This is a genomic window from Polaribacter reichenbachii (genome assembly GCF_001975665.1).
GTDB classification, from domain to species: Bacteria; Bacteroidota; Bacteroidia; order Flavobacteriales; family Flavobacteriaceae; genus Polaribacter; species Polaribacter reichenbachii.
On the sequence record NZ_CP019419.1, the window covers coordinates 1,845,044 to 1,960,386 of the forward strand.

At 29.7% G+C, this 115,343-nt stretch carries 98 protein-coding genes and 1 tRNA gene (2 of these 99 running past the window's edge); 54 read left to right on the forward strand and 45 right to left on the reverse strand.

All coding sequences use genetic code 11. From position 1 onward, the window contains the following. A protein-coding gene (locus BW723_RS07615) for a cystathionine gamma-synthase (RefSeq protein ID WP_068356584.1) crosses the window boundary here: on the forward strand, positions 1 to 806 show its 3' portion. The gene continues 343 nt to the left of window position 1, outside the view; only the last 806 of its 1,149 coding nucleotides appear in the window; its start codon lies beyond the left edge, outside the window; its stop codon occupies positions 804 to 806. A 22-nt stretch (positions 807 to 828) separates the two neighbouring features. Here BW723_RS07615 and BW723_RS18150 read toward each other — a convergent pair whose 3' ends face one another. From BW723_RS18150 to BW723_RS07630, 3 genes are read right to left on the reverse strand one after another with little or no spacing between them, the layout of a single operon-like run. Further along, a complete protein-coding gene (locus tag BW723_RS18150; protein WP_068356581.1) occupies positions 829 to 1,032 on the reverse strand; it encodes a PLDc N-terminal domain-containing protein in 204 nt (67 codons plus the stop codon). 6 nt (positions 1,033 to 1,038) lie between these two features. Next, positions 1,039 to 2,655, reverse strand: a complete 1,617-nt coding sequence (locus BW723_RS07625) for an Ig-like domain-containing protein (RefSeq protein WP_068356578.1) — start codon at positions 2,653 to 2,655, stop codon at positions 1,039 to 1,041. Positions 2,656 to 2,710: 55 nt separating this feature from the next. Beyond that, positions 2,711 to 3,397, reverse strand: a complete 687-nt coding sequence (locus BW723_RS07630; protein WP_068356575.1) for a ComF family protein — start codon at positions 3,395 to 3,397, stop codon at positions 2,711 to 2,713. A 142-nt stretch (positions 3,398 to 3,539) separates the two neighbouring features. Between BW723_RS07630 and BW723_RS07635 the strand changes: the two genes are divergently transcribed. Then, complete coding sequence (locus BW723_RS07635; protein WP_237150089.1) at positions 3,540 to 4,010, forward strand: class I SAM-dependent methyltransferase; 471 nt, start codon at positions 3,540 to 3,542, stop codon at positions 4,008 to 4,010. Positions 4,011 to 4,055: 45 nt separating this feature from the next. Beyond that, positions 4,056 to 5,603 carry a glycine--tRNA ligase gene (locus BW723_RS07640; RefSeq protein WP_068356573.1) on the forward strand — a complete coding sequence of 516 codons (1,548 nt, stop codon included), beginning with the start codon at positions 4,056 to 4,058 and terminating at the stop codon, positions 5,601 to 5,603. Positions 5,604 to 5,775: 172 nt separating this feature from the next. On the opposite strand, the gene BW723_RS07645 is transcribed toward BW723_RS07640, so the two are convergent. From BW723_RS07645 to BW723_RS07665, 5 genes are read right to left on the reverse strand one after another with little or no spacing between them, the layout of a single operon-like run. Then, positions 5,776 to 6,273, reverse strand: coding sequence for a DUF3575 domain-containing protein (locus BW723_RS07645; RefSeq protein WP_068356570.1), 498 nt, complete (start codon positions 6,271 to 6,273; stop codon positions 5,776 to 5,778). 59 nt (positions 6,274 to 6,332) lie between these two features. After that, entirely contained in the window at positions 6,333 to 6,869 is a 537-nt protein-coding gene (locus BW723_RS07650; protein WP_068356567.1) for a DUF3575 domain-containing protein, read from the reverse strand. 59 nt (positions 6,870 to 6,928) lie between these two features. After that, the gene (locus BW723_RS07655) at positions 6,929 to 10,306 is read right to left on the reverse strand and encodes a hypothetical protein (protein ID WP_068356565.1); all 3,378 of its coding nucleotides are present in this window, start codon (positions 10,304 to 10,306) and stop codon (positions 6,929 to 6,931) included. Positions 10,307 to 10,361: 55 nt separating this feature from the next. Then, complete coding sequence (locus BW723_RS07660; RefSeq protein WP_068356562.1) at positions 10,362 to 10,856, reverse strand: methylated-DNA--[protein]-cysteine S-methyltransferase; 495 nt, start codon at positions 10,854 to 10,856, stop codon at positions 10,362 to 10,364. Next, positions 10,856 to 11,620, reverse strand: a complete 765-nt coding sequence (locus BW723_RS07665; protein ID WP_068356559.1) for a TatD family hydrolase — start codon at positions 11,618 to 11,620, stop codon at positions 10,856 to 10,858. The genes BW723_RS07660 and BW723_RS07665 overlap by 1 nt, the downstream gene beginning before the upstream one ends. 100 nt (positions 11,621 to 11,720) lie before the next feature. Here BW723_RS07665 and BW723_RS07670 point away from each other — a divergent pair, with 100 nt between their 5' ends. Continuing rightward, the gene (locus tag BW723_RS07670) at positions 11,721 to 13,073 is read left to right on the forward strand and encodes a DEAD/DEAH box helicase (RefSeq protein ID WP_068356555.1); all 1,353 of its coding nucleotides are present in this window, start codon (positions 11,721 to 11,723) and stop codon (positions 13,071 to 13,073) included. Continuing rightward, positions 13,073 to 13,438: a Na(+)-translocating NADH-quinone reductase subunit F gene (locus BW723_RS07675; RefSeq protein ID WP_068356553.1), complete on the forward strand. Its 366-nt coding sequence runs from the start codon at positions 13,073 to 13,075 to the stop codon at positions 13,436 to 13,438. The genes BW723_RS07670 and BW723_RS07675 overlap by 1 nt, the downstream gene beginning before the upstream one ends. A gap of 8 nt (positions 13,439 to 13,446) precedes the next feature. On the opposite strand, the gene BW723_RS07680 is transcribed toward BW723_RS07675, so the two are convergent. Together BW723_RS07680 and BW723_RS07685 are read right to left on the reverse strand one after the other, a co-directional pair. Continuing rightward, a complete protein-coding gene (locus BW723_RS07680; RefSeq protein WP_068356550.1) occupies positions 13,447 to 14,043 on the reverse strand; it encodes a PepSY domain-containing protein in 597 nt (198 codons plus the stop codon). 171 nt (positions 14,044 to 14,214) lie between these two features. Then, a complete protein-coding gene (locus BW723_RS07685; protein WP_226789172.1) occupies positions 14,215 to 15,066 on the reverse strand; it encodes an OmpA/MotB family protein in 852 nt (283 codons plus the stop codon). Between the two features lie 114 nt (positions 15,067 to 15,180). Between BW723_RS07685 and BW723_RS07690 the strand changes: the two genes are divergently transcribed. The 3 genes from BW723_RS07690 to BW723_RS07700 all read left to right on the forward strand — a co-directional run bounded on the left by BW723_RS07690 (position 15,181) and on the right by BW723_RS07700 (position 18,042). Continuing rightward, positions 15,181 to 16,164 carry an FAD:protein FMN transferase gene (locus tag BW723_RS07690; RefSeq protein ID WP_068356544.1) on the forward strand — a complete coding sequence of 328 codons (984 nt, stop codon included), beginning with the start codon at positions 15,181 to 15,183 and terminating at the stop codon, positions 16,162 to 16,164. A 42-nt stretch (positions 16,165 to 16,206) separates the two neighbouring features. Continuing rightward, a complete protein-coding gene (locus tag BW723_RS07695) occupies positions 16,207 to 16,656 on the forward strand; it encodes a hypothetical protein (protein WP_068356541.1) in 450 nt (149 codons plus the stop codon). Positions 16,657 to 16,722: 66 nt separating this feature from the next. Further along, positions 16,723 to 18,042, forward strand: a complete 1,320-nt coding sequence (locus BW723_RS07700) for a hypothetical protein (protein WP_068356538.1) — start codon at positions 16,723 to 16,725, stop codon at positions 18,040 to 18,042. Between the two features lie 3 nt (positions 18,043 to 18,045). Here the strand turns inward: BW723_RS07700 and BW723_RS07705 are convergent, their stop codons facing one another. The 5 genes from BW723_RS07705 to gpmI form a co-directional block, all read right to left on the reverse strand. After that, on the reverse strand, positions 18,046 to 18,819 hold the full coding sequence (locus BW723_RS07705; RefSeq protein ID WP_083139543.1) for a methyltransferase domain-containing protein: 774 nt from the start codon (positions 18,817 to 18,819) through the stop codon (positions 18,046 to 18,048). Positions 18,820 to 18,833: 14 nt separating this feature from the next. Beyond that, positions 18,834 to 19,196 carry a GxxExxY protein gene (locus tag BW723_RS07710; RefSeq protein WP_068356535.1) on the reverse strand — a complete coding sequence of 121 codons (363 nt, stop codon included), beginning with the start codon at positions 19,194 to 19,196 and terminating at the stop codon, positions 18,834 to 18,836. Between the two features lie 67 nt (positions 19,197 to 19,263). Continuing rightward, a complete protein-coding gene (gene map / locus BW723_RS07715) occupies positions 19,264 to 20,067 on the reverse strand; it encodes a type I methionyl aminopeptidase (RefSeq protein ID WP_068356532.1) in 804 nt (267 codons plus the stop codon). A gap of 163 nt (positions 20,068 to 20,230) precedes the next feature. Then, a complete protein-coding gene (locus tag BW723_RS07720; protein WP_068356529.1) occupies positions 20,231 to 20,842 on the reverse strand; it encodes a thioredoxin family protein in 612 nt (203 codons plus the stop codon). Next, positions 20,842 to 22,359 (reverse strand): 2,3-bisphosphoglycerate-independent phosphoglycerate mutase, encoded by a 1,518-nt coding sequence (gpmI, locus tag BW723_RS07725; RefSeq protein WP_068356526.1) that lies wholly within the window; start codon positions 22,357 to 22,359, stop codon positions 20,842 to 20,844. Before gpmI ends, BW723_RS07720 begins: the two co-directional genes overlap by 1 nt. 264 nt (positions 22,360 to 22,623) lie before the next feature. Here gpmI and BW723_RS07730 point away from each other — a divergent pair, with 264 nt between their 5' ends. After that, the gene (locus BW723_RS07730) at positions 22,624 to 23,019 is read left to right on the forward strand and encodes an ankyrin repeat domain-containing protein (protein WP_068356524.1); all 396 of its coding nucleotides are present in this window, start codon (positions 22,624 to 22,626) and stop codon (positions 23,017 to 23,019) included. Positions 23,020 to 23,069: 50 nt separating this feature from the next. On the opposite strand, the gene BW723_RS07735 is transcribed toward BW723_RS07730, so the two are convergent. The 3 genes from BW723_RS07735 to BW723_RS07745 are packed head-to-tail and all read right to left on the reverse strand — an operon-like array spanning position 23,070 to position 25,562. After that, positions 23,070 to 23,336: a hypothetical protein gene (locus BW723_RS07735; RefSeq protein ID WP_068356521.1), complete on the reverse strand. Its 267-nt coding sequence runs from the start codon at positions 23,334 to 23,336 to the stop codon at positions 23,070 to 23,072. 52 nt (positions 23,337 to 23,388) lie between these two features. Further along, positions 23,389 to 24,471, reverse strand: a complete 1,083-nt coding sequence (locus BW723_RS07740) for a family 10 glycosylhydrolase (RefSeq protein ID WP_068356518.1) — start codon at positions 24,469 to 24,471, stop codon at positions 23,389 to 23,391. 5 nt (positions 24,472 to 24,476) lie between these two features. Beyond that, the gene (locus BW723_RS07745; RefSeq protein WP_068356516.1) at positions 24,477 to 25,562 is read right to left on the reverse strand and encodes a carbohydrate-binding family 9-like protein; all 1,086 of its coding nucleotides are present in this window, start codon (positions 25,560 to 25,562) and stop codon (positions 24,477 to 24,479) included. A 111-nt stretch (positions 25,563 to 25,673) separates the two neighbouring features. On the opposite strand from BW723_RS07745, the gene BW723_RS07750 reads away from it, so the two are divergent. Then, positions 25,674 to 27,419, forward strand: a complete 1,746-nt coding sequence (locus BW723_RS07750) for an aromatic amino acid hydroxylase (protein WP_068356513.1) — start codon at positions 25,674 to 25,676, stop codon at positions 27,417 to 27,419. 41 nt (positions 27,420 to 27,460) lie between these two features. After that, positions 27,461 to 27,736, forward strand: a complete 276-nt coding sequence (locus tag BW723_RS07755; protein ID WP_068356942.1) for a rhodanese-like domain-containing protein — start codon at positions 27,461 to 27,463, stop codon at positions 27,734 to 27,736. A 46-nt stretch (positions 27,737 to 27,782) separates the two neighbouring features. Here the strand turns inward: BW723_RS07755 and BW723_RS07760 are convergent, their stop codons facing one another. After that, positions 27,783 to 28,733 (reverse strand): GSCFA domain-containing protein, encoded by a 951-nt coding sequence (locus BW723_RS07760; protein WP_068356510.1) that lies wholly within the window; start codon positions 28,731 to 28,733, stop codon positions 27,783 to 27,785. A gap of 133 nt (positions 28,734 to 28,866) precedes the next feature. Next, positions 28,867 to 31,485 carry an alanine--tRNA ligase gene (alaS, locus tag BW723_RS07765; protein WP_068356507.1) on the reverse strand — a complete coding sequence of 873 codons (2,619 nt, stop codon included), beginning with the start codon at positions 31,483 to 31,485 and terminating at the stop codon, positions 28,867 to 28,869. 160 nt (positions 31,486 to 31,645) lie between these two features. Between alaS and BW723_RS07770 the strand changes: the two genes are divergently transcribed. From BW723_RS07770 to BW723_RS07795, 6 genes are all read left to right on the forward strand, one after another. Continuing rightward, complete coding sequence (locus tag BW723_RS07770; protein WP_068356504.1) at positions 31,646 to 32,608, forward strand: M23 family metallopeptidase; 963 nt, start codon at positions 31,646 to 31,648, stop codon at positions 32,606 to 32,608. 181 nt (positions 32,609 to 32,789) lie between these two features. Continuing rightward, entirely contained in the window at positions 32,790 to 33,119 is a 330-nt protein-coding gene (locus tag BW723_RS07775) for a MerR family transcriptional regulator (RefSeq protein ID WP_068356500.1), read from the forward strand. A 114-nt stretch (positions 33,120 to 33,233) separates the two neighbouring features. Further along, a complete protein-coding gene (locus tag BW723_RS07780; protein ID WP_068356497.1) occupies positions 33,234 to 33,830 on the forward strand; it encodes a LemA family protein in 597 nt (198 codons plus the stop codon). A 16-nt stretch (positions 33,831 to 33,846) separates the two neighbouring features. Next, positions 33,847 to 34,284: a TPM domain-containing protein gene (locus tag BW723_RS07785; protein WP_068356495.1), complete on the forward strand. Its 438-nt coding sequence runs from the start codon at positions 33,847 to 33,849 to the stop codon at positions 34,282 to 34,284. Continuing rightward, positions 34,284 to 35,135 carry a TPM domain-containing protein gene (locus BW723_RS07790; protein ID WP_068356493.1) on the forward strand — a complete coding sequence of 284 codons (852 nt, stop codon included), beginning with the start codon at positions 34,284 to 34,286 and terminating at the stop codon, positions 35,133 to 35,135. Before BW723_RS07785 ends, BW723_RS07790 begins: the two co-directional genes overlap by 1 nt. A gap of 50 nt (positions 35,136 to 35,185) precedes the next feature. After that, complete coding sequence (locus BW723_RS07795) at positions 35,186 to 36,028, forward strand: SdiA-regulated domain-containing protein (protein ID WP_068356490.1); 843 nt, start codon at positions 35,186 to 35,188, stop codon at positions 36,026 to 36,028. Here BW723_RS07795 and BW723_RS07800 read toward each other — a convergent pair. The 8 genes from BW723_RS07800 to msrB form a co-directional block, all read right to left on the reverse strand. Beyond that, positions 36,025 to 36,408 carry a DUF423 domain-containing protein gene (locus tag BW723_RS07800; protein WP_068356940.1) on the reverse strand — a complete coding sequence of 128 codons (384 nt, stop codon included), beginning with the start codon at positions 36,406 to 36,408 and terminating at the stop codon, positions 36,025 to 36,027. The two genes, BW723_RS07795 and BW723_RS07800, sit on opposite strands and share 4 nt — an antisense overlap. Positions 36,409 to 36,412: 4 nt before the next feature. Then, on the reverse strand, positions 36,413 to 40,111 hold the full coding sequence (locus tag BW723_RS07805; protein ID WP_068356487.1) for a metallophosphoesterase: 3,699 nt from the start codon (positions 40,109 to 40,111) through the stop codon (positions 36,413 to 36,415). 17 nt (positions 40,112 to 40,128) lie between these two features. After that, positions 40,129 to 40,722, reverse strand: coding sequence for a nucleotidyltransferase family protein (locus BW723_RS07810; RefSeq protein WP_068356484.1), 594 nt, complete (start codon positions 40,720 to 40,722; stop codon positions 40,129 to 40,131). Beyond that, on the reverse strand, positions 40,723 to 41,745 hold the full coding sequence (locus BW723_RS07815) for an XdhC family protein (protein ID WP_068356481.1): 1,023 nt from the start codon (positions 41,743 to 41,745) through the stop codon (positions 40,723 to 40,725). 52 nt (positions 41,746 to 41,797) lie between these two features. Next, positions 41,798 to 42,742 carry an aldo/keto reductase gene (locus BW723_RS07820; protein ID WP_068356478.1) on the reverse strand — a complete coding sequence of 315 codons (945 nt, stop codon included), beginning with the start codon at positions 42,740 to 42,742 and terminating at the stop codon, positions 41,798 to 41,800. Between the two features lie 118 nt (positions 42,743 to 42,860). Then, positions 42,861 to 44,417, reverse strand: a complete 1,557-nt coding sequence (locus BW723_RS07825; RefSeq protein WP_068356475.1) for a protein adenylyltransferase SelO — start codon at positions 44,415 to 44,417, stop codon at positions 42,861 to 42,863. Between the two features lie 19 nt (positions 44,418 to 44,436). Then, positions 44,437 to 44,985, reverse strand: coding sequence for a peptide-methionine (S)-S-oxide reductase MsrA (gene msrA / locus BW723_RS07830; protein ID WP_068356472.1), 549 nt, complete (start codon positions 44,983 to 44,985; stop codon positions 44,437 to 44,439). A gap of 1 nt (position 44,986) precedes the next feature. Further along, positions 44,987 to 45,433: a peptide-methionine (R)-S-oxide reductase MsrB gene (gene msrB, locus BW723_RS07835; RefSeq protein ID WP_068356470.1), complete on the reverse strand. Its 447-nt coding sequence runs from the start codon at positions 45,431 to 45,433 to the stop codon at positions 44,987 to 44,989. 116 nt (positions 45,434 to 45,549) lie between these two features. Here msrB and BW723_RS07840 point away from each other — a divergent pair, with 116 nt between their 5' ends. After that, on the forward strand, positions 45,550 to 46,761 hold the full coding sequence (locus tag BW723_RS07840) for a Pycsar system effector family protein (RefSeq protein ID WP_068356467.1): 1,212 nt from the start codon (positions 45,550 to 45,552) through the stop codon (positions 46,759 to 46,761). A gap of 10 nt (positions 46,762 to 46,771) precedes the next feature. Here the strand turns inward: BW723_RS07840 and BW723_RS07845 are convergent, their stop codons facing one another. From BW723_RS07845 to der, 6 genes are all read right to left on the reverse strand, one after another. Then, positions 46,772 to 49,078, reverse strand: a complete 2,307-nt coding sequence (locus tag BW723_RS07845; RefSeq protein WP_226789173.1) for a GAF domain-containing protein — start codon at positions 49,076 to 49,078, stop codon at positions 46,772 to 46,774. A 322-nt stretch (positions 49,079 to 49,400) separates the two neighbouring features. Next, entirely contained in the window at positions 49,401 to 50,585 is a 1,185-nt protein-coding gene (locus tag BW723_RS07850) for a glycoside hydrolase family 26 protein (RefSeq protein ID WP_068356445.1), read from the reverse strand. Between the two features lie 69 nt (positions 50,586 to 50,654). Further along, a complete protein-coding gene (locus tag BW723_RS07855; protein ID WP_068356442.1) occupies positions 50,655 to 52,268 on the reverse strand; it encodes a glycosyltransferase family 2 protein in 1,614 nt (537 codons plus the stop codon). Next, positions 52,268 to 53,776 (reverse strand): tetratricopeptide repeat protein, encoded by a 1,509-nt coding sequence (locus BW723_RS07860; protein ID WP_068356439.1) that lies wholly within the window; start codon positions 53,774 to 53,776, stop codon positions 52,268 to 52,270. The genes BW723_RS07855 and BW723_RS07860 overlap by 1 nt, the downstream gene beginning before the upstream one ends. 225 nt (positions 53,777 to 54,001) lie before the next feature. Further along, a complete protein-coding gene (locus BW723_RS07865) occupies positions 54,002 to 55,951 on the reverse strand; it encodes a leucine-rich repeat protein (protein ID WP_068356436.1) in 1,950 nt (649 codons plus the stop codon). Between the two features lie 90 nt (positions 55,952 to 56,041). Beyond that, on the reverse strand, positions 56,042 to 57,352 hold the full coding sequence (der, locus tag BW723_RS07870) for a ribosome biogenesis GTPase Der (protein WP_068356433.1): 1,311 nt from the start codon (positions 57,350 to 57,352) through the stop codon (positions 56,042 to 56,044). Between the two features lie 80 nt (positions 57,353 to 57,432). Between der and BW723_RS07875 the strand changes: the two genes are divergently transcribed. After that, on the forward strand, positions 57,433 to 57,957 hold the full coding sequence (locus tag BW723_RS07875; RefSeq protein WP_068356430.1) for a hypothetical protein: 525 nt from the start codon (positions 57,433 to 57,435) through the stop codon (positions 57,955 to 57,957). Here the strand turns inward: BW723_RS07875 and era are convergent. Next, on the reverse strand, positions 57,954 to 58,838 hold the full coding sequence (era, locus tag BW723_RS07880) for a GTPase Era (protein ID WP_068356428.1): 885 nt from the start codon (positions 58,836 to 58,838) through the stop codon (positions 57,954 to 57,956). The two genes, BW723_RS07875 and era, sit on opposite strands and share 4 nt — an antisense overlap. Before the next feature lie 111 nt (positions 58,839 to 58,949). Here era and BW723_RS07885 point away from each other — a divergent pair. From BW723_RS07885 to BW723_RS07950, 14 genes are all read left to right on the forward strand, one after another. Then, positions 58,950 to 59,022 (forward strand) — tRNA-Met (locus tag BW723_RS07885). Between the two features lie 493 nt (positions 59,023 to 59,515). Then, positions 59,516 to 62,326, forward strand: a complete 2,811-nt coding sequence (locus BW723_RS07890) for a helix-turn-helix and ligand-binding sensor domain-containing protein (RefSeq protein WP_068356421.1) — start codon at positions 59,516 to 59,518, stop codon at positions 62,324 to 62,326. Between the two features lie 219 nt (positions 62,327 to 62,545). Next, positions 62,546 to 65,548 carry a SusC/RagA family TonB-linked outer membrane protein gene (locus BW723_RS07895; protein WP_068356418.1) on the forward strand — a complete coding sequence of 1,001 codons (3,003 nt, stop codon included), beginning with the start codon at positions 62,546 to 62,548 and terminating at the stop codon, positions 65,546 to 65,548. Positions 65,549 to 65,558: 10 nt separating this feature from the next. Continuing rightward, positions 65,559 to 67,043: a RagB/SusD family nutrient uptake outer membrane protein gene (locus tag BW723_RS07900; RefSeq protein ID WP_068356417.1), complete on the forward strand. Its 1,485-nt coding sequence runs from the start codon at positions 65,559 to 65,561 to the stop codon at positions 67,041 to 67,043. Between the two features lie 12 nt (positions 67,044 to 67,055). Beyond that, on the forward strand, positions 67,056 to 69,104 hold the full coding sequence (locus tag BW723_RS07905; protein WP_076686351.1) for a PKD domain-containing protein: 2,049 nt from the start codon (positions 67,056 to 67,058) through the stop codon (positions 69,102 to 69,104). A 10-nt stretch (positions 69,105 to 69,114) separates the two neighbouring features. Next, positions 69,115 to 70,779 carry a glycoside hydrolase family 16 protein gene (locus BW723_RS07910; protein ID WP_068356411.1) on the forward strand — a complete coding sequence of 555 codons (1,665 nt, stop codon included), beginning with the start codon at positions 69,115 to 69,117 and terminating at the stop codon, positions 70,777 to 70,779. 99 nt (positions 70,780 to 70,878) lie between these two features. Further along, positions 70,879 to 72,159: a glycoside hydrolase family 2 TIM barrel-domain containing protein gene (locus BW723_RS07915; protein WP_083139536.1), complete on the forward strand. Its 1,281-nt coding sequence runs from the start codon at positions 70,879 to 70,881 to the stop codon at positions 72,157 to 72,159. Positions 72,160 to 72,216: 57 nt separating this feature from the next. Continuing rightward, positions 72,217 to 75,672: a hypothetical protein gene (locus BW723_RS07920; RefSeq protein WP_068356408.1), complete on the forward strand. Its 3,456-nt coding sequence runs from the start codon at positions 72,217 to 72,219 to the stop codon at positions 75,670 to 75,672. Between the two features lie 6 nt (positions 75,673 to 75,678). Further along, positions 75,679 to 76,959 carry a glycoside hydrolase family 17 protein gene (locus BW723_RS07925; protein ID WP_068356405.1) on the forward strand — a complete coding sequence of 427 codons (1,281 nt, stop codon included), beginning with the start codon at positions 75,679 to 75,681 and terminating at the stop codon, positions 76,957 to 76,959. A gap of 6 nt (positions 76,960 to 76,965) precedes the next feature. Further along, complete coding sequence (locus BW723_RS07930) at positions 76,966 to 78,462, forward strand: glycoside hydrolase family 30 protein (RefSeq protein ID WP_083139533.1); 1,497 nt, start codon at positions 76,966 to 76,968, stop codon at positions 78,460 to 78,462. A gap of 23 nt (positions 78,463 to 78,485) precedes the next feature. After that, entirely contained in the window at positions 78,486 to 79,916 is a 1,431-nt protein-coding gene (locus BW723_RS07935) for an MFS transporter (RefSeq protein WP_068356398.1), read from the forward strand. A 14-nt stretch (positions 79,917 to 79,930) separates the two neighbouring features. Next, a complete protein-coding gene (locus tag BW723_RS07940) occupies positions 79,931 to 80,839 on the forward strand; it encodes a glycoside hydrolase family 17 protein (protein WP_068356395.1) in 909 nt (302 codons plus the stop codon). A gap of 341 nt (positions 80,840 to 81,180) precedes the next feature. Beyond that, complete coding sequence (locus BW723_RS07945) at positions 81,181 to 83,079, forward strand: T9SS type A sorting domain-containing protein (RefSeq protein WP_068356392.1); 1,899 nt, start codon at positions 81,181 to 81,183, stop codon at positions 83,077 to 83,079. Between the two features lie 276 nt (positions 83,080 to 83,355). Beyond that, positions 83,356 to 84,339 carry a PorP/SprF family type IX secretion system membrane protein gene (locus tag BW723_RS07950; RefSeq protein ID WP_068356389.1) on the forward strand — a complete coding sequence of 328 codons (984 nt, stop codon included), beginning with the start codon at positions 83,356 to 83,358 and terminating at the stop codon, positions 84,337 to 84,339. Here the strand turns inward: BW723_RS07950 and murI are convergent. From murI to BW723_RS07990, 8 genes are all read right to left on the reverse strand, one after another. After that, positions 84,336 to 85,127: a glutamate racemase gene (gene murI, locus BW723_RS07955; RefSeq protein ID WP_068356380.1), complete on the reverse strand. Its 792-nt coding sequence runs from the start codon at positions 85,125 to 85,127 to the stop codon at positions 84,336 to 84,338. The two genes, BW723_RS07950 and murI, sit on opposite strands and share 4 nt — an antisense overlap. A gap of 68 nt (positions 85,128 to 85,195) precedes the next feature. Next, a complete protein-coding gene (locus tag BW723_RS07960) occupies positions 85,196 to 85,702 on the reverse strand; it encodes an OmpH/Skp family outer membrane protein (protein ID WP_068356375.1) in 507 nt (168 codons plus the stop codon). Between the two features lie 37 nt (positions 85,703 to 85,739). Beyond that, the gene (locus BW723_RS07965; RefSeq protein ID WP_068356372.1) at positions 85,740 to 86,552 is read right to left on the reverse strand and encodes an OmpH/Skp family outer membrane protein; all 813 of its coding nucleotides are present in this window, start codon (positions 86,550 to 86,552) and stop codon (positions 85,740 to 85,742) included. Positions 86,553 to 86,617: 65 nt separating this feature from the next. Next, complete coding sequence (gene bamA / locus BW723_RS07970) at positions 86,618 to 89,155, reverse strand: outer membrane protein assembly factor BamA (protein WP_068356370.1); 2,538 nt, start codon at positions 89,153 to 89,155, stop codon at positions 86,618 to 86,620. Continuing rightward, positions 89,124 to 89,867, reverse strand: a complete 744-nt coding sequence (locus BW723_RS07975) for an isoprenyl transferase (protein WP_068356368.1) — start codon at positions 89,865 to 89,867, stop codon at positions 89,124 to 89,126. Before BW723_RS07975 ends, bamA begins: the two co-directional genes overlap by 32 nt. A gap of 3 nt (positions 89,868 to 89,870) precedes the next feature. Further along, positions 89,871 to 90,548, reverse strand: coding sequence for a type IX secretion system protein PorG (gene porG, locus BW723_RS07980; protein WP_068356367.1), 678 nt, complete (start codon positions 90,546 to 90,548; stop codon positions 89,871 to 89,873). A 106-nt stretch (positions 90,549 to 90,654) separates the two neighbouring features. After that, complete coding sequence (locus tag BW723_RS07985; RefSeq protein ID WP_068356364.1) at positions 90,655 to 91,554, reverse strand: NAD kinase; 900 nt, start codon at positions 91,552 to 91,554, stop codon at positions 90,655 to 90,657. Between the two features lie 55 nt (positions 91,555 to 91,609). Beyond that, on the reverse strand, positions 91,610 to 92,269 hold the full coding sequence (locus BW723_RS07990) for a CBS domain-containing protein (protein ID WP_068356360.1): 660 nt from the start codon (positions 92,267 to 92,269) through the stop codon (positions 91,610 to 91,612). A gap of 60 nt (positions 92,270 to 92,329) precedes the next feature. On the opposite strand from BW723_RS07990, the gene BW723_RS07995 reads away from it, so the two are divergent. The 17 genes from BW723_RS07995 to BW723_RS08075 all read left to right on the forward strand — a co-directional run bounded on the left by BW723_RS07995 (position 92,330) and on the right by BW723_RS08075 (position 109,417). Next, entirely contained in the window at positions 92,330 to 93,043 is a 714-nt protein-coding gene (locus tag BW723_RS07995; protein WP_068356358.1) for a pyridoxine 5'-phosphate synthase, read from the forward strand. A gap of 53 nt (positions 93,044 to 93,096) precedes the next feature. Further along, complete coding sequence (locus BW723_RS08000; protein ID WP_068356355.1) at positions 93,097 to 93,846, forward strand: queuosine precursor transporter; 750 nt, start codon at positions 93,097 to 93,099, stop codon at positions 93,844 to 93,846. Positions 93,847 to 93,908: 62 nt separating this feature from the next. Further along, a complete protein-coding gene (locus tag BW723_RS08005; protein WP_068356352.1) occupies positions 93,909 to 94,619 on the forward strand; it encodes a DUF547 domain-containing protein in 711 nt (236 codons plus the stop codon). A 68-nt stretch (positions 94,620 to 94,687) separates the two neighbouring features. Further along, positions 94,688 to 95,023, forward strand: a complete 336-nt coding sequence (locus BW723_RS08010; RefSeq protein WP_068356349.1) for an arsenosugar biosynthesis-associated peroxidase-like protein — start codon at positions 94,688 to 94,690, stop codon at positions 95,021 to 95,023. A gap of 108 nt (positions 95,024 to 95,131) precedes the next feature. Further along, the gene (arsS, locus tag BW723_RS08015) at positions 95,132 to 96,184 is read left to right on the forward strand and encodes an arsenosugar biosynthesis radical SAM (seleno)protein ArsS (RefSeq protein WP_068356346.1); all 1,053 of its coding nucleotides are present in this window, start codon (positions 95,132 to 95,134) and stop codon (positions 96,182 to 96,184) included. Positions 96,185 to 96,296: 112 nt separating this feature from the next. Further along, on the forward strand, positions 96,297 to 96,977 hold the full coding sequence (locus tag BW723_RS08020) for a TIGR04282 family arsenosugar biosynthesis glycosyltransferase (protein WP_068356344.1): 681 nt from the start codon (positions 96,297 to 96,299) through the stop codon (positions 96,975 to 96,977). 67 nt (positions 96,978 to 97,044) lie between these two features. Next, on the forward strand, positions 97,045 to 100,239 hold the full coding sequence (locus tag BW723_RS08025; RefSeq protein ID WP_068356341.1) for a SusC/RagA family TonB-linked outer membrane protein: 3,195 nt from the start codon (positions 97,045 to 97,047) through the stop codon (positions 100,237 to 100,239). 38 nt (positions 100,240 to 100,277) lie between these two features. After that, on the forward strand, positions 100,278 to 101,717 hold the full coding sequence (locus tag BW723_RS08030; RefSeq protein ID WP_068356338.1) for a SusD/RagB family nutrient-binding outer membrane lipoprotein: 1,440 nt from the start codon (positions 100,278 to 100,280) through the stop codon (positions 101,715 to 101,717). Next, positions 101,710 to 103,050: a sodium:solute symporter family transporter gene (locus BW723_RS08035; protein WP_068356334.1), complete on the forward strand. Its 1,341-nt coding sequence runs from the start codon at positions 101,710 to 101,712 to the stop codon at positions 103,048 to 103,050. Before BW723_RS08030 ends, BW723_RS08035 begins: the two co-directional genes overlap by 8 nt. Beyond that, entirely contained in the window at positions 103,038 to 103,865 is an 828-nt protein-coding gene (locus BW723_RS08040; protein WP_068356332.1) for a metallophosphoesterase family protein, read from the forward strand. The genes BW723_RS08035 and BW723_RS08040 overlap by 13 nt, the downstream gene beginning before the upstream one ends. A 10-nt stretch (positions 103,866 to 103,875) precedes the next feature. Then, positions 103,876 to 104,364 carry a rhodanese-like domain-containing protein gene (locus BW723_RS08045; protein ID WP_068356461.1) on the forward strand — a complete coding sequence of 163 codons (489 nt, stop codon included), beginning with the start codon at positions 103,876 to 103,878 and terminating at the stop codon, positions 104,362 to 104,364. Then, positions 104,357 to 104,968 (forward strand): TIGR04282 family arsenosugar biosynthesis glycosyltransferase, encoded by a 612-nt coding sequence (locus BW723_RS08050; protein ID WP_068356330.1) that lies wholly within the window; start codon positions 104,357 to 104,359, stop codon positions 104,966 to 104,968. The genes BW723_RS08045 and BW723_RS08050 overlap by 8 nt, the downstream gene beginning before the upstream one ends. 6 nt (positions 104,969 to 104,974) lie before the next feature. After that, positions 104,975 to 105,676, forward strand: coding sequence for a T9SS type A sorting domain-containing protein (locus BW723_RS08055; RefSeq protein ID WP_068356329.1), 702 nt, complete (start codon positions 104,975 to 104,977; stop codon positions 105,674 to 105,676). An 89-nt stretch (positions 105,677 to 105,765) separates the two neighbouring features. After that, a complete protein-coding gene (locus BW723_RS08060; RefSeq protein WP_068356323.1) occupies positions 105,766 to 106,581 on the forward strand; it encodes a purine-nucleoside phosphorylase in 816 nt (271 codons plus the stop codon). Positions 106,582 to 106,704: 123 nt separating this feature from the next. After that, on the forward strand, positions 106,705 to 107,652 hold the full coding sequence (locus BW723_RS08065) for an oxidoreductase family protein (RefSeq protein WP_068356321.1): 948 nt from the start codon (positions 106,705 to 106,707) through the stop codon (positions 107,650 to 107,652). A gap of 1 nt (position 107,653) precedes the next feature. Continuing rightward, positions 107,654 to 108,472 carry a 3'(2'),5'-bisphosphate nucleotidase CysQ family protein gene (locus BW723_RS08070; RefSeq protein WP_068356458.1) on the forward strand — a complete coding sequence of 273 codons (819 nt, stop codon included), beginning with the start codon at positions 107,654 to 107,656 and terminating at the stop codon, positions 108,470 to 108,472. Positions 108,473 to 108,529: 57 nt separating this feature from the next. Next, positions 108,530 to 109,417: a sterol desaturase family protein gene (locus BW723_RS08075; protein ID WP_068356318.1), complete on the forward strand. Its 888-nt coding sequence runs from the start codon at positions 108,530 to 108,532 to the stop codon at positions 109,415 to 109,417. Between the two features lie 31 nt (positions 109,418 to 109,448). Here BW723_RS08075 and BW723_RS08080 read toward each other — a convergent pair whose 3' ends face one another. Then, positions 109,449 to 109,982 carry a DUF1599 domain-containing protein gene (locus BW723_RS08080; RefSeq protein ID WP_068356316.1) on the reverse strand — a complete coding sequence of 178 codons (534 nt, stop codon included), beginning with the start codon at positions 109,980 to 109,982 and terminating at the stop codon, positions 109,449 to 109,451. Between the two features lie 84 nt (positions 109,983 to 110,066). On the opposite strand from BW723_RS08080, the gene BW723_RS08085 reads away from it, so the two are divergent. The 3 genes from BW723_RS08085 to BW723_RS08095 are packed head-to-tail and all read left to right on the forward strand — an operon-like array spanning position 110,067 to position 112,012. Next, the gene (locus tag BW723_RS08085; protein WP_068356310.1) at positions 110,067 to 110,648 is read left to right on the forward strand and encodes an LOG family protein; all 582 of its coding nucleotides are present in this window, start codon (positions 110,067 to 110,069) and stop codon (positions 110,646 to 110,648) included. A gap of 1 nt (position 110,649) precedes the next feature. Further along, positions 110,650 to 111,471: a dihydropteroate synthase gene (folP, locus tag BW723_RS08090; RefSeq protein ID WP_068356302.1), complete on the forward strand. Its 822-nt coding sequence runs from the start codon at positions 110,650 to 110,652 to the stop codon at positions 111,469 to 111,471. A gap of 43 nt (positions 111,472 to 111,514) precedes the next feature. Beyond that, positions 111,515 to 112,012, forward strand: coding sequence for a hypothetical protein (locus BW723_RS08095; RefSeq protein ID WP_068356300.1), 498 nt, complete (start codon positions 111,515 to 111,517; stop codon positions 112,010 to 112,012). A 105-nt stretch (positions 112,013 to 112,117) separates the two neighbouring features. Here BW723_RS08095 and BW723_RS08100 read toward each other — a convergent pair whose 3' ends face one another. Then, complete coding sequence (locus BW723_RS08100; RefSeq protein WP_068356296.1) at positions 112,118 to 113,977, reverse strand: M61 family metallopeptidase; 1,860 nt, start codon at positions 113,975 to 113,977, stop codon at positions 112,118 to 112,120. 142 nt (positions 113,978 to 114,119) lie between these two features. Between BW723_RS08100 and BW723_RS08105 the strand changes: the two genes are divergently transcribed. Beyond that, positions 114,120 to 115,343: the 5' portion of a YgiQ family radical SAM protein gene (locus tag BW723_RS08105; RefSeq protein ID WP_068356293.1), read on the forward strand. Its footprint extends 741 nt past the window's final position; only the first 1,224 of its 1,965 coding nucleotides appear in the window; its start codon is at positions 114,120 to 114,122; the stop codon falls past the right edge of the window.

Genomic DNA, 115,343 nt, shown 5'->3' on the forward strand with positions numbered 1-115,343 from the left:
AGTTTTCTTTTGTAGATATGAATGCTGTTGAAAACGTAACGAATGCAATTACTCAAAAAACAAAATTAGTTTGGATAGAAACACCAACAAACCCGTTAATGAAAATTGCAGATATTGCAGCAATAACATCAGCAATAAAAGATATAAACTCAGCTATTTTAGTTGCTGTAGATAATACATTTGCAACACCATATTTACAACAACCATTAACTTTAGGCGCAGACATTGTAATGCATTCTGCTACAAAATATTTAGGAGGTCACTCAGATTTAGTTATGGGAGCTTTAATGGTTAAAGACGCAAAATTAGCAGAAGAAATCCATTTTATACAATTTGCAGCAGGAGCAATTGCTGGTCCTATGGATTCTTTTTTAGCTTTAAGAGGTGTAAAAACCTTGCATATTAGAATGCAAAGACATTGCGAAAATGGTAGAGCAGTAGCTGAATTTTTACATAATCATTTAAAAGTTGGTGAGGTTTATTATCCTGGTTTAGAAAATCATCCAAATTATGAAATTGCAAAAAAGCAAATGAAAGATTTTGGAGGTATGGTTTCTTTTAAATTGAAAGACGAAAGTAAAGCAGCTGCTTTTAAATTTTTAGAAAACACTAAAATATTTACTTTGGCAGAATCTTTAGGTGGAGTAGAAAGTTTAGTAAATCATCCAGTAACAATGTCTCACGCTTCAATCCCTGAAGAAGAAAGATTAAAAGTAGGTGTTACAGATGCTGTAATTCGTTTAAGTGTAGGTATTGAAGATATAGAAGATCTACTTGCAGATTTAGAACAAGCTTTAAACTTATAAAAACATAAAAAAAAGACCTAAATTAATATTTAGGTCTTTTTTTTATGTACTTTTTTTTCATCAAAAAATAGGTAGAAGCTCCGAAAACCGGAATAAAAAAAATGATAAAAAACCATACTTTTTTGTTTTTATCACTCGTAAATCTTGTTCTAGAAATATCTGATATAGCTTTAAACCATAATGTTAGGCTCAAAACTATAAGAGCAATAATTAAAGGTGTTTTCATTTATTTTTACTCAATTGTGAAATTTTCAACCAAGAAAAAATTGGCCCTTAAGTCTGCATTATTTATTTCAGGATGATATATGATTTCTTCTGCTAATCGTTTTCTAAGATAACTACCTGTATCCCATTTGTTGTTTTTGTTTTCATCAACAATAGCTCTAACCGTATATTTACCAGGTTCTAATAAATCGAAAACAACACTTGTAGAAGTACTTATAAGCTTGCGCTCAATTAAGTTTTCTTGTTTAGAACCAGAAAGAATTTCTATGATTAAGTTTTTGTTATTTACGTTATTTACATTTATTGTTATTCTACCATAATCTTCAATTTCTTTAGTAGAAAAGTTATAATTTAATGTGTCGTTTTTTATCCCAAAAACATCGTTAAAAGCATCTGGTAATGCTTTAAAATTGTATTTGTCTTCAGGTTTTTTATCAAAAAGAAAAGCAATTTTATTCTCTTTTTTAGAAGGTAGTGTTTTATAATTTACAGCAATTGTATCTTTATCAAAAAGGCTAATTTTGGCAGTATCTATTTTAACAATAGGATTGTTACTAGTTATAAAAAAGGTGTCTCTAAAATGTAGTGTATTTCTAACTGTGGTAGTTATTTCTAAAGAATCTAATTTTTTCTTTCTTAGCTTTACAGTTAAAGTATCTAAAAACTCATTATTAGAAATGGTAAAATTTAAAGAATCTACATCAATAGGAGTAAACCAATAATTTAGTGTGTCTTTATCAATTCTAAATTTAGAAACACTTTTAAAAGTATCTGGTACTTTAGAGAGTAAATTTACTTTCATATCTTTTGCATCACCCACAAAACCAAACTCAATTTTACCTTTGGTAACTTCTTTACCTCTTTTAAATTCGTAAGGTAAATCTTCTTGAAATAAAATAATAGGTTTAGTTATAATACTATCTTTTGGTAAATGAAGTGTATCTGCATAAAAACCAATTTTATCTGTAGCCGGATTAAAAATATAGTCGTTAATCTCTTCTTTTAAAGCAACCATTAAATATTTACCATCTCTTAAATTAGTGAATTTAAAATTAGTGGTATCTAAAGTGCTCGTAATGTAATTTGGTTTCTTTTTGTAAACAATAGAATCATTAAAAGCAGTGTCTATTTTATATAATAAAACATTTACACTTTTAGGTGTTTCTTTTAATTTTGAATCTTTAATAAAACCAGAAGTTGTTAAAGAATCTATATAACTACCAGTAGAAAAAACGTATTTAAAATTTTCTAAAGGGTTGGCTTCATTATTATCTTCTACTGCATTACCAAAATTAAAAATATAAGTAGTGTTTTGTTTTAATGTGTCTAAAATTTCGATCTTAATTTCTTTACTTGCAGAGCCTTGAGGAGAAATCAATGGCGGACTTTTCATTGGCGGAGAAACCACCAACTGATCGTTTAAATTCTTTAATTTTACATACTCATCAAACTTAATCGTAATTTCTTTTTTATCAAAATTAGTGCTTTCGTAAGGCGGATTTGCAGTTATAAACAAAGGAGCATCTTCATCTTTAGGACCACCTTCTGGTCTTCCAGTTCTAGCACAGCTTGTCGCAAAAATAAAAATTGATGTTAAAAAAAGGAATTTGTAAAAAGTCTTCACTCAAATAAATTTTACACAAATTAACGATTATTTTTTGAATATAAAATCATAAAAATTATTCTGTATATGCCATTGTTAAAATGCTTATTCTACAATTTTTTGATTTCTGAAATTCTTTAGCACAAGCTTTTAAGGTTGCACCTGTTGTAATTACATCATCTATTAATAAAATATGTTTGTTGTTGAATTTAGAAGGATTCTTTAAAGAAAACTTAGTGTCTAAATTTATAAAACGTTCAAAACGAGACTTAAAGGTTTGTGTTTTGGTAGATGAAATTCTGATCAATTCATTTTCTATTAACGGAACATTTAGATAAAAACTCAATCTTTCTCCGAATTTAGTTACTTGATTATAACCTCTTTCTCTTAATTTCTTCGGATGTAAAGGTACAGGTATTATACAATCTACATTTTTAAATTCATTATTCTCTTTCAGCATTTCGCCCAACCAATTGCCAAAGAAAACGCCAATTTCTTCATTGCCTTTGTATTTTAGATCATGTATTAAATTTAATGTACTGCCTTCTTTTCTATAATATAACAAAGCATAAGCCTTTTCAATAATAATAGAACCATAAAAAGCTTGTGTAATTTTATTGTTTTGATAGCTATTAAAATTTGTAAGAGATAAATCGTGTCTGCAAAGTGTGCACAATACATTTTCATTTTCTATCAGGTTTTCATCACAAACAACACATAATTTTGGATAAAAAATATAGAATAAGTCTTTTAAAAGTCTCATCTTTACAAAACAATTTTTAGAAATATACTTAATAAATTAGAGATATCAGTTGTCTACTAAAATAAAATTTTTTAAAGAAGCCTTAAGAAATATGCAAACTTTGGGCACAATTACACCAAGTTCTCGATTTTTATCTAGAAAAATGCTTAAAAAAATAGATTTTACAAATGCGAATGTAATTGTAGAATTAGGCTCAGGTAATGGAGCAATTACCAAATATATTTTAGAAAGATTATCGCCAAATGCAATTTTAATTTGTTTTGAAATTAATGATAATTTTTACGATCAGTTGTTAAAAATTAATCATCCGCAATTAATTGTATTAAAAGCATCCGCAGAAAAAATGATACAAGAGTTAAGAAAATTAAATCTTAACAAAGCAGATTATATAATTTCTAGTTTACCATTTACAATTATTCCTGATGCTGTTTCTAATGAAATTTTGGCTAAATCTTATAAGATTTTAGAAAAGAACGGAACTTTTATTCAGTATCAGTATAGTTTGTCTTATTTTAAAAAGTTAAAACAGGTGTTTAAAGAAGAAATTTTACTAGAATTTGAACCTTTAAATATTCCGCCAGCTTTTATTTATCACTGTAAAAAAGTCGATTGATTTTTTCTTGAAAAATTTCAGTAAACGTGTATCTTTGCGCTCATTATGGCAAAACAAGAAGATCAATTTAAAAAAGTTTTATCGCACGCAAAAGAGTATGGTTATGTATTTCAGTCTTCTGAAATTTATGATGGATTAAGTGCGGTTTACGATTATGCTCAAAATGGAGTTGAGTTAAAGAAAAATATTAGAGATTATTGGTGGAAAGCAATGGTGCAAATGCACGAAAATATTGTGGGTATTGATGCTGCAATTTTAATGCACCCAACTACATGGAAAGCTTCTGGTCACGTCGATGCTTTTAACGATCCGTTAATAGATAATAAAGATTCTAAAAAACGCTACAGAGCAGATGTTTTAGTAGAAGATTTTAGAGAAAAAATAAATCAGAAAATACAAAAAGACATAACCAAAGCAAAAAAACGTTTTGGAGATGATTTTAATGAAGATGAGTTTAGAGCTACGAATCAGAATGTAGTTCGTCGTCAAAAACAAATTGATGAAATTTCTGCAGAATTAACTCGGGTACAAGAAGAAAGCGATTTAGAAGGGTTTAGAAATTTAATTTTAGATTTAGGTATTGTTTGCCCTGTTTCTGGTTCTAAAAACTGGACAGAGGTAAAGCAATTTAACTTAATGTTTGGAACAAAAATTGGTGCTTCTGCAGAAAATTCTACGCAAGTTTATTTAAGACCAGAAACAGCACAAGGTATTTTTGTAAACTTTTTAAACGTTCAGAAAACTGGACGTATGAAAATTCCTTTTGGTATTGCACAAACAGGTAAAGCCTTTAGAAATGAGATTGTTGCAAGGCAGTTTATTTTTAGAATGCGTGAGTTTGAACAAATGGAAATGCAATTTTTTGTAAAACCAGGTACGCAAAAAGAATGGTACGAAAACTGGAAACAAACACGTTTAAAATGGCATTTAAGTTTAGGAATGGGCCAAGAAAATTATCGTTTTCATGACCACGATAAATTAGCACATTATGCAGATGCAGCAGCAGATATTGAGTTTAATTTCCCTTTCGGATTTAAAGAATTAGAAGGTATACACTCAAGAACTGACTTCGATTTAAAAGCACATGAAGAGTATTCTGGAAAGAAATTACAATATTTCGATCATACAGAAAACAAAAGTTATGTACCCTATGTTGTAGAAACTTCTATTGGTTTAGATAGAATGTTTTTAGCGGTTTTCTCTAACTCTTTACAAGAAGAAGCGTTAGAAAACGGAACAACAAGAACGGTTTTAAAATTACCAGCAGTTCTAGCGCCATTTAAAGCAGCAGTTTTACCATTGGTTAAAAAAGACGGTTTACCTGAAGTTGCTAAGCAAATTATGGAAGATTTAAAATGGGACTTTAATGTTTTTTATGATGAAAAAGATGCAGTTGGTAAACGTTATAGAAGACAAGATGCAGCAGGAACCCCTTTTTGTATTACTGTAGATCACGATTCTTTAGAAGACAATTCTGTTACCATAAGACATAGAGATACTATGGAGCAGAAAAGAGTTAAAATTTCGGATTTAAAAGAGATTATAAAAGCTGAGGTTGATGTAAAAACTTGGCTTAAAAAGATGGAAGCATAGCTTCTAAATTAAATATTTTTTAAAAAGAAATCCTCATCAATTTTTATTTTGATGAGGATTTTTATTTTTTTACTAACTACTAACTACTAACTACTAACTACTAACTACTAACTACTAACTACTAACTACTAACTACTAACTACTAACTACTAACTACTAACTGCTAACTGAATTAAAACCTCCAACCAATATTTAATCCAACTCTTGGCACAATTACAGGTGATTCAGATCCAAATAGATTACGCCCTAAACCTCCATATAAATCAACAACAAACCCTCCGTTTGAAATGTACTTTGTACCTACTGCAATACCTAAAGCGCCATCAGTATATTCAATATCATAAATATCAGAGTCTTTTATAGATTCTTTTTTACCTGAATTAATTCCGAAGAAACCTTCACCAAAAAAGTTCCAATTATAATCAGTTGTAAAGTAATGACGATAATAAGGAGTAATCATCATATTCTCATTATATCTAAAATCTACTTCTTGTTTTTCTAGATTAAATTGTACAGAAATACCAAAAGAAGATTCTTCATTGATATAGTTTTCATAAGAAAAATCTAAGTTTTTTATAATTAATGCATCAGCAATATCTAATTTAAACTCTCTTTGAGAAAAAGTGATTGTGCTTACGAAAAGGGTAAATATTAAAAGTGATTTTTTCATAACTTGTATTTAAGTTTTTAACGATTGAATTATTAAACTTATTTTATATAATTATTGTTTTAAAATCTATATCCTACAGAAATACCAACTCTACCAATAGCATCATCATAACTATTTTCTGATAAATTTCGACCAACTCCTAAAAATAATTCTGTAGTAAATCCTTTTTTAGAAACAAATTTACCACCAACAGAAATTCCTAAACCAAACCCTGTTTCGTTACCAGAATTGGGTTCATAACCATAATAATAATCGTAATAATAATATTCTTTAGCAGAATAGAGCATACCAAAGCCTTCTACAAAAAAGCCTCTAGCAAATTTACCCGAAAAATAACGTCTATAATAAGGTGTTAAAGCATATTTTAAATCAGTTTCATAGTCATCTGTACTTAAGGTTACAGCAACTCCGTAAGAAGATTCTTCATCAATCAAGCGTTCGTAAGAAACATCAATCCATTTTGCTGCTATTAATGTTAAAGCATTGATTTTAATTTCTGTTTTTTTGTCAATGTCTTGAGGGTATTTTTTTTCTTTTTCTTGAGCAATTGCAAATGTAGTTACACATACTAAAATAATAAATGTAATTTTTTTCATGGGTTGATTTTTTTATATTTTTTAAGTAAGCTAAAATATCAAAAAGCATACCATTATTATTAAAAAGTAGCTCTTAATTGTACACTACCAGTATGTATGGTTTTCGAGTTTTCGCTTTTTCTGCCTAAATAATTCAGATTAAGATTTAAAAAGGAATTTAATTTTCGGTTAAATAATAAGCTCCAAGTATAATTTTTACCAGCTTGCAAACCTTCTAACATTTGGTAGGCAACAGGTGTGTTTGCATCGCCTGTAAAATCATTTAAAAAGACATTTATATTTGCAGATATTTGATTCTTTTTTTTGCTGATGTAAAAATATTCTACACCAAATTTTTGTTGATGTAAAGTTTCGAAATCTTCTAATTTATTTTGCTTGTTTTTAAAGTGATAAAAAGCAGAAAAGCGATTGTTTTCATTGTATAGAAAGCTAATTTTTGGCTGAATTTCATTAGCATCAATTTCGTAGTTTCTGTTTGTAAAGTTTTCAGTTTCTAGAGTGTTTAATGATGTTTTTACCATTAAATCTATCAACCAAAAATCAGCAAATTTATGAGCATAATCTAATTGATGTAAGTTGATGTTATTTTCTTGATTACCAATAAAATATTGCTGCTTTAGTTTTGAGTTTCCGTAAGTGAAAGTTATACTGTGTTTTTGCAAATCTTTATTGTAAAACAAGCTATTTCTGATGTTTAAATTTAAGCCAATTAAAGAGTTTTCATTAAAATCAAATGGATTTAATTGAAATGAATTTGCAGTTCTTTCTTGTTCGTTTTCTACGGATAAATAACTCAGATTGTAAAAGTGAGAAATCAACTTTTTAATACCTGTTTTGGTTGCCCAATTTCTTGGGTTTAACGTAATAGATTGATTCCATTTTGCACGTTGAGTAGCAATAAAACTTAAATTTGGTTTTGGCAAACGCAAGTAATTTGCCTGATCTTGAAATTGTGCAATTTCGAACTCATTAAAATCTTTAATTCCGTCGTTGTTATAATCAATCCAAGTATAAAAACCCAAACCAGGTTCAGTTTGTACATAAATATAATCTTGCCTCGCAACATTACCTGAAGAAGTTTCGTAAACAGTACTTAAATTTATAAAATTTTGAAACAATTTTTGTGTAAAAACTACTCTTGAGTTTAGTGCTTTTTCATCGTCAGAAAAATTATTTTCTGTAATTCTATAATTGGCATAAACACTTAAATTGGTGTTTTTATTTTTGATAAGTTTACTATCAATATAAATTGTTTTTCGATTATTAATTTCTGTAAACTGATTCGATTTTATACTGTCGTTATTTCTATAATTATAACCAATTTTTGCAAATATTTTAGTGGTATCTCCAACACCAAAATAACCTTCATATTCTTTAAAACGATGACTAGTATTTATAAATTGATTGCTAGTTACGTCTTTTCTAGAATTGGTTTCAAAATTGATAAAAGTACCCAACCAAGATTTTTTAAGAGAATGTTCTGCTTTGGCTTGGGCTCTAAAAAAAGAATTATCTTCTAAATTAGATGTGTTTGATAAATAACTACCATCAACAAAAAAACTAGTTTTACTGGCTTTAATTTTCGACTTTAATTCGTGTTTAGTTCCTTTAAAGCCATTGTTATACGTCAAGTTGTTAAATTGATAAGTGAGGTAATCTTCTTTTTTGTTGGTTAAATTTAAAGCCGATTGAAAATAATTTTTAGTAGCATTATTGCTTAAAATGTTCCAGTCTCTGTTAAATTCTACAGGTTCATAACCTTGCTCAGAATAGAAGTTTTCTTGCGCATATTCGTGACTGATTTTACTCGTTAATTTCCAGCTTTTATCAATTAAAATTTGCTCCCAATTAATTTTTGCAGCAGCTGCAATATTTTGATTATCATCTATACTAGAAAACAAATTGGCATCTCTATTACTAATAGCAATTTCAGTCTCTAAAGCGGTTTTTTTAGTTGTATTTAAAGCAGATTTTACAATAAGTAATTGTGATTTTGTAGGGGCAACCAACTTTGTAATTGGGCTATAATCGCCTAAATTTGTACCAGCAAAACTAAAAATACTTCCTGTTGCTATAGTATCATCTAAAACATAATCGCCATTATTAGCACCAACATTTGTAAAAGTTACAGTGTATAATTCATCATTTTCGTTGGTAGAATATTCAAAATATTCTTGAGTGCCATTGGTTACTTTTTTGTAGAGAATTTTATTTTCATCAAACACATCTAAAAAAGCACTTTCAGAAAACATTACAGCTTCATTATTACCAGCATTGGCTAAAATTTCTTTTTGTTGGGTAGATAAACTCTGTTGTAAAGGTTGATTTTTTGCATCATTTTCTGAATAGAAATAACCAGCAATACTAAATTTTTCTCCTTCATATTCTGCTTTATCATAAGTAATAAAACGTGTGTAATTTCTTTCTGCATACTGAAAATCAATCCAAATACGCATATCATTTGTAATAGGATATGTAGTGTTAAACGTAATTTCGCCTAAATTATAATTGATGGTATAATCTTCATTTTCGCCTCTTTTAATTAAAGAACCATTTACGTAAACTTGTTCAGAACCTTCAATCATTAAAATTACAGATTCGTTATTTGCACCATAAATTTTATAAGGCCCTTGATTGCCTTCTACTCCTGTAAAATTAAAAGTATTGAATTTACCTCTTACAACTGCACCAGAAGCAGCTACTTTTAAATTCTCATTTACATTAGCTTCAACTTCTAAACCAGAAACTTGTTTTGCAAACGGAAAGAAGAAGGTTTCTGTATTTTTAAGTGATAAATCTCCAGCTCTAACTCGCCAATTATCAGTAAACATTTCTATAAAAATACGATCAAAATCGGTTAAGTTTTGCGAAACCCCATTGTTCTGAACAGGAATGTTGGTATCAAAAATATTAGCTCTTAAAGTGACGTCTTTAGATAGTTTTCCTGATATTTCTAAATCGAGAGCAGAATTTGTTACCGCATTTTGATTGTTACCAGAAGTTAAGCCTCTTGTAATAAATCCTCTGGTTTTTAAACCATCAAAAAGTTTAACATCAGATTTTTTTTTGTTGGTCGTTAAGCTATATAATTTACCTTGATTTGTGTTGTTTTGTAAGATGAGTTTTTCATCAAAAGGAGTATAAATTTTAGTCACAAAATCGGGTAACCTAAAATATTCAACGGTAATTTTTTTGAATTTTTTAGAGTCGATAATTAAGATTGCTTTGCTAAAATTGATGCTGTAATTAGAAGCTGAAATCAATTTTGTTTTGGCATCGAAAATTTTAAATTCCTGTGGATTTAAAGCAACAGAATCTAATTGAATGGTGTCTTTTTTTAGCTCAATAATTTTTTTTCTATAATCTGTAGATTTAGTTTGACTCTGAATGGCTAATCCAAAGAAAAGTAATACAATAAAGAATATTTTTTTAAACATAGAAACTATAAGAAGCTAACGTAAAAATATGTTTTTATGTTTTAAGAAAATAAAATTAAAAAAGAGATTGTTGTTTTACAGGATTTTCGTGAGCCAACAACCATTTTTTACGCCAAATTCCGTCTGCGTAACCAGTTAAAGAACCATCAGAACCAATTACTCTATGACAAGGAATTACTATCCAAAGTGGGTTTTTACCATTAGCAGTAGCAACAGCTCTTATGGCTTTTACATCGCCTAAAAATTTACTTTGTTGTAAATAGGTTCTTGTTTTTCCATAAGGAATATCTAATAAAGCTTTCCAAACTTTTTTCTGAAAAGGAGTTCCTTTAGGATTTACTGTTAAGTTAAAACTGGCTCTTTCTCCTTTAAAATATTCTTCTAGTTGTGTAACACAATCTTGCAAAACCTCAGGAATTTCTGTTTTTAAAAGCTCTACAGAAATAGAATTATCATCTAAAACTTTAATAGATTGAATTCCATTTTCATCACCAATAATTTCAGCAATACCAATAGGTGTTTTGTAGTATGTGGTTTGTTTTTCTTGCATTAAATTCCAAAAACGTCTTTAGAATTTTGAGTTGTAATTTCTGCAATTTCTTGGTAAGAAATTCCGTAAATATCTACCAATTTATCAACAACATTGGTTAGGTAAGCAGACTCATTTCTTTTTCCTCTAAATGGAGTAGGAGCCAAATAAGGTGCGTCTGTTTCTAAAACAATGTGTTTAATATCAATTTGGTTTAAAAACTTATCAATTTTACCATTTTTAAAAGTTGCAACACCACCAATTCCTAATTTCATATTGTAAGAAATGGCTTGTTGAGCTTGCTCTAATGTGCCAGTAAAACAATGAAAAATTCCTCTTAAATCATCACTTTTTTCTGATTCTAGCACTTCAAAAACTTCATCAAAAGCATTTCTACAATGTATATTTATAGGCATTTTCTTTTCTTTTGCCCACTGAATTTGCGTTCTAAAAGCCTCTTGTTGCTGTGTTAAAAAAGTTTTATCCCAATACAAATCCATACCAATTTCGCCAATGGCATAGAATTGTTTTTGATCGATCCATTTTTTTACGTGTGCTAATTCTTCTTTGTAGTTTTCTTTTACAGATGTTGGGTGCAAACCCATCATTAAAAAAACAGAATCCGGATTTTCTTTTTCTAAAGTTAGCATTTTGTCTGTATAATTAGAATCTATTGCAGGAATAAAAAAACGAGTAACACCAGCGTCTTTTGCACGTTGAATCATTGCTTTTCTGTCTTCGTTAAATTGCTCTGAATATAAATGGGTATGCGTATCTGTAATCATTATTTAGGTCGATTTTCATCAACAAAATTAAGAATATTCAAGCGTATAAAATCAAAAGATGTCATCTTTATAATCTGTATCTTTGCAGAAAATATACAAAATGACTTTCCAAGATTTAGACTTATCAAATCAGTTACAATATGCTATTGACGATTTGGGTTTTACAACCCCAACTCCAATTCAAGAGCAAGCATTTTCTGTAGTAAGATCTGGTAAAGATGTTGTAGGAATTGCGCAAACCGGTACAGGAAAAACCTTTGCGTATATGATGCCAATTTTACGCGATTTAAAATTTTCGAAACAACTGCACCCAAGAGTTTTGGTTTTAGTACCCACTCGTGAATTGGTTTTGCAGGTTGTAGATGAGATAGAAAAACTATCAAAATATATTAATACAAGGGTTTTAGGTGTTTATGGAGGTGCAAATATCAATACTCAAAAACAAGCCATTTTGCAAGGGCAAGATATTATTGTTGCAACACCTGGACGTTTATATGATTTAGGTTTAAGTAACGCTTTGAAACTAAAATCGATTCAGAAATTGGTTATAGACGAAGTTGATGTTATGTTAGATTTAGGTTTTCGTTTTCAGTTGATGAATATTTTTGACATTTTACCAGAAAGAAGACAAAACGTACTGTTTTCTGCAACAATGACTGAAGATGTTGATGCATTAATTTATGATTTTTTTAAAAATCCGCAGAAAATATCTATTGCAGTTAGTGGAACTCCATTAGATAATATAAAGCAGGTTTCTTATAATATTCCTAACTTTTTTACAAAAGTAAACCTGTTAAATCATCTTTTAAGTGATAAACAAACTTATCATAAAGTTTTAATTTTTGTTGGTTTTAAAAGAACTGCAGATTATTTATTTAAACATTTAGAAGAAGTTTTTGGTAGCGAAACCTGTGTAATACATTCTAATAAAACACAGAATTATAGAATACGTTCTATTCGTCAGTTTGATGAAGGTAACAACCGAATTTTAGTAGCTACAGATGTTATGGCTCGTGGTTTAGATTTTGATAATGTGAGTCACGTTATTAATTTTGATACGCCAGATTTCCCTGAAAACTATATGCATAGAATTGGTAGAACTGGTAGAGCAGAAAAAGCGGGTAAAACCATTCTACTATCCACAGAAAAAGAGCAAAAACCAAAAGAAGAAATAGAAACTTTAATGGATTATAAAATCCCTGTTTTAGAAATTCCAGAAGAAGTTGAAATCTCTAAGCTATTAACAGAAGATGAACGCCCAAGAGAAGATAGAGAACAATCTAAAAACAGAACAGGACAAGAATATGTGCCTGGGCCAGCTTTTCACGAAAAGAGCGAAAAGAACAGCAAAGTAAATTTAGGAGGTTCTTATAGAAGAGAAATTGCAAAGAAATATAAGAAGCCTAAAACAAGAGGTGATAAAAATTATAATAGACGAAATAAGAAGAAATAATGCAGATTTTAACAGCACAAGAATTGCATAATTTGGCGATGAATATTGTAGGTGAAAAGCTTACGAAAATGGGGTATGAGTTTCAAGCAATTAATAGTCAATTAAAAAGACATCCTCAGTTTGTGTTATTTAAAAAAGGTGAACCAACTATTTTTGTTTTAGTAAAAGCTACTGATAACTTACAGAACCCAAATGAATACGATACCTTTTGGATGGAAACTTTTATAAATCATGCAAAAAAACAAAATGCAAAAGTTTGGTTTGCAGGTGTAGGAATTGCAAATGCAGAAAGTGTTGAAAGTCCTGTTTTTAAAGACCAACCTTACTATGTTGCTTTTGAAGATTTTTTAAAGGTTTTGGAATAGATTATTATTCATTTGTAGTTACTCAATACTTTTAATGGTTGTTTTTTTCGCATTCGTTTAGGTCCATACCAAAGCCAAAAACCGGTAATCGTAAAACTTATTAGCGCAAAACCCATTATAGACGTATATATTAGTTTTATTTGTCCATCTGACGTTTCAAAGTACTTGTCAAGTATAGATCCATCGTGTATGTTTTCAATAAAATCAGATCTTCTTTGCCCAATATGTAATAATTTTCCTGTTGCACCATCAAGTTGAATACTCCAATAATGGTCTTCAAAAACGAATTTTACCATACCTTTATTTTTTCTGATATCTATTCGATCTATTTTTGATGAGAGTTTAGGAGATACTGAATCGTGTAAAATTTTACAAGCGTTTTTATGTAAACTATCTATTGGTAACCAGTTTTTAAGATTGGTTGATGTGCCTGTATAAGATTTAGATAAAATAAGTCCATTGCTGTGTTTTTTCCAACCTAATAAAAGTCCAGAAACTGATATGAAAAAGAAAAACAGGAATAGAAAAGCCCCTGTTTTTCTGTGAATTTTTCTAAATATTCGTAGTAATTTAGCTTGCTTTTGTCTTTTGTTTTTAATGCTCATAGTAATTATTACAGATATAAATCAGTAGTTGTTTAACAATAATATACTATACGTCTATTTTTTTATGCAAATTAAAAGTTAAAAGAATCTAAATATTTTAAGATTTAACTTTTACAAACAAAAAAACCAACTCTTTCAAGTTGGTTTTAAATATCATTTTAAAGAATAAAATTACTCTGCATCTTGCTCTAACAATTCAAAAAATTGATTTAATTTAGGCATAATAATAATTTTTGTTCTTCTGTTTTTTGCTTTGTTTTCTTTAGAGTCATTTTCTACTAAAGGAATGTACTGACTTCTACCAGCTGCAATTAACCTTTGTGGTTGTACTCCGTATTTATATTGTAAAATACGTGTAATAGAAGTTGCTCTTAAAGCAGATAAATCCCAGTTATCTTGAATAATGTTTCTCTTAATTGGTGTAGAATCTGTATGACCTTCAATCATTACTTCCATTTCTGGCTGTCCTTTAATAACTTTAGCAATTTTCTCTAAAACTGTATAAGCCTTGTCAGTTACATTATAACTACCACTTTTAAATAAAAGCTTATCAGATATAGAAATAAATACTACTGTTTTTTCAACATTTACAGTAATATCTTCATCTTGTATACCATCTGTTAAATTTTTAGTTAAGTGAAATTTAATAGCAAGATTTAAAGAATCTTTTTGCGTCATTGCTCTTCTAATACCGTTAATGTATTTGTCTTTTTCGCTTAATTGAGCAATTACTTGGTTTATACCATCAGAAGATGATTTAGATAATACTGTTAAGTTTTCAACTTGTTTTAAAGCGTTTTTTTTGTCTTCCTTTAAAGAAGATACTTGTTCTGTAAGCGAAGATACTTGCGTGTTTTGCTTTTCTTGATCTATCAAACATTTTTGTAAAGTTGTTTCAACTTTTAACAATTCATCTTTAGTTTTTGCGTGAGTAGATTCTAATTGCGCATACTGTTTTTTCGATACACAAGAACTTACTAAGATTACAGACAATATTAATAATGCTGTTATTTTTTTCATCATTTAAAAAATTAAATTCAACTACAAATTTAACAAAAACGGTAGATAATTAGTAGAATAAATACGATTTTGTGAAAATTTTATATACTATTTTTGCAAATAAGAATAAACAGATTTATGAAAGTTGTACAAAGGGTATTATTTTTTTTAGCTTTATTACTTTTTACTGCTTGTAAAAAAGAGATTAAAAAACAAGATTATGTTTTAAAAGGAGGCGTATTTGGTACCACTTATAAAATTACTTATTTAAATGCATCTAAAAATTATCAAAAATCTTTAGATAGTTTGTTTTTAATAATTAATAATTCTGTATCAACTTATATTCCGACTTCAGATATATCCAAAGTAAATAAAGGCGAAGAGAATATTATTATTGATGATATTTTTGCTGAGGTATTTAAAAAATCTAAAAAAATTCATAAAGAAACTAACGGTTTTTTTGATCCAACAGTGGGTAATTTGGTAAATGCTTATGGTTTTGGACCTAAAAAAGAAAAGGTAAATCTAACAAATCAAGAAATAGATAGTAGTATGCAGTTTGTTGGTTTAGATAAGGTTGTTTTAAAAAATGGTGCAATAGTAAAAGAAAATCCGCAGGTATATTTAGATTTTAATTCTATTGCTAAAGGTTTTGGAATAGATATTGTATCTCGTTTCTTTGATGCTAAGCAAATAAATAGTTACCTTATAGAAATTGGTGGAGAAATAAGAGCAAAAGGATTAAAAAATAACAGTGAGCCTTGGGTTATTAAATTGGTAAACCCTGTAAAAGCAGATGATAATGATGGCTTTAAAGTGATAAATCTTTCTGATAAATCTATGGCAACTTCTGGTAATTATAGAAAGTTTAGAATTACAGAAGATGGAAAAAAATATGTACATACTATAAATCCTAAAACAGGTCTAGCTACAGAAAGTAATTTATTAAGTGCTTCTGTAATTGCAGCATCAGATTGTGCAGATGTAGATGCTTATGCAACTGCTTTTATGGCTATGGGCTTAGAAAAGACAAAAGAATTCTTAGAGAAACATCCTGAAATTAAAGTCATTTTAATTTATGCAGATACAGATGGTTCTTTACTAGAATTTTCAACATACTAAATTATAATCCAAGTCGTTAATTATTTAAATCGTTAACTTTTTATGCGTTCAAAAAAAATAAACTTTAAACAACTATTATTCATTTTAATTATTTGTGTTTGCGGTACACTGCAAATAAATGCTCAATCAAACAAAAAAATAGCTTACTCATATATTAGAAAGGCAAATGCAGCCATAGAAAAAAGTATAGATTATGCAGAAGCGCTAATCAATTTTAACAAAGCTATGGAGTATATGGATGTTATTACAGATAAAAATGTAGCAAGCTTAGGTGCAAGATCTTATTACGAAATTCATCATACACAGAGAACCATTCAAAGACAAATTAAATTTTTAGAAATATCTAATAAATACTCTCAACAGTATTTTGCACTTGCAAAAAATAAACATTCTAATGATTATGAAGATAACTTAGAATTGTATACTCACGCAAAAAGTGATCTTAAAAAGTTAAGATATGCCCTTAGAAGAAAGAGTATGGGTAAGTTTTAAGGACTGAATATCAGCTTTTTTTATTAAATTGCATATATTGCAAAAAAATAGAAAAAGCGTTTATTTATGAAAAAGATTGTTATTGTTGTATGTTTATTAGCATTTGGTGTAACTGAAGCACAAACGAATAAAGATATTGCAAATGTGTACATTAGAAAAGCAAACGAAGTTTTAACAGAAAGTATTGATTTTGAAACAGCACTTACCATGTTTCAAAAAGCAATGAAATATACAGACACTATTTCAGATAAAAAAATAGCATCTTTAGGTGCATCTGTATATTTTGAAACCTATCACAAACAACCTACTTTAAAAGAACAATTAGCATTTTTAGAAAAAGCAAAATATTATTCTAAACAGTATTTTGATTTAAACAATGGTAAAAATAAAAACTCAGAAGATTTTATAAATAACTCAGATAATTATGTTTTTATACTAGAGAATATAGATAGTATAAATGCCAAATTAGAAAAAATAGAAGCAGACCGTATTAAAAAAGAGAAAGAATTACGAAGAATAGACTCTTTAAAAACGGTTTGGGTAAACAAGTCTAATGAATTGTCTTTTAAGGCTGATAGTATATACAAGTTCAATAAAAACAATGTAGCTTTATATACAAATGATGGTTATTTTGGTTTGTTAAATGATAAAGGAGAAGTGCTTCTAAAAGCTAATGAGTATGAAGATGCTATTTCTTTTGATGGTTTTGTAATATTTAAAAATAAAGCCATTAATCCTACAAAATTATTTAGTTATAATACTAATAATCATGTTAGTTTTCAATTGCCTAGTATTTCTGATTTTAATACACTTTCTACACACTATGGTAAAGTGATGTTGCCAAGAGGAAATGGTAGATTAGTTACTTACCCAAACAATACACATAGCGCTTTTGTATACGATCTTAACGTTAAAAAAATGATTAAGGTTGCAAACCTAGAAAACCTTTTAAAAAGATTAGAAAAGTTTGAAGCTATTAGAAAATACAATAAAGACGAACAGGTTAAAATTGATAAAGAATGGTATAATTTTGGAGGTCATTTAGGCGGCGGAATTCATCCATTATATGGCATAGAAGATTATAATTTAAAAGGTTTTTTATGTTCTATAGATGGTAAGTTTATAAATGCAAGTTCAGGTTATCAATATATAGGTGGTTTTCATAATAATAAATATCAAGCGTATAAAGGCACAGAAGTTTTATGGGTTAACCAAAATGGAACAAAAGTAAGTACTGCCAAAGACGAAGGAGGAAAATATACTGGAAATTCTGTAGTAAGCAAATTAGAAAACGGTAAGTATCAAATTACTAAAGACGGCATAATTGTTCTAGGAAAAGAGAGCTTAGAAAAAATGGTCGATTTTTTAAGAAGTTTTACTGAATAATAATTAATCTAATTTATAGCAAACAGGTAATATTTCTCCTTTCATTAAACAAAATTGGGTTACCTTTTCTGCGGATATTTTTTGGGTATAATCAATTTCATCAACCTTAAAACCTACAGAACGTAATCTATCAAAATAATCTTTTCCGTAAACTCTTACGTGATCATATTGGCCAAAAATTTTAGCGCGTTCTTTTTTGTCGGTAATAGAATCATCTTCAAAAGTTGTGGCTCTAGATAAATCTTGCGGAATTTGAAAAATTCCAAATCCGCCTTTTTTTAAGACTCTAAACAATTCTTGCATTGCTTTTTTATCATCTGGTATGTGCTCTAAAACATGATTGCAAAAAACAACATCAAATTCATTGTCTTTAAAAGGTAAATCGCAAATATCTGCTTTAACATCTGCAATAGGGCTTTCTAAATCAGAAGTAATATAATCTAGGTTTTTCTGTTTTCTAAACAAATCTAAAAAACATTGTTCTGGAGCAATATGTAAGATTTTTAATTTTTTGGTTGATGTAAAAAAGTTGGTTTCTTCCTTCAAAAACAACCACATTAATCGATGTCTTTCTAATGATAAAGTTGATGGAGAAAGTGCATTTTCTCGCTGTTTACCATAACCATATGGTAAAAATTTACGAAACGATTTACCATCTATAGGATCTGTAAATTTATCTCCTTTTAAAGAAAGTGCAATTATTGGCCTAACCCAATAGCTAACTTTTATTAGCCAAGGTCTTGGAATTGTATTTAGGATTTTTTTGAATATAGACACGAATTACACAAATTTTACAAAAGAATACTTTTGTAGGTTAAACTATCTTCTCCGAAATTAACTAGTAATCCTAATTTTATTTTAGAAGCTGCTAAATAATTTAGAGTTTGTTTTATAAGACTTTTGGTAAGAGATACAATTGCTTTGATTTCTAGAATTATTTTATCATTAATAATAAAATCAGCAACATAAAAATGAGGTAATAAAGTAATATTAAATTTTACTTCTCTTTTAAACTTTATGTTTTGATTTTTAAGTTCAATTTCTAAAGCATCACCATAAACAATTTCTGAAAACCCTTTGCCTAGTTCTTTATGAACTTCCATACAAGCACCAATTATATTATAAGATTCTTGCTTGTAAATTAAAGTATTCATTTTGTTTTTGTGAAATTAGAGAAATTAGTGTCTAAATAAATCTCTGTTAGTCTCTGTGAAATAAAGACTATTGACGAAACTCATCCTCCTCATCAGTAACAATTCCTAAAGCTTCATTTATATATTTAAAAGTAGAAAGTAGTTCTGGTTTTCCGTTTACAATAGCAACATCGTGTTCAAAATGAGCAGAAGGTTTGTTATCTAAAGTTGTAATTGTCCAACCATCAGAATGCTGTCTTATTTTGTGAGTTCCCATATTTGTCATAGGTTCAATGGCTACAACCATACCTTCTACAAATTTTTTTCCTCTTCCTCTTCTACCATAATTTGGCATCTCTGGGTCTTCGTGCATTTTTCTACCTAAGCCATGGCCAACCAATTCTCTAACTACTCCATAACCGTGTTTCTCAGTAAAATTCTGTATAGCATAACCAACATCTCCAACTCTTTTGCCAACTTTAAATTCTCTAATACCAACGTATAAACTCTCTTTGGTAACTTCTAATAATTTTTTAGTTTCAGCATCAATTTCGCCAACAGCAAAAGTAAATGCATGGTCACCATAAAAACCATTTTTTAAAGCACCACAATCTATAGAGATAATATCGCCTTCTTTTAAAGGTTCGTTCGTTGGAAAACCGTGTACAACTTGAGAATTAGGACTCATACAAAGTGTATTCGGAAAATCGTAAAGACCTAAAAAACCAGGAATTGCACCTTGTTCTCTAATAAAATCTTCTGCAAGTTTATCTAAATATAAAGTAGTTACGCCAGGTTTTACTTCTTTGGCTAACATTCCTAAAGTTTTAGAAACTATTAATGCACTTTCGCGCATAATTTCTATTTCTTCTCTGGTTTTAATATGAATCATTCTATAAAAATTGAATTGCAAAGTTACTACAATTATTGATAATTATATGCTGATGTAACCCAAGTAAAAAAGCAATTTATTCTTAAAAAACAAAACACGAATTTCGAAGATTTTTGTTGATCTATGAAATTCGTGTTAGAAAATTATTGACTAAAAATAGAACTTATTCGCTCTTATCGTAAGAATGTTTATAAGGTGCTCCTGTAACTATTTTTAAAATGTCTTTTTCAAGATTTTCTCTTGGATATTCTACATAACGTCCTACCTCTTTACCCTCTTTATAAAAAATAAAAGTTGGTACTCTAATTATGTTGTAACCTTCTTGTAAATTATCGGGTGTTTTTTTGTTTCTACCTACTGTAACAAGTTCAAAATAATTTAAATCAAAACCAGTTTCTTCTAGTATTTTATAAAAACGCGGCGTTTCTCTTTTACTGTCTCCACACCAAGTACCCATAAAACCTTTAATGGTAAAATCATTAATAATAGGTTTTAGTTTTTCTATGATTTCTTTGTTGGTATTATACTCACTATATCTGCTGTTAAACCAAGATTTATAAGAAGCATCTGCAAAAGAATTTTTATCAGCAAAACCAATTAAATAACCTCTATCGTTTTTAGTAGCACTTGCTTTTTCAGCTTTTACCTTAATATATTCTTTAGCTTTTACAACTTTTTTAGCTACTTCTGTTTCTTTGTTTTCTACAGTAGATTTACTTGAGTTACAAGCAAAAACAAGAGTAGTTAAAAATATAAATATGATTTTCTTTAGCATTATAAAAGTGATTTTTGTGTCATTTCTTCTGGTTGTTCTACGCCCATTAAATCTAAAATAGTTGGTGCTATATCACCTAAAATTCCGCTTTTAATTGATTTTATTTCATCATCAATTAAAATAAAAGGAACCGGATTTGTTGTGTGTGCTGTATGAGGAGATCCATCAGGATTCATCATTGTTTCGCAGTTTCCATGATCTGCAATTAATAAAGTAGAATAACCATTTGCTAAACCAGTTTCTATAACTTCTTTGGCACAAATATCTACAGTTTCACAAGCTTTAATAGCTGCTTCCATAATTCCTGTATGCCCAACCATATCTCCATTTGCAAAATTTAAACAAACAAAATCAGCTTCTCCTTTTTCTAAATCTTCGCAAAGCGCATCTTTTAATTCGTAAGCAGACATTTCTGGCTTTAAATCGTAAGTTGCTACTTTTGGCGAATTTCTTAAAATTCGAGATTCACCTTCAAAAGGTTCTTCTTGACCTCCAGAAAAGAAAAAAGTTACGTGAGGATATTTCTCAGTTTCAGCAATTCTGATTTGTTTTTTACCGGCTTTAGATAATACTTCTCCTAAAGTATTTTTGATGTTGTCGTTATTATAAATCACATTAATTCCTTTAAAAGAAGAATCATACATTGTGATTGTTGTAAAGTATAAGTCTAATTTTTTCATTCCGAATTCTGGGAAATCATTCTGACTTAAAACGTTTGTTAATTCTCTACCTCTATCTGTTCTGTAGTTAAAGAAAATTACAGCATCACCTTCTTTTATTTGTGCTTTTGGAGAACCATCTTCGTTTGTAATTATGATTGGTTTGTGAAATTCATCAGTTAAACCAGCTTCATAATTTGCATTTAAAGTTGCAATTGCATCTGTAGTTTTTGTACCTATACCATTTACAAGGCCATCGTAAGTTTCTTTAATACGTTCCCATCTATTATCTCTATCCATGGCATAATAACGACCTGTAATTGATGCTAATTCACCGACACTTTTTGTCATATATTCTTGTACATCATTAATAAAATACGTACCAGATTTTGGATCACAATCTCTACCATCTGTAAAAGCGTGTAAGAAAACATTGGTAACATCATTTTCTTTTGCAACATCTAATAACCCTTTTAAATGATCTATGTGTGCGTGAATACCTCCGTTAGAAACCAAGCCTAATAAATGAACATTTTTGTTATTTTCTTTGGCATACTTAAAAGTATCTAACAATACTTTTTCTTTACCTAACGTTTTTTCTTTTACAGCTTTGTTAATTCTAGCTAAATTCTGATATACAATTCTACCAGCACCTAAATTCATATGACCAACTTCTGAATTACCCATTTGTCCTTCAGGTAAACCAACGTGTTCACCATCTGTTCTTAATTGAGCATTTGGATATTTGTCATATAAAGAATTGATATATGGCGTTTTTGCGTTGTATATGGCAGATACTTTTGGGTCTTGTGTAATTCCCCAACCATCTAAAATCATTAAGATAACCTTCTTGTTCATTGTGTAGTTTTATTAGGTAAAAATAAGAAAGATTTTGGAGATATTTTTAAAATTCTACGAAACCGATAAAGTTGAGATTAAACGAATTTAAAAGTGTAATAAATATGATATTAACATAAATTGAGTTTTTTTTTAGATAAAATATACGAATGCGTTAAACGCTTGTTAAATAAGGTAAAGCTCTGAAACATAATTGATTTTGATTGGTCTATTAAATATATAAACAACCATAAATTATCATATTAATCTAAAAACTTATCTATTATGAAAAAATTAATTTTAAGCAGCTTTATCTGCTTATTGGCGTTCTCAAGTTCAAGTAACGCAACTTCGTTAAATTTAAAAGAGAAAACTGTAGCATCAACAAAAGCTGGCTATGCAGTAAGTTCATTCTGTAAATTGATACAAATGGGAAATTATGACGCTGTAAAATCGCTTATAGAATCTGGTCAAGATGTTAATGAAAAATCAACAGGTTTAACACCTTTAATGTTTGCTGCTAGACATAATAAATCTAAAATCGCAAAATTATTAATTGATAATGGAGCAAAATTAAATACAAAATCTGATAAAGCTACAAGGTTAACTGCTTTGCAAATTGCAAAAAGGTCTAAAGCTGTAGATGTAATAAAAGTAATTAAAGAAGCTTACAGAAAATAAGCATTAAAGTATAAAATTAATAAGCCGTCTGAAAAGATGGCTTTTTTTATTTAAAATTTTACAAAACCTATTAGGTAAATAACGATTATTAAAATACTACCAGAAATAAGTAAAATTCTTATTAATTTTTTTTTATTTTCTGATTGTAATTTTTCTCTTATTCTTTTTAATTGTTGAGGTGTTGCTTTTTTATCAAAAGAAACTTGAATGTTTTTACCTTCTTTAAAATCTTTCATTTTTTGAAAAGTCGAAACGCGTGTTCTTTTGTTATTTTTTAGACTAGTAATCATTGCTGCTGCAGAACCTCCAAAACCCATAATAGTATATCTTTTATTATAAGTAGTTGAAAATCAGTAAATGTTACAGTTTCTATTTTTTGAATTCTGATTTTAGTTTGATAAAAACCGCTTTTTGTGCTGCAGTTAAATCATCCGCAGTAAAAATAGAAATACCTTTTGCGCCATTTTTTTTAGCAATTTTAATGGCTTTTTCTAAATCTTCTGGTTTTCTTAAAGCAGGAGAATATAAACCAGAAATTATAGGGAAATCTACATCATTAACATCTTGTTTTGTAGCAAAACCAATCCAATTGATGTTTTCTCTGTAAAAATTTTGATATAGCATTGGGTAGGCTGTATCTAAATTCCAATCGTTCCAAGCTTGTCTAACCATTTGTCTAGACATTGTAGGAAAGGGAAAAACAGCAGCTGTTACTTTTTTGTTTTTGGTATGCGCAATTGCTACAATTTCGTTAACCAAAGTTGTAACTGCATTCAATCTAAATTGGCGCCATTCTGTAGATAATTCAGGATGTTCGAAGTCAATAGGATCTTTATCAAAAATTGCTTTGAATTGTTTTCTGGCAATAGGATGATAATCATAATCAAACTCAGGCATTTCTGTATCTTGGACCAAGTTGTATTTTGGTTGTAAATCTGCACCCAAAATAACATCAGGATATCTAACATAATCTAAATGAACTGAAGCTAAGCCGTCTATTTTCATGAACTCTTTTGCGTTACTTATAATATAATCTCTGGCCTCTGGATGAAAAGGACTCAACCACTGATAATAATCTACATAAGCTCTATAATCTAAGGAGTTTTGCAGGTTTCTATTTACAGCATACCACTCTGGATGTTGCATGGCTATAGTATCATTAGGTCTGTTTAACGTCCACATCCAACCATGGACTTTTATGTTTTTTTGATTGGCAATTGGTATAATTTTTTCTAAAATTTCTGGAGCACCACTTACCAGAATTTCACTAATGCCTAAAGAATCGTAATATTTAATCTTTTTTTTCCATTTTAATTTGTCAAACGTATTTCCTGCGGATGTCCATGAAGCAAATACAAAACTTTCCTTTTTAACTTTTAAGGATGATTTATCATCATTTTTGCAACTAACAATTGCTAATAGTAAAATGCTTAAAAAAATATTTTTTGTCATAATTTTTATTTTCTGATGATAAAACCATCCTCTTTAATTGTATATTTTTTTTGCTTTTTTTTGTTTTCTGTGCTAAGAGTAAAACCTGAATTTGTTCTGATAAAAGAAGCATCTACAATTACATCATTATAAGTTAAAGAAGTAAATTCAGTTTTAAAACCAATTTCTTTTTCTTTTAAAAATTGCAAATCACCAAAGTTTATTTTTCGAAATAAGGCGAATGTAATTTGTTCTGAAATTATTGAGGTTTTGGGTTTAAAAACTTCGTGTTCAGATGCGTTTTTATTCGAAAATTGAAGGTATCCCCAGTTTTCAGGAATGTGCATATTTATAGCTCCTTGATTGCTCCAAACCCAATTATATTCAGGTAAATATGTATTATTGACTTTTTTTCGAGCATATTTATCATCAATAATTTCGAAATCCCACTCAACTCTAGAAAAATTTATACGCCATTGTTCACCATCAACGGGTTTGTTTTTTGGTTGATTTTTAAGTGTGACAAGAGGTTCTAGTGGAATTGCAATTTCTAAGGACCAAAAATCATCTTCATCAGAAAAATCATTTAAAGTTCCTTTCATAAAAACTGCTGATTTAAGATTGTTTAAATTCCAACTATTATCTGCATTTCCGCTAAAACGATAAGGTTTGTCTAATTTTAAATCCCAAACCGTATTTAGAGCATTTATTTCAATTTCTCCATAATTATAGGTGTCGTTAGATGGATCTATAAAAACTTCAAAATCGTTATTGTAAAAAATAACTTCGTCTCTTTTTTTAATATCCGCCCAAATGTGTTTTTCTTTTAGTTTAGCATAAATATAAAGGTAATTTTTGTCCCAAAGCATTTTAACATTAGTTTGTTGTTTTGGTGTTTTTACCCCTTCAATATCTATAAAATTAGTTGTAAATTTTGCATTTTTCCAATCAATTTCATCCGCTTTTCCATCAATAATAATTTCTGAAGTGGCTTTATGCACCACATAATTTTTGGGGATGATAATGTCATCAGAAATATCAACCATAATTTTCTGCTCTTTTGCACAGCAGAATAAAAGTAGTGTTACACCTAAATAAAATAGTTTTTTCAAGGAATGCTTTTTTTATAAAGCTAAAGTAATAAAAAAGCAGTTGTAAATAAATTGTATTGATTTATCTGTAATTATTCGTAATTTTACCTAACTAATTTTATGAAATTCGTAATGAAAACTCCTTTAGAATTTAACGAAGTAACTCAGAAACTGCCTAAACACTTGCATAAGTTTATTGTAAAGCAACCTTATGATGCATATACAGCACAAAATCAAGCAGTTTGGAGATATGTAATGCGTATGAACATAGATTATTTAAGCAAAGTTGCGCATAAATCGTACATACCTGGTTTGCAAAAAACAGGAATTTCTTCAGAAAATATTCCTAGAATGGAAGGTATGAATCGTATTTTAAAAGAAATTGGTTGGGCTGCAGTTTCTGTGGATGGATTTATTCCGCCAAACGCTTTTATGGAATTCCAAGCTTATAATGTTTTGGTAATTGCTTCAGATATGAGAACTATAAATCATATAGAATATACTCCAGCACCAGATATTATTCATGAAGCAGCTGGCCACGCGCCAATTATTGCAAATCCTGAGTATGCAGAATATTTAAGACGTTTTGGTGAAATTGGTAGCAAAGCAATTTCATCTGCTAAAGATTACGAAATGTACGAGGCAATTCGACTTTTATCCATTTTAAAAGAAGATCCAAATTCTACGGATTTGCAAGTTAAAGAAGCACAAGAAAAAGTAGAAGAATTGCAAAATAATATGGGCGAATTATCAGAAATGGCTCAAATTAGAAATTTACATTGGTGGACAGTAGAATATGGTTTAATTGGTTCTTTAGATGATCCTAAAATATATGGAGCAGGACTTTTATCATCTATAGGAGAAAGTGCTTGGTGTATGCAGAACGAAGTAAAAAAACTACCTTATTCTATAGAAGCTGCTACTAAGAATTTTGATATTACAAAACCACAACCTCAATTATTTGTAACTCCAGATTTTGCATATTTAAGTTTGGTTTTAGATGAGTTTGCCAATACAATGGCTTTAAGAAATGGCGGTTTAAATGGAATTAAAAAATTAATAAATTCTAAAAATATTGGAACCATAGAATTAACAACCGGTATTCAAATTTCGGGTATTTTTGATGATGTAATTCAGTTTAAAAATAATAAAGTTGCTTATTTTCAAACTATTGGTAAAACAGCTTTAGCCAATAGAGACAAAGAATTAATTGGTCATGGAGCAACAAAACACGCTAATGGTTTTGGTAGCCCAATTGGTAAATTAAAAGGAATTAATTTGCCAATAGAAGATATGAGTCCTAGAGATTTAAAAGCTTACGGAATTTACGAAGGCGAGTTTATGACTTTAGAGTTCGAAAGTGGAGTAGTAGTAAAAGGAAAAGCAATAACTGGCACTAGAGATTTAAGAGGTAAAATTTTAATCATCACTTTTACAGATTGTACAGTAACTTATAAAGAAAAAATACTTTTTAAACCTGAATGGGGTTTGTATGATATGGCTGTTGGTAAAGAAGTAATTTCGGCTTATGCAGGTCCTGCAGATGTAAATTCTTTCGAAAATTCTACTAAAGTTTCTGAAGTCAAAACACATAAAATAAAGTATTCAGAAAAAGAGAATGCATTGTATTTTTTATACGACCAAGTAAAAGAAATGCGTGAAGATAATTCAGTATCAGAATTAAAAATAACAGAAATTTTTAATCAGTTAAAAACTAAATTTTCTAAGGATTGGTTATTGAATTTAGAACTCTATGAATTAGCTTTGCAAAATAATTACAAGATTAAATCTAAAATTTTAGCAACATTACACGAGTTAAAGTGTAACAAAAGCTACACAAGGTTAATTGAAAATGGATTAGCTTTGTGCCAAAATTAAGAGATAATATGGGTTTATTTAACTTGTTTAAAAGAAAAAATATGAGTGCAGAAATTAAAGAATATTTAGAAAAAGGAGCAGTTGTTTTAGATGTAAGAACACAAGAAGAATGGAATGAAGGGCATTCTGAAGGCGCAAAACACATTGTGTTAACAGTAATTCCTTTAAATGTAGATGAAATAAAATCTTGGAATAAACCTGTAATTGCTGTTTGTAGAAGTGGTGCAAGAAGTGGACAAGCAACTCAGTTTTTGCAAAACCATGGCATAGATGTAATTAATGGAGGTCCTTGGGGAGATGTAGATCAATATCTATAAATTTTGGATCTCTGTATAGGTTTTAAAACACAATTTCGGTTGTGTTTTAAAACTTTATAAAAGAAAATTCCTTCTGAATTTTATCTTTTTTTGCTTCTAAATTATTAAGAAATTGCTGATGTTGTTCAGAACTCTCATTAAAAGGTCTGTGTAAAATTCCTCTTTGAATGGCATCAATTTCTTTTAAAGTTGCTTTTGTTTTATCTGAAAACCAAGTTGCTATAAACCTTTCCCAAATGTAATTTATGGCAGTTTTATTAGGATGAATCATATCTTCATTATAAAAACGATAATCGCGTAATTCATCCATCATAATTTCGTAAGAAGGAAAATAATGCGTGTTTTTTCTTTCATCAATTATTTGATGTATTGCTGTAATTAAATGGCTTTTACTTTGTGTATTTTCTATAAAACCATCTTTAAAATGCCTAACAGGCGAAACTGTAAACAAAATAGATACATTCTTATTTATAGATTTTATCAATGCAATTATAGCTTCTAAACTTTCGGTAATTTCATCAACACTTAACAATTCTTTTAAGAATTTTTTTTGCGGAATTTTATGACAATTAACTACAATTTTATCGCTTTCTATATGTCTGTAAACCCAAGAAGTACCTAGTGTAATTACAATATGTGATGCTTCTTCTAATTTTTTATTTGTTGATGTAATTGCTGAATTTAAATGATTTAATATCTCATTTTTATCCAATGAACTTAAGCTAGAATGCGCATCAAATGAATGCCAAATTTCATTTTGATAAATTAAATCTTCTTCTGTATATTTTTTTTGGTTGATAACATTTGTTACTAAATTTTCTATAGCAATAGGATGAAACAAAATACCAAACGGATTTTGCAAAGATTGAAACTTAAAATAATTAAATTTATTTCCAATATTTTCAGAAAAACAAGAACCCAATAGCAATACTTTAGAATTATAATTGATTTGATTTTTAGTTTCTTTTTGAATTAGAATTTTAGTTTGCAGTTTCATTTTTATAGAAGTGATTTTTACTATTTATTAAATAAAAAAGAACTTACATACCAAATTCCAAGACCAGAAAGAATCAGCACAATTATGATGATAAAAAGTATAATGAAAAAAGAAAATTTACTCTTTATTTTTTTCAAACTATATATTCTTTCGCTTTTTCTAAAACTTTAGGAATTCCACCAGGATTTTTACCACCAGCAGTTGCAAAGAAAGGTTGGCCACCTCCACCTCCATGAATTAATTTCCCCAATTCTCTAACCACAGTTCCTGCATTATAACCACGTTCGTTTGCTAATTCTTTAGAAATATAACAAGTTAATAATGCTTTGTCATTTTTAGGAGAAGAAGCAAATAACAAAAATAAATTCTGATGTTCTTTACCCAAACCAAAAGCCAAGTTTTTAATTCCGTTTGCGTCTAAATCTACCTTAGTTGCTAAAAACTGAACGCCGTTAATTTCTTGTAATTGGTTTTTAATTTCTCCTGATAAGTTTTGCGCTTTTTCTTTTAGTAATTGCTCAACTTGTTTTTGTAAATCAGCATTTTCGTCTTGTAATTTTTGAACTGCTTTTACAGGATCTTTTGCGTTGTTTAATAAATCTTTTACTTCGAATAAAGTTCTGTTATTATCAAAATAAAAATCTTTAACAGCATCATTTGTAATGGCTTCAATTCTTCGAATTCCTGCAGCAACTGCACTTTCAGATTTAATTTTAAAATGCCAGATATCGCCTGTATTTTTTACGTGAGTTCCACCACAAAGTTCTACAGATTTACCAAATTTAATTGCTCTAACAGTATCTCCATATTTTTCTCCAAATAAAGCCATTGCTCCATCTGCAATTGCTTTTTCCATAGTAATGTTTCTACTTTCTTCTAAAGGCAATTTACCAGAAATACGAGCATTAACAAAGTTTTCTACATCACGTAATTCATCAACAGTTAATTTAGAAAAGTGAGAAAAATCGAAACGTAAATATTTAGAATGTACAGCAGAACCTTTTTGCTCTACGTGTTTTCCTAAAACTTCTCTTAAAGCTTGGTGTAAAAGGTGAGTTGCAGTATGGTTGCACTCAGTTCTGTAACGTTGTTTTTCATCTACATTTGCTTTAAAAGCAGCATTTACATTTTCGGGTAAATTTTTAGTAAAATGAATAATTACATTATTTTCTTTTTTGGTATCAATTATATAAATAACATCGCCATTTACATTTTCTAAATACCCTTTATCACCAACTTGTCCACCACCTTCTGGATAAAAAGGAGTTAAATTAAAAACAAGTTGATACATTGTTCCGTCTTTTTTAGAAGTAACTTTTCTGTAACGTGTAATTTTTACATTGGCTTCTAAAAAATCGTAACCAATAAATTCTTGTACAGCATCATCAACTAAAACTGTCCAATCTTCTGTAGACATTTCACTTGCAGCACGAGATCTATTTTTTTGTTTTTGAAGTTCAGCTTCAAAGCCTTTTTCATCTAAAGTATATCCTTTTTCTGATAAAATTAAAGCAGTTAAATCTATAGGAAAACCAAAAGTATCATACAATTCAAAAACTTTATCACCAGAAATTTCTTTTGTTTTTGCTGATGCAATAATGCCATCTAACAAAACCAAACCTTGATCTAGTGTTCTTAAAAAAGAAGTTTCTTCTTCTTTAATTACGTTTTCTATTAGTTGCTTTTGCGCTTTAATTTCTGGGAAAGCTGTACCCATTTTTTTGCTTAAAACATCAACTAATCTATAAATAAAAGGTTCTTTTTTATCTAAAAATGTAAATCCGTAACGTACGGCTCTTCTTAAAATTCTACGAATTACATAGCCAGCACCTGTGTTGCTTGGTAATTGACCATCAGCAATAGAAAAAGCGACAGCTCTAACGTGATCAGAAATTACACGAGTTGCAATGTCTTGTTGTTCGTTTTTACCATATTTGGTGTTGGTAATCGCTTCAATTTCTCTAATAATTGGCGTAAAAACATCGGTATCGTAGTTCGATTGAACATCTTGTAAAACCATACACAAACGCTCAAAGCCCATACCTGTATCAATATGTTTGTTTGGTAATTCTTCTAAATTACCATTTGCTTTTCGGTTGTATTGCATAAAAACCAAGTTCCAGATTTCTACAACTTGCGGATGATCTTCGTTTACCAACGTTTTACCGTCAACTTTTGCTTTTTCTTCTGCAGAACGAATATCAACGTGAATTTCAGAACAAGGTCCACAAGGTCCTTGCTCTCCCATTTCCCAAAAATTATCTTTTTTATTTCCTTTTAAAATACGATCTTCAGCAATAAATTGTTTCCATAAATCGTAAGCTTCTGTGTCCATACCTAAATCATCAGCATCATCAGAACCTTCAAAAACGGTAACATATAAAATATCTTTATCAATTTTATAAACTTCGGTTAACAACTCCCAAGCCCAAGCAATTGCTTCTTTTTTAAAATAATCGCCAAAAGACCAGTTACCTAACATTTCGAATAGCGTATGATGATAAGTATCGTAACCAACTTCTTCTAAATCGTTATGTTTACCAGAAACACGCAAACATTTTTGCGAATCTGTAATTCTGTTCTTTTTTGGAGTTCCATTACCTAAAAAATATTCTTTAAAAGGCGCCATTCCAGAATTAACAAACATCAACGTTGGGTCGTCTTTTGTAACCATTGGAGCAGAAGGAACTACTAAATGAGATTTTTCTTTAAAAAAGTTTAAAAAAGTAGCACGAATTTCTTGAGATTTCATAAAAAAGAAGTTTCCAACAAGTTGGATTTTGTTAATTTATTTTTAAAAAACTGCATAAAAAAAAGCAGTTGTAAAACATTTTGTAAATTTGTTTGTTCTTTAAGTATAGTTAATAACAAATTAGCTGTACAAAAAACACAAAAATAGTATATTTAAGAATATGGCAAAAGTAAAATATTATTATGATGAGAATACCCTTTCTTACAGAAAAATTGCAGTAAAAAAGAGTGATAAATATCGTAAAGTAATATTTAGTTTTTTAGGGGTAGTTTTAATTGCATTTTTTGGTTTTATTGGTTTTAGTCAAATTTTAATGTCGCCTTCTGAGCGTGCACAAAAAAGAGAGTTAGAAAACTTGAAGTTTCATTACGAGCTTATTGAAAAAAGATTAGAAGAAAGTTCTTCGATATTATCTCAATTACAAGAAAGAGATAATAATATTTACCGTAGTTATTTTGAGGCTAATCCAATACCAGAAGAACAACGTAAAGCAGGTTTTGGTGGTGTAAATCGATATAAGAACTTAGAAGGTTTTGATAATTCTGATTTAATTACCAAACTAACCAAAGAGGTAGATATTTTATCGAAACAAATGGTAGTACAGTCTAAATCTTTAGATGAAATTGTAGAACTAGCTAAAGAAAAGAAAAAAATGTTGGCGGCTATACCTGCAATTTTACCTGTTAAAAGAGGAGATTTTTATGTAGCTTCTGGTTATAAAATGAGAATGCATCCTATTTTAAAAATTAATAAATTTCATAAAGGAATGGATTTTACAGCACCAAAAGGTACACCTGTTTATGCTTCTGGAGATGGTAAAATTCATAGAGCACAAAGAAGTAGTACTTTTGGGAATGTAATTTACATAGACCATGGATATGGTTACAAAACCATTTATGCGCATTTAAGTAAAATGGTGGTAAAAAGAAGGCAAGAAGTAAAAAGGGGAGACTTAATAGGTTATGTTGGTAATACAGGTTTATCTGTGGCACCACATTTACATTACGAAGTACATAAAAATGATAGAGCTGTAAACCCTATAAATTTTTATTACGGAGATTTATCTTTGGATGAGTTTGCCAATTTGCAAAAAACGTCAGAAGAAAGTCAGTCTTACGACTAAGTTTTATTGATTTAGTTTTAGGGACAAGAGAAAAGAGATTAAAGAGGATAGATTTTAGATTAAAAAAAGTTGAGGAAATTTTAGAAATTAATCCAATGTTTGTCTAAGCTTCTAAAAGTCTTTTTTTAAACACCAAACACCAAACACCAAACACCAAACACCAAACACTGAATAACAAAAAATGCACGTAGATTTACCCGAAAAACGTTATTATAAAATAGGCGAAGTAGCCAAAGCTTTTCAAGTAAATGCATCTTTAATTCGCTTTTGGGAAAAGGAGTTCAATGTTATTAAGCCAAAAAAAAATGCAAAAGGCAATCGTCTTTTTACTCAAGAAGATATCAAGAACTTTAAGCTAATATTTAATTTAGTTAAAGAAAGAGGTTTTACTTTAGAAGGTGCAAAACAAAAGCTTAAAAAAAATCCAGAAGGAATTTTTAATAATCACGAAATTATTAGCAGATTAGAAGGGGTAAAAGCAGAATTGATTAAAATTAAAAATCAGTTGTAACAAATTCTATTTTCTTGTGTCTAACCATAGGAAACACGCTAATATTCTTTATATTCTCAAGAATATTCGATATTATTGTAATGCAAAAAATCAATCAATAAAAATATAGAAATTATGAAAAAATGGTTAATACCAGTAATAATTATTGTGGTAATTGGGTTTTATCTTTTTAGTAAGGGTAAAAGTTTTAATAATGATGCTGTAGTTTTACAAGAAGACGCAAAAACAGAATGGTCTAATGTAGAAAGTGCTTACCAACGTAGAAACGATTTAATTGGTAATTTAGTAAAAACGGTTCAAGGTGCTGCAGATTTTGAAAAAAGTACATTAACAGAAGTAATTAATGCAAGAGCAAAAGCAACTTCTGTAAATATAAACGCAGGAGATTTAACACCAGATAATTTAGCACAATTTCAACAAGCACAATCTGGTTTAACAGGTGCGTTATCGAAGTTATTAGTTTCTGTAGAACGTTATCCTGATTTAAAAGCGAATGCAAATTTCTTAGAATTACAAAGTCAGTTAGAAGGTACAGAAAACAGAATAAATGTTGCGAGAGATCGTTTTAATGAAGATGTAAATAAATACAATAAACACATTAAAATTTTCCCAAATTCAATATTTGCTGGTTGGTTTAATTTTGATGAAATGGCTAGATATAAATCTAATCCAGGTTCTGAAAATGCAGTAGATGTAAATTTCGAATTTTAATTTATAAAACACTTAAATGTCTAAAGTAGAAGCTTTTTTAACCAAAGAAGAAGAGCAAGAAATTATTGAGGCAATTCGAATTGCCGAAAAAAATACTTCTGGCGAAATTCGTGTACATATAGAAGCTACAACAGATAAAGATCATTACGAACGCTCTTTAGAGGTGTTTCATCTTTTAAAAATGAACAACACAAAAGATGAAAATGCAGTACTGATTTATGTTGCTGTAAACGATAAAAAATTCGTAATTTATGGTGATAAAGGTATTAATAAAGTGGTACCTAAAGACTTCTGGAATTCTACCAAAGACATAATGCAAAATCATTTTAAAAATGCCAACTTTAAACAAGGTATTGTTGATGGTATTTTAAAAGCTGGTGAAGAATTAAAAGCACACTTTCCTTGGCAAATAGATGATGAAAATGAACTTTCTAATGAGATTTCTAAAGGATAATGATGATTCGTAAACAGTTTTTAAAAGATAGTTTTCAGTTCGCAGATTTGTGTAAAAAGTTGTTGCTTGTAATTGCTTTTGTTTTTTCGTTAAACACTTTTTCTCAAGGATTTGAAATTCCTGAAACACCTAAATTTCAAACTAGTGTTTACGATTATGTGAATTTGTTATCAGCAAATCAAAAAAAGAATTTAGAGAGTAAATTAGTTCGTTATTCAGACACAACATCAACCCAAATTGTAATTGCAATTATTTCATCTACAGAAGGTGAAAATATAAATTACTTAGCTGCAAATTGGGGAGAAAAATGGGGAATTGGAGATGCTGAAAAAGACAATGGTGTTTTAGTTTTATTAGCAAAAGACGATAAAAAAATTGCAATCCAAAATGGTAGAGGTGTAGAGCATTTACTGACCGATTTTCAATCGAAAAGAATTATAGATAGAGTTATAATCCCTGAGTTTAGAAAAGGCGATTTTTATGCAGGCTTAAATAAAGGATCTGATTATATTTTTAGAACTTTAAATGGCGAGTTTAAAGGAACACGACAACAAGAATCCGAAGGTTTTGATCCAGGAATTATCATTTTTGTAATTGTTATCATCATCTTTTTTATTCTTATTTCTAGAGGAAATAAAAATAATAGAGGTGGAGGCAGAGGTTATAGAAGAGGTTCTGTAGCAGGCACAATTTTAGATACCATTATTTTAAGCAACGCTGGTAGAGGTGGAGGAAGCTTTGGTGGTGGTTTTGGTGGTTCATCTGGTGGAGGCTCTTTTGGAGGCGGTGGCTTTGGTGGCGGATTTGGAGGTGGCTCTTTTGGAGGTGGAGGTGCTTCTGGAGGTTGGTAAAACCTATCTTTATCTTTCTAAAGTAAATTAATTCAAAAAATTTTATGTTGATGAAAAAGCTTCTTATATCATTCTGTTTGTTATTATTTTTTAGTTGTCAAAATTTCGGACAATTAGAAATGATTGCTGATTTACCAAAGGTTTTAGAAGAGGTTTCTGGAACAGAAACCATAAAAGGTTCTGATTTAATTTGGATGTTGAATGATTCTGGAAATCAACCAAAATTATTTGCAGTTTCTGAAGAAGGTAAAATTCTAAAAGAGATTTATGTTAAAACTAAAAATCACGATTGGGAAGATTTAACTGCGGATAAAAATGGAAACTTATACATTGGTGATTTTGGGAATAATAACAGCAAAAGAAAGAATTTAAGAATTTTAAAGGTTGATAAAAAATACTTAAATAAAAAAAATGCTGAGGTAGAAAAGATTGAATTTGAGTATGAAGATCAGAATAAATTTCCACCAAAAAAGAAAAATTTATTTTTTGATTCAGAGTCTTTTTTTTATTACAATAATCACTTTTATATTTTTACAAAAAGTAGAACAAAGAAAAAATACGGAAAAACTTCTTTGTATAGAATTCCTGCTGAAAAAGGAAAACATAAAGCAAAATTAATTGGCGAATTTGATAATGGTAAAAAATTAGATTCTTGGATTACCTCTGCAGATATTTCTGATGATGGAAAAAAAGTAGTGCTTTTATCACAAAAAAATATTCTAATTTTCACAGATTTTAAAGGTGATAATTTTTTGTCTGGGAATGTAAAAGAAATCGAGTTAACTCATAAATCTCAAAAAGAAGGTATAACCTTTAAAAATAATAATACCTTACTTATTACTGATGAAAAATCGGGTGGTGAAGGTGGTAATTTGTATAAAATAAAGTTCTAAAAGAATACTGTAAACTTATACAAAAGCATAGCCCAACCAGCTGCTAAAAATAAGCCTCCTAAAGGTGTAATTGGTCCTAAAAACTTTAGTTTCTTGTTCTTTGCTGATGAAATAACGAGTAAGTAAATAGAGAAAGAAAACAGAATTACACCAATTATAAATGCATTTACTATGTAATTATCGATAGTTAAAGTATCATCTAAATTAAAGCCTAACACAAGTAAAACTATTGCGTGATACATTTGGTATTTTACGCCAGTTTCAAAACTTTGTAATTGATCTCCACTTAATATTTTCTTTAATAAGTGCGCACCAAAAGCACCAAAAAATATAGCTAAACAGCCAAAAATACTACCAAAAATTAATGCTAATTGACTCATATTATTAAATATCAAAACCTACTTTAAAAGCAATTCGCAACCCATCATCACCATTAAATGCACCAAGATTACCTACAAATATATTAGCTGCGTTAAAAAATATTCCACCTCCATAAGAAGTATTTGGGGTTCCGTTTTCAGTTATAGGTATCGTTAAGTTGTTTGGTGTATTCCAAACTTTACCGTAATCAAATCCGCCGAAAATTCCAATATTCATTGGTAAGAAACTGGTTTTTACACTTCTTAAATTTAAGCGAATATCAGTAGTATGATAAAATGCGTTTTTACCTGTAAAGCGTTCGTTTCTATATGCACGCAAACCTTCGTTACCACCAATTGTTGCAGCTTGATAAAACTCGAAGTTATTACCAAAAGTAAATTGTCCTTTTACTTTAGATGCTAAAACTAATTGACCATTAGGTATCAATTTGTGTGTAATTGACAAAGAAGTATTATTGTAAGCAAAATTTCTTTTTTCATCTAAATTTCTGGTATATCCAAACTTGGTATCGAACTCCATACCTAATGTTGTAAAAGCAGGGTTATCTGAGTGTTTGTAATTGTAACTTGCTTCTGTATTTAAAAAGTGTTGTTGTTTAAAAATTCTGTTATCTGCAGTGTAATTATCTTCTAAAAATCTGCCTTCTGTCCTTTCAATATCAAAACTTTGGTAGTTTAATCCTATTTTTAAAGCTGCACCTAAATCTCCTCTTATTTTTATGAATGAACCTAGTTTTATTTGACCAATTTTAACTCTGTTATAATCTCTGTCTTCATCATCTTTATCTGCTTCAGGATTTAAAGAATTGTTTCCATAACCAAAAAAGTTAGATGAATAATTAGGGCTATTAAACTTTGCTTCAAATCCTAAATTCCAACGATCAAAAATATTGGCAATTTCTGATGAGTAACCTAATTCAAAACCTTTAGTTGCAAAGTAATAGTTTGCAGAAATAACGTGTTGCCTCGTAAAAGGATTTCTCTCGAAAGAATTTACTAAAAATAAATATTTTAAACCTACTTTAACTCCATCATCTGGGTTGTAACCAATTGCAGGAGAAATTTTACTCTGCTTATGTTTCAGTTTTTTATAATCGTATGTATTAGTTTTATAATCGTCTGTGATTTTTTTATGTATGTTTTTAGTGATAAAAGTATTTTTCTTGGTTTTATAATCATAAACCTTAACATCATGTTCATTTTTAATGTCGTAAACATCATTATTTAAACCACCAATAATTTTTATTTTAATGCTTTTTTTACCATTAGCACCAGTTAATAAAAACTCATCATCATCATCTAAACCATAAATCCAAATTTCTTTGGTAATATCATATTTATAGCGTCTATTGTGAATAATAGTTCCTTTTTCACCATCTTTTATTCTGTAGGCTGTAATTTGAGTATCGCCATTAACAAAGCGTTTAATTTCGAATCTATCATCTTTATTGGTACCAGTAATAACTTGGAATTTATTCAAATAATAAAAGTAGTTATCAGAAATTTTTTGAAGATTTTTTCTTCTCCCTTTTAGTTTTCTTTTAATATCATTTATAGTTTCACCTCTAACTTCTGAAGGGAAATTAGAAAAAGCACGCTCAATAATTTCGTCTGTTATTTGATTTTGAATAATGCTAACTTGTTTATCCCAAACCTTTTTATCTGAAGCAGAAATTAAAGTCATATCTAAAGGATGACCAGATAAATTAAACCATTTTGTACTTTTTATATCCTCTTCGTAAGAACGCATACCTCTTAAAGTAGGTATTAATTTGGTGAATACGTTTAACAGAATTCCGTCTGCAAAAACAGAAAAAGCCTGATCTCTATCTCTTGGTACAGGTCTATAAATAACCTTACCATTTTCTTTAAATTCAGCCCATCTCCATTGGTCTTGGTGTCTGTCCCAATCTCCAATTAACATATCAAATAAACGAGCTCTTATGTAAGATTCTTCATCTAAAGAATACTTTTCATCCTTTTTAAGATTTTTTCTTAAATCGTCTGTGCTTATAATTTCATCAGAATAACCAAAATTTTCTTTATCTCCATGGCCATCAGCGGTTCTGGCTTCAATCATATACAATTCATCACCATAATCTGTGTTGAATTCGCCCAAACTTTTTTGTTTTGGCACGTAAAATAAAATAGGATTTGTATGATAAATATTAATAGCATCTGCCAATTGAGCAATGGTAAATGGCGCATAAGGATGCGAGCCTGTAAAAACGTCTAACAACAAGCTTTCTGTATAGGTTTTTTTAAATTGCCCCTCTACATATTGATCTTTAAAAGCAACAGCTTGCAAATACTGAACAGCATTTTTTCTTAATGCACGCATTACATACTCTTTACCCTCTTTATCTTCTAATCGTAAAGATTTAGATTGATGTCCTCCACCTCTTCTAACAGGTTTTAAGCCTCCATATAAAGTATCTAAACTTACTGTTGGCGCGTTTATTTTTTGACCAAAATATTTTCTATATCTCTTACCCCAAAGTAAATTATAAACACCACTTTTAGTAGTTTCTTTATCCGTATAAATTGATGCTTCCTTTTCTGATAATTTTGCATTTGGGAAAGCATTAAACTTAATAATACTATCTGCTTCGAATACATTTGCTTCGTACACAATTTTACGATCTTTTGCAGTATAATAATGCACAGTAGAAGAACCATCTGTGTACACATCTAACCTTGCAAAACCTTGTGTACCGTAAGAAAATAAACCTCCGTTTACATTTTTTGTAGCTGTAACTTTAGAGCCAGATCCACTAACTATTTGTGGTATGTTGTCTTGTACAATGTATTGTAAATTATGCTCATGACCAGAAACAAGAATTATTTTTTCGTTTTGTTGTGCTAAGCTAATAATACGTTTTCTAAGTTGATTGTATTTATCATTTTGCTGATCTGTATTTGTTACTCCAGATGTTTTTCTTAAAATATTTAAGGCGCTACCAAAAATAGGTAGAGGTTTCATATGACTTTTAAAAGAGTAATAACCTCCATGAGGACCGTTTGTAAATACAGGATGATGTATGGCTAAAAGCGTTGTTTTTCCTTGCGATTTTTTAATCATTCCTTCTAGCTCCTCAAAAAACTTTTCTCGAGTTTTTATTTGGCATTCATCGTTAATTCCTGGATGATTGTCCCAGTTTGTAACATACCAATGAGAGTCTATAACAATAATATTGATATCGTCATTAACCTCTATTTTTTCTAACGGACATCCGTTTTCTGGTAAGAAAGTATTTTTACCCAAAGCATCTTCAACTAATTTTTCTTGTCTTTTTAATCCTTTTAAACCACTATACCAATCGTGATTTCCAGGAATAAATAATGTTTTTCCTGGGAATTTTTTACCAATATCAGTTTGTACTTTTAATCTGTATTTAGAAAGTTCATGTAGTTTTTTTCCTTTGGATGGAATTCCTTTAGGATAAACATTATCTCCCAGAAAAATTAAAGTAGAATTTTTATTCGCTTCTTCTATTACCTGATTTAAATAAGATAAAGCAGAATCTCTTTTGTTGAATTCAGAATTACCAGCATCACCAACAAGATAAAATGAATGAAGTAATTTTGCATCTTTTTTCTTTAGGTTAAATTTTTGACCTTCTGTAACTTGCATTTTTACAGTAGCACAAGAATGTATAAATGAGATTAGTAAAAGAGCAATACAAATTTTCAATATTTTCATGGCGTAAAAATAATTATTTAAATTGACTTGTTGTACGAATCTAAATCTTGTTTGGTATCAATATCTACTAGATTTGCTTTTATTTTAGGAGAAAGTGTGTCTTTTGTGTTTTGATTGATGAAATTTTTTGCGCCTTTATCTCCTTTTATCAGTAAAAGCTCATCATAATATTTTGATGAAAAAAGTGCTGGTACTCCAAAAAAATCACCATAATTAGAAGCAATAATCTTAGAACTATCATTATTGAACAAAGAGATAAGTGTATTTAGATAACTAATTTCTATTGCTGGTTGATCTGCTAATAAAACCAAAAAACCATCAAACTTGAAATGATTTTTTTTAAAATGATGAATGCCAGAAATAATACTAGAACTTAAGCCTTCGTTAAAATTATGATTGATAATAAATTCGATATTTTCTGTTTTTATTTTCGATTTAATCAAACTAGCATTTGCGCCTAAAACACAAAAAATATTTTTTATTGGTAGTTGTTTTGCTTTTTCTAAAGTGAGTTCTAAAAGAGTTTTATTGCCAATTTTTTCGAGCTGTTTAATGCTTTTCATTCTCGAAGATTTACCTGCAGCTAATACTAAAACAGCAATGTTATTCATCTAAGAACTGTGAATTTTTCCATTGATCTTTCTCAAAGAAAAAGGTTCTTTTTGTCTAATAACAGATAAAATTTCAGCAATAATAGAAACTGCAATTTCTTCTGGAGTTTTAGCACCAATGTGCAAACCTGCAGGTGTGTAAATGTTCTCTAAAAACTGATCAGTAATATCTGGTACAAACTCAAAAAGTTCGTTAAATAAACGTTCTCTTCTTTTAGGCGCACCTAAAATGCCAATATATTTTGGATTGTATTTAGATAATTTTACCACATATTTTAAATCTTGTACATAACTATGATTCATAATTACAATGGCTGTATTTTCTGAAATGTCAGAAAATTCTATGGTCTCTGGTGAGTTCCCAACAACAGAATTTGCACCCGGAAAATCTGATAACCGTTTGCTGTCTTTAGCAGAAGTTATTACATCAATTTCCCAACCTAAATTTGCTGCCATTTTGCATAGTTTTACAGCATCGTGTTCACCACCAATTATTATCAACTTAAAAGCAGGCTGCAGAATTTGCAAAAAAACTGCAATTTCACTTTCTTTTTGCTGTGTAAACAATTCAGAAAACGTGAATTTTTCTTGATTATAAAAAGTAACTACAGAACCAAAATTGCCAAAAGATTCATCCTTTTTAAGAAAGAAGCTATCAATTTTTAGGGATTCACGTTTATCAATTGTTGTTGCAAAAGCTTTTAGAAAAGCATCATCAATAAAAAAAGGTTCAATTAAAATATATAAAATACCTTCGCAACCTAATCTATATCTACCATCGTAAGTAATTACTTTGGCTTTATTATCTAAAAAAACAGATTTTGCTCTTTGAATAATTTCTTTTTCTACACAACCACCAGAAACTGCACCAACAGAATTTAAATCTTCAGAAATAAGCATTCTAACACCTGGTTTTCTGTAAGATGAACCTTCTAAATGAACTACAGAAGCCAGCACATTTTTCAATCCTTTTTGTTGATTGATGACAGTTTGATGTATAATCTCTTTGAGCTCGTGAATCATTAAATAATAGTAATGGTGCTACTAATATAAAGTTTTTAGCCTATAGTTAAAGTTAATTCCATTGTAATTCTTTTCTTTCTTGCCAATATAATTCTGGCGAAATTTTAAAAGAATTTAGATGGTCAATATCATCATTAGAAAGTGAAAATAAGTTCGTTTTTAAATTATCTTTTAACTGATTTAAATTACTTGCACCACTTAAGACAGTGCTTTTACTGATTGTTTGCTCACAATATTTTAGAGCAATTGCATCTACACCAACATTGTGTTTATTCGCTAAATTTTCTAAAGTTGTGTACATTTTATTGTAATGTGGGTATTTTTTATTTCTAAAAATTCTACCATTAGCTAAAGCTTCTTTTATTACAATCGATTTATTTTGAAGTTGTAATTCATCAATAATTTCTGATAAACTTTGATCTAAAAAATTATAAGTAACTTGATAAACATCAAATAATTGTTCACCATCAACCAGAACATTTAGGGCTTTTTGTATCACCTCTGTTTGGTTTGTACCTGTTGTAGTTAAACCAATTTTTAAATTGTATTCCTTTTTTAAAAATGACAATTGTTCTAAAACTGATGTATTTTCTAAAACTCCAGTTTCTAAAGTAGCAGAATGAATTTGATACACTTTTAAATAGGGCAGAAGTTGTTTAGAAAACTGCCATTGCTCATTTAACTTGGCTAAACTGTGTTCTTTTACTTCGTGTACTTTTGCATTAGGATTAAAATTTGCGGTATAAGTATAACCCCATTTTGTAGCAACTTGAATAGAATTGTCGTTTTTGGTTTGCAACCATTCTAACAATAATTCTTCTGCTAAACCATAACCAGGTGCTGTATCAAAATATCGAATGCCTAAGTTGTACGCGTTTTCTAAAACAGAAAAACTTTGTTTTTTAAAGGATTCTAAATCTGAATTGTCTACATTTTTCTGACGAACATTTATGTATTGAGGTCTTCCTAAAGCAGCTGTTCCTAATCCTAGACTCATATTTTTCTATTCGTTTTTAGACTCCAGAGGTTTTTTAAAACCTGTGAGCTTTTGTGTAATTAATTTTTTTAAGTTAAATATACCTACAAGGTTTTTGAAACCTTACAGGATAATTGTTTTACGAACTACAAGACAACATAGAACAACCCACTTTATTTCTAGCCCATTCAGGTCTTTTTGCAAACCATTTTTCGTTTTTTGGTTGTTCTGTATAAGGTTTTTTTAAGAGCTGAAATAATTCATCAATTAAAGTATAATCACCTTTATCTGCTGTGTCAATCGCTAATTGTGCCATATAATTACGCAACACATATTTAGGATTTACAGCATTCATTTTTTCCTTTCTTTCTTCGGATGAAACTCGTTCTATAGCCAATCTATTTGCATAGTTTTTAAACCATGAATTCCACCTGTTTTTTACATCCATAGCAATACTTTCTAAATCATAAAAAGCATTTTCTATCAATTTTAATCCAGTTTTATCATCAGAAAAATTACTTAAATTTCTAAAGAAAATAGTCATATCAGTTTCTACTAATTGTAGATTATCTTCTAAATCTTGAATCAATTTTAAATCATCTTCATCAGTTACAAATAAGCCTAATTTACTTTTCATCATTTGTAAAGATTGTTTTTCAAAATCAATTTTATACTGATTTAAAATAGCTTCTAAAGGCTCTACTTCTTCAATTATTGGGTACAAAGCATTTGCGAGTTGATACAAATTCCATAAGCCAATATTAGGTTGATTTCCATATCTGTAACGTTTATTTTGCCTGTCTGTGGTATTTGGTGTCCAACCAAAATCAAAACCTTCTAACCAACCATAAGGTCCATAATCTATGGTTAAACCTAAGATAGACATGTTATCAGTATTCATAACTCCATGCACAAAACCCACTCTTTGCCAATGAATAATCATCTTTAAAGTACGTTCTGAAACTGCTGCAAAAAAGTTGATATAGGTTTCTTTTGACGGATTTCCTAAATGCGAAAAATGATGTTTGATCGTATAATCTGTTAAAACTTTTAAGTTTTTTACATCTTTTCTAGCAGTAAAAATTTCAAAATTCCCAAACCTTAAAAACGATGGAGAAATACGAGAAACAATTGCGCCTTTTTCATAAGCGGGATTTCCATTGTATAAAACATCGCGCAAAACTTGATCTCCAGACAAACTTAAAGATAAAGCACGTGTTGTTGGTATGCCTAAATAAAACATTGCTTCACTACATAAATATTCTCTAATTGATGAACGTAAAACAGCCAAACCATCTGCAGTTCTAGAATAAGGAGTTTCGCCTGCTCCTTTTAATTGTATTTTCCAGTTTTTATTTTGATGTTCAACTTCGAATAAATTTATAGCTCTACCATCTCCTAATTGTCCTGCCCAATTACCAAATTGATGCCCTCCATAACACATTGCAAAAGGTTTTGTATTTGGGTAAACTCTATTGCCAGTAACAATTTCTTTAAAGAATTCGGTTTTAGTTTCTTCTTGAGTTATTCCTAATTCTGATGCCATTTCTTGCGAAACGTGAATTACTTTTGGCGCTTTCGTTTTTTTAGGATTTACATAAGAAAAAACAGCTTCAGAAACTTGTCTTCTTGAGTTTTCAAGAATTTTATCTGAAGGTAATTCTGATGTAAATGTATTTTTTAGATTCAGTTTCATATGTTATTTACAACGGGTTTTAAGCTCCTTGTAATTTTAATTTATCTGCGTGTAATTTTCTTAATTTAGATAACTTTGGTTCAATTACAAAAGTACAATACCCTTGTCTTTTATGATCTCTATAATAATTTTGATGCTCTTTTTCTGCATCGTAAAAAATATTTAAAGCGCTAATTTCTGTAACAATTTTATCATTATAATAAGGCTGAATTTGTTCTAAAACCTCTTCTGCAATTTTTTGTTGATAATCATTATGATAGTAAATTACAGATCTGTATTGTGTACCTCTATCTGCACCTTGTTGGTTTAATGTTGTAGGATCATGAGTGGTCATAAAAATAACCAAAATGTCTTCGTAAGAAATTACATCAGTATTAAAAGTTATTTGAATAACTTCTGCATAACCTGTTAGTCCAGAGCAAATTTCTCTATATGTAGGCTTGCCAGGCGCATTACCACCAGAATAACCAGAGACTACTTTTTCTACCCCTTTTACTTCTTGAAAGACAGCTTCTGTACACCAAAAACATCCACCACCTACTGTGGCAATTTGTAAATTTTTATTCATTTTATTTTTTGTCTAAAATCATAGATTCAGAGTTTATGCAATAACGCAATCCACTTGGTTCTGGACCATCAGGAAAAATATGCCCCAAATGTGCATCGCAAGTGTTACACATAACTTCAACTCTAACCATACCCATAGTTGTGTCTTTATGGTATTTTATTGCATTTTCTTTTATAGGTTGTGTAAAGCTAGGCCAGCCAGAACGAGATTCGTATTTGATTGTAGAATCGAATAAAGGCGTATTGCAACAAACACAGTTGTATTTGCCTTCTTCGTAAATGCTACATAAATCTCCAGAATGTGGTCTTTCTGTACCTTTTTTACGCGTTATTCTAAATTGCTCTGCTGTTAATTGTTGTTTCCATTCTTTTTCGGTTTTTTCAACTCTTTTATCCGGAGTCGGATTTCCGTTTAAAGTATAACTAATTATATTTTTCCAAGTAAGCATTTATATTGTTTTGTGTGGTTTTAATAGTCGTAAAAATTACTATAAATTTACAACTAAATGAATAGAATAAAAAGTTGTTTTTATTCCTTACTTTTGATAGACTAAAAAAAATAATTATGAGCGAATTAGCATCTAAAGCCGAACTTTACGTTTTAAATTTTTTAAGTAAAAATTTAGATAAGAAGTTCGTTTATCATAATATTTCTCACACACAAAGAGTTGTAGAAAATACAACTGAAATTTGTGAAAACATAGAGATTACAGAAGAAGAAAGAGAAGATGTTTTATTAGCGGCTTGGTTTCATGATACTGGTTTTGTTAAAGGGGCAGAAAATCATGAAGATGAAAGTGTTAAAAATGCCGTTAATTGGTTGCAAGATAATGGTGTAAATTCTCAGAGAATTGAAACCATTTCTAACGTTATTCTAGCAACTAAAATGGGTTCTGAACCAACTAATAAATTAGAGGAAATTATTGTTGATGCAGATTGTGCACATTTAGCTTCTAAAAACTTTTTAGATTATACAGCTTTGCTAAGAAAAGAGTGGGAGCTTACAGGTAAAAGGAAAATATCTGAGATAGATTGGATTGCTGATAATATCGAATTTTTTACCATAACACAGAAGTTTTATACAGATTATGCTTTAAAGAATTGGAGTAAAAGAAAAGCTAAAAATTTAGCTAAATTGATTAAAAGTCAGAAAGAAATAGCAGACAATACTAAAAAGTTTAATCAGAAACAGCAGGCTTTAGATATCAAAAAAAATAAAAGCGATGTTCCTGAAAGAGGAGTAGAAACGATGTTTAGAGTTGCCTTAAGAAATCACATTACTTTAAGTGATATTGCAGATACAAAAGCCAATATTTTACTTTCTGTAAATGCGATTATTATTTCTATGGCTTTGTCTACTTTAATTCCGAAATTAGATAATCCTTCTAACGATTATTTGTTGATACCTTCTATTATATTTATCCTTTTTACTGTGGTTTCTATGGTTTTATCCATATTAGCAACCAGACCAAATGTTACACAAGGAAAATTTACAAAAGAAGATGTGGCCAATAAAAAAGTAAATCTGTTATTTTTTGGTAATTTTCATCAAATGAAATTAGAAGAATTTGAATGGGGAATTCAAGAAATGATGAACGATAAAGAATATTTATATGGTTCTTTAACCAAAGATTTATATTTTCTAGGCTTAGTGTTAAACAGAAAATACAATCTTTTAAGAACTACGTATACTGTATTTATGATAGGTATTATTGTTAGTGTTATTGCTTTTTCTATTGCTTTTGCGATGCAAGGAACTAGCCCACATACATTATAGAATCACAAAATCAAGCTTCTATTTCTTTTATTAAATCGTTAAAAGAAATGGTAGCTTTTTCACTAAAATCTTCTTGATAAATAACTTCTACTCTAAGCGCTTTTAATCCAGAAACACCCTGTAAATCTTCTAATTCTAAGTGTTCTAATTTACCCAATTGATTTTTAGATTGTAAATAAGAAATATATTTAGAATATTCTACAGCGTCTTTATCTTGCGAATACACAATTGCAATTTTTCCTGGTACAGTTAAACGATCTTGAGTTCCTTTAATGTTTGCTTTATCAATACGTTTTTTTATGATTTCGTATCTTATGTTATAAGCACCATCAACATCAAATTGCTTTTCGTCCATTCTAAATTTTATAGCCATAGGATTACTATGCACTAAAATTAAGGATGCTACACGCAAATCGTTTTTCATATTTCTACGTTCGTAAAAAGCTAAATTTTCCATTTCACAAGTTACTTTTAGTTGCCATAAACGAAGGTTGTATAAATACAGATTATCAAAAGTTTTAGAGTTTGTAATAGATTGCCCTATATACATATTATACTCCACTCCGTCTGTTTTATAACGTTCAAAATAATGTGGAAACATATTTTGAACATCTTTTTGTTTATTATCTAAAAATCTTGCTAGTTTATCATTTAAAAGCGTAACACTTTCTTCATATTCTTTTCTCTTTTCGTAAACTACATTAAGTTCTTTGTCTAAACGATTCATATAGATTTTAACCTTTTGAGAAAGTTCTTTACTAATGTCTTTTATATGTTCAAAAACAGGATAAATTTCTCTGCTTAAAAAATCTAAAATACTTACTTCGTCACCAGCATTTAGGCCTTCTTGTACATCTTTTAAATACGAAGAAACACGAAACATTAATTCGTTATAAATAGGTAGTTTTTCGGTTTTACATGCATCTTTTAAAACAGAAATAGCCAACGTTAACTGTGTAGTTAAATCTTCTTTTATAGCAGTATTTCTAGCATCAGAAGATCCTTTTATATCACTCTGACCAAATAAAGGATAGACTTCATCAAAAACAATTTCGTCTAATTTTGCATTATCACTAGTTAAAGACTCTTGATGAAATTTTTCTGCAGCTTCGTAAAAACGCCATTTTACTGCAGGGTGTATTGATGTATAATTCTCTTGAATAGTTGCTTCTAAAACATTTTGACGTTCTTCTGATGTTCTTTTAACAGCAGCTTCAAATACAGGAATTATATCTTTTAATTTATTAATTGTAACCGAATTTAAGTCATAAGCTCTTTGTGATGCAATTTCTAATAAAGCTAAATCGCCATTTTGTGTTGCTACAATTGGTATTAGAATAATACTTTGAATACCAGAATCATATAGGTTTTGATAAAAAGGATTTTTGTTGGTATTTAAACCGTATTGCTCTACATCAGAAATAATAAATGTTTCATGATCTACAAAAACTTTTTGCATAACTGCATCGCAAAAATAGCCTTCATTGCATTTTATTTCTGAATTTTTATTTAAAATAATACTGTTTGATTTTTTTACAGAATTTTCACAAACTTTTGAGTTGACATTATCGAAAATAGAAAAACCTAATTTTAAGTCTTTTATACTGTAAAAATCTCTTAAGTTATTTTGTAATTTGTAAATTAAATCATCTCCACCAGACAATAAGTTAGCCTTTATTTGAGATAACATTTCTTCGGATGTAACATCGAAAAGACTAATTAAACCGAAACCTTTAAAAATATAACTGTTAGGAGGAAACTTCTCTCTCCAAATATCGATATTCTCAAAGTTGTTTAAAAGCTCTTCAAAATCACTTTTGGTTAACTGAGGTGCATTTTCTGTTGGTATTACTTCAGAAAAATCAGCATTGAATGCAGCTCTGTAATATTTCATAGTTCCTGTTGTTTTATCAGGAATATCAAAATAAAAAGGTCTTTTTACATCAACATTATAACCATATACAAAGCCTAAAATAAAAGTACAGGCCATAATATACATACTATCATCTTCAAAATTTCGAACGTTTAATTCGAAATCATCACCAGCATTATCTATTATATTTTTAAAACGATCTGTAAATTTAAAAGAGGTAAAAGAAAAAGGAACACTTGCTGCTTTAATTTCGTTTTTCAACAAAGGTTCTGGAAATAAAGGGTTTAACAATAATTCTATTTCTTCCTTATTTTTTTCTAGTATTGAATAATCAGAAAATCCATCAATTAATTGCGGATGATTATTGAACAACGTAACCATATTTATAGCACCACTATGAAAAGGATGATCTTTATATTCGTCATTTGCGTATTTCTCGAACATTACGAATACCTTTTTAAAAGATACGAAAAGCTGAAGAGGTAACTCTATATCGTCAAAATTATTAGATTCAATGATTCTCATAATGCAAAAGTTATTGTAAGCGTATCTATTTAGACGTATTATTTGTTTAAAAGTTACAAAAAATCTATCAAATCTGTTTTAATTTTAAAACTCGAAAAGTTTTTGTTCATTTAACTCAACTATTATTTAAGAATATAATCTTAATTATTGAGTTAAATGAACAAAAACTAATAAGGTAGTTTTTGATAAAAAGTTTATTAGTACTTTCTTTTACAAAGATATTAAATTAAACCGAATACTTTTATTCTGCTTCAGGTTGCTTTAGATATGCAGGCCATTTTTTTAATTCATCTTTAATTGTTGTTGTAACCTCATTATCGTCTTTTATGTACCAGCTTACGTTTTTATAGGTAATGGTTCCATCATTAGAGTAATGAAAAAATAAAATAGCATTTACATAAGGATATTTAGTGTTAAAATCCTTGAAAGTATCTGCAAACCATTTTGCTCTATCTCCACCAGGTTTTAAAGAACCAAATTCTGCTATCATTATAGGTTTATAAAATGCGGCTAAGCTCTCGTAATAATTACCAAAAATTTCTTTAAAAGTCCACCAATCACTCCAGCTTGTACTAGTTCCGTAGTTTAAAACTCCAGTAGCAACTATATCTACATATTCTGTTCCAGGATAATATTCTTGAAATTTACCATAAGATAAATGCGGACTCCAAACCCAAATAATATTTGTTGCTCCTACCGATTCAAAAACATCTTTAACATGTTTATAAGCAGCAATAAATTCTGACGGATCATTGTTTTGTGGACCCCAAGGATAACGATATGGATCATTCATTTCATGCCCCACTCTTAAATAAATTGGATAACCAACTTTAGCAGCTTCAATTGCCCATTCTTTTATATAAGAATCATAATCGCCATTTGCAACAGATAATAACCCGTGATTATTTCTTTGCTCTAAGGCTTTAATTTTTGGGAAATTTTCTTGTGAAAATTTTTCTAGCCAAGGCTCCCAAGTTATCATTGGTATAGATCCAATTCTTACAATTGCATCAACTTCATTTCTAGGAAACTCATAAGCTTGACCTTCACCCCAGGCCTTGTAAATATGAATTATTGGAAAGGTTAGGGCTAAAGAGTCTTCTAAATTTATAATATTTTCATAAGAAGCACCTTTACTATCATCTGATGCACCAAATAAAATATGTTTTGTTTTAAGTAAGGCATATTTATTTTTTCTTTGATCTTTAAACCAAGCTAATTTCTTTTCTCTATTTTCTTCTCTTTTACCTAAAATATTATCGTGTTCAATATCTTTAACAAAACTTCCTAAGTTTTCTAGAAACCCACCTAAAGGACCTTTTGAGCTTTTACTTACGGCTGTTAAACCATAAATTATAAAATAACCAAGTACTAAAGCAAGTAGTACATTAAAAAGTCTTTTAGATTTATTTTTAAATGATGCCATAACTATGTTTGATTTATTTAAGTTTTTAAGATTTATTCAACTTATATGTTGATGTTTAAAACTTATATTTTAATTATTTTTAATTTTAAATTTTTTATCGTCTGTTATTGTTATTCTGTTCCAAGCATTTTCTGCTTTAATAAACAAAGATTTATAGGCAGCGACTATACCACCTATAAACTGTAAAAATGCTATCATCGCAAAACCTATCATTCCCCAGGTTTTTTCTGCTGTAAGAATAAGTTCTGATTGAGAAATATAATATCTTCTTTCAATATAAACTCCTACAAGCATTAAGATAAATAAAATACAGTAAATAATTAATGGTTTTACAAATGGGCTCATAAATCCTTTAACAGCTACTTTTGCTGTTGGTATATAAGGAACTTTTTTATTAATTATCGATAAATAAAAAGCATAAGTATACACAGGCCAACAAGAATATTTTAAAACCATACCTCTCCAATGAATACCTCTTTCTGTTTTTTTATCGCAGAAAAAACTTTGAGCATGTGCATAAATAAGTATCGCAATTAAAATGATAGGACTACCTAATATCAAAAATTCACTAAAGTCCATACTGGCTGGAATTATTTTTGTTGCAAAAAATAACATTGGTACAAAAATAAAGAAAGCTGTCATTGGACCAACTAAATAATAAGTACCTATAGATATATAAGATATTTTTTGCCAAAAAGTTAATCCTTTAGAAGCTTTTGGAAATTCATCAAAAAGCATTTCATAAACACCTCTTGCCCATTTTAGTTGTTGTTTACAATACGAAGTAAAGTCCTCTGGAACTAAACCACGACTAACAATTACGGGATTATATATAGATTTCCATCCTTTTGAATGAATTCTGATAGAAGTATTTAAATCTTCAGACAAACCGGTTGCATGACCTCCAATACTTTCTAGAGCTTTTCTTCTAAAAGTACAATTAGCACCAATAGCTACTGCACCACCATAACCAAATAAACCCATTTGTGTAGGTCCGTAAAATGTATAAGTTTGTTCTGCAGCTCCTTGTGCGGTTAAAGAACGAAACATATTGTAATATCCTTGACTTACTTGAACAAAACCTACTTTTTCATCTTGGAAAAAACCTAAAGTCTGATCAAGAAAATTAGGAAAGACAATATGATCTGGATCTAATACAAGAATATAATCTTCATTTGTTTTTTTTAATGCTTCATTAACTTTACCTGCTTTTGCTCCAGGAATATTAACTAATTCTAACCAAACAACTCCATATTGTTCAGCTAACTCTTTAAAAGCAATATCTTCAGTATCATCAAGTAAATAGGTTGTGTGAGGATAGTTTAAGTTTTGTAATGCTTTAAAAGTATTTTCGAACATTGATAAAGGTTCTCCTGGAGATGATGTAGTAAAAACTGCTACACTTAAGTTTTTATCTGGTGTTGGAACTTTTTCAGGTTTTTGAATACGTAAATAATTTATCCAAATTAAAGCTACTCTAATAATTCCATATCCAAAAAATAGGCTCAAAATAATGAATAAAAAAAGGTTTTCAACGTGCTCTGCTCTAAACCACCATTCCATTAAATTAAACATACTTATAAAACCTGCTATTGTTAGTCCTAAAAAGACAGCTTTATCTATACTAGTTACTTTTTTAGCTTCCTTAAACTTCCACAAATCATCATGTAATTTTGCGCTCATTAAATTTTGAAATTTATACCTAGGTTAATGTTTTTTCTGCTATAGAAGAATGTTTCTTGATCTATATAAGTGATATTTGCAATAAAATTATTTGAAAAATTATATTTAATACTTCCAGTATATTCTTTTGGGGTAAAAGTAGCATCATAAAAACCACCAATCTCTGTTGTGTTAGATGTGGTTGTAACAGGATAAGGGTTTCTTATATTACCAATAAAACCATAATTTACTTTTGCTTCTAGTGATATTTTTTTGCTAGGCTTGTAATTTATAATAAATATACCTGAGTGTATTTCTTGTTCTTCTGGTGTAAAATAAGGATTATACACACCTACACCTTGGTTGTCAAAGAAAAAAAGAGTGTCTTCTGAATCTGTATAATTAAAGCTATATCCTATTTGGAAATTTAATTTTTTAAATTTTATAGGTTGCGATAAAATCCAACTACCAAACGATTTTATGATATTATCATCATAAAACATTTGATGGTTGTACCAAGAATGCAAAACGATCCATTTATTGCTATAATCTATTTCGCCAAAAAGGCTTTGATACGTTAAATTAATAGAAGTACTAGCAATTGTACTTAGTAAGTTGTTTTTTGCATAACCAACTTTTAAGAACGTTTTTTTGAATAAATCTTTTGTGATGCTTAGACCCCCAATCCAATCAGATTTGTCAGAATGATTTATATAGATACCTCCAAATGCATTTGCTGTAAGTTTAAGCTTATTAAAATAAAATTGATTTTTTAATTGAATAATTAAAGCGTCTTCATTTTCTGGTGTAAAACTATATCTTGATACTTCTAATTGAGGATTTAAAAATCGTGAAACATATTCACCTACAACTATATGACTTACAAAATAATCTAAAGGTTGAGAATCTGTTTGGTATTCAAAATTAGCCTTAATATAAGTTGCGGTTACAGCGGCTATTTCTGCCTCTAAATTTTTTGTATAATCGCTGTTTGGGTAAATTTCATTGATTTTGGTAATTAACCTTCTCGATTTTTTTATGTCTCCTTTCCAAAAATTAATGTTGGCTTGCATCATTAAGAATTCTATATTTTTAGAATTCTTATCTAAAAAACGAGATAAAATAGTTTCAACCTTATTTATCTTACCAATTTTATATAAAAAACGAGCATAATCTAATTGTAAATCTTTGTTGGTAGCATCAATAGAAATGGCTTTTTTAAACTTATTATCTGCTTCTGAGTTGTTATTATTCATAGACAAAGCATAGGCATAGACCCAGTTTATATATTGGTTGTCAGAAAATTTATCATAGTGTTCTGATAAAAATAAAACTGCATTATTGTATTCTTTTTTTGAAATATATTCTTTAGAAATTGCAAGTATTTCTTTTGCACTTTTTGTGTTATTTATTTCTTTCTTTAAAGAGGAGGGATTTGACTGATTTTGAGAAAAAACAGCAATATTTAAAAAAAATAAGAAGAAAACAGTAGTAGTTTTTAATACATTTTCTACCCTTGTTATATTCATAAATATTTATTTAATGGGAATTATTATCTATCAAAATATTAATCAACTAGTATTATAATCTTAAGTCAAAGAAACAAATATAAATATTTATATTTAGAAAACTTATTAAATTCTAGTGGGGTTTTAGTTTCTCTAAAATCATTTTAATTTAAGGTGCTTCTAATTTTTTTTCTCAGAAACACCTTTATAAATGGATACTTTAAATTTTAGTACTATAAGAAAAAATTATAGTCCACTTACTGTACCAAAATTTTTCCAAACATCGCTTGCTTTGTATGTCTCAATAGAAGATGAAGGTACCTTTAATGTAGCATTATCAATAGATACATATTCAAAAACATTGGCTTCTATTGTTAAAGGCGTAGTTATGTCTACTGTTACATTTTGCAAACTACCACAATTATTAAATGCATTGTTTTCAATAGTTGTTATGCTACTAGGTATAATAACATCTGTTAAACTAGTGCATTGAAAAAAAGTATATTCTGCTATATTAGTTACTGTATTTGGTATTGGAAAACTTGTTAAACTAGAACATAAACCAAAAGCAGTTTTTCCAATGCTAGTTAAGGTACTAGGAAAATTAACTTTTGTTAAACTACTACAAGCGTAAAATGTGTTTTCTGGAATGGTGGTAATACCTTCAGGAATTGTAATTTCTGTTACACTATTACAGCCTCCAAATGCGCCATCTTTTATAGTGGTTACAGTATTAGGTATGTTAATTTCAGTTAAGCTGCTACAGTTCCAAAAAAGGGTAGCTTCTATTGTTGTTAAACCACTTGGTAAATCAAGGTTTTTTAAGCTGAAACAATTTCCAAAAGCTGCACTACCAATACTTGTTACACTACTAGGTAAACTGAGATCTTCTAAACTAGCACATCCATAAAAAACAGCATTTCCAATATTTGTTACACTATTAGGTATAGTTATATCTGTAAGATTAGAGCATTCATAAAATAAATTGTCTGATAGGCTTGTAAAATTATCAGGAATTACGGCTTTTGACATATTAACACATAAACCAAAAGCAGAGTCTTCAATACTAGTTACTGTATCTGGTATAGTAATTTCTTTTAAAACTGAGCATGCATAAAATGCAGAATTACCAATTGTGGTTATATGACTAGGAATATCATAAGTTTCTAAATTGTTACAAGCATAAAAGGTAGCTTCAGGAATTTTTGTATAACTAGATGGAAAAGTTACTGTGGTTAATGAATTGCAATAACCAAAAACTGCTGAACCCATATCCTCATTTGCCACACTATCTGGTATGGTAACATTATTTAAACTGCTGCAATAGTAAAATGCAGAATTACCAATACTTTTTATGGTAGAAGGTATGGTAATAGAAGTTAAACTTTCACATCCAAAAAAGACATTTTCAGCTAAATCTTCTGTTGATGAAGGGATATCTATTGATGTTAAACTTTTACATTGCCCAAAAGCAGTATGTTCTATGTTTGATACAGCATCTGGTACATCAATACTTGTTATTCTCGAAGAATCATAAAAAGCTAACTGACCAATACTAGTAACACTTTCAGGTATAGTAACGCTTATTAAGTCATAACAATACGCAAAACCTTCGTTGGCAACACTTGTTATATTATAAGTTAAATCAAATTGATCTATTGTGCTTGGTAAATCTAATGCACCTGATGGGCCAGCTTCTGAGCTTTTTTCTATAGAAACTTCTTTATTAGCTACATTTGTAATGGTATATTTAAAATCACCAATATCAAAAGTGGTACCTACTGCAGGGCCTGTTGCTGCGATAACTACAACAGAAACAGTTGCAGAAGAAGTATCTCCATCACTATCAGTAATTGTATAATCGAAAGTATCTGTACCATCAAAACTAGCTTCTGGTGTATAATCTATGGTGTCATCCGTTGGGTCGTTTGCTGTGCCTTCAGTATTTACAACAACAGTTCCTCCATTAGCTGTACTTGATGAAATTACAGAAATTGCTCCTGTATTAGGGCCATCATCACCAAAGTTATCGTTGTTTAAAACGTCAATGTTAATAGAAGTGCCAACATCTGTAGAAGCTGAATCATTTAAGGCATTTGGAGTGTCGTTTAAATCTTCTTCTTCAGTTCCAGCAGGGCTTGTACATGAAGCAAAAGCTAAAAATGTAATTGCGAGAGCGTATAAAAATTTTCTCATTATTTTTGTTTAAGGGGTTGATAACAAAGGTATTTAAATATTCGTTATCTCAAAATTTTTTTTATTTTATTTGAATTTATTTTAATGTAACTATTTCTGTCTAAAGTAAATAGTTATTGGTACTCCAGAAAAATTATAAATTTCTCTAAGTTTATTTTCTAAAAATCGTTTGTAAGGATCTCTAACATATTGTGGTAAATTACAGAAAAAGGCAAACTGAGGTGTTTGAGTAGGTAACTGCATACAGTATTTAATCTTCACAAATTTTCCTTTAATAGCAGGTGGTGGGTTGTTTTTAACAATTTCTAACATTGTTTCATTGAATTTACTTGTAGAAATTCTGTTTTTTCTGTTTTCAAAAACTTCTACAGCAGTTTCAATGGCTTTAAATAAACGTTGTTTTGTTAAGGCTGATATAAAAATAATAGGCACATCTGTAAAAGGTGCAATTTGTTCTTTTACTTTGGCTTCATAATCACGCATTGTATTGGTTTCTTTTTCAACCAAATCCCATTTATTAATTAAGATGATAACGCCTTTTCTGTTTTTTTCTGCTAACCAAAATATATTTTGATCTTGACCTTCAAATCCACGAGTGGCATCAATCACTAAAATAATAACGTCAGAATATTCTATAGAACGTACAGCACGCATTACAGAATAAAACTCTAAATCTTCTTTTACTCTCGATTTTTTTCGGATACCTGCAGTATCAACCAAATTAAAATCGAAACCAAATCTGTTGTATTTTGTATCAATAGAATCTCTAGTAGTACCTGCAATATTGGTTACAATATTTCTGTCTTCCCCAATTAGAGAATTAATAAATGATGATTTTCCTGCATTTGGGCGCCCAACAACAGCAAATCTCGGTAATTCTTCTTTTTCTAAATCTACAGCTTCTGGTTCTGGCATTTTTTCTGCAAGCGCATCTAATAAATCTCCAGTACCTGAGCCATTAATAGAAGCAATTGTATAATATTCGCCTAAACCTAAATTGTAAAACTCTACTGCATCAGGTTCTCTCATTGCATTATCAACCTTATTTACAACTGTAAAAATTGGCTTTTTAACTTTACGTAAAAGTTTAGCAACCTCAGCATCCATAGGCGTAATACCATCTTCTACATTCACTACGAAAACAATTAAATCTGCTTCATCGATAGCCAGATTTACCTGTTTTCTAATTTCGCCTTCAAAAATATCATCAGAACCTTTTATATATCCACCAGTATCTATCACAGAAAATTCTTTTCCATTCCAGTCAGATTTTCCATAATGTCTATCTCTTGTAACTCCGCTAACAGAATCTACAATAGCTTCTCTTTTTTGTACCAATCTGTTAAAAAGTGTCGACTTTCCTACATTTGGTCTTCCTACAATGGCAACAATGCTATTCATTTGATTTGTAATTTTTTGCAAAGATACGATTTACTAAAGGATTTTAATTGTAATTTTAAGGGGTTGTAAAATAGATTTCTATGGATAAAAAATTAAACCTATTGATAGAAAAAAGAAATAGCGAAGTTTTTCTAAGACCAAGGTTTACAATCGATCTTGATAAGAATTGTAAAGAAATACTTGAGCGTTTTTCTGATGCATTAAAAAATGAAAACTCAAGCATTATTGGCAATATTGTTGATGGTCATGTTTTTATAAAAGTTTCTAAGAAAGAAGAACATTTTTGGTCTCCTCAATTGCATTTAGAAATCATAGAAAAAACATCAGAAAGCTCATTTTTAAAAGGGTTGTTTGGTCCTAAACCTGCAGTTTGGACACTTTTTATGTTTATTCATTTTGTAATCGGAATTTCATTTATTGCTTTTTGTATGCTATTATATACAAGAGTTTCTTTAAATGAATCACTTTTTTTTCCTGTATTAATGATGATTGTTTTACCGATAATATGGTTGCTTCTGTATTTTTTAGGTAAAATAGGAAAAAATACAGGTAAACATCAAATGAGAAAATTACATAGCTTTATGATGCAAGTAATTGAAAATTAATTCTGATTATAACCAAAACGTTTTAATTGATTCTTATCACTTCTCCAGTTTTTATTCACTTTTACATAGAGCTCAATAAAAACTTTTTTCTGAAAAAAGCGTTCTAAATCTTTTCTAGCTTCAGCGCCAATTCTTTTTATTGCAGTTCCTTTGTGTCCTATAATTATTCCTTTTTGAGTATCGCGTTCTACCATAATTATAGAGCGAATTCGAACAATATTTTCTTGTTCAATAAATTCTTCTGTTTCAACTTCTACAGAATAAGGAATTTCTTTTTTGTAATGCATTAGAATTTTTTCTCTAATTTTTTCATTTACAAAAAAGCGTTCAGGTTTATCCGTTAATTGGTCTTTAGGGTAAAAAGGAGGTCCTTCTGGTAATAGTTCAATTATTTTATAGAAAACAGCTTCTACATTAAATTTTTCTAAGGCAGAAATTACATAAACAAAAGAATTTGGTACTTTTTCTCTCCAATATTTAATTTTTTCATCAACTTCTTCTTTGTTCGATTTATCAATCTTGTTTAATAAAAGTATAACAGGAATTTTACTGTTAATGATTTTGTTGAAAAAAGCTTCATTTTTTAATGCAGTTTCTCCAACTTCAACCATATATATTAAAACATCAGCATCATCTAAAGCAGATTTTACAAAATCCATCATAGAGGCTTGCAATTCATATGCAGGTTTTATGATTCCTGGAGTATCAGAAAAAACAATTTGATATTCTTCGTGATTAACAATTCCTAAGATTCTATGCCTTGTTGTTTGTGCTTTTGGGGTGATGATAGATAATTTTTCACCAACCAAAGCATTCATCAAAGTAGATTTACCCACATTAGGATTTCCTATAATATTTACAAAACCAGCTTTATGTATCATAAAACAAAGATAACTTGTTTTCTGTTTTGTCTTTAAATTTATGCTGAAAAAAAATAAATGAAATAAAGTTTGGATAATAGTTTCTTTGTGTTGTATCTTTGCAGTCCAAATCGCGGGATAGAGCAGTAGGTAGCTCGTCGGGCTCATAACCCGAAGGTCACTGGTTCGAGTCCAGTTCCCGCTACTATTTTAAAGCACAAAAAAGCGGATTGTTTATTACAATCCGCTTTTTTGTGCTTTAAAGTTTTATAATACTTAATAGCTCGTCAAGACTAATCGTTATGTTTAAATAAGGAGTTGGTTAATCTAAAGAGAAAGAGCTCTATATTTCTTACTCCTCTAAATTGGGGCTTAAAGCTTTGAATTAGGAGTTTAGTATTCTGTGTTCGGTTTGTTTTACTTTTTTATGTCAATAAAAGTTGGATTTTTGTTTTTTTTAAGTTTAATAAGTGTGTTTAGAAATGAGTTCTTGCTGATCTAAATATATTAAAAAATATAATATTTAGGTAAGCTTAAATTATTTGTAGTTATAAATATTTTATTTATTGTTTAGTTATTTAAACGAAGATAAGTAATGAAAAAATAACTATACAAATAATGATTTAATTGTTGAAAAATGCCTATTTTACTGATTTATTTTAAATTAATAACCAAACAATTTTTTAATATTTACAATTATGTGTAAGCCTTCGATTTTATTTTTTGTTACATTCTTAGTATTTATTAGTATTGGTTTTTCACAAGAATTACCGCCAATAAATTCTTTTAAAATTGAAGATTATGAAGCTGGAAATCAAAATTGGGCAATCTCTCAGGCAGATAATGATTTTATTTATGTAGCTAATAATAATGGTTTATTAGAGTACAATGGTGCAACATGGAATTTGTACGAAACACCTAACGAAACAATTATGAGGTCTGTTAAAGCATATAAAGACAAGATATTTACAGGTTTTTATATGGGTTTTGGTTATTGGCAAAAGAACGATCATGGTATTTTAGAATATTATTCTATTGTAAATGCTCAGCATGTAAAAATGATAGAGGACGAACAAATTTGGGATATTGTAGAATTAGATGGATGGATGTTGTTTAAGTCTCTACAAAGAATTTATTTGTATAATTTATCAAACAAAACAATTAAAGTTGTAAAAACTAAAAATAGGGTTAATACTTTGTCTAAAGTAGATGATGTAATTTATTTTCAAGATAACAAGCAAGGGTTATTTATGTTAGAGAATGGGATGCCTAAATTAGTTTCCAATCATAGGGTTATTAAAGAAAATTTTATTGTTGATGTTTTTAAAAAAGATAATAAACTATTGTTATTGACTCAAGAAAACGGTTTTTATTTTTTAAATAATAAACGTGTAGAGAAATGGGATATTCTTTCAGATTCTGTTCTTAAGGGTAAAAAGATTTATAGTGCTAAATTATTAAAAGATAATAGCTTTGCGTTGGGTACTGTTTCAGATGGAATAATTAATATTAATCAATTTGGTGAAACTAATTATCAAATAAACCAAAGTGAAGGTCTATTAAATAATACAGTTTTATCTGTTTTTGAAGATAATGATAGTAATATTTGGTTAGGTTTAGATAAAGGTATCAATTGTGTAAATAACACATCTCCAATTAAAATTTATAATGAAAAAAACGATTTTTTAGGAACTATTTACACATCATTAATTTACAATAACAATATTTATTTAGGTACTAATCAAGGTTTATTTTATAGAGATGTTAATACCAATAAGCCATTTAAATTTATAGAAAACACACAGGGGCAAGTTTGGAGTTTAACAGCAATTGATGGTAAATTATTCTGTGGTCATGATTCTGGTACTTTTATTGTAGAGAATAAGAAAGCTAGAAATATTTTTAATAATACAGGTACTTGGCAGTTAATTAAAATAGACGATAATACTATATTACAAGGGTGTTATAAAGGTTTGTTTGTGTTAAAAAAAGAATACGGTAAATGGAGCTTAAGAAATAAAATAGAAGGGTTTAGTAGTTCGAGTAAAAGATTTGTTTTAGTAAATAAGAATAAGGTTTTAGTTAATCATGCGTACAAAGGTGTTTTTAAAATTACTTTAGATGATGGTTTGTTAAAGGTTTTAAAATTAGAAGTAGATGCTACAGTAGCTAAGGGTAATCTCTCAAGTATTGTTAATTATATGGGAGATATTTTGTATGCCAATAAAGAAGGGGTGTTTAGGTATAGTAAAATTTCAGACTCTTTTACTATAGATAGTGTATATACCAAATTGTTGTCTACAAATTCGTATTTATCAAGTAAACTGGTTCATAATTATAATGATAATAAATTATGGTTTTTTTCTAAAGATTACATAAAATATTTATCGCCAGGTAAATTCAATAATAAGCCAATAGTAAATAAAGTTTTTATTTCTCAAAATATATCAAAAGCAGCGTCTGGGTATGAAAATATTATTCAATTAGAAAACGATCGCTACTTAATTGGTACTTCTAATGGTTATATAGTTGTAGATTTAGATAAAAAACATAACTCTAATACTTATAATGATTTTAATGTATGTATAAATAAAATAAATTCTTTTAAAACTGATGAACCAAAACAAGCCATAAGTTTAACACAAAAAACTGAATTTGATTTTGTTAATAATAATCTAGAGTTTTTTTATAGTGTGCCTTTATATGATAAAACGCTCAATACTAAGTATCAGTATCAGCTAGAAGGTTTTAATAAAGATTGGAGCCAACCTTCGTTTTCGAATTCAATTACTTTCGAGAATATTTCTTTTGGCGATTACACATTTAAAGTAAGAGCTATAGTTGGAGGGCAAATTAGTAGTAATGTTAGTAGTTTTAGCTTTAAAATAAATAAACCTTGGTATGTTTCTAATGTTTTTGTTGTCTTATATGTTTTAGTTTGTTTATCTGCTTTTTATCTAGTCCATGTTTTTTCTAAAAGATATTACAGAAAACAAAGAGAAGAGTTAATAGAAAAAAATAGAAAAGAATCAGAATTAAAAGAATTAGAGAGTTCAAAAGCAATAATTAAGCTAAATAATGATAAGCTTAGAAATGATATTGAAAGTAAAAATAGAGAGCTAGCAACTTCTACAATGAATATTATTAAAAAGAACGAGTTTTTAAATACTATAAAAAACGAATTGGTAAGCGGAGGTGATAGAAGTATTACGAAAGTTGTAAATATTATCAACAAGAATTTAAATAATACAGATGATTGGAAAATGTTTCAAGAAGCATTTAATAATGCAGATAAAAAATTCTTAAAAAAAGTAAAACAAAAGCACCCAAGTTTAACTCCAAACGATTTAAGACTTTGTGCTTATTTAAGGTTAAATTTATCATCTAAAGAAATTGCTCCTTTGTTAAATATTTCTCCTAGAAGTGTAGAGGTAAAAAGATATAGGTTAAGAAAAAAGATGGAATTACCTCACGATTCTAACTTAACAAATTATATTTTAGAAATATAATACCCAAACATTTTAGTTTTTTACCCCTACAATACCACAACATTGGTAATATAGTCTTGTTTTCGGTTAATTTTTTCTATTTAATAATCCTTGTATTTATTGGGTTTTATATATTATTTATCCCTTTTTTTTGTGATGTATGTTTTTTGTAGTGGTTCTATTTGCGAATTAGCTAAAATTTAACTCTAATTTTATAACAAACTATAAATATATTAATTGATGAGAAAAAAAGTCATATTGTTACTCCTCTTACTTGTAGGTTTTTGCGTTAATGCTCAAACTATTAATGTAAAGGGTGTTGTAAAGGATGCTAAATCTGGTGATTTATTGCCTGGTGTTAGTATAATAATTAAAGGAACAACTATTGGTACTGAAACTGATTTTGATGGGCAATATAGTTTGTCAAATGTTACAGAAGGTGCAACTTTAGTCTTTAATTATCTGGGTTTTGCTCAGAAAGAAGTAATCGTAAATCAACAAGTTATTAATATTTCATTAGAAGAGTCTGCAGAGGCTTTAGATGAAATTATAGTTGTTGGTTATGGTAAACAAAAGAGAAAAGATGTTACAGGTTCTGTTTCTATTGTAGGCGAAGAAACATTAGAAGTTTTAAAACCTATAGATGCTACAACAGCACTACAAGGTACAACTTCTGGTGTTGCTGTTAACTTGTCTTCTGGTGCTCCAGGTGCAAAGGTTAATATTTTAATTAGAGGTGTAAGTTCAAACACAAACAATCAGCCATTAACAATTGTAGATGGTTATGAAGGTGATTTAAATAGTATAAACCCTAATGATATTGAATCAATTACGGTTTTAAAAGATGCACAAGCAGCTATTTATGGTATAAAAGGTGCAAATGGTGTAGTTTTAGTAACTACTAAAATTGGTAGTAAAAATAAAAAAGCAACTGTTAAGTACGATACTTATGCAGCCATTCAGCAAACTACTAAAAGATTAGATTACTTAAATGCTACAGAATACGCTTTAGTTTTAAACGAAGCATATGCAGCAAGTGGTCAATCATTACCATTTAGTAATGTTAGCCAGTTAGGTACTGGTACAGATTGGCAAGACCAATTATTTAACAATGCTTTATTAATGAATCATAACATTAGTTTATCTGGTGGAGGTGAGAATGTAAAGTATTTTGTGAGTGCTTCACGTACAGAACAAGATGGTATTATTGCTAAGGATAAATCTAATTTTGTAAGAAATAATATCAAATTAAATTTAGGTGTAGATATTAGTAAAAAACTGAATTTCTCTTTAATTGCTAACTATTTTACAAGTGCTTCTCAAGGTTTTGATAGTTCTTTATTATTTAACGGGTTAAATTACGCACCTACTTTTGGTCTTGATCAAGATGATACAGCTAATTTCTTAGGTATAGAGGTTGTTAATCCTTTATCATTATTAAGTAATACTTATGGCGAAAATAATGGAAATGGAATTGAAGGTAACTTTAAATTAGAATATAAACCTATTGAAGGTTTAAATGTTACATCTAGAGTTGGTTATAAAATTTATAACGAAAAACAAAGATCTTTTACGCCAATTCAAGATTATGGATCTAGTAAAGTTTATAATAAAACACAAAGTTCAGTTTATCAATTTAAAGCAACTTCTACAAGAGTACTTTGGGAAACCTTTGCAACATATACCAAAACCTTTGCAGAAGATCATAATACAAGTTTTACGGCAGGTACAAGTGTTCAGAACGATTTGTTTGATGGTATTTATGCAACAGGTTTTGATGTGCCAAATAACTCGTATGATTTTGCAGACATTAGTTTAACAAATTCTCAAAGCGAGCAGAGAAGTATTAATACTGGTAATAGCGATATTAGATTAACGTCATTTTTTGGTAGAGCTCAATACGATTATAAAGGGAAATATTTATTTTCTGGTTTAATTAGAAGAGATGGGGCTTCTGTTTTTGCAGAAGATCAAAGAGTAGATAGTTTTTGGTCGGTAACTACAGGTTGGAAAATTTCTGACGAAGACTTTTTAAAAGATAACGAAACGATTTCTTTCTTAAAATTAAGAGCAAGTTATGGTACACTAGGTAATTTAGTTGGTGATAATTTATACAGATCTTTATTAAATGGAGAAGGAACTTATGTTTTTGACGGTTCTTTAGTAGATGGTACAGCTCAAGGAGGTTTACCAAACCCATTAGCAACTTGGGAAACTGCAGAAAAATTAGATATTGGTTTAGATATTAATTTATTTGATGACAAATTTTCAATCGTTGCAGATTATTTCGAAGAAACAAGAAAAGATTTATTAATTCAAAACTTCCCAGTTTCTGGTTTATTAGGTTCTGGAGCTGCAGGTGGTGCAAATCCAACAGTAAATGCTGGTACTTCTAAAAACACGGGTGCTGAATTGGCAATTAACTATAAAGCCATAGCATCAGATGATTTAAATTTAAATTTTGCTTATAATGTAACGTACGTAAAAAACAGAGTTACAGATGTTTTAGATGATGCTTTTGTAGAAGGAGGAACTTTTGCTATTGGTAATCTAGCACCTTCAAGAATGGAAGTTGGTCAGCCAATTGGTTATTTCTACGGATTAGTTACAGACGGAATTTTTCAGACACAAGCAGAAGTAGACGCGCATCCTTCTCAATCTGGTTTAGGTGCTTCAAGTACTTCTCCTGGAGATATCAGATATAAAGATACAAATAACGATGGTGTTGTAGATTTTGATGATAGAGTTAATATTGGTAATCCTCAAGCAGATTTTTATATGGGCTTTAATATCTCAGCAAAATATAAAAATTGGGATTTTACAACTTATTTATACGCAGAAATTGGTAAAGATATGGTTAGAAACTTCGAACGTTTTTTACCAAATGTTAACAAACCTGCCTATTATTTAGATAGATGGACAGGTGCAGGAACAAGTAATTCTGTACCAAGACTTACAAACGATGCAACTAACAATAAGTTATTTTCAGATTTCTTTGTAGAAGATGCTACTTTCTTGCGTATGCAAAATATTCAATTAGGTTATAATTTTGATACAGAATTATTAGAGAAAGTAGGTTTATCTAAAGTAAGATTATATACTTCTATAAATAATTTATTCACTTTAACAGAGTATTCCGGTTTTGATCCATCTATTAATGGTGGTGCAATAGGAGCAGGTATTGATTCTGGTAACTACCCATCAGCAAGACAGTTCTTATTAGGTTTAAATGTTACATTTTAAAATATAAAAGATGAGAAATTACAACAATAAAATAAAATTAGGAATCATCTTTATGGCAAGCTTATTCATTTTAAGTGCTTGTTCAGATGAATACTTAGACAATTCTAAAATTTACGCAGAAGATTCTGAATCATTTTTTAATTCAGAAACAGATTATTACAACGCTTTAGTTGCAGCTTACGATCCTTTACAATCTACATTTATTAATGTTTTAATGGGCGAAATTGCTTCTAATAACACACTTTGTGGTGGTGAGAGTGCAACAGATGTTCCTGGGTATCAGCAAATAGATGATATGACACACACACCTGTAAATGCACAACTTCAAAATCTTTGGAGCTGGATGTTTGGTGGCGTAAATAGAGCAGCATATATCATCGAGTTTCAAGATAAAACCGATTTTTCAGGCAAAGAAGTAATTATAGCAGAAGCTCGTTTTTTAAGAGCATACTACAACTTTGAGTTGGTAAAATGGTTTGGCGATATTCCAATTAAGCCAGAAGGACGTTTTGTTTTAGGTGATGAAAAAACGATTCCTAGATCTCCAACTGCAGATGTTTATGCACTAATAGAACAAGATTTAGAATATGCTGTAGCAAATTTAAATTACACAGCACCACAAACGGGTAGAGCAACAAAGGGTTCTGCGCAAGCATTGTTAGGTAAAGTATATTTATTTCAAGATAAGTTTGATGAATCTGCAGCTGTTTTAGAAAACCTAATTCAAAACGGAGGTTATGTTTTAGAATCTGATTATAATACAATTTTCGAATTTGCTGGTGAAAACGGATCAGGAGCTGTTTTTGAAGTGCAATACACAGATATAGAAGGTGCAGGTTTCGAGTGTTTACAGTGTAGTGAAGGTAATGTAGCAGTAGGTTTTCAGGGAGTTAGAGGTTATGACGGAGATTTATTTACATCTGGTTTTAGTTTCAATGTACCAACACAAGAAGTTGTTGATGAGTTTGAAGCTGGAGACAATCGTAAAGATGTGGCTATTTTAGATATAGAAGCTTGGTCTACATCTACAGGCGCTGCTTATACAACAGGTTATGAGCATACAGGTTATTTTAATAGAAAATATTTACCTAGAAAAAGAAGTGCTGATGCAGCAGGAGATTTAAATCTTACAAATCCTAATAACTACAGAGCAATTCGTTATGCAGATGTTTTATTAATGGCTGCAGAAGCTTACAACAGAAAATCGAGTCCAGATGATGTTAAAGCAAAAATCTACCTAAATATGGTAAGAGAAAGAGCTTTTGGAAATGCTGATAATAACATTACAACAACTGGTACTAACTTAACAGCTGCAATTTATAAAGAAAGAAGAGTAGAATTAGTTGGTGAAGGGCATCAATTTTTTGATTTGGTAAGAACAGGTAGAGGAGCTCAAATACCAGGTTTTCAAACTGGTAAAAATGAAGTATTTCCTATTCCGATAGAAGAAATACAGTTTTCGCAAGGAAATTGGTCGCAAAATGATAATTATTAATTTTTAAGAAGCATGAAAAAACTGAAAACAATATACAAAGCATTAATTATATTTTTAATGATTAGTGCGTGTACAGAAGATGATAGAAGTTTAGACTTCTTAGATAATATTGCAGCTCCAACTAATGTGGCAGCAGTATATAGTGTAGCACAAGATAATTCTGGTTTAGTAACTATTACACCAACTGCAGAAGGAGCAGTTTCTTTCGATATTACTTTTGGAGATGGAACAGCAGAACCAGAAAGTATGGAAGCAGGAAAAAGTGTACAACATACTTATCAAGAAGGTACTTATCAAGTTACAATAGAGGCACATAATACGAAAGGAGATTCAACAATAGCAACGCAAGAATTGGTAGTATCTTTTAATGCTCCACAAAATTTAGTGGTAGTTTTAGAAAATGATGCATCAAAATCTAAGCAAATAAATGTTACAGCAACTGCAGAATTTGCAACAATATTCGAGTTTTATTCTGGAGAAACAGGAGTAGATCAGCCTGTGGCAACTGCAAATATTGGAGAAGCTATTGCTTATCAATATGCAACTGCAGGTACATACTCAGTTAAAGTTATTGCCAAAGGAGCTGCAATAGAAACAGCAGAATACACAACAGACTTTGAAGTAACAGAAATTTTAGCACCAACAAATGCTGCAATTACACCTACTAATAGAGATGCCGCAGATGTGGTATCAATTTTTAGTGATGCTTATACAAATGTTACTATAAACGAATTACCAACAGATTGGTCTTTGTCTAATTTCGAAGCTACAACTATTAATGGGAACAATGTTTGGTTATTAACAAACTTAGATTTTTTAGGTATGGTAACCAATTATGACGCAGGTATAGATGTATCAGCAATGGAAAAATTACACATAGATTATTGGGTGCCAGAAGGAGTAACTAATGAGTTTTTAGTGAAAATTGTAAACACTGTAGATGGTGGAGAAGCTGAAGAATCTTTAGGAACAACAGTTGGTGGTTCTTGGCAAAGTATAGACTTAGATATGACTGGTTTTGATGGTGGAAATCTTGCTAATAAAACTAAAATAACACAAATTTTAATTGATGCAGTAGATGTAGAAGGAGTTGTTTATGTAGATAACTTTTATTTCTATAAAGAAAGTACAACACCAGTTTCTGGAGTAACACCAATCACTTTCGAAACAGATTATGAATTAAGTTCGTTTGATGGTGGAGCTGCTTCAGTTGTAGCAAATCCAGATACAAATGGTAATACATCATCTTCAGTTTTAGAACTTGTAAAAAATGCGGGTCAACCTTGGGCAGGCTCTAAAATTACAATTCCAACTACGTTCGATGTTTCTAATACAACAGTAACAGCAAAAGTATGGTCTCCAAGAGCAGGTTTAAATTTATTATTAAAATTCGAAGATGCTACACCTTGGCCAAATACAATTGCATCCGCAGAAATTACAGCTACAACAATTGGTGCAAACGCTTGGGAAGAATTAACCTTCGATTTTTCTGGAATAAGTACTACTGTAGATTTTAACAATCTAGTTTTAATTATGGATAATGGAACAGAAGGAGATGGTTCTGCTAACTATACTATTTATTTAGATGATATTTCTTCTACACCTATGTTAGATTTTGAACCAGAATTTGAACTAAGTTCTTTTGATGGTGGTGCAATTTCTGTAACTGCAAATCCAGATACAAATGGTAACACGTCTGCTATGGTTGCACAACTAGTAAAAAATGCTGGACAACCTTGGGCAGGTTCTAAAATTACGGTGCCTTCTCCATTTAGTTTTACAAACGGAACAAGTGTTAAAGTTAAGGTTTGGTCGCCAAGAGCAGGTTTAAATTTACTATTAAAATTTGAAGATGCTACTGCTTGGCCAAATACAATTGCATCCGCAGAAATTACAGCAACTACAACTACAGCAAATGCTTGGGAAGAGTTAACATTCGATTTTTCTGGAATAAGCACTTCTATAGATTTTACAAACTTAGTTTTAATTATGGATAATGGTACAGAAGGCGATGGTTCTGCCAATTACACTATTTATCTGGATGATATATCACAATTTTAAAATATAAAATATGAAAAAACTTAAAAATATTTATATAGTTTTATTTTCTATGTTGATGGTCTTTGTGGGTTGTCAAGAAAATAACTATCAGTTTGGTGAAATAGTTACACCAACCAACATCTCAATAACAGCAGAAATTGTAGGTGTAGATTCAAGCAATCCTTATGGAGATGGTAGTGGTTCTGTAAACTTTACAGCAATTGCAGATAATGCATCATCATATGTGTTTTATTTTGATGGTATAGCAGAAAAATCACCATCAGGTGAGTTAAGCAAAAGATTTTCTAAAGTAGGTGTAAACGTGTATACAGTTGTTGTAAAAGCAAATGGTACAGGTGGTTTATCATCAACAGAAACCATAGAAGTAGAGGTTTTTAGTTCATTTACAGATGAAGAAGCAGAAAACTTTTTAAGTGGTGCAAATATTGGCGATAGCAAAAAATGGTATTGGCAAGCAGATAAAGATGTTCACGTAGGTTTAGGACCAGTTACTGATGATTATGGAAATGGAGAATTTGCATATGAAGCTTGGTGGAATGGAATTAAAGCTTGGGATGAAGAAAAAAGCTGTATGTACGATAATGAGTTTGTGTTTACAAGAACTGCAAACGGACTTACATTTGAGCAAACTGTTGGACCAGCATTTGTACCTGGTACATATGCAGATGTTTTAGGTGTTGCAGGAGATACTTGTCATGATGATACAGTAGCTACTTCTATGTTTGGTGTAAAAACAGTTTCTTTTGGGCCATCTACATCAAAAGCAGCAACAGAAGGTTCTTACAATAACGAGCCTTATAGAGGCACTACTTTCGAAATTTCTGAAGGTGGATTTATGGGTTGGTTAGTAGGCTCTAGTACGTATGATATTATTTCAATTTCTAATGATGAGTTAATTGTTAGAATTATTCAAGATGGAGATGGTTTTGCATGGTATCATAAATTTACATCAACAAAACCAGTAGAAGGTGCTGTAAGTTATACTTACAATGATTTAGTTTGGGAAGACGATTTTAATACTGATGGCGCACCTAATACAGCAAACTGGACCTATGATTTAGGTGCAGGTGGTTGGGGAAATGGAGAAGCACAAACCTACACAGACGAATTAGAAAATGCGAAAATAGAAAATGGTTCTTTAATTATTACAGCTAAAGCTGATGGTAGTGGAGGCTATACTTCTGCAAGATTAAAATCTCAAGGATTACAAGAATTTACCTATGGTAGAGTAGAGGTTAGAGCAAAATTACCTGCTGCTCAAGGTACTTGGCCTGCAATCTGGATGTTGGGCTCTAATTTCCCTGATGTGGGTTGGCCAAAATGTGGCGAAATTGATATTATGGAAATGACAGGTCAAGATAAAAATACCACTTTAGGTACTTGTCATTGGTTTGATGAAGCAAGTCAATCTAAAGCAGATTATGGAGAAACAACTGCTATATCTAATGTTGATTCTGAGTTTCATTTGTATACTTTAGAGTGGACAGACACTGCCATAAAAATTTATTTAGATGATGTTCCTTTTTACGAATTAACAAATAGCTCAGATTTACCTTTTAATGCAGATTTCTTTTTAATTCTTAATGTAGCAATGGGTGGTACACTTGGTGGTACTATAGATGCTGGGTTTACAGAAGATACTATGGAAATTGATTACGTAAAAGTGTATCAATAATATTTTTATTTTAATTGGTTTAAATAAGGTCAGTTTATATTGACTGGCCTTATTTTTTAATGCTCACATCAGTTTTAGATCTTTAATTAATTCCTTCTTATGAAAAGCACTTTTATAGCCTTATTTGTTTTTTTCTTTACTCTAAATTCTTGCGCACAAAGCAATAATGTTGCTGTTGTAAGTAATAAGCAAGGCGTAAAATTAATGGTTAACGGAAAAGACTTTTTTATTAACGGAATGAATTGGGATTACTTTCCAATAGGCACAAATTACGAATACAGTCTTTGGAATCAATCAGAAGATTTTATAGAAAAAGCACTAGCATCAGAAATGAGTCTATTGCAAAAAATGGGCGTAAATACAATTCGTGTCTATGCTGGTATACCTCCAAAATGGATTACTCATATCTATAAAAACTACGGAATTTACACCATGTTAAATCATTCTTTTGGTAGATATGGAAACACAATAAATAACCAGTGGATTCCTGTTACAGATTACAGAAACCCAGAAACTCAAAAGGGTTTATTATCAGAAGTTACTAAAATGGCTAAGACCTATAAAGATACTCCAGGATTACTTTTATTCCTTTTAGGGAATGAGAATAATTATGGACTTTTTTGGGCAGGCTCAGAAACAGAAGACTTTCCTGATGATGAAAATCAAAAAAGAGAAATGGGCGAAAAAAGAGGGAGACCAATGTATAAACTCTTTAATCAAGCAGCTAAATTGATGAAAGAAATCGATAAAAATCATCCTGTAGCTGTTTGTAATGGAGATTTATTATTTGCTGATATGTTTGCTGATGAATGCAAAGACGTAGATATTTTTGGTACAAATATGTACAGAGGTAAATCTTTTACAGATGCGTTTTTAAGAGTAAAAAATGAAATTAACAAACCCATTCTTTTTACAGAGTTTGGCGCAGATGCGTTTAATGCTAAAACCAATTCAGAAGATCAAAAAATGCAAGCGTATTTTATGATAGAAAACTGGAAAGAAATTTATTTAAATGCAGCTGGTTTAGGAAATACGAACAACTCAATTGGCGGATTTACTTTTCAGTTTAGTGATGGATGGTGGAAATATGGACAAACTAAGAATTTAGAAATTCACGATAAAAATGCTTCTTGGTCTAGTGAAGGTTATCATTTCGATTTTACAGAAGGTAGCAAAAATATGAATGAAGAATGGTTTGGTATTTGTGCAAAAGGTGCAACTAATAAAGATGGTTTTTATCAATTAAAACCAAGAGTTGCTTATTATGCAATTCAAGAAATACATCAATTAAATCCTTATAAAAAAGGAGTTACAGCAAAAACTGTATCAAATTATTTTAAAAATATTCAGGCAAAAAATACGGATTTAAATAAAGAGTAAATATAAAAATTGATAACATAGATTATCAACAGAAAAAATCAATATAATAAAGAAAAAATGAGCAAAACTGTTTCTTACAAAGACAATGTAAACTCGAATCCTAATACAGCTATAACAGGAGAGTTGGTAACATTAGAAAACGAATCTTACTATAAAATAGCTAATAGTCATACAATGCGTCCGTTTTTTATGACGATTGTTTCAGACTCAAATCATTGGATGTTTATTTCTAGTAATGGTGGTTTAACTGCGGGTAGAAAAAATGCGGAATACGCAATTTTTCCATATTACACAGATGATAAAATAACTGAACTTGCAGAAACTACAGGTTGTAAAACTGTTTTTAGAATTGCTAAAAATGGCAAATCTATTTTGTGGGAACCTTTTTCAGAAAGACAAGCGGGTATCTACAACATCATCAGAAATGTTTATAAAAATGAGTATGGAAACAAGGTGATTTTCGAAGAAATTAATCAAGATTTAAACTTAACTTTTAAATATCAATGGAATTCTTCAGATGAATTTGGTTTTGTTAGAAAAGCAAGTTTAATCAATAATGCTGATGAAAATCTGGATATTTCTATGTTAGATGGATTTCAAGACATCATTCCTTATGGAGTGGGTTCAGATATACAGGGTATTCGAAGTAATTTGGTTGATGCGTATAAAAAATGCGAATTAGAGGCAGAAGTAGGTTTGGGTATCTACGCATTAAGTGCCATTATTGTTGATAAAGCAGAACCAAGTGAAGCTTTAAAAGCCAATTTAGTTTGGTCTTTAGGTTTGGAAAATCCTACTTACTTATTGTCGTCTTTGCAAATAAATAATTTTAGAAGAGGTGTACAACTTCAGCAAGAAGTAGATGTAAAAGCAGAAAAAGGTGCTTATCTTATTAAAGCTGATATTCATTTAGCAGGAAAAGCAGAAAAAAAATGGTTGCAAGTTGCTAATGTAAATCAAACAGTTGCAGATGTTACGCGTATTTCTGAGTTGATTAAAACCGATGATAATTTACAAGAAGTATTACAGAATAATATAGAAGAAGGCACAAAAAACTTAATTAATTTAGTTGCTGCTTCTGATGGATTACAACTTTCTAATGACCCATTAATTAACACAAGACATTTTTCTAATACACTTTTTAACATTATGAGAGGTGGTATTTTTGATGACAATTATACCATAGAAAAAGACGATTTTAACACCTATTTATCAAAAGCAAACAAACAATTATTTGCAGATAAACAAGATTTTTTACACGATTTACCTCAAAAATTTACGTTAACTTTTATTAAAAATTTAGCAGAAAACGATGCCGATAAAGATTTTAAACGTTTGTGTTTAGAATATTTACCATTAAAATTTAGTAGAAGACATGGAGATCCAAGTAGACCTTGGAACAAGTTTTCGATTAATACAAAAAGTGAAATAGACGGGTCTAAAATTTTAGATTACGAAGGGAATTGGAGAGATATTTTCCAAAACTGGGAAACGTTAGCACATTCATATCCTCAATTTATAGAGAGTATGATTCATAAGTTTTTAAACGCTACAACTTTCGAAGGATACAATCCATACAGAGTTACAAAAGATGGTTTTGATTGGGAAGTAATAGAAGAACACGATCCTTGGTCTTATATAGGTTACTGGGGAGATCATCAGATAATTTACTTGCTTAAATTCTTAGAATTTATAGAAAAACATTATCCGTCTAAATTGGCAGAATTATTTAATGACGACATTTTTGTGTACGCAAATGTGCCTTACATCATTAAACCGTATGCAGAGATTTTAAAGAACTCTAAAGATACTATCGATTTTGATCATCAATTAAATGCAAAAATTGACGAAAATAGAGCAGAAATTGGTGCTGATGGATCTTTAATTACGGATAAAAATAACAACGTTCATAAAGTTAATTTAATAGAAAAACTTTTGGTTACAGTGTTAGCTAAAGTATCTAATTTTATTCCAGAAGGTGGTATTTGGTTAAATACACAAAGACCAGAATGGAATGATGCTAACAACGCTTTGGTTGGTAATGGAGTTTCTATGGTTACCTTAAATTACCTAAGAAGATTCATTAATTTCTTTGAAGGAATTGTCGCAAATGCGGATATAAATGAGATAAAAATTTCTGATGAAGTTGCAATAATGTTTACAGAAATTGTAAATACTTTAGATAAAAATGCATCAATTTTATCAAGAAAAGTTACAGACAAAGAAAGAAAAACAGTTTTAGACGGTTTAGGAAATCCTGCAAGTGAATACAGAACAGCTATTTACAAAAACGGATTTTCATCAAACAAAACAACAATTTCTAAAACAGCATTAGCACACTTTTTAGAAATTACCAAAAGCTATTTAGAGCATAGTATTAGAGCAAACAAACGCACTGATAATATGTATCACGCATATAACTTAATGACGATTGAAAATACAGAAGAAGTTTCTATTTCGTATTTATCAGAAATGCTAGAAGGGCAAGTTGCTGCTTTAAGTTCTGGTTATTTATCGCCAAAAGAAGCCTTAGCGTTATTAGATGGTTTAAAAGCATCTGCATTGTTTAGACCAGATCAATACAGTTATATATTATATCCTAATAAAGAGTTGCCAAGGTTTACACAAAAGAATAATATTACTGCAAAACAAGTTGAAAGCTCAAAATTATTACAACAATTAATTGCTGATGGTAACACAGAAATTATTGAAAAAGATGTTTTAGGAAACTATCATTTTAACGGGAATTTCAATAATGCAAACAGTGTAAAAGCAGCTTTAGCAAATTTATCAAAGGAATATTCGTCTTTAATTTCTGAGGATGAAAATACGGTGCTATCAATTTTTGAAGACATTTTCGATCACAAATCATTTACAGGTCGTTCAGGAACTTTCTTTGGTTATGAAGGTTTAGGCTCTATTTATTGGCATATGGTTTCTAAGCTTTTAGTTGCTGTACAAGAAAATTGTTTACTAGCTGTAAAATCTGGAGAAAGTGAAGTGGTTATTGGAAAGTTATTAGATCATTATTACGAAATAAATGCAGGAATTGGTGTGCACAAATCGCCAGAATTGTATGGTGCTTTTCCAACAGATGCTTATTCGCATACACCAGCAAATAAAGGTGCGCAACAACCAGGTATGACAGGTCAAGTAAAAGAAGATTTGTTAAGTAGGTTTGGTGAATTAGGTGTTTTTGTTAAAGATGGAAAAATAGGATTCAATCCACGTTTATTAAAGGTTTCTGAGTTTTTAAATGAAGCTAAAGTATTTACATATATCAATGTAAATAGTGAAAAAGCAACTTTAGATATCACTAAAAATCAATTGACTTTTACCTATTGTCAAGTGCCAATTATCTATGATTTGTCTGATAAAAATGCAATTGAAGTTGTTTTTAATAATGATAAAAATATTGGTTTTAATAGCCTTGTTTTAGACAAAGAAACAAGCACGAAAATGTTTGATAGAACGAATGAAATCAATCATATAAAAGTTTCGATAATTAAATAATTTGTGATGAAAAATACCTGGTTTACATATTTGGTTTGCGGTTTTTTATTGATAGGCTTCTCTTGTAAAAAAGGAAATAAGATTACTGGCAAAGAAGAAATTAAAAAGAATATGACAGCAGCTCAGATTTTAGGAAATCCGGATTATTTAGCAATTTCTTATGGTGGTTATAGAGAAAGATCAAGAGAAAATCAACCTACAATTGCTCAATTAAAAGAAGATTTAAAGTTGATGTTTGCAATGGGCATTCGCATTATTAGAACTTATAATGTGCAACCAAAATTGCCACACGCAGCAAATGTTTTAGAAGCCATTCATCAATTAAAACAAGAAGATTCTAGTTTCGAAATGTATGTAATGTTAGGGGCTTGGATAGATTGTTTAAATGCTTGGACAGATTTAGAACCTAATCACGAAGTTGAAAGTGCTCAAAATGAAGGAGAAATAGCTAGAGCAGTTGCTTTGGCAAACAAATATCCAGATATCGTAAAAGTTATTGCAGTTGGTAACGAAGCTATGATTCGTTGGGCAACCAGTTATTTTGTACAGCCTAAAGTAATTTTAAAGTATGTAAAGCATTTACAAAACTTAAAAAAAGAAGGCAAATTGTCTAAAGATTTATGGATTACTTGTTCAGATGATTTTGCTTCCTGGGGTGGTGGAGATTTAAGTTATAGAGTAGCAGATTTAGAAAATTTAATAAAGGCTGTAGATTATGTTTCTATGCATACATATGCATATCATAACTCACATTATAACCCTAGTTTTTGGAAAGTTCCAGAAAATGAACAGCATTTATCAGAAAAAGAAAAAATTGATAAAGCTATGTTACGTGCTTTAGAATTTGCAAAAACGCAATACAAGAATGTATCTGATTATGTAAAAAGTATAGACGCTACCAAAACAATTCATATTGGCGAAACAGGCTGGGCTACAGTTTCAAATGGTCATTATGGAGTTGATGGTTCAAGAGCAACTGATGAATATAAACAAGGTTTGTATTATAGCTATTTAAGAAAATGGACAAATAAAGAAAGTATTTCTTGTTTTTATTTTGAAGCTTTTGATGAGCAATGGAAAGATGCACAAAATCCTCAAGGTTCAGAAAATCATTTTGGTTTGTTCACTTTAAAAGGTGAGGCTAAATACCCAATTTGGAATTTGGTAGATCAAGGAATTTTTAAAGATTTACATAGAGGAGGGAATCCAATTATCAAAACTTTTAACGGTGATAAAGAAAAATTAATGAAAACGGTTTTAGTACCAAATACAGATTATCAAAGATAAATACTAATGAAAAAGGCAACCTATTTTTTTTACACATTACTATCATTTATGATTTTAAGCTGTCAAAATACACAAGATAAATTGAATGTAGAGGTTTATGAAACATCAGCAAGTGGAAATAGTTTAACAAAATTAGTCGATTTTTCTTCGGATGAAAATCAGGAAGAAATCATTCAAGTTAATTTGTTTCCAGCGCAGAAAAAACAAACAATTACAGGTTTTGGGGGTGCTTTTACAGAGTCTTCTGCTTATTTGTTAAATCGTTTAACCAAAGATAAAAGAGATACGATAATTCAGGCTTATTTTTCTAGTGAAGGGGCAAATTATTCACTGACAAGAACACATATGAATTCTTGTGATTTTTCAATTTCTCAATATTCTTATTCTCCTGTAGAAGACGATGTAAATCTAGAGCATTTCTCAATCAAAGAAGACAAAGATGATTTAATTCCGATGATTAAAGATGCTATGAAAGCATCAACAGACGGATTTAAAATTTTTGCTTCTCCTTGGACAGCTGCTCCTTGGATGAAAGATAATAACAAATGGGTTGGAGGTAAATTATTTCCAAAATATTATGATACTTGGGCATTATTTTTCTCTAAATATGTAGATGCTTACAAAGCAGAAGGTATAGATATTTGGGGTTTTACCGTAGAAAATGAGCCTTTAGGAAATGGTAATAATTGGGAAAGTATGCATTATTCACCTGATGAAATGACCAATTTTGTCCAAAATCACTTAGGTCCAAAATTAGAAGCAGATGGTCATCAAGTTAAAATTTTAGGATACGATCAAAACAGAGAACATTTAAAAGAATGGATAGATTCTCAATATAAAAACGAAGCAGCATCTAAATATTTTGATGGTACAGCCATTCATTGGTATGCAAGTACTTATGAGATTTTTCCAGAAGAATTGCAATATGCACATCAAAAAGCACCAAACAAATATTTAATACAAACAGAAGCTTGTGTAGATTCTCAAGTTCCTGTTTGGAAAGATGATAGTTGGTATTGGAAAAAAGAAGCTACAGATTGGGGTTGGGATTGGGCTCCTGAAAAAGACAAATATTTACACCCAAAATACGCGCCAGTAAATAGATATGCAAGAGATATTATTGGCTGTTTAAATAATTATGTAGATGGTTGGGTAGACTGGAATATGGTTTTAGATACCAAAGGTGGGCCAAATTGGTTTAAGAACTGGTGTGTTGCACCAGTTATTGTAAATCCAGAAACAGATGAGGTGTATTTTACACCTTTATTTTACACACTTTCTCATTTCAGTAAATTTATTAGACCAGAAGCAAAAGTTATAGAAGTTGAAAACACGGATAAAGATTTACTTATTACAGCTGCAGAAAACCTTGATGGAACAATAGCTGTAGTTGTTTTTAATGAAAAAGAAAATCCGAAAACAATTCAGCTTTCTTTAGGTGAAAAGAACATAAAAATAGCCATTCAAGGTCAAGCTATTCAAACGATTGTGGTTAAAAAATAAGTCAAATTAAAGTCAATATAAAAATGTCAAATACTATAACAAAAAATAAGAAAGTGGCAATGGGTCAGAAAATTGCTTTTGGTATTGGAATGTTTGCAAATCAAATGTTTCCTGCTATTTTAGGTATTTTTATGGTTGTTTTAGTGCAAGATTTAGGTTTTCCTGGTTGGATGTGGTCTTTAATTTATTTCTTTCCAAGAATATTCGATTCTATCACAGATCCAATAATGGGTTTTATTTCTGATAATACAAAATCGAAATGGGGTAGAAGAAGACAATATGTTTTAATTGGCGGAATTATTATGGGAATTGCTTATGTTTTTATGTGGCAATTGTTTAAAGAAAACTCATTACAATTCAATTTTTGGTATTTTTTCTTATGGTCTATCGTTTTTTATTTAGGCTTAACATTTTTTAGTGTGCCTTATGTTGCAATGGGTTATGAAATGAGTGATGATTTTCACGAACGTACAAGCATTATGGCAATTGCTCAGTGGATTGGTCAATGGGCGTGGGTAATTGCACCTTGGTTTTGGGTTATTATGTACGATCCAGATTGGTTTCCATCAGCAGAAGTAGCTGTTAGAGAATTATCAATTTGGGTGGCAATTCCGTGTGCAATTTGTGCTATTGTACCTGCTTTATTTATCAAAAGTGAATCTACTCTAGATAAAGATTATGAACCCCTAAATACAGTAAATATTGGAGGTAGTTTAATAAAAATATTCGCAAGTTTTAAAGAGGCTTTTAAAATAAAAGTATTTAGAAAATTATGTGGAGCTACTTTTTTAATTTACAATGCTTTTAATACAGTTGCAGCGTTAACTTTTTTTGTAATTGTTTACAAATTATTTAATGGCGATGCAGCAGAAAGTGGTATTTGGGTTTCTTTATTTGGTTGTTTAGGTGCTTTAGGAACTACGTTTTTGGTAATACCAATTATTACCTATATGTCTAAAATTTGGGGAAAGAAAAAAGCTTTTTTAGTAGCACAAGGAATATCAATAATAGGTTATATAATGCTATGGTTTTTATTTGTGCCAGGTAAACCTTGGATGTATATAATTGCTTTACCTTTTTTCTCTTTCGGAATTGGAAGTTTATTTACAATTATGATGTCTATGACAGCAGATATTATTGATATTGATGAGTTAAATACAGGAAAAAGAAGAGAAGGCATATTTGGTGCTATTTATTGGTGGATGGTAAAAGTAGGTTTTGCTATAGCTGGTGCTTTAAGCGGAGCTATTATTGCTGTTGTTGGTTTTAATCCAGATCTTGTTACTACAGATCAACAAGCTGCAGTAGATGGTTTACACACTTTCTTTTGTTTTTTCCCTGTTTTAGGTACTGTTTTAGCAATGTATATTATGTGGGATTATGATATTGATGAAAAACGTGCTAACGAAATAAGAGAAAAACTAGAAAAAAGAAAAAGTGCTAAAACAATATAATTCATTTAATAGAAATGTCATATAGAAAAGAATATAAATCTACTATAAAATACACTACTACTCCAGATAATTTAGGAGTAGATTTTAGTATTTATTCTCTAGAGGATTTAAAAAATCTTTGGAGAGAAACCTTAGAAAACGGAATGTATGGAATTTGTTTTAGTATGTATGAAGATGGGCAAGAACCTGGTCATAAGATTACTAAAAAACAGGTTGAAAAAAGAATAAAAATACTAAAACCTCATACAAAGTGGATACGTTCTTTTTCTTGTATAGAAGGAAATCAATATATACCAGAAATAGCAAAAAAATACGGATTAAAAACTTTAGTAGGTGCTTGGTTAGGTGATGATTTAAAGAAAAACGAAAAAGAAATTAAAGGCTTAATTAGATTAGCTAAAAAAGGTTTAGTTGATATTGCTGCAGTTGGTAACGAAGTTTTATATCGTAAAGAATTATCAGAAGAACAATTACTAAATTATATAGAAAGAGTTAAAGAAGCAATTCCTGATGTAAGTATTGGTTATGTAGACGCTTATTATGAATTTTCTGAACGACCAAAAATAACAGAAGCTTGCGATGTTGTTTTAGCAAATTGTTACCCTTATTGGGAAGGTTGTAATCTAGAAAATTCTTTAGAATATATGCAGCAAATGTACAGTCAAGCAAAATTAGCTGCAAATGGTAAAAAAGTAATTATTACAGAAACAGGTTGGCCAAGTGCAGGCGGTAATTTAAAAGGCGCAATTGCAAACCCAAATAATGCAATGAAATATTATATCAATGCTCAAGTTTGGTCAGAAGTAGAAGAAATTGAAATGTTTTATTTTTCTTCTTTTGATGAATCTTGGAAAATAGGAGATGAAGGAGATGTTGGTGCTTTTTGGGGATTATGGGATAAATATGGTAATTTAAAGTATTAATTCAAATCAATAATTTGATGCTGTTTTTATTAAAAAATGGAATTGTTAAAAGCTCTGTAGATCAATTCTATAGAGCTTTTTTATGGTTGTAACTATACTTATAATTTGATCGGTACAATAACTTATTTATAACCTATACATTACCTATACAAGTCTTGTTTTAGTATAGATATCTATATAAAGATTAGTGTAGTAATATTCTTAAAATGCTTTGTTTAGTGAGGATCTCGTAAAGTTTTAATAGATTTTTTATAGATGTATGTTTTTTGTAGGGGTGTTTTTATGGTATTGTTAAAATGTAATATGTAACATTGGTAGATATTAATTTTAAACAATAAATAATGAAAAAAATTACGTTACTAATCGCTTTTCTAATTACATCAATTGGGTTTGCACAACAACAAGAATATCTTTTCGATTTTGAGTCTGATGATCCAGATGGTGTGGCTTCTAATTGGCTTACATTTGACAACACTCCTGCTCCAGCAGAAATTGTGGATAATCCAGATTTAGACGGAGTTAATGCTACAGATTCTAAAGTTTTAAAAGTAGTTATGGGACCAAATAATGCATTTTACGCAGGTGTTAATAATGCATGGGCAGATGTAGCTTTTGGAACTTGGAAATTAGATATGGCAGTTACATCTAACTTAACACTTACTATGGATGTTAATAAAAACTATGTAGGTACTATTGGTATAAAAATGGGAACAAATACTGGAGGTACTTCTTTTCAAATAACTGACCAAAATGTTGGGAATACTGTTGTTGATGAATGGCAAACTTTAACATTCGATCTTTCAGGAGTCAATCCAAATGGAGATTTATCAAACATAAGTCAATTAGTAGTTTTTGTAGATTGGACAGAGAATCTATCAGATAGAGCAGAAGGAAATACAATTTATATTGATAATATAAAATTCAATGCAGAAAAATTAACAGATCCTGCTGTTTCTGGTGGTTCTGGTTCAACTCCAGCACCAACTGATGCACCAGGAACACCTACTTTAGCAGAAGCTGATGTAATTTCAATTTTTAGTGATGCATATACAGATTTAGCTGCAACTTGGAATCCTGGGTGGGGACAATCAACAGTTTTAGCAGATGAAACTATTGCCTCAAATCCAGTAAAAAAATATTCAAGTTTAAATTTTACAGGAATAGAACCAACAGCGGGTACTGTTGATGCTACTTCTATGACACATATAAATTTAGATTATTGGACAAGTGATGCCACGGAAATCAAATTTAAATTAGTAGATTATAAAGGAGATGGTGCTTGGGGTGCAGATAACTCTGAATCTGAAGTTACTAAAACAGCAACAACTGGTGCTTGGGTTACCTTAAGTATTCCTTTAACAGAATATACAGGAATCAGTTTTAATGATATTGGTCAATTAGTATTAAGTGCAACAGCAGCTACAAATCCGGTTTATATAGATAATATTTACTTTTCTAATGGAGAAGCGACTTCAGGTGGTGGAAGTGTTGCAACAGCACCAACAGATGCACCAGGAGTACCAACTTTAGCAGAAGCTAATGTAATTTCAATTTTTAGTGATACTTATACAGATTTGGCAGCAACTTGGAATCCTGGTTGGGGACAAACAACAGTTTTAGCAGATGAAACTATTGCCTCAAATCCAGTAAAAAAATATTCAAGTTTAAATTTTACAGGAATTGAACCAACAGCTGGTACTATTGATGCAACTGCAATGACGCATATAAATTTAGATTATTGGACAAGTGATGCCACAGAAATCAAATTTAAATTAGTAGATTATAAAGGAGATGGAGCTTGGGGAGATGATAATTCTGAAACAGAAGTTGTAAAAACAGCAACAACTGGTTCTTGGGTAACATTAAGTATTCCTTTAACAGAATTTACAGGTATTAATTTTAATGATATTGGTCAATTAGTATTAAGTGCTACAGATGCTGTAAACCCAGTTTATATAGATAATATTTACTTTTCTAATACAAGTATTTTAAATACTAATTCGATTGCTTTAGAAGAATTAAGCTTTTACCCTAATCCAACTTCTAGAAACTTAGTTATTTCTGCTGTAGGTAACATTAAAAATGCACAAATCTTTAGTATTTTAGGTAAAAAAGTGATGAGTTTAAACATCAATAAAACTACTGAAACTATAGATGTTTCTAATTTAACTGCTGGCATTTATTTAATTAAATATGAAGTGGGTGATAAGGTAGGTACTGCTAAATTCATAAAACAATAAATAATATTAATTTTATTTTAAACAATAAAACCGAGCATATTGCTCGGTTTTTATGTTTTAACCATTGTTTTGTACCCTAGCCTTATAACTAAACACCATTAATTAATAATCAACCGCTTGTTTTAGGTTGTTAAGCTCATAGATATTAAGAGAAAATAGATTATGAGATTAAAATATTTTTTTTATGCTTCTTTAATGTGTTAAAACTATAAGTTTAAAACTATTATTTCTTTTAAATTGAATATATTTGGTAGCTTTAAATAAATAAATCTTTTAATGAAGTTGCTAAATAATGTTTTCCCTTTCTTATTTCTATTTCTATTATCATTAAAAAGTAATTCTCAAGAGACATTACCTATTTACCAAGATTATCTTTCAGATAATGTTTATTTAGTACATCCTTCTGCTGCAGGTATTGGTAATTCAAGTAAATTAAGATTTACTGCAAGACAACAATGGGCAGGTATACCTAATGCACCAGCTTTGCAAACCATGAGTTTTCATTCTAAGTTTAATGAATATTCCAATGCAGGTTATGGTGTTGTTCTGTTTAACGATAAAAACGGATTTCATTCTCAAAAAGGAATTCAAGGCGCATATTCTTATCATTTACCTATGAGTAATGGTAAAGTATTTAATCAGCTTTCTTTTGGTTTAGCATTTAGTTTTGTTCAAAATCAATCAGATCAAACAACATTTACTGGAGATCCAACAATATCTAGAGTAGTAGAAAGTACCAGTTATTATAATGCAGATTTTGGAGTTGCTTATCATTTGGGTGGTTTTTCATCGTATTTTACAGTTAAGAATTTATTGTTAACAGCTAAAAATAATTTAAACGTTCAAGAACCTTTAGATTTAAGAAATTATATTTTATCCGCAGGGTACTATTTTGGTGAGGATTTATTTGTGCATTTTGAGCCTTCTATTATGTTGCAATTTAGAGAAGGTACAGGAGAGCGAATTGCGGATTTTAACTTAAAAGCATATAAAACATTTTCTAAAACTCAGTTTTGGGCTGCACTTTCTTATAGAAGAAGTTTTGATGCGAATGCAATAGAAAACGCTCAATTTATATCGCCAATTGTAGGTATTAATTATCAAAACTTAATGTTTTCTTACACTTACACAAGTCAGATGAATGATACTGTTTTAACAACATCAGGATTTCATCAAATTTCTTTAGGTATAAATTTATGGACACAAGAGCCTAGAGCAGCTGCTTGTCCAAATATTAATTCTGCTTTCGGCGGATTTTAAAAATCCTTTTTATCAATTTTAATATTTTCGTTTTTAGATAATATCATCTCTAAAACTCTTTTGTTTTTGTTGATGTAAAACTGATGATTACCTGTTTTATCATCCGTATTTAAAAGTTGATGTTTTTCTAAAATTGCTTTTGTTTGTTTAGCAACTGCTTGTCCAGAATCTATAATTTCTATTTTATTACCAATAATATCTCTAATTCTAGGAATCAGATAAGGGTAATGTGTACAACCTAAAACTAAACAATCTACATTTTCTTTTAACATAGGGTTTAAGTATGAAGAAAGTAATTTAGTCATTTCAGAAGAGTTGATTTTACCTTCTTCTATCAACTCTACTAAACCTTTTCCAATGGTTTCCTTAATAATAATTTCTTTATTGATGTTGCGTGAAGTATTTTCAAATAACTCACTATTTAAGGTGCCTTTAGTAGCTAATATGCCAATAGTATTTGTTTTTGTTTTTAAAGAAGCTGGTTTTATTGCTGGTTCTATACCAATAAATGGAATGATAAATTTATCTCTTAAAACTTTAATTGCATTTGTTGTAGCTGTATTGCAAGCAACAACAATTAATTTGCAATTGGAATCAATTAAAAACTGTGTATTCTTAATTGATAGATCAATAATTTCTTGTTTGGTTTTTTCTCCGTAGGGTGCATTTTTACTATCAGAAAGATAAATAGTATTTTCTTTTGGTAAAAGTGTTGTAATCTCTTTCCAGATAGAGGTACCACCTATACCAGAATCGAAAACTCCAATAGGAAAATTATTTGATTTCATATTATTGTAAAAATAAAAAAACCTACTTTATAAAAAGTAGGTTTTTAAATATGTTTTTTAAGTCTTAATTAGAATCCTAATTTAGCTTTTACAGCAGCATAAAGGTCTTCTCCTTTTTTTACTAATAAACCTTTACCCATTGTTGCATCTAATACGTATACGATACCTTTGCTAGCTGCAACTTCTTCAATTGCTTTTTGAGCAGTTTCTATAATTGGGTTTAAACCTTCAGCTCTTTTCTTTTGCATTTCTTGATAAGCTGTTTGTCTTAATTGCTCATATCTTGCATTATCATCTTGAACTTCCTTCGCTCTAATTTCGTTAATTTCTTTAGTTTGCGTGTTTTGTTCTGCAGTATATTTTTTCATTTTAGCATCTAATTTCTTAGCCATGCTTTCAACTTCATCTTGATAAGTTTTTTGTAATTTTTCCATATCAACTCCTAATTTTTTAGTTTGTGGCATTTCTGAAACTAATTTTTCAAAGTCAATGTGTCCCATCTTTTGTGCATTTGCAACACCACCTAATCCTAACGTAAATACAGCAATTAATAGTAACGATTTTAAATTTTTCATTCTTGTTTTAATTTAATTATTATTCTTGTCTTTTTGTTTAATTATTTTCTTCTTCTTTTGCTTTTTGTTCTTCTTCTTTCTTTTTTCTAGCAGCTTCTTTTTTCTCTCTTAATAATTTTCTTTTAGCTTCTCTTTGTGCTTGTAAAGCTTTTCTTTTTTCTGCTATCTCTAATTTCTTAGCTTCTTTTTCTGCATTTTTCTTTGCTAAAGCTGCTTCTTTATCGGTTTGTGCTTGTTCCTTTTTTGCGAGAATCTCTTTTTGTGTACTTGTTAACTCTTTACTTTTAGGAGCCGATTTCTTTTTTCTTTCTTCCTTTTTTTGATCCGATAATCTTGTTCTGTCTATGGTAGATAAAACAAGGTCGCTAATATCGTATTTTTTATTTGAATATAGCATAACCAAATCAGTAGATTTTTCGAAAACAAAATCATACTTTTTTCTTTTAGCAATACTTTGAATAGCGTTGTAAACTTGGTCTTGAATTGGTTTAACTAATTGTTTTCTTACCAAAAACATATCGCCTTTAGGCCCAAAATACAAAGACTCTAATCTTCTTAACTCTTCTTGTTTAATTGTAATTTCTTCTTCTTTTTCTTCAATTAAATCTTTGGTTAAGATTGCTTTTTCATTTGCAAGATCAGTTTTTAATACTTCTATATGGCGTGCTTGTGTATCTAATTTTTTTCGCCATTTAGAAATTTTAGCATCTAACGTATTTTGCGCTTGTATATATTCTGGAACATTTTCTAGAATGTATTCCATATCTATATAAGCAATCATTTGATTTCTTTGCGACCAGAAAGTTGTAACACTAAATAAAAGAACGACTAATAAAAATATTTTTTTCATTTGTATAATGTATTTAGAAAAAACCGTGCCAAAAAAACTTTCGACATTACAAATGTACAGTTTTCCTAGAATTGTCTTCCAATAATAAAATGTGTTTGCCAACCAGATTTTTCGATCTGTCCTGGTAAAGGATCAAAACCATGAGCAAAGTCGATACCTAATAAACCAAAGGCAGGCATAAATATTCTTACACCTACACCAGCTGAACGTTTTAATTCAAACGGATTAAATGTCTCAAAATTGTCATAAGAATTACCTGCTTCTAAAAATCCTAATGTATAAATAGATGCAGAAGGTGAATCTGTAATAGAATACCTTAATTCCATTTGAAATTTATTGTAAATAGTACCACCTTCAGCAGAAGATAATTGGTTGTTTTCATAACCTCTTAATCCAATAGTTTCTCTACCATCTAACTGAAATTGTGCAATTCCATCTCCACCTACAAAGTATCTTTCAAATGGGTTTTGCCCTAACTCAGAATTATAATATCCTAAATATCCCATTTCTGCATTGGTCATTAATACTAACTTATCAGTAAAAGAAGTATACCATTTACCTTTTGCAGTTATTTTATAATACTCTAACCACTTGTATTTTTCTTCAGGATCTAGGTCAGAGTAATCTTTACCATTAATTAAAGAATATGGTATTGTAGCTTTAACTCCTAAAGAAAATTCAGATCCGTAAGTAGGGAAAATTAAACTAGGTCCTGCAGAATTTCTACTAAGAGTTGCGTTATAAGCTAAATTGTTTAATGTACCATTACTTAATATATCAGAACCTACTCTAAATCCGTAGTTGTTTAATTTAAAGCTTTGGTAACTAATTGTTTGTGATAATTGAAAGTAGTCATCTGGCCATTTTAAACGTTGTCCTAAACCTAAAGATGCACCTACAATACCTAAACTCTGACTCTTATCTACAACACCAGTTGTAAAATCATACTGATATTGATTAGATGAGTAAATAGAAAAAGACAATGATTGTGGTTTTTTACCTCCTAACCAAGGCTCTGTAAAAGAGAAACTGTATGTATTGTAAGTTCTACTTGTTTGTAGTCTTAATGCTAAAGATTGACCATCACCCATTGGTAAAGGCTTGTAAGCTTCTTTGTTAAAAATGTTTTTAATAGAAAAGTTGTTAAAAGATAAACCTAAGGTACCAATAAAAGATCCACCACCATAACCACCTTGTAGTTCTATTTGGCTACCACCTTTTTCTACAACTGTAAAATCGATATCTGCAGTTTTATTATTGTAATCTGGAATTACATCTGGAGTAACATTCTGATCAAAGAAACCTAATTGGCCAATTTCTCTAATAGATCTAATAATGTTAGTTCTACTAAATAAATCGCCTGGTTTAACACGTAATTCTCTAAAAATAACGTGGTCGTTTGTTTTATCATTACCAGAAACTGTTACTTTTCTAATTCTTGCTTTTTCGTCTTCACGAATTCTAATTTCTACTGTAATAGAATCGTTTTCTACTTTTGTTTCTACTGCATTTACTTGCGAGAATAAGAATCCATTATCTTGATAAAGTGTAGATAAATCATCTGATGTTGGAGAATCATCACCTTTTACACGTTCTTTAAGTACAGCTCCATTATAAACATCACCTTTTTCAATTCTTAAAACTTGGTGTAATTGCTCGTCTGTATATTCTTTGTTACCAACAAATAAAATATCAGCAAATCTATATTGTCTACCTTCTTCAATATCTATGTTTATATTGATGGTGTTATCGTCGTTCCAAGAAATTCCTTCGCTTAAAATACGTGCGTCTCTATAACCAATTCTACTATATTTGTCTAAAATGCTTTCTAAATCTGCTTGGTAATCTTCTTCTATATATTTTGATGATTTCCAAAAACGCCCAATCATTTTTTCTTTGGTGTTTTTCATTGCTTTACGAAGACTCTTGTTAGAAAGTGCTTCGTTACCATTAAAAAAGATATATTTTATTTTAATTTTAGACCCCTTATCAATAAAGACATTCATATTAACAGCATTCATATCTGAAGTGTCTTTTTTAATATCTAGGTTAACTTTTGTTTTTAAGAAGCCTTTATCTGTATATTTTTTTGTGAAATAGTTTTTTGTAGTTACAATTAAGTTATCTGTAACCATAGCCCCAGTTTTTAGCTCAGCTTCTTTTTTAAGTTCTTTGGCTTTAGATTTTTTTATACCACTAATCTGTATTTGATTTAATTGTGGTAATTCTTGTACATCAAACTGAAGATAAACAGTATTACCATCTAGTCTTGCTAAATAAACATCTACATTACTAAACTGTTTACTTTCGTATAACTTTTTAATAGCACTTGTTAATTTGTCTCCAGGTAATTTTATGGCTTGTCCATTTCTTAAACCTGTAAATACTTTTACAGTTTCTTCGCTAAACTTTTTTAGACCTGTAACAGAAATGCCACCTAAAATGTATTCTTTACCTTTTTCGAAAGAAAGGTTTTTAGAAATTGTGTCTTTTTTTGTTTGTGCGTTAGCACTAAAAGTAAAAAATAGTGCAAAAAGCACTACTGCAACAGAACCTAAATTGATTTTAACCTTATTCTGTAATTTGTTCGCTTGTTTTTCCAAATCGTCTTTCTCTATTCTGATAATCTATGATGGCATCATAGAAATGTTCTTGTCTAAAATCTGGCCAAAGTACATCTGTAAAATATAATTCGGCATATGCCAACTGCCATAATAAGAAATTACTAATGCGTTGTTCTCCACTAGTTCTTATCATTAAATCAACGTCGGGCAAATTAAATGTATATAAATGGTTATTTATAGTATTTTCATCTATTTTTTCTAAATCTAGTTCTTTATTAACAACTTTTTTAGATATGTTTTTGATTGCATTAACAATTTCTTCTCTTGAGCCATAGCTTAAAGCGAAGGTTAATACAATGTCTTTGTTATCTTTAGTTTCAAAAATAACATCATTTAAAACTTTTTGAGCTTTTTTTGGAAGTGTTTCTATGCAACCAATTGAGTTTACTTTAACTCCTTGTTCCATAAATTCTGGTAGCTCTTTTTTTAATGAATTTATTAATAAACTCATTAAAGCATCTACTTCTAATTTTGGTCTGTTCCAGTTTTCGGTAGAAAAAGCATATAAAGTAATTGCTTCTACATTTACTTGAGAAGCTGCTTTTACAGATTCTCTAACAGCAGTTAAGGCATTTCTATGACCAAAAATTCTGTTCATTCCTTTACCTTTTGCCCAACGACCATTACCATCCATAATAATGGCAACGTGTTTTGGTGTTTTTTGCAAATCGATGAGTAGTTTTTTATCCATATATTAAAATCCTGTGGTGTAACAAGCTGGTCTACCAAAAGTATAAATTAGTGAAACACCTGTAAACATATACCAGTCTTTACTTGTGCCACCAAAATTTAATCGATCTACAGTTTCTGTATTATAATCTAAATCGTCTGCAAAAGAATATCTAAATTTAGTTTCTAAAGCAAACGCTAAAGAACCTATTAATTTAGATTTAAAACCAACACCAAAAGGTATAGTAACTCCATTTTTAGAATCGTAAATAAATTCTTCTGGTTGGGTTTCTTCAACAATATATTTATAATTAAAAACTGCCAAATCTATGGTAATGTAAGGTGTCCATGTTTTACCTGGTGTAGATACATCATATTCGTAAAAATTATATTCAAAACCTACAGCCAATTCGTTTATTGTATTAGAGAATGTTAAGCCTCTACTTATTTTGTAATCTGTATCTGCTTCAAAATCACTTGCGGTTATTGGTAAATAACTGTAAGTTGCTCTTAAAGCAATTCTAGGATTCCAGTTGTATTTAAAAAATGCAGAACCAGCAATATTGTTAGGATAAATGTAATTGGTTCTACCAATGTCTCCAACGTAATTAGAACCACCAACAAAAATTCCGGCTTCGTAAACCTGCCCTAATAAAATATTAGAAAAGCTAACAAAAAATATGATTAATATACTTTTTTTCATCCTAAAAAATAGCGAGCAAATATATGGATTTCAATTTGCTTTATAAAGTTAATATTCAGTCTTTTTTGAATAACTGTTATTTTGACTTTTTATTGTAGTGTTTAGGTTAAAGATTGGTTTCGTTTCTAGTATCTTCTCCCCATAATAATTTACTGCGTAAAGTTCGTAAAAATGATTGATTATTAGGTATAATACTTTTAACTGTAAAAGTAGCTTTTTTAATAAAAACTGCTGTGTTTTTGTGTATGGTTGTAATTCTAGAATCTAAAGAAATTAAAAAATCTTTTTCTCTAGAATCTATGGTTAATTGTATGCTTGTATCATCTGAAATAACCATTGGTCTTGCATTTAAATTATGTGGTGCAATTGGCGTAATAATTAAATTTTTAGAATCTGGCGAAATTACTGGTCCGTTGCAACTTAAAGAATATCCTGTAGAGCCTGTTGGTGTGGCTATTATTAAGCCATCTGCCCAATAATTAGTTAAATACTCGTGGTTTAAACTTGTTTTTACACCAATCATAGAAGTGGTGTTTTTTCTGGCAATGGTAACTTCGTTTAATGCAAAATTAAGTTCAGATAATTCTTCTGTTTTGGGTGTTGTTTTAACTTCTAATAAAGTTCTTTCTAAAATTGAATATTCTCCTTTTAAAATAAGGTTAATACTTTCCCTTATCGATTTTTTGTTGATGGTGGCTAAGAAACCTAATCTACCCGTATTTATACCTAAAATTGGTATGCCTAAATCTCTAATATAGGTTACAGCTCTTAAAATTGTTCCATCTCCACCCAAGGTAAATAAAGTATCGAAAGAAGTATTTAAATCGTTAAAATGAGAAAAAGTAGGATATTTTTTGTCTAAAATGTTACCAGCTATTAATAAATCGTAAAATTTCTTTTCAATAAAACTTACAATATTATTTTCTTGTAGTACATCCAATAAAATCTGTATCTCTTTCTCAGCAGAAATTGAATAAGACTGGCCGTAAATTGCAACTTTTTTCATTTTTAATTTAATAACTTATTAAAATAATCAACTAATTTTTTAATAAAATGATCAGTTACATTTCTAAATATTTCTGTAAATATTCCGATCTATTTTTTAAATCCTCTAAATAAATATCATTTTCATGATTAGACACAATTTTATAATCATAACGCCTAAAAGTTTGTATGATTTCATTTATTTCATCAGAAACTATTTTTAAGGTTATTTGCACGTGATCGTTTGGTTTGGCAGATACATATAAACCTAAAAGTTTACCACCATTTGCTTCTACAATTTGCGAAATTTCGCCCATAGAATAATCTTCTTCTAGCTTTTCTATAATTAAAGTTTCGCTTTCTTCAATCATAAAAGGGCTTGTAGAAAAAACATCTAAAACATCACATAAATCGTAATAACCTATGTATTTTTTGTCTTTGCTTAAAACCGGAATTATAGTAGTATTATTATCAGCAAAAATTTTTAATAATTCTAAAACTGTTGCTTTTTCATCAGCAAAAAAAGAAGTCATTAAGTAAGAATATTCAACCAATTCTTTCTCTTTTTCATCTATGGTTTGTATGTCTTCTTCTGCAAAAGAACCCAATAGGTTATTATCCTCAATTACAGGAAAATGTGTAATTGGGTAATTTTTAAATAATTTTTTAGCACTTTTTACAGTCGATTTTAAACGGAGTGCCTTTATTTCTTTTAAGATGTAATCGTTTATATTCATTCTTTACGAATATAGGATAAAATGATTTAATAAATTATCTTTGATGCCTAATTTTAGACAATGACAAAGTTAAGTGTAAATATTAATAAAATAGCAACATTACGTAATTCAAGAGGTGGTAATGTGCCGAATTTATTAAAAGTGGCTACAGATATTGAGAATTTTGGTGCAGAAGGAATAACAATTCACCCAAGACCAGATGAAAGACATATTCGTTATCAAGATGCTAGAGATTTAAAAAAGACAGTTACCACAGAATATAATATTGAGGGTAACCCAATAAAATCTTTTATGGATTTGGTGTTAGAAGTTAAGCCAACACAAGTAACTTTAGTGCCAGATGCTGTAGATGCAATTACGTCTAATGCTGGTTGGGATACTATTAATAATCAAGCTTTTTTACAAGAAGTTATTGCCGAATTTCAGAATAAAGGAATTAGAACTTCAATTTTTATTGATACAGATTTAAAATTGATAGAAGCTGCTGCAAAAACCGGTACAGATAGAATTGAATTGTACACAGAACAATTTGCTAGTGAGTACGAAAAAGGAAATAAAGTTGCTGTAAAACCTTATACAGAAGCGGCTATTTTAGCGCATAAATTAGGTTTGGGTATTAACGCAGGTCACGATTTAAGTTTAGATAATATCAAATTTTTTAAAGATAATATTCCTAATTTAGATGAGGTTTCTATAGGGCATGCGTTAATTGCAGAGAGTTTGTATTTAGGCTTAGAAAATGTAGTAAGTATGTATTTGCATCGTTTAAAATAGCCCTTGTTTAGAATTCATAAATCTTACTTGGTAAAAATTTGTAACTTCGCTAAATGACAGCAAAAGACAAGCAACTTGCCCATAAAATTTATTTAATTCTTGCTGCCTTATTTATAGCATCATTAGTAACTTCCAATCTAATTTTTCAAAAATTCTTTTATTGGTATCCTTTTGATGTTACAATTTTTGATACAAAATTATTTGAGGTTTCTGTAGGTTTATTACCCTATCCAATCACTTTTTTAATTACAGATATTTTATCAGAAATTTATGGAAAAAGAAAAGCAAATGATGTAGTTATTGCAGGTATTTTTGCCTCTTTTTTCTCGTTATTAATAATTTACATTTCTAAAGAAGCACCAGCAACAAGCTGGTCTCCAGTTAATGATGGAATATTTGTAAACGTTTTTGGTGCTGCTCCTTTAGCGGTTTTAGCATCGATGATGGCGTATTTGTTTGCGCAATTTATAGATATTAGAGTCTATCATTTCTGGAAACAATTCACAAAAGGAAAACATCTTTGGTTACGTAATAATTTTTCAACTTTTTCATCACAAATAATAGATACACTTACAGTTTTACTCTTATTATGTTCTTTTGATATTATAGATTGGAGCAACTTTTTAGGTCTTTTAATTAGTGGTGTAATTTTTAAGATGATGATTGCTTTTCTAGATACACCAATTCTATACCTTGTAGTTTATACATTTAGATATCGATTTAAACTTAAAATTAATGAAGAAATAAATGATGCTGTTTTGTTAGGTGTTAATAATGAGGTTGATAAAATAGGTTTAGAATAAATTTGATAAAATTCTGTAATTATTGATAAAAGTGTTCGTCTAAAAAATCAGAAATTATAAAAATGAAGAAAACACTTTTTTTATTGATGACAATTTTTACTTTTTTACAAGTAAATGGGCAAACATCAATTTTTAATGATTTATTGCAAAAACACGTTTCTGATACTGGAATTGTAGATTACAAATCTTTTAAAACTGATGTATCAAAATTAGATACTTATCTTGATTATTTAAAGAAAACTTCTCCTGATAATTCTTGGTCAGAAAATAAACAGAAAGCCTTTTGGATTAATGCTTATAATGCATATACCATCAAATTAATTTTAGACAATTATCCTTTAAAATCAATAATGGATATTAAACAAAAAGGTAAAACTGCTTGGAAAATTCTTTTTGTAGAAGTAGCTGGGAAGACTTATACTTTAGATTTTATAGAACACGAAATTTTACGTAAAAAATTATTTGACCCTAAAATTCACGTAGGTGTAAATTGTGCATCTGGTTCTTGCCCTAAATTAGGTAATAAAGCATTTACAGAAGAAAACATAGAAGCAGAATTAACACAATTAATGAAAGATTTTGTGAATGATGTTTCAAGAAATAAAATATCAAAAAGGAAAGTTCAAATTTCATCTATTTTCGATTGGTTTAAAGAAGATTTTACTAAAAATGGTACTATAATCGATTATTTAAATCAATTTTCAGAAATAGAAATAAACCCAAAAGCTAAAATTAGTTATTTAAAATACAATTGGTCTTTAAACGAAAAGTAGTGTTACAGCTTTTTGAGTTTAATTTTCAAAACAAGTTGTATCTTTCATCCTTTTAAATAAAACAATTTATGTCGAAACCTTATTATGATGCAGCCGATTTAAGAAAATTCGGAAAAATAACAGAGTGGAGTGAAGAACTTGGAAATAAATTCTTTGATTATTATGGTAAAGTTTTTGAAGAAGGAGCGCTTACTGCTCGTGAAAAATCTTTAATTGCTTTGGCTGTAGCACATACAGAACAATGCCCATATTGTATAGATGCGTATACAAAAGATGGTTTACAAAGAGGAATTACAAAACCAGAAATGATGGAAGCCATTCATGTTGGTGCTGCAATTAAAAGTGGTGCAACTTTAGTACACGGAGTACAAATGATGAATAAAGTAAACAAATTAGAAATGTAAGCAGAGAACCATTTTTGCTGTTCGCAAAAAAGGTGTGAATCGCTTATTCTGGTGACAATTAGAATCTATTTATTAAATAAAAAAGATACTGAAACAAGTTCAGCATAAATGAAGAAATCGCTCAAAGCAAGAAACAACGATATTGCAAATACGTCTCGCCAAATGGAAATTCTTTCTAACGGAATTTTCGCAAATGGAGAATTACCCACTTTTGCTGCTAAAATTAAAGAGACCAATCAGTTTCCTTTACGTCCTAAAAAACTAGAGATTTTACAAATCAATTTAGGTTATATGTGTAACCAAGTTTGTGCACATTGCCATGTAGATGCTGGTCCAGATCGTAAAGAAATTATGACTCTAGAAACAATGAATCAATGTTTGGAAGTCATTAAAAATACAGGTGCACATACTTTAGATTTAACTGGTGGTGCTCCAGAAATGAATCCTAATTTTAGATGGTTTGTAGAAGAAGCTGCAAAAGCCGGAATTAAAGATTTTATTGTTCGTTCTAATTTAACAATTATTAGAGCAAATAAAAAATATTATGATTTACCAGAGTTTTTCAAAAAACACAATGTACACGTAGTTTCTTCAATGCCTCATTGGACACGTGGAAAAACCGACAAACAACGTGGAGATGGAGTTTTTGATAAATCAATTAAAGCTTTACAAGAATTAAATGCAGTTGGTTATGGATTAGAAGGTTCTAGTTTAAAGCTAGATTTGGTTTACAATCCTTCAGGTGCATTTTTACCTGGAGATCAAATGGCTTTAGAAAATGATTTCAAAAAAGCATTAAATGCCGATTTTGGAATTGATTTTCATAGTTTATTTGCCATTACAAATTTGCCAATCAGTCGTTTTTTAGATTATTTAATCGCATCAGAAAACTATGAAGATTATATGTTTTCTTTGATAGAAGCGTATAATCCTACTGCAGTAGCAAATGTAATGTGTACAAATACTCTTTCTGTAAGTTGGGATGGTTGGTTGTACGATTGCGATTTTAATCAAATGCTAAATCTTAAGGTAGCTAGTACAGTAAAACACATTTCTGAGTATAATGAAGAAGTTTTACTAAACAGAAATATAATTATCAATCAACATTGTTATGGTTGTACTGCTGGCGCAGGTAGTAGCTGTCAAGGAGTTGTTGCGTAATATAATTCTGCAAGGTGTTCTCAAAGTATAAATGTTTCTTACAGGTGTAATAATTCAACCAACTAATTAGAGTAAAACGACAAGGTTTTAGCAACTTTGTATCAATAAAAATTTGAACAATAAAACTGCCATATTAATTTTTGCAAATTCAGCTAATAAAGAAGTTGAAAGAAAATCATTTCTATCTAAAGAAGTGTTTGCGAAATTAAATGCACAGACTTTAAAAACAGTTCAAAAATCGGGTTTAGATTATTTTCATTTTTCAGAAAAAAATCAAGTTGGTGCAACTTTTGGAGAACGTTTTACAAATGCAATCGAAACTGTTTTTAATAAAGGTTACAAAAATGTTATTACCATTGGTAATGATACTCCTCATTTAAAAACAAAGCATTTAGTAGAAACTGCAAATCAATTTTTAAAAAAAGAGTTGGTTTTAGGACCATCAAAAGATGGTGGTTTTTATTTAATGGGTATTTCTAAAAAGCAGTTTCAAAAAGAAGCTTTTTTAAAATTACCTTGGCAAACCAATCGTTTGCAAAGTTCTATTGTTCAAATAGCAACAAACCAAAAAAATAAAATTTCTTTTTTAGAAGTTTTAAATGATTTAGATGCTAAAGAAGACATTTTAAAAATAGTCAATAGTTTAAAATCGATTAGTTTATCAATATTAAAATTATTAATTGCTCTTGTTTGTATTGATAAAAAAAGCATTAGTATGTACAAATTGTACACTTTAGAAAAATCTTTTTCTAAGCTTTTTAATAAAGGCTCTCCTGTGTTTTTGAATAACTAAACTCGCTACTTTATTCAAAGTCAATTATTCTAAATTCAATCAATTTTTACACAAAATCATTTTTTTAATGAAATCTATTTTTATGTGGATTTTTATGCTGAGTATCAGTATAACCTTTTCGCAAACTAAAATTTCAGGAACAATTACCGATAAAATTTCTGGAGAAAAAATTCCATTTGTAAATGTAGTTTCCTCTTTAGGTATAGGAACAACATCAAATGATAATGGGCAATATGAAATTAATATTTCATCCGAAGACAAAAAACTAATCTTTTCTTTTTTAGGATATAAAACACAAGAGGTTTCTATAGATAACCGGTTGGTTATTAATGTGCAGTTAGAAGAATCTGCCACTAGTTTAAATGAAGTTGTAGTTACTGCTTTGGGTTTAAATAGAAGAACAAAAGAATTGGGTTACGTAGTTCAAGAAATTAAAGCAAAAGATGTTGCTGATGTAAAAACAGTAAATTTTTTAGACAATTTATCAGGAAAATTAGCAGGTGTAACCATTTCTCAAGGGGCTACAGGAGTTGGCTCATCATCAAAAATAACCATTCGTGGCGAAGCTTCTTTTTCAAACAATAACCCACTTTTTATTGTAGATGGAACACCAATAAATAATAATTCTGTTTTTAATTTTACTAACGAAGCAGCTGCTGGTTTTCAAGAAATTGACTTTGGTAATGGAGCAATGGAGGTAAATCCAGATGATATAGAATCTATTACTGTTTTAAAAGGACCAAGTGCTGCTGCATTATATGGAACTCGTGCTTCTAATGGAGTTATTGTTATTAAAACAAAAGATGGTAGTAAAAAGAAAGGATTAGGCATTAGTATTAATTCTTCAATTACCTTCGATGCTGCTTTTCGTTTGCCAGATTTTCAGAATGAATTTGGGCAAGGAAATTCTGGACAGTTTGAATATATAGATGGTTTAGGTGGAGGAATAAATGATAATATTACTTATTCTTGGGGGCCAAGATTAGAGGCTGGAAATTTAGTTAATCAATTTGATAGCCCAGTAACTTTACCAGATGGAACTGTAGTTAGAGGTGGAGATACTTCATTATATACAGGTTTACCAATAACACCAACTTTATTTAAATCTAACTCAGATAATTTAAAAGATTTTTATCAAACAGGGGTTACAATTATTAATAATATTGCGATTAACGATAGTTTTAATAGAGGAGCTTATAGATTGTCTCTAACAGATTTAAGTAGCGAGTCTATAATTCCTGGTGTAAATTTAGATAGAAAAACTGCAGCTTTAAAACTTAATTTTAATCCAACAGAAAAAACGAAAATTACAACTTCATTTTCATATGTAAATTCTAAAAGCGATAATAGACTAGCTAATGGATATGGAAGTGAAAATGCAAATTATTCTTTAGTGGCTTGGGGACCTAGATCTTTAAATATTGATAGTTTACGCGATTATTGGCAACCTGGTTTAGATGGTGTACAGCAATATTCGTTTAATTATACTTTTTTTGATAATCCGTTTTTTATTTTACACGAAAATACCAATTCATTTAACAGAGATCGTGTTTTTGGTAATGTTGCCATCAACCATAAAATCATAGAAAATTTAAGTATTGCTTTGCGTTCTGGGATGGATTATTCTTCAGAAATTAGAGCCTTTAAACGTAATTTTAGTTCCAATCGTTTTAAAAATGGAGCCTATGCAGAACACGATGTTTTTTACCGAGAAATTAATACAGATTTTTTAATTAATTATAATAACAATTTTGGTGATATTTCTTTTGATATTTCACTTGGAGGAAATCGTTTAGATCAAAATGCATCTACCAAACAAACACAAACTACAAATTTGGCTCAGCCTGGTATTTTTAGTTTAAATAATGCAGCTTCACCTATAGAAGTTTTTGAGTTCGAATCAAAAAAACGAATCAACTCCATTTACGGAATTGCAAAATTAGGATATAAAGATTATCTGTTTTTAGATATTACAGGACGTAATGATTGGTCTAGTGCTTTGGCTACACCTTTTTCTGTAGATGGTACATCATTCTTTTATCCTTCAGTATCAACAAGTTTTATTTTGTCTAACTATACAGATTTACCAGAGAATATTTCATTTGCAAAATTAAGAGCAAGTGTTGCACAAGTGGGTAATGATACAGATCCTTATCAAACTTCAGGCGCTTTTGTTTCGCAAACAACTTTTAATGGTCAAGCCACTTTTAGCAATCAAGATTTTATACCAAATTCTAATTTAAAACCAGAAATTACAACTTCTTATGAGTTAGGTGCAGATTTGCGTTTCTTTAAAGATCGATTAAATATAGATTTTACATATTATCATGCTACAACAAAAGACCAAATTATTTCTTTACCAATACCAATTTCTTCGGGTTATAATCAGCAAGTAATTAATGGCGGAAAAGTAAATACAAGTGGTGTAGAAATTATTTTAGGAGGCAAACCTATTAGAAATGAAAACTTTAAATGGAATACCATTTTTAATTTTGCAACCAACAAATCTATAATTAAAAATTTACCACAAAATGATGGTCGTTTAACCTTGGCATATAGTAGAATTTATGATAGTGCAAACCAAACTGTTTGGTTTCAAGTAGAAGAAGGTGGCCAAATAGGCGATATGTATGGAACAGGTTATGAGAAAAACGCTAATGGCGAATTTCTTTTAGATGATGATGGAAGATATATTGCCAATAATGAGTTGATAAAAATCGGGAATTACAATCCTGATTTTACTTTAGGATGGAACAATTCTTTTAGCTACAAAAACTGGAATGCAAACTTTTTGTTTGATTGGAGACAAGGAGGAGAAATTGTATCTAGAACAAGAGCTTTAGGAAATGTTGGTGGGCAATTGGCAGAAACAGCTTACAGACCAGAAGCAGGAATTGTTGCACAAGGCGTTAATATTAATACAGGTTTAGCGAATACAGTAGCAGTAACAGCAGAAAGCTATTACAGACAGTTTTACGATAGAAATCACGAAGAAAATAATGTATATGATGCTTCTTTTTTAAAATTACGTCAATTTTCAATTGGTTATGTTTTAGAGTTAAACGAAGGTTTTTTAGGGTTAAAAAATCCATCTACAATGAACTTTTCTTTTATAGGTAATAACTTATTTGTAATTACAGAAAACCCACATTTCGATCCAGAGCAAGTTGCAGTACAAGGTAATGGTTTTGTAAGTGGAGTAGAAGATATGAGTTATGCAACTAGCAGAAGTTTAGGTTTTAAAGTAAGTTTTAATTTCTAGTTTTCACTAAGGTGAAAAACGCAATAAAAAATAATACAATGAAAAAAATTATATACATATTCGCATTTTTAGGATTTATAACTACAAGTTGCACCAAAGATTTTGAAGAGATAAATACCAACCCAAATGCACCTGTTGCTGTGCAACCCAGTTTGTTGTTAAGACAAGTTATTTACGATTTTGGAGAGCAAATGAGTTACGAAGGTTTTGTGGCAGGAGATTTATTAGCGCAACATAGAACAGCTTTAGATTTTAATTTATTTGATAGACACGATTTAAAAAGTCCGCAATTAGGTGGTAATCCTTGGTCTATTTTTTATGTTAATTTACGTGATAACGAAATCATTTTAAATCAAAGTAGAGAAACAGCAGCTTATACAGTTTACGAAGGCCCTGCTTTAATTTTAAAAGCATACATGGCTGCTGGTTTAACAGATTTATTTGGAGATGTTCCTTATTTTGAGGCCTTTAATGGTGTTGAAGGTTCTGTTACTCCACAATACGATTTACAAGAAGATATTTATCAAAATGAAAACGGAATTCTAGATAATTTAGATAAAGGTATTGCAGCAATTAACGCTTACACAAGTTCTATAGCTTTAGAGGGTGATATTCTGTTTAATGGCGATTTACAATCTTGGATTCAGTTTGCCAATTCTTTAAAAATAAAATATTTAATTCGTATTTCTGATAAGGTTGATGTTTCTTCGGATTTGCAAACTTTATTTAATAATGGAAATTACATCAGTACAAATAGTGAAAATGCAGTATTCGATTTTACAAATTCTGAACCAAACAGTTTTAGGTTGGCACAATTAAGAGTTGGAGATTTCAATAACTTTGTAATGTCTGAAACTATGGAAGAAATTTTGGTTGATTTAGATGATAATAGAATATCAACATTTTTTAGAACTTTTACCAATTCTATAACAAATGAATTTAATGGATTAATTAACGGAATAAATTCTTCTACAACTTCTATAGCTATAGCAGATTATTCGCTTTCAGGTACTATTTTTAGAAAAGATACATCTACCTTAGATGCTAATTTTATGACAGCTTGGGAAACCAGTTTTTTATTAGCAGAAGCTGCAGAAAAAGGATTAATTTCTTCGGATGCAGAAACTTTATATAACTTAGGCGTTGCACAAGCTTTTGAATATTGGCACACAGATTTACCTACAACATATTTAGCAGGAAACGCAAATTATAATGCAACAGGTACAACTCCATTACAACAAATTATTACTCAAAAATGGATAGCTGCTGTAATTAATGGTTATGAAGGTTGGATTGAGTATAGAAGAACAGGTTATCCTGCATTAAAAGATGTTGCTGCAAGTTTAAATAATGGTTTAATTCCTGCAAGAATGCCTTATCCTGCAGAAGCTGCAAGTTTAAATCAAGATAATTATAGTGTGGCAGAAGCAGCAACAAATGGTAATAGTTTAAATGTAAAAGTTTGGTGGAATGAGTAGTTTAAGTATAGTTCATTGGCAATGGTTATTGGTTGTTTGTTCTAGTTTAATATTGTTTTTCTTATCGCCTTTGGCAAAAACAACAGACGAGTTTTTTAAAGCGGTTCATAAAAAGAAAGCGCCCAATACTTTAGTGCTTACAGGTAGTTTAATTATTTCTTGGATTTTTGCAAAAAGCATAACCAACGCCGCTAATTTAGGTTTAGCATTTGGTTTAGTTGGTGGTGTTGCATATTCTGGTTATTACCTTTCTTTTGCAGTAGCTGGTATTATTATTTATCAGCTTAGAACAAAAGGAAATTATAAAAGTATTCACGAATTTTTAAACACAAAATTTGGAAAAAAAGCAGTAGCCATTTTTTCTATTTTAATTGCTTTTCGATTGTTTAATGAAGTATGGAGTAACACTATGGTTATAGGTAATTATTTTGGAGAACAAGGTGCTGCATCTTACTATTGGGCAATTGTTGTTTTTACTTTTTTAACTTTAAGTTATGCTTTAAAAGGCGGTTTAAGTAGTTCTATTTTTACAGATGTAATTCAAATGGTTTTATTTGCTATTTTGTTGATGGTAATTTTATGTACTATTTTTTCTACGGATAATTTCTCATCAAAAGAAATTATAAACTCTGGAACTTGGAACTTTGAATTAGGTTTAAATTTATTTTTTGCAGCACTTTTACAATCATTTAGTTATCCTTTTCATGATCCTGTTTTAACTGATAGAGGTTTTATAACATCTCCTAAAGTAACACGAAAAAGTTTTTTATGGGCTGCATTGTTAGGCGCTTTTTGCATTATATTTTTTAGTTTTATTGGTATTTATGCTCAAACAAAAGGTATGCAAGGTCAAGCTGCAGTAGATGTGGGTAAAGCATTTGGTGTTGTTATTCTATTAGTAATTAATTTTATTATGATAACTTCTGCAGCATCTACTTTAGATTCTACCTTTTCATCATTCTCTAAGTTATTAGTTATTGATTTAAAACTTAAAAAAACAGTTTTTTTTGGAAGAATTACAATGATTACTGTTGCTGTTTTAGGTACAATACCTGTGTTTTTAAATGCAGAAATTTTATCTGCAACCACTATTTCTGGAACGATGGTTATTGGACTAACTCCTATTTTTATTTTCTGGAATAAAGAAGTGCCTAAATCTAGTTTTTATTGGTCTATTTTTTGTGGTTTGTTTTTTGGAATCTTGTTGGTTTTTAATCTTTTTCCAGAAGAGTTAATTTTTACAAAAGGTAAATATGCAAGTTTACTTTGGTCTAATCTTTGGGGAATTTTATGTTGTACCCTTTTATATTTTATTCCTAAATGGGTCAAATAATAGAAAATATAGGTAATATATCTGGTAAGATGCTACTTTTTGGCGGTGTATATAGTAATTTACAAGCCTTAGAAGCTTTAAAGCAAATAGCAGAAAAAGAAAATATTCTTCCAGAGAATTGTATTTCTACAGGAGATCTTGTTGGGTATTGTGCACAACCAGAAGAAACGGTAGAATTGTTTAAATTATGGGGTGCAAAAAGTATTGTTGGTAATGTAGAAATTCAGTTAAGAGAAAATGCAGAAGATTGTGGTTGCGATTTTCGAGAAGGTTCTAGGTGCGATGATTTCTCTCAGCAATGGTATCCTTATGCACAAAGTAAACTATCAGAAAACTCTTTAGATTTTTTAAAAACATTGCCTAATCACATCAACTTTAATTATGCAAATAAAAGTGTTACTGTAGTTCATGGATCTTATTTTAACGTTTCCGAATTTATTTTTAAATCTACAGATTGGTACAATAAAAAAACAAATTTTGAAGCTACAAAAAGCGATGTTATTATTGCAGGTCACTGTGGGTTACCTTTTCATCATCAAGAAGAAAACAAAATTTGGTTAAATCCTGGTGTTATTGGAATGCCTGCAAATGATGGTAGCCCAAATGTTTGGTATGTAATCTTAAATGATTGGCAAGAAAGCTTTAAATTTACACATCATACATTAGCTTATAATTACAAATTAACAAGTAGGCTAATGCGTAATGGTTTATTGCCAAAAGAGTACGCAAGAACCATCGTAACAGGTATTTGGGATAATACAGAAATTTTGCCAGCTTTCGAAAGTGGTTTACAAGGTTTTGGAATTCAACTTTAAATTTAGATTAATGAAAAAAATAGCGCTCTTTTTTTTACTTTTTTCATCTGCTTTGTTTGCTCAAAAAAAGCTAGATAAACTGTTGAATAAATTTAATAAAAACAATGTGCCCTATATTTCTGTAGATTCTTTAGCTAAAACCAACGCTATTTTGTTAGATGCCAGAGAAGAAAAAGAATATAAAACCAGCCATTTAAAAGAGGCAATTTGTGTGGGTTTTGATAATTTTAATGTAGATAAAACAATAAATAAATTACCAGAAGATAAGAATACAAAAATAGTAGTGTATTGCTCTTTGGGTATTCGATCAGAAATTGTCGCTCATCAATTAATTAAAGCAGGTTATACCAATGTTTACAATTTATATGGTGGTATTTTCGAATGGAAAAATGCCAATTTTAAAGTGATTGATACATTAGGAAAACCTACAGAAAAAGTACATACATTTAATAAAGATTGGAGTAAATGGTTAAAAAAAGGAAAGAAAGTTTATGAGTAAAAACTTACTACTAATCTTTACTAGAAATCCAGAATTAGGCAAAGCAAAAACACGTTTAGCTAAAACTGTTGGAGATGAAACAGCGTTAGAAATTTATAAATTCTTACTACAAAAAACCAGAGATATTTCATTAAAAGTAAATGCAGATAAAGCCGTTTATTATTCTGTGAAAGTTAGAGAAAATGATATTTGGGATGCTAAATATTATCAAAAATACCAACAATTTGGTGAAGATTTAGGTATTAGAATCTTAAACGCATTTAAAAATGGTTTTGATTCTGGCTACCAAAAAGTAATGATTATTGGCAGTGATTTGTATGATTTATCATCAGAAAATATTCAAAAAGCATTTGCAGAATTAGAGAATAATGATGTGGTTATTGGTCCTGCAGAAGATGGTGGTTATTACCTTTTAGGGATGAATGCATTGCAAGAAAAAGTGTTCAAAAATAAAAAATGGGGTACAGAAACTGTAAGAAAAGATACATTATTAGATTTACAAGATAAAAAAGTGAAATTATTAGCATATAAAAACGACATAGATGTATATGAGGATATTATTGATATTCCAGAAATTATGTCAAAGTTTATAAATGTTAAATAATCACGAATGAATAAATTATTACTTATTGCTTTTTTAAGCCTTTCTTACCTTCAAATTAATGCGCAATGTGCAGAAACTTTAACAGGTTTTGGTAACAATCCAGACCAAGATTCTTATAATATTGTTGGTGATGTTACTCTTATTTTAAATACCAACAATACAATTACATTAAATTTAGGAAGTAATTTTAGAACTGCTCCTGGGCCAGATATTAGAGCTTTTTTGGTAGATTCTAATGGTATTTCTGATGATGTTTTAGCTACAACTTTAATCGCAAATTTAAATCATTTCGAAATCGGTTTAACACAAGATTCAGGCAGACAGTCTTTTACAGTTGCAATTCCTGATGATAAAAATATAACCGATTTTGATAAGGTCTTTTTCTATTGTTTAGAGTTCAATCATTTTTGGGATTTAGGAACTTTCACTAGTTTTTCATCAGATAATTGTTCAGTTTTAAATATTGATGAAATAAAACTTGATAGAATATCTATTTACCCAAATCCAGCAAAAAATAAGATTCAACTTTCAAATATCAATGCTATTTCTGCCGAAATTCGTATTTTTAATGTTTTAGGGAAACAAGTTTTTCATCAATCTAAAATCACAAATAATAGCATAGATATTTCTTCTTTTAAGAAAGGTGTTTATTTAGCTAAAATTAATGTTGATGGTAAAACAAAAACACAAAAATTAGTAATTCAATAAAAATATCATTATAAATTTAAAAGTAATCTTATTGATAATAAAGATGTTACATTAAATTTCTTCATTTATAATGATAAAATAGAACATAAATGAAACAACAACAATTACAAAATACAATTGATTTTTTAAAGTCAGCAGGAATTACAAATCCAGAAATAGGAATTGTTTTAGGTACAGGTTTAGGTAAATTAGTCAATGAAATTGCAATAGAAAAAGAAGTAGCTTATACAGATATTCCGAATTTTCCTGAGGCAACTGTAGAGTTTCATTCTGGTAAATTGATTTACGGAGAATTATCAGGAAAAAAAGTATTGGTAATGTCTGGTCGTTTTCATTTATACGAAGGGTATACTCCTTGGGAAGTTACTTACGGAATTAGAACAATGCACGGATTAGGAATCGAAAATCTATTAATTTCTAATGCAGCAGGTGCTATTAATTTATCTTACAAAAAAGGCGATTTAATGCTGATAGAAGATCATCTTAATTTACAAGGTCAATCTCCATTAGCATTTAAAGGAGCTAATAATTTTGGTAATATTTTTGCTGATATGTTAGCACCATATTCAAAAGAATTAAATATCAAATTGAATTTGGTAGCTACAGAACAAAATATTCAATTACATAATGGAACTTACGCAAGTGTTTTAGGCCCTCAATTAGAAACAAGGGCAGAATATAGAATGTTGCAAATTTTAGAGACTGATGCTGTTGGTATGAGTACAGTTCCTGAAGTTATTGTTGCAAAACAACTCAATTTACCTTGTTCAGCAATTTCTGTTTTAACAGATGAATGTGATCCTAAAAATTTACAACCAGTAGATATTGCAGAAATTATTGCTATTGCTGGTGAAGCAGAACCGAAAATGATTGCTTTGTTTAAGGGAGTTATCGAAAAATTATAAAGTTAAACGAGGCTTTTTAGGTTCTTAAAACCTTAAAAGAACCTTAACGATATAAAAACTAATAGAAAAGGTTACCAAAACTTAAAGGGCTACACTGAAAAAGCGTTACTATTTAAAACCTATATGAACAACCATTTCAAATCCATCATCCTACAAAAAACGGGTGCATCATCTTTACAAGAAAAAGAAGTAATTCAATCACTTTGGAGTGGTTATGGTAAAATAATTCGTGTAACATTAGAGGGAAGTCCGCTAAAAAGTGTGGTGGTAAAAAATGTACAATTGCCTAAACAATTGAATCATCCTAGAGGTTGGAATTCTGATATTGGTCACCAAAGAAAATTAAAATCCTACCAAGTAGAATCGTATTGGTACAAAAACTATAGCAACCAAAGTAAGGCACGTTTACCAAAATGCTTGGCTATTACAAAAAAAGAAGGTGAGGTTTTAATAGTTTTAGAAGATTTAGATGAATCTGGATTTTTATTAAGAAAACAAAACGTAAGTTGGCTAGAAATTGAAGCTTGTTTGCAATGGTTGGCTAATTTTCACGCTAGTTTTTTGGGGAAAGATCCCATAGGACTTTGGGAGGTTGGTACTTATTGGCATTTAGCAACGAGGCCGCAAGAACTAAAAGTTCTAGAAGATATTGAATTGAAAAAAGCGGCGGCTGCAATTGATAATGCATTAAGTAATTGTCAACACAAAACCTTTGTACACGGAGATGCAAAATTGGCAAACTTCTGTTTTTCTAAAAACGGACAAGTAGCTGGAGTAGATTTTCAATATGTTGGTGGTGGTTGTGGAATGAAAGATGTAGCCTATTTTGTGGGAAGTTGTTTAAATGAAAACGATTGTGAGCGTTTAGAAAGCAAAATTTTAGATACCTATTTTAGCCATTTACATAATGCTATAGGTTATAAAAATGAAGCACTAGAAAAAGAATGGCGAGCATTATATTACGTAGCCTGGGCAGATTTTCATCGATTTTTAAAAGGATGGAGTCCTGGTCATTGGAAAATTAATAGCTATAGTGAACGGATTACAAAACAAGTTATTAAAAATTTATAAAATGGATTTACAAAACCTTACAGATATTGCTATACAAGCAGCTTTAGCCGCAGGCAAAGTCATTCAAAAATATATGAATGATGATGTTACTATTTTAGAGAAAAAAATAGGAGATTCTTTGGCATCTCAAGTACTTACAGAAGTAGATTTAAAAAGTGAAGCAACTGTTTTATCTTATCTTTTACCCACTTGTAAAACCTATGATTTGGGGCTGTTAACAGAAGAGCAAGAAGATGATAAAAGTAGATTTTCTAAAGAATTTTTCTGGTGTATAGATCCTATAGATGGTACGTTAGCATTTATAAAAAAGCAAGCTGGTTTTTCGGTTTCAATTGCATTGATTTCTAAAGAAGGAGTTCCTCAAATTGGAGTTGTTTTTGATCCTACAACCAATAATTTATATCACGCCATAAAAGGACAAGGTGCTTTTAAAAATAGAGAAACTTGGCAATTAAATGAACCCAACAATTATTTAACCTATACTATCGAAAAATCGTTAACAACTTTACCAGAAAAAGATGAATTTATAGCAATTTTGAATCGAGAAAAAGAAAAATTAAAATTAAGCGAATTGAAAGAGCATTTTGGTTCAGGTTCTGTTTTAAATGCAATAGCAGTGGCTGAAAATAGACCTGCCATAATGTTTAAATTTCCCAAAAAAGAAAATGGTGGAGGTTCTTTTTGGGACTATGCTTCAACGGTGTGTATTTTTAATGAACTCGGTTTGCAAGCTGGAGATTTTTATGGAAACGCATTAAATTTAAATAGCGAAAAAAGTACGTATATGAATGAGAAAGGAATATTCTTTTGCAATATGTAAATCCGATAAAAATCGTCACTTTTTCAATTGTGCAACTCTTCATAAATTTGTGTTTGAATGGAAAAATATCTAGAAATCATAAAAAACTCATATTCCAGTTACTGGAATTATCTCAAAAATTCGGTTTTTATGGAATTAAATTGGGAGAATTATTTTTATGGTTTAATCATAATTTCTTTAATAGTTTGGGGTTTAGAAGCTATTTTTCCTTGGCGTAAAAATCAATCTCTATTCAGAAAAGATTTCTGGTTAGATACATTTTATATGTTCTTTAATTTCTTTTTGTTAAACTTAATTGTGTTAATCGCGTTATCTAATTCAGCATCAGAATTGTTTAACGATGTTTTGGGGATTGTGGGGTTGTCAATTAAAAATTTTCAGCTTTTAGAAATTAATAAATTACCTTTTTTTACAAGAATCTTCATCTTTTTTATTGTAGTAGATTTTGTACAATGGTGGACACACAGATTGTTACACAGAGTAGAGTTTTTATGGAACTTTCACAAAGTACATCATTCAGTAAAACAAATGGGCTTTGCTGCACACTTGCGTTATCATTGGATGGAACCTGTGGTTTACAACTCTTTAAAATACATTCCTTTGGCAATTATTGGCGGATTTTCTGCTAAAGATATAGCTTTTGTGCACTTTTTTAATATTACAATTGGGCATTTAAATCACGCAAACATTAATTGGGATTATGGTGGGTTAAAATATATTTTTAACAATCCAAAAATGCACATTTGGCATCATTCTAGAGAATTACCAAAAGAGAGAAAATATGGGGTAAATTTCGGAATTACTCTAAGTATTTGGGATTACATTTTTAAAACCAATTACATACCACATTCAGGTAGAGATATTGAGTTGGGGTTTGAGGGTGATGAAAATTTCCCTAAAGGATTTATTCAGCAAGAAATGTATCCTTTAGGTAGAAAAGATTAAATTTTGTTCCTTTTAAACTTTGTAACAAATATTATCCCAAATGAATCATTGCAAAAACAGCATAATTAATCATATCTTGATAATTAGCATCAATACCTTCAGAAACTAAAGTTTTACCTTTATTATCTTCAATTTGTTTTACACGTAATAACTTTTGTAAAATTAAATCTGTAAGGCTAGAAACACGCATATCTCTCCAAGCTTCACCATAATCGTGATTCTTGTTTAGCATCAACTCTTTAGTAATTTTAGTATGCTTATCGTATAAAATGGTAGCATCTTCAGTGTTTAAATCTGGGTTATCTACAACACCTTTTTCTAACTGAATTAAAGCCATAATAGAATAATTAATAATACCAATAAATTCAGATTTTTCACCTTCATCAACTTTTCTTACCTCATTTTCTTGTAACTGACGAATTCTTTGCGCTTTAATAAAGATTTGATCTGTTAAAGAAGGCAAACGTAAAATTCGCCAAGCAGAACCATAATCAGACATTTTTTTGATAAATAAACTTCTGCAATTTTCAATTACAGCATCATATTGTTTTGAGGTGTCTTGCATTTTTGTAAAAAAGTATTTTTTCAAAAGTAGTAAATCTTAAAAGCATTTCATTTATTTTTACTGTGAACTTATCAACGAAACAAAATGAATAAAATTGCTGTTTTTTGCGGCTCAAGTTTAGGCTTTAATTCAATATACAGAGATGTAGCTAAAGAACTGGGGAACTATTTTGTAAATCATAATATTGGCTTGGTTTATGGTGGTGGTAAATTAGGAATGATGGGTGTTATTGCTGATGAAATTCTAGCAAATAATGGACAAGTTATAGGTGTAATACCTAAATTGTTAGAAAAAGAAGAAGTAATGCATTCTGGTGTAGAAGAAATGATTGTTTGTAAAAAAATGAGCGAACGAAAAGTTATTATGAGCAAATTAATAGATGCTTATATTACATTACCTGGAGGTTTTGGTACTTTAGATGAACTTTTTGAAGCTTTAACTCTAAGTCAGTTACAAATTGAACAAAAACCCGTTGGACTTTTAAATATCAATGGTTTTTTTGATGCTGTTTTGTTGCAATTAGATAAAATGGTTGAAGAAGGTTTTTTAAAACAAATAAATAGACAAATGCTTATTGTTGCAGATTCTGTTGATGATTTAATGCAAAAAATGAATGCATACAAAGCACCAAAAGTTACTAACGTTATTAACAAAGTAGTTCAATAAAATGACTATAAATTGTAAAGGCACATTAATAGATCTATCATCACCAAAAGTGATGGGAATTTTAAACATAACTCCAGATTCTTTTTTTGATGGAGGTAAGTATAAAGACGAATCAGCAATTTTAAATCAAGTAGATAAAATGTTGTTAGAAGGTGCAACTTTTATTGATGTTGGTGCGTATTCATCAAGACCTGGAGCTGCACATATTTCTGAGGCAGAAGAGTTGCAAAGAATAATTCCAGTTATTGATTTGTTGATAAAAAACTATCCTGAAATTATTATTTCTGTAGATACATTTAGAAGTAAAGTTGCTGAAGCTACTGTAAATTCTGGTGCAGCAATAATCAATGATATTTCTGGTGGAAATATGGATACAAATATGTTTAAAACAGTTGCCAATTTACAAGTGCCTTATATTTTAATGCATATGTTAGGTACACCACAAAATATGCAACAGAACCCAGTATATGATGATGTAGTAAAAGATATTATTTCCTTTTTTGCGAAACAAATATTAGATTTACATCAACTAAAAGTAAACGATATTATTATTGATGTTGGTTTCGGGTTTGGAAAAACCATTGCGCATAATTTTAAAATTTTAAGTAATTTAGAACTTTTTAAAAGTTTAGATGCACCAATTTTAGCAGGAATTTCAAGAAAATCGATGTTGTATAAAACCCTAGATATTTCTGCACAAGAAGCTTTAAATGCTACGACATCTGCAAATACAATTGCACTGTTAAATGGGGCAAATATTTTGCGCGTGCACGATGTAAAAGAAGCTGTTGAAGCTGTAAAAATTGTTGAACAAGTAAATTAAATAGTAAACTATAATTTTAAATTTTTACAAAAATTGTTTTTATATGAATGAAAGATTAGAAAATTCGCCACTTTTTATTAAGGCTCAACAAATTGACGAATTGGTTAGCAAGGTTGCTGATTTAATTGAAGAATGTGATGAAGATGCTGATTCAGAAATGCAAATGATGCAGCATTTTAAAGAATACTTAACAAATAGTTCAAGGTTAATACCTGCAAAAATAGCTGGTGTTTTTGATGATGAAATTTTTTATGATGTTAAAATGGAAACTGCTACTATTATTCGAAGAGAAGCTCGTTATATTTTAGCATATACAGCTAGTTTAAAAGAGTTAAGTTTTAAAGATGTTGATTATTTAAAACTTATTAGAGATGAAATTGAAGAATTTAGAATACTATTTGCAGAGTGGGTCAAGACATTTAATAAGCAGAATTATAAAATTGATGGATGGGGTTTATTTAATCCTCCTGGCGTAAATAATGATGATTATGATATTGAAGACGATTTACCATTCGATAATCCGTTTGATGATGACTTTTAAAAACAAATCTTCTTTTTAGAGATTTCTCTTTAAGGTTAAAAAGACGATAAAATAAAAAAAGACTCCCAAAATGAGAGTCTTTAAGTTTCTAATAAAAAAATATAATTACAATGCTTTTAACCAAGCATCACGTAATTTTTTCTTCGGATTTGTTTCGGGTAATTCTTCAATTACTAAATTTTCAATTTCAGTTTTTCCTTTTGTAAAATTACCTTCTAGTTTTAAAGTTTCTCCATTTCTAATTACTTCAAAAGTAATTTTATCCCCTTCTTTCCATTGCATTGATTGCCCAATAAAAGTTCTAATATTTTGTAAATTAACATCTGAACCATTTACAGATTTTAAAACATCGCCAGATTCTACACCTAGAGCTGCTAAAGCTGTGTTTTTTCTTTTGGTAAAAAATATTTCTTGTTTATTATTTGCAGACAAGAATATTTGACGATTGCTATCTAAAAAATAACCAGCATCAATTGTTTCTGTTTTTTTAACTATACCAACTTTTGCCAATAATGCATCATAATCAATAGCAACATTACCTGTTAAATGTTTGTCGAAAAAAGTACCAATAGAAGGGTAAGTCATGGCTACAATTTCATCTAAAATTTCATCATCTTTAAAAGGCTTACTTTGTCCGAATTTATTTGATAAATCTTTCATTAAATTACGAACTCCATATTTACCTTTACTTTCTTCGAGTAATAAAATATCTAAAGACATTCCTATTAAAGCTCCTTTTTGGTATACGTTCCCGTAATTTTTAGCATATTTGTCTTCTAAAATGTTTTTGCTCATTTTAGTAAAAGACATCGTATCATTATAACGCATAGAACTTGCAATTTTACCTTTCATTTCATCAATAAATTCTTGTTCAGAAATTAAACCTTGGTTTACTTGAAATAAATTAGCAAAATATTCAGTAATGCCTTCGTACATCCATAAATGTTTAGACATATTTGGGGTGTTAAAATCAAAAGAATGAATTTCTTCAGAATGCACAGATAAAGGGGTTACAATATGAAAAAACTCATGAGATATTGTGCCATTTATCATTCCGTTTGCCAATTGCTCTTTGCTATAAGTTTCAGGAAAAACAACAGTTGTAGATGACAAGTGTTCTAAAGCACCAAAACTTTGCCAATTATATACTTTTGGATCAAATAAATACACTAAAATATTGTATTCATTGGTTGTAGAAAAACCTTCTAAGAAGTTGGTTTGGGCTTCTACCATTTTCTTTAAATCAGCTTCCATATCTTTAGCATTATGCACGTTGTTTGGCGAGTAGACAGCTAAAGAAACTTCAACACCATTTATAGTAAAGTTTACAGTGTTTAAAGGAGCATACATAATTGGATTATCTGATATTTCATCATACCTAGCTGCATAAAACACATCTTTTGTATTGTCTTCTTTGGTTGTATTTTTATTAATTAAAGACGATGTTTCATATAAATTTTCTGGATGAGAGATTGTTAAAGTATAAGGAGTTTCTTTTTGTCCTTTAAAATAACCGACAAATCCAGGCAGATTTAAAAAGAAGTTTTTACCTTCTTCAATATTTGTACCAGCCATTACATAAATGCCGTGCTTTTTTTCAGAATCGAAAGTGTCGTCTACCCAATATGTAATTTTATCCATTTTTTTGGCATCATTTATTTGCCAAGAATTTGGGTCTAATTGAGATACTTTTAATTCTATTCCGTTTTTATCAAACGCTTTTAAATTGCTAGCAAAATTCCCATAATCACTTATTGCATAAGTTCCTGGTACAATTGCTGGTATTTGATATACAATTGTTTCAGTTTTAATTTTACCAGGATTTGCCTCTACTTTTACCTTGTCATCAACAACTGTATTTAGGTCGATAACAACTTCTATACTGCTTTTTGTATTAACAATTTTAGACGAAGCACAACTTCCTAAAAAGGCAATAGTAATAATGGCAACAAATATTTTTTTCATTATTTTATTTTTAAATTTCAACAAAAATATTAGATTTTTAGAGTGTACTATAGGAATTAACAAAACTTTGGCAGAAAAGAAGTTTTTAATTTTGAATTAAAAAAAGCAAAAGTCAGTTTTAAAACCATTATTTTTGCAAACTATGCAAGAAACAAAAAGATATCAACTAACAGATTGGTTACCAACCACAAACAAAGAAGTTAAAATAAGAGGTTGGGAACAATTGGATGTTATTTTATTTAGTGGAGATGCTTATGTAGATCATCCATCATTTGGACCTGCTGTAATTGGACGAATTTTAGAAAGTTATGGTCTAAAAGTGGCAATTGTACCACAGCCAAGTGTAAATGATAATTTACAGGATTTCGAAAAATTAGGTAAACCAAGGTTGTTTTTTGCTGCTACTGGAGGTTGTATGGATCCTATGGTTTCGAATTATACAGCTAGTAAAAAAAGACGTGATAAAGATGCTTACACACCAAATGGTGATAAAGGTTTTAGGCCAGATTATGCAACTTCTGTGTATTCTAAAATATTAAAAGAAAAATTTCCAGATGTACCTGTTTTAATTGGCGGAATAGAAGCTTCTTTAAGACGTGTAACACATTATGATTATTGGTCTGATAAGCTATTGCCAACTATTTTAGAAACTTCTAAAGCAGATATGTTGGTGTATGGAATGGGTGAACAACCTTTGCGTGAAATTGTAGAATTATTGCAAAAAGGTGTACCATTTTCTAGTTTAAAAAACATTAAACAAACTGCTGTTTTAATTGATGAGAGACAAGAGAAAATTCCTGTAGTTAATGACTGGGAAGATGTAACTATTAATTCTCATGAGGCTTGTTTGGCAGATAAAAAAACATTTGCTTCTAATTTTAAAACCATAGAACAAGAATCGAATAAATTAAAAGCAAGAAGAATTTTTCAGGAAGTTGAAGGGAAAACTTTGGTGATAAATCCACCTTTTCCAACAATGACAGAAAAGGAAATTGATGGTTCTTTTGATTTGCCTTTTACACGTTTACCACATCCAAAATATAACAAAAGAGGGCCAATTCCTGCTTTTGAAATGATAAAATTCTCTATCAATATTCACAGAGGATGTTTTGGTGGATGTAGTTTTTGTACCATTTCTGCACATCAAGGAAAATTTATTGCTAGTAGAAGTCAAGAATCTGTTTTAAAAGAAATAGATAAAGTAGCAAATATGCCAGATTTTAAAGGCTATTTGTCTGATATTGGTGGACCATCTGCAAATATGTATCAGATGAAAGGAAAAGTACAATCTATTTGCGATAAATGTGTTGCACCAAGTTGTATTTCGCCTGTAATTTGTTCTAATTTAGATACGTCTCACAAGCCA

Coding starts and splice junctions, on each gene's coding strand:
- BW723_RS08060 (WP_068356323.1), top strand. CDS start 105,766: ATGAAACAACAACAATTACAAAATACAATTGATTTTTTAAAGTCAGCA.
- BW723_RS08035 (WP_068356334.1), top strand. CDS start 101,710: ATGAGTAGTTTAAGTATAGTTCATTGGCAATGGTTATTGGTTGTTTGT.
- BW723_RS08045 (WP_068356461.1), top strand. CDS start 103,876: ATGAAAAAAATAGCGCTCTTTTTTTTACTTTTTTCATCTGCTTTGTTT.
- BW723_RS07700 (WP_068356538.1), top strand. CDS start 16,723: ATGAAAAAGATTGTTATTGTTGTATGTTTATTAGCATTTGGTGTAACT.
- BW723_RS08055 (WP_068356329.1), top strand. CDS start 104,975: ATGAATAAATTATTACTTATTGCTTTTTTAAGCCTTTCTTACCTTCAA.
- map (WP_068356532.1), bottom strand. CDS start 20,067: ATGATTCATATTAAAACCAGAGAAGAAATAGAAATTATGCGCGAAAGT.
- BW723_RS07770 (WP_068356504.1), top strand. CDS start 31,646: ATGGCAAAAGTAAAATATTATTATGATGAGAATACCCTTTCTTACAGA.
- BW723_RS08010 (WP_068356349.1), top strand. CDS start 94,688: ATGTCGAAACCTTATTATGATGCAGCCGATTTAAGAAAATTCGGAAAA.
- murI (WP_068356380.1), bottom strand. CDS start 85,127: ATGAAATCAAATAATTTTCCTATTGGAGTTTTCGATTCTGGTATAGGT.
- BW723_RS07720 (WP_068356529.1), bottom strand. CDS start 20,842: ATGCTAAAGAAAATCATATTTATATTTTTAACTACTCTTGTTTTTGCT.
- BW723_RS07990 (WP_068356360.1), bottom strand. CDS start 92,269: ATGAATATAAACGATTACATCTTAAAAGAAATAAAGGCACTCCGTTTA.
- BW723_RS07845 (WP_226789173.1), bottom strand. CDS start 49,078: ATGTTCGAGAAATACGCAAATGACGAATATAAAGATCATCCTTTTCAT.
- BW723_RS07635 (WP_237150089.1), top strand. CDS start 3,540: ATGCTTAAAAAAATAGATTTTACAAATGCGAATGTAATTGTAGAATTA.
- BW723_RS18150 (WP_068356581.1), bottom strand. CDS start 1,032: ATGAAAACACCTTTAATTATTGCTCTTATAGTTTTGAGCCTAACATTA.
- BW723_RS07790 (WP_068356493.1), top strand. CDS start 34,284: ATGATGATTCGTAAACAGTTTTTAAAAGATAGTTTTCAGTTCGCAGAT.
- BW723_RS07755 (WP_068356942.1), top strand. CDS start 27,461: ATGAGTGCAGAAATTAAAGAATATTTAGAAAAAGGAGCAGTTGTTTTA.
- BW723_RS07650 (WP_068356567.1), bottom strand. CDS start 6,869: ATGAAAAAAATTACATTTATTATTTTAGTATGTGTAACTACATTTGCA.
- BW723_RS08030 (WP_068356338.1), top strand. CDS start 100,278: ATGAAAAAAATTATATACATATTCGCATTTTTAGGATTTATAACTACA.
- BW723_RS07710 (WP_068356535.1), bottom strand. CDS start 19,196: ATGAATACTTTAATTTACAAGCAAGAATCTTATAATATAATTGGTGCT.
- gpmI (WP_068356526.1), bottom strand. CDS start 22,359: ATGAACAAGAAGGTTATCTTAATGATTTTAGATGGTTGGGGAATTACA.
- BW723_RS07675 (WP_068356553.1), top strand. CDS start 13,073: ATGCAGATTTTAACAGCACAAGAATTGCATAATTTGGCGATGAATATT.
- BW723_RS08065 (WP_068356321.1), top strand. CDS start 106,705: ATGAACAACCATTTCAAATCCATCATCCTACAAAAAACGGGTGCATCA.
- porG (WP_068356367.1), bottom strand. CDS start 90,548: ATGAAAAAAAGTATATTAATCATATTTTTTGTTAGCTTTTCTAATATT.
- BW723_RS07910 (WP_068356411.1), top strand. CDS start 69,115: ATGAAAAAACTTAAAAATATTTATATAGTTTTATTTTCTATGTTGATG.
- folP (WP_068356302.1), top strand. CDS start 110,650: ATGACTATAAATTGTAAAGGCACATTAATAGATCTATCATCACCAAAA.
- BW723_RS07690 (WP_068356544.1), top strand. CDS start 15,181: ATGAAAGTTGTACAAAGGGTATTATTTTTTTTAGCTTTATTACTTTTT.
- BW723_RS07685 (WP_226789172.1), bottom strand. CDS start 15,066: ATGATGAAAAAAATAACAGCATTATTAATATTGTCTGTAATCTTAGTA.
- BW723_RS07655 (WP_068356565.1), bottom strand. CDS start 10,306: ATGTTTAAAAAAATATTCTTTATTGTATTACTTTTCTTTGGATTAGCC.
- BW723_RS07985 (WP_068356364.1), bottom strand. CDS start 91,554: ATGAAAAAAGTTGCAATTTACGGCCAGTCTTATTCAATTTCTGCTGAG.
- BW723_RS07780 (WP_068356497.1), top strand. CDS start 33,234: ATGAAAAAATGGTTAATACCAGTAATAATTATTGTGGTAATTGGGTTT.
- BW723_RS07865 (WP_068356436.1), bottom strand. CDS start 55,951: ATGAGAAAATTTTTATACGCTCTCGCAATTACATTTTTAGCTTTTGCT.
- BW723_RS07900 (WP_068356417.1), top strand. CDS start 65,559: ATGAGAAATTACAACAATAAAATAAAATTAGGAATCATCTTTATGGCA.
- msrB (WP_068356470.1), bottom strand. CDS start 45,433: ATGCTTACTTGGAAAAATATAATTAGTTATACTTTAAACGGAAATCCG.
- BW723_RS07680 (WP_068356550.1), bottom strand. CDS start 14,043: ATGAGCATTAAAAACAAAAGACAAAAGCAAGCTAAATTACTACGAATA.
- BW723_RS07965 (WP_068356372.1), bottom strand. CDS start 86,552: ATGAAAAAAATATTTTTATTAGTCGTTCTTTTATTTAGTGTTACAACT.
- BW723_RS07995 (WP_068356358.1), top strand. CDS start 92,330: ATGACAAAGTTAAGTGTAAATATTAATAAAATAGCAACATTACGTAAT.
- BW723_RS07975 (WP_068356368.1), bottom strand. CDS start 89,867: ATGGATAAAAAACTACTCATCGATTTGCAAAAAACACCAAAACACGTT.
- BW723_RS07695 (WP_068356541.1), top strand. CDS start 16,207: ATGCGTTCAAAAAAAATAAACTTTAAACAACTATTATTCATTTTAATT.
- BW723_RS07960 (WP_068356375.1), bottom strand. CDS start 85,702: ATGAAAAATTTAAAATCGTTACTATTAATTGCTGTATTTACGTTAGGA.
- BW723_RS07855 (WP_068356442.1), bottom strand. CDS start 52,268: ATGAGCGCAAAATTACATGATGATTTGTGGAAGTTTAAGGAAGCTAAA.
- BW723_RS07730 (WP_068356524.1), top strand. CDS start 22,624: ATGAAAAAATTAATTTTAAGCAGCTTTATCTGCTTATTGGCGTTCTCA.
- BW723_RS08100 (WP_068356296.1), bottom strand. CDS start 113,977: ATGAAAAAAATATTTGTTGCCATTATTACTATTGCCTTTTTAGGAAGT.
- BW723_RS07815 (WP_068356481.1), bottom strand. CDS start 41,745: ATGATTCACGAGCTCAAAGAGATTATACATCAAACTGTCATCAATCAA.
- BW723_RS07820 (WP_068356478.1), bottom strand. CDS start 42,742: ATGAGTCTAGGATTAGGAACAGCTGCTTTAGGAAGACCTCAATACATA.
- BW723_RS07925 (WP_068356405.1), top strand. CDS start 75,679: ATGAAAAATACCTGGTTTACATATTTGGTTTGCGGTTTTTTATTGATA.
- BW723_RS07630 (WP_068356575.1), bottom strand. CDS start 3,397: ATGAGACTTTTAAAAGACTTATTCTATATTTTTTATCCAAAATTATGT.
- BW723_RS08075 (WP_068356318.1), top strand. CDS start 108,530: ATGGAAAAATATCTAGAAATCATAAAAAACTCATATTCCAGTTACTGG.
- era (WP_068356428.1), bottom strand. CDS start 58,838: ATGATACATAAAGCTGGTTTTGTAAATATTATAGGAAATCCTAATGTG.
- BW723_RS08085 (WP_068356310.1), top strand. CDS start 110,067: ATGAATAAAATTGCTGTTTTTTGCGGCTCAAGTTTAGGCTTTAATTCA.
- msrA (WP_068356472.1), bottom strand. CDS start 44,985: ATGAATAAAAATTTACAAATTGCCACAGTAGGTGGTGGATGTTTTTGG.
- BW723_RS07735 (WP_068356521.1), bottom strand. CDS start 23,336: ATGGGTTTTGGAGGTTCTGCAGCAGCAATGATTACTAGTCTAAAAAAT.
- BW723_RS07890 (WP_068356421.1), top strand. CDS start 59,516: ATGTGTAAGCCTTCGATTTTATTTTTTGTTACATTCTTAGTATTTATT.
- BW723_RS07945 (WP_068356392.1), top strand. CDS start 81,181: ATGAAAAAAATTACGTTACTAATCGCTTTTCTAATTACATCAATTGGG.
- BW723_RS07930 (WP_083139533.1), top strand. CDS start 76,966: ATGAAAAAGGCAACCTATTTTTTTTACACATTACTATCATTTATGATT.
- BW723_RS07795 (WP_068356490.1), top strand. CDS start 35,186: ATGAAAAAGCTTCTTATATCATTCTGTTTGTTATTATTTTTTAGTTGT.
- alaS (WP_068356507.1), bottom strand. CDS start 31,485: ATGAAATCTCAAGAAATTCGTGCTACTTTTTTAAACTTTTTTAAAGAA.
- BW723_RS07640 (WP_068356573.1), top strand. CDS start 4,056: ATGGCAAAACAAGAAGATCAATTTAAAAAAGTTTTATCGCACGCAAAA.
- BW723_RS07860 (WP_068356439.1), bottom strand. CDS start 53,776: ATGAATATAACAAGGGTAGAAAATGTATTAAAAACTACTACTGTTTTC.
- BW723_RS07760 (WP_068356510.1), bottom strand. CDS start 28,733: ATGAAACTGCAAACTAAAATTCTAATTCAAAAAGAAACTAAAAATCAA.
- BW723_RS07935 (WP_068356398.1), top strand. CDS start 78,486: ATGTCAAATACTATAACAAAAAATAAGAAAGTGGCAATGGGTCAGAAA.
- BW723_RS07785 (WP_068356495.1), top strand. CDS start 33,847: ATGTCTAAAGTAGAAGCTTTTTTAACCAAAGAAGAAGAGCAAGAAATT.
- BW723_RS07915 (WP_083139536.1), top strand. CDS start 70,879: ATGAAAAGCACTTTTATAGCCTTATTTGTTTTTTTCTTTACTCTAAAT.
- BW723_RS08040 (WP_068356332.1), top strand. CDS start 103,038: ATGGGTCAAATAATAGAAAATATAGGTAATATATCTGGTAAGATGCTA.
- BW723_RS08050 (WP_068356330.1), top strand. CDS start 104,357: ATGAGTAAAAACTTACTACTAATCTTTACTAGAAATCCAGAATTAGGC.
- BW723_RS07740 (WP_068356518.1), bottom strand. CDS start 24,471: ATGACAAAAAATATTTTTTTAAGCATTTTACTATTAGCAATTGTTAGT.
- BW723_RS07950 (WP_068356389.1), top strand. CDS start 83,356: ATGAAGTTGCTAAATAATGTTTTCCCTTTCTTATTTCTATTTCTATTA.
- BW723_RS08070 (WP_068356458.1), top strand. CDS start 107,654: ATGGATTTACAAAACCTTACAGATATTGCTATACAAGCAGCTTTAGCC.
- BW723_RS07840 (WP_068356467.1), top strand. CDS start 45,550: ATGAGCGAATTAGCATCTAAAGCCGAACTTTACGTTTTAAATTTTTTA.
- BW723_RS08080 (WP_068356316.1), bottom strand. CDS start 109,982: ATGCAAGACACCTCAAAACAATATGATGCTGTAATTGAAAATTGCAGA.
- BW723_RS07775 (WP_068356500.1), top strand. CDS start 32,790: ATGCACGTAGATTTACCCGAAAAACGTTATTATAAAATAGGCGAAGTA.
- BW723_RS08000 (WP_068356355.1), top strand. CDS start 93,097: ATGACAGCAAAAGACAAGCAACTTGCCCATAAAATTTATTTAATTCTT.
- BW723_RS07750 (WP_068356513.1), top strand. CDS start 25,674: ATGAAAACTCCTTTAGAATTTAACGAAGTAACTCAGAAACTGCCTAAA.
- der (WP_068356433.1), bottom strand. CDS start 57,352: ATGAATAGCATTGTTGCCATTGTAGGAAGACCAAATGTAGGAAAGTCG.
- BW723_RS07825 (WP_068356475.1), bottom strand. CDS start 44,417: ATGAAACTGAATCTAAAAAATACATTTACATCAGAATTACCTTCAGAT.
- BW723_RS07940 (WP_068356395.1), top strand. CDS start 79,931: ATGTCATATAGAAAAGAATATAAATCTACTATAAAATACACTACTACT.
- BW723_RS07895 (WP_068356418.1), top strand. CDS start 62,546: ATGAGAAAAAAAGTCATATTGTTACTCCTCTTACTTGTAGGTTTTTGC.
- BW723_RS08095 (WP_068356300.1), top strand. CDS start 111,515: ATGAATGAAAGATTAGAAAATTCGCCACTTTTTATTAAGGCTCAACAA.
- BW723_RS07920 (WP_068356408.1), top strand. CDS start 72,217: ATGAGCAAAACTGTTTCTTACAAAGACAATGTAAACTCGAATCCTAAT.
- BW723_RS07665 (WP_068356559.1), bottom strand. CDS start 11,620: ATGATTACAGATACGCATACCCATTTATATTCAGAGCAATTTAACGAA.
- BW723_RS07875 (WP_068356430.1), top strand. CDS start 57,433: ATGGATAAAAAATTAAACCTATTGATAGAAAAAAGAAATAGCGAAGTT.
- BW723_RS07645 (WP_068356570.1), bottom strand. CDS start 6,273: ATGAAAAAATCACTTTTAATATTTACCCTTTTCGTAAGCACAATCACT.
- BW723_RS07660 (WP_068356562.1), bottom strand. CDS start 10,856: ATGCAAGAAAAACAAACCACATACTACAAAACACCTATTGGTATTGCT.
- BW723_RS07670 (WP_068356555.1), top strand. CDS start 11,721: ATGACTTTCCAAGATTTAGACTTATCAAATCAGTTACAATATGCTATT.
- BW723_RS08005 (WP_068356352.1), top strand. CDS start 93,909: ATGAAGAAAACACTTTTTTTATTGATGACAATTTTTACTTTTTTACAA.
- arsS (WP_068356346.1), top strand. CDS start 95,132: ATGAAGAAATCGCTCAAAGCAAGAAACAACGATATTGCAAATACGTCT.
- BW723_RS07805 (WP_068356487.1), bottom strand. CDS start 40,111: ATGAAAATATTGAAAATTTGTATTGCTCTTTTACTAATCTCATTTATA.
- BW723_RS07800 (WP_068356940.1), bottom strand. CDS start 36,408: ATGAGTCAATTAGCATTAATTTTTGGTAGTATTTTTGGCTGTTTAGCT.
- BW723_RS07905 (WP_076686351.1), top strand. CDS start 67,056: ATGAAAAAACTGAAAACAATATACAAAGCATTAATTATATTTTTAATG.
- BW723_RS08025 (WP_068356341.1), top strand. CDS start 97,045: ATGAAATCTATTTTTATGTGGATTTTTATGCTGAGTATCAGTATAACC.
- BW723_RS07850 (WP_068356445.1), bottom strand. CDS start 50,585: ATGGCATCATTTAAAAATAAATCTAAAAGACTTTTTAATGTACTACTT.
- BW723_RS07810 (WP_068356484.1), bottom strand. CDS start 40,722: ATGAATAACATTGCTGTTTTAGTATTAGCTGCAGGTAAATCTTCGAGA.